The organism is Burkholderia sp. ABCPW 111 (assembly GCF_000773065.1).
GTDB lineage: Bacteria > Pseudomonadota > Gammaproteobacteria > Burkholderiales > Burkholderiaceae > Burkholderia > Burkholderia savannae.
The window spans coordinates 1-115,343 of record NZ_JPWT01000132.1 but is presented as its reverse complement, the minus strand read 5'-3'; the positions used below and the strand labels follow the sequence as shown (position 1 = coordinate 115,343).

99 protein-coding genes and 5 pseudogenes (1 of these 104 running past the window's edge) are annotated in these 115,343 nt (G+C 68.8%); 50 read left to right on the top strand and 54 right to left on the bottom strand.

Annotated elements, in window-relative coordinates; all coding sequences use genetic code 11:
* The 5 genes from X946_RS28735 to X946_RS28710 all read right to left on the bottom strand — a co-directional run.
* Window positions 1-2,125, bottom strand: the 5' portion of a protein-coding gene (locus tag X946_RS28735) for a bifunctional acetate--CoA ligase family protein/GNAT family N-acetyltransferase (protein WP_038755238.1). 230 nt of this gene lie to the left of the window's left edge; 2,125 of the gene's 2,355 nt are visible here — the first part of the coding sequence; its start codon is at window positions 2,123-2,125; its stop codon lies off the left edge, out of view.
* A 1,549-nt stretch (window positions 2,126-3,674) separates the two neighbouring features.
* Window positions 3,675-3,965, bottom strand: coding sequence for an H-NS histone family protein (locus X946_RS28725; RefSeq protein WP_038755234.1), 291 nt, complete (start codon window positions 3,963-3,965; stop codon window positions 3,675-3,677).
* 102 nt (window positions 3,966-4,067) lie between these two features.
* Window positions 4,068-4,355: a hypothetical protein gene (locus X946_RS35560; RefSeq protein ID WP_162483273.1), complete on the bottom strand. Its 288-nt coding sequence runs from the start codon at window positions 4,353-4,355 to the stop codon at window positions 4,068-4,070.
* 67 nt (window positions 4,356-4,422) lie between these two features.
* The gene (locus X946_RS28715) at window positions 4,423-5,181 is read right to left on the bottom strand and encodes a BON domain-containing protein (RefSeq protein WP_161788716.1); all 759 of its coding nucleotides are present in this window, start codon (window positions 5,179-5,181) and stop codon (window positions 4,423-4,425) included.
* A gap of 88 nt (window positions 5,182-5,269) precedes the next feature.
* Window positions 5,270-6,793, bottom strand: coding sequence for a sigma-54 interaction domain-containing protein (locus tag X946_RS28710; protein ID WP_038755232.1), 1,524 nt, complete (start codon window positions 6,791-6,793; stop codon window positions 5,270-5,272).
* Window positions 6,794-7,078: 285 nt separating this feature from the next.
* Here X946_RS28710 and X946_RS28705 point away from each other — a divergent pair, with 285 nt between their 5' ends.
* The 4 genes and pseudogenes from X946_RS28705 to X946_RS28690 all read left to right on the top strand — a co-directional run bounded on the left by X946_RS28705 (window position 7,079) and on the right by X946_RS28690 (window position 10,241).
* Window positions 7,079-8,482, top strand: a complete 1,404-nt coding sequence (locus tag X946_RS28705; RefSeq protein ID WP_038755230.1) for a GntP family permease — start codon at window positions 7,079-7,081, stop codon at window positions 8,480-8,482.
* Between the two features lie 137 nt (window positions 8,483-8,619).
* A pseudogene (locus X946_RS36775) lies at window positions 8,620-8,852 on the top strand (hypothetical protein).
* Window positions 8,822-9,094 carry a hypothetical protein gene (locus X946_RS28695; RefSeq protein WP_038755227.1) on the top strand — a complete coding sequence of 91 codons (273 nt, stop codon included), beginning with the start codon at window positions 8,822-8,824 and terminating at the stop codon, window positions 9,092-9,094. Before X946_RS36775 ends, X946_RS28695 begins: the two are co-directional and overlap by 31 nt.
* A gap of 157 nt (window positions 9,095-9,251) precedes the next feature.
* Window positions 9,252-10,241: a DedA family protein/thiosulfate sulfurtransferase GlpE gene (locus X946_RS28690; RefSeq protein WP_038755225.1), complete on the top strand. Its 990-nt coding sequence runs from the start codon at window positions 9,252-9,254 to the stop codon at window positions 10,239-10,241.
* Window positions 10,242-10,482: 241 nt separating this feature from the next.
* Here the strand turns inward: X946_RS28690 and X946_RS28685 are convergent, their stop codons facing one another.
* The 7 genes from X946_RS28685 to X946_RS28655 all read right to left on the bottom strand — a co-directional run bounded on the left by X946_RS28685 (window position 10,483) and on the right by X946_RS28655 (window position 18,458).
* The gene (locus tag X946_RS28685) at window positions 10,483-11,919 is read right to left on the bottom strand and encodes an OprD family porin (protein WP_052145222.1); all 1,437 of its coding nucleotides are present in this window, start codon (window positions 11,917-11,919) and stop codon (window positions 10,483-10,485) included.
* A 157-nt stretch (window positions 11,920-12,076) separates the two neighbouring features.
* Entirely contained in the window at window positions 12,077-13,219 is a 1,143-nt protein-coding gene (locus X946_RS28680; protein WP_038755221.1) for an ABC transporter ATP-binding protein, read from the bottom strand.
* On the bottom strand, window positions 13,216-14,205 hold the full coding sequence (locus X946_RS28675; RefSeq protein WP_038755219.1) for an ABC transporter ATP-binding protein: 990 nt from the start codon (window positions 14,203-14,205) through the stop codon (window positions 13,216-13,218). The genes X946_RS28680 and X946_RS28675 overlap by 4 nt, the downstream gene beginning before the upstream one ends.
* A gap of 3 nt (window positions 14,206-14,208) precedes the next feature.
* Window positions 14,209-15,111, bottom strand: a complete 903-nt coding sequence (locus X946_RS28670; protein ID WP_038755217.1) for an ABC transporter permease — start codon at window positions 15,109-15,111, stop codon at window positions 14,209-14,211.
* A gap of 12 nt (window positions 15,112-15,123) precedes the next feature.
* On the bottom strand, window positions 15,124-16,062 hold the full coding sequence (locus X946_RS28665; RefSeq protein ID WP_038755215.1) for an ABC transporter permease subunit: 939 nt from the start codon (window positions 16,060-16,062) through the stop codon (window positions 15,124-15,126).
* Between the two features lie 12 nt (window positions 16,063-16,074).
* On the bottom strand, window positions 16,075-17,694 hold the full coding sequence (locus tag X946_RS28660) for a peptide ABC transporter substrate-binding protein (RefSeq protein ID WP_038755213.1): 1,620 nt from the start codon (window positions 17,692-17,694) through the stop codon (window positions 16,075-16,077).
* Window positions 17,695-17,876: 182 nt separating this feature from the next.
* The gene (locus X946_RS28655; RefSeq protein WP_038755211.1) at window positions 17,877-18,458 is read right to left on the bottom strand and encodes a cupin domain-containing protein; all 582 of its coding nucleotides are present in this window, start codon (window positions 18,456-18,458) and stop codon (window positions 17,877-17,879) included.
* 636 nt (window positions 18,459-19,094) lie between these two features.
* Here X946_RS28655 and X946_RS28650 point away from each other — a divergent pair.
* On the top strand, window positions 19,095-20,597 hold the full coding sequence (locus X946_RS28650; RefSeq protein ID WP_038755209.1) for a peptide MFS transporter: 1,503 nt from the start codon (window positions 19,095-19,097) through the stop codon (window positions 20,595-20,597).
* Window positions 20,598-20,709: 112 nt separating this feature from the next.
* A complete protein-coding gene (locus tag X946_RS28645; protein WP_038755208.1) occupies window positions 20,710-20,913 on the top strand; it encodes a hypothetical protein in 204 nt (67 codons plus the stop codon).
* A gap of 46 nt (window positions 20,914-20,959) precedes the next feature.
* Here the strand turns inward: X946_RS28645 and X946_RS28640 are convergent, their stop codons facing one another.
* Complete coding sequence (locus X946_RS28640) at window positions 20,960-22,633, bottom strand: phosphodiester glycosidase family protein (protein WP_038755206.1); 1,674 nt, start codon at window positions 22,631-22,633, stop codon at window positions 20,960-20,962.
* A gap of 146 nt (window positions 22,634-22,779) precedes the next feature.
* On the opposite strand from X946_RS28640, the gene X946_RS35380 reads away from it, so the two are divergent.
* The gene (locus tag X946_RS35380; RefSeq protein ID WP_161788715.1) at window positions 22,780-23,559 is read left to right on the top strand and encodes a hypothetical protein; all 780 of its coding nucleotides are present in this window, start codon (window positions 22,780-22,782) and stop codon (window positions 23,557-23,559) included.
* On the opposite strand, the gene X946_RS28630 is transcribed toward X946_RS35380, so the two are convergent.
* From X946_RS28630 to X946_RS28620, 3 genes and pseudogenes are all read right to left on the bottom strand, one after another.
* The gene (locus X946_RS28630; RefSeq protein WP_394335888.1) at window positions 23,549-24,649 is read right to left on the bottom strand and encodes an OpgC domain-containing protein; all 1,101 of its coding nucleotides are present in this window, start codon (window positions 24,647-24,649) and stop codon (window positions 23,549-23,551) included. The genes X946_RS35380 and X946_RS28630 overlap by 11 nt on opposite strands.
* 920 nt (window positions 24,650-25,569) lie before the next feature.
* Window positions 25,570-26,232: pseudogene (gene rarD / locus X946_RS28625) on the bottom strand (EamA family transporter RarD); the annotation flags it as partial.
* Window positions 26,233-26,261: 29 nt separating this feature from the next.
* Window positions 26,262-26,570 carry an acylphosphatase gene (locus X946_RS28620; RefSeq protein WP_038755204.1) on the bottom strand — a complete coding sequence of 103 codons (309 nt, stop codon included), beginning with the start codon at window positions 26,568-26,570 and terminating at the stop codon, window positions 26,262-26,264.
* A 160-nt stretch (window positions 26,571-26,730) separates the two neighbouring features.
* Here X946_RS28620 and hpnA point away from each other — a divergent pair, with 160 nt between their 5' ends.
* A complete protein-coding gene (gene hpnA, locus X946_RS28615; RefSeq protein WP_038755202.1) occupies window positions 26,731-27,738 on the top strand; it encodes a hopanoid-associated sugar epimerase in 1,008 nt (335 codons plus the stop codon).
* 865 nt (window positions 27,739-28,603) lie between these two features.
* Complete coding sequence (locus tag X946_RS28605) at window positions 28,604-30,223, top strand: hypothetical protein (protein WP_038755197.1); 1,620 nt, start codon at window positions 28,604-28,606, stop codon at window positions 30,221-30,223.
* Window positions 30,224-30,678: 455 nt separating this feature from the next.
* On the opposite strand, the gene X946_RS28600 is transcribed toward X946_RS28605, so the two are convergent.
* Window positions 30,679-31,869: a glycosyltransferase gene (locus X946_RS28600; RefSeq protein ID WP_038755194.1), complete on the bottom strand. Its 1,191-nt coding sequence runs from the start codon at window positions 31,867-31,869 to the stop codon at window positions 30,679-30,681.
* Between the two features lie 381 nt (window positions 31,870-32,250).
* On the opposite strand from X946_RS28600, the gene ispH reads away from it, so the two are divergent.
* The 12 genes from ispH to X946_RS28540 all read left to right on the top strand — a co-directional run bounded on the left by ispH (window position 32,251) and on the right by X946_RS28540 (window position 45,252).
* On the top strand, window positions 32,251-33,192 hold the full coding sequence (ispH, locus tag X946_RS28595; protein ID WP_038755192.1) for a 4-hydroxy-3-methylbut-2-enyl diphosphate reductase: 942 nt from the start codon (window positions 32,251-32,253) through the stop codon (window positions 33,190-33,192).
* A gap of 12 nt (window positions 33,193-33,204) precedes the next feature.
* Window positions 33,205-34,365: an adenosyl-hopene transferase HpnH gene (hpnH, locus tag X946_RS28590; protein ID WP_038755189.1), complete on the top strand. Its 1,161-nt coding sequence runs from the start codon at window positions 33,205-33,207 to the stop codon at window positions 34,363-34,365.
* Window positions 34,366-34,576: 211 nt separating this feature from the next.
* Entirely contained in the window at window positions 34,577-34,930 is a 354-nt protein-coding gene (locus tag X946_RS35555; RefSeq protein WP_038755185.1) for a hypothetical protein, read from the top strand.
* Window positions 34,931-35,017: 87 nt separating this feature from the next.
* The gene (locus X946_RS28580) at window positions 35,018-35,371 is read left to right on the top strand and encodes a DOPA 4,5-dioxygenase family protein (protein WP_038755181.1); all 354 of its coding nucleotides are present in this window, start codon (window positions 35,018-35,020) and stop codon (window positions 35,369-35,371) included.
* 749 nt (window positions 35,372-36,120) lie between these two features.
* Window positions 36,121-37,044: a LysR family transcriptional regulator gene (locus tag X946_RS28575; RefSeq protein ID WP_038755178.1), complete on the top strand. Its 924-nt coding sequence runs from the start codon at window positions 36,121-36,123 to the stop codon at window positions 37,042-37,044.
* A gap of 111 nt (window positions 37,045-37,155) precedes the next feature.
* Window positions 37,156-39,282 carry an FUSC family protein gene (locus X946_RS28570; protein WP_038755175.1) on the top strand — a complete coding sequence of 709 codons (2,127 nt, stop codon included), beginning with the start codon at window positions 37,156-37,158 and terminating at the stop codon, window positions 39,280-39,282.
* Complete coding sequence (locus tag X946_RS28565) at window positions 39,272-39,466, top strand: DUF1656 domain-containing protein (protein ID WP_038755172.1); 195 nt, start codon at window positions 39,272-39,274, stop codon at window positions 39,464-39,466. The genes X946_RS28570 and X946_RS28565 overlap by 11 nt, the downstream gene beginning before the upstream one ends.
* A 16-nt stretch (window positions 39,467-39,482) precedes the next feature.
* Window positions 39,483-40,397, top strand: coding sequence for an efflux RND transporter periplasmic adaptor subunit (locus X946_RS28560; RefSeq protein WP_038755169.1), 915 nt, complete (start codon window positions 39,483-39,485; stop codon window positions 40,395-40,397).
* A gap of 9 nt (window positions 40,398-40,406) precedes the next feature.
* The gene (locus X946_RS28555) at window positions 40,407-41,885 is read left to right on the top strand and encodes an efflux transporter outer membrane subunit (RefSeq protein WP_038755166.1); all 1,479 of its coding nucleotides are present in this window, start codon (window positions 40,407-40,409) and stop codon (window positions 41,883-41,885) included.
* Entirely contained in the window at window positions 41,882-42,508 is a 627-nt protein-coding gene (locus tag X946_RS28550; protein ID WP_235364069.1) for a hypothetical protein, read from the top strand. Before X946_RS28555 ends, X946_RS28550 begins: the two co-directional genes overlap by 4 nt.
* 607 nt (window positions 42,509-43,115) lie before the next feature.
* Complete coding sequence (locus X946_RS28545; RefSeq protein ID WP_038755163.1) at window positions 43,116-44,474, top strand: aspartate aminotransferase family protein; 1,359 nt, start codon at window positions 43,116-43,118, stop codon at window positions 44,472-44,474.
* A 352-nt stretch (window positions 44,475-44,826) separates the two neighbouring features.
* The gene (locus tag X946_RS28540) at window positions 44,827-45,252 is read left to right on the top strand and encodes a transcriptional regulator (RefSeq protein WP_038755160.1); all 426 of its coding nucleotides are present in this window, start codon (window positions 44,827-44,829) and stop codon (window positions 45,250-45,252) included.
* Window positions 45,253-45,441: 189 nt separating this feature from the next.
* On the opposite strand, the gene X946_RS28535 is transcribed toward X946_RS28540, so the two are convergent.
* From X946_RS28535 to X946_RS28515, 5 genes are all read right to left on the bottom strand, one after another.
* Window positions 45,442-45,648, bottom strand: coding sequence for a YbdD/YjiX family protein (locus X946_RS28535; RefSeq protein ID WP_038755157.1), 207 nt, complete (start codon window positions 45,646-45,648; stop codon window positions 45,442-45,444).
* A 12-nt stretch (window positions 45,649-45,660) separates the two neighbouring features.
* The gene (locus X946_RS28530; protein WP_038755154.1) at window positions 45,661-47,739 is read right to left on the bottom strand and encodes a carbon starvation CstA family protein; all 2,079 of its coding nucleotides are present in this window, start codon (window positions 47,737-47,739) and stop codon (window positions 45,661-45,663) included.
* Between the two features lie 263 nt (window positions 47,740-48,002).
* A complete protein-coding gene (locus X946_RS28525; protein WP_038755152.1) occupies window positions 48,003-48,521 on the bottom strand; it encodes a cytochrome P460 family protein in 519 nt (172 codons plus the stop codon).
* A gap of 17 nt (window positions 48,522-48,538) precedes the next feature.
* Window positions 48,539-49,636: an alpha/beta fold hydrolase gene (locus X946_RS28520; protein WP_038755150.1), complete on the bottom strand. Its 1,098-nt coding sequence runs from the start codon at window positions 49,634-49,636 to the stop codon at window positions 48,539-48,541.
* 286 nt (window positions 49,637-49,922) lie between these two features.
* Window positions 49,923-51,431, bottom strand: a complete 1,509-nt coding sequence (locus X946_RS28515; RefSeq protein ID WP_038755277.1) for a M81 family metallopeptidase — start codon at window positions 51,429-51,431, stop codon at window positions 49,923-49,925.
* 158 nt (window positions 51,432-51,589) lie between these two features.
* Here X946_RS28515 and X946_RS28510 point away from each other — a divergent pair, with 158 nt between their 5' ends.
* Entirely contained in the window at window positions 51,590-52,549 is a 960-nt protein-coding gene (locus tag X946_RS28510; RefSeq protein WP_038755148.1) for a LysR family transcriptional regulator, read from the top strand.
* 477 nt (window positions 52,550-53,026) lie between these two features.
* Here the strand turns inward: X946_RS28510 and X946_RS34790 are convergent.
* Both X946_RS34790 and X946_RS32755 read right to left on the bottom strand, forming a co-directional pair.
* A pseudogene (locus X946_RS34790) lies at window positions 53,027-53,131 on the bottom strand (extracellular solute-binding protein); the annotation flags it as partial.
* A 157-nt stretch (window positions 53,132-53,288) separates the two neighbouring features.
* Window positions 53,289-53,614: pseudogene (locus tag X946_RS32755) on the bottom strand (amidohydrolase); the annotation flags it as partial.
* Window positions 53,615-54,087: 473 nt separating this feature from the next.
* Here X946_RS32755 and X946_RS29670 point away from each other — a divergent pair.
* From X946_RS29670 to X946_RS35375, 7 genes are read left to right on the top strand one after another with little or no spacing between them, the layout of a single operon-like run.
* Window positions 54,088-54,510, top strand: a complete 423-nt coding sequence (locus X946_RS29670) for an MFS transporter (protein WP_152611868.1) — start codon at window positions 54,088-54,090, stop codon at window positions 54,508-54,510.
* Window positions 54,453-55,355, top strand: a complete 903-nt coding sequence (locus tag X946_RS28505) for a hypothetical protein (protein ID WP_152611867.1) — start codon at window positions 54,453-54,455, stop codon at window positions 55,353-55,355. The genes X946_RS29670 and X946_RS28505 overlap by 58 nt, the downstream gene beginning before the upstream one ends.
* Window positions 55,352-56,482 (top strand): LuxE/PaaK family acyltransferase, encoded by a 1,131-nt coding sequence (locus X946_RS28500; RefSeq protein ID WP_038755145.1) that lies wholly within the window; start codon window positions 55,352-55,354, stop codon window positions 56,480-56,482. Before X946_RS28505 ends, X946_RS28500 begins: the two co-directional genes overlap by 4 nt.
* 1 nt (window position 56,483) lies before the next feature.
* Complete coding sequence (locus tag X946_RS28495) at window positions 56,484-58,886, top strand: acyl-CoA reductase (RefSeq protein WP_038755142.1); 2,403 nt, start codon at window positions 56,484-56,486, stop codon at window positions 58,884-58,886.
* 18 nt (window positions 58,887-58,904) lie between these two features.
* Window positions 58,905-60,179, top strand: coding sequence for a phenylacetate--CoA ligase family protein (locus X946_RS28490; protein WP_197422298.1), 1,275 nt, complete (start codon window positions 58,905-58,907; stop codon window positions 60,177-60,179).
* A complete protein-coding gene (locus X946_RS28485) occupies window positions 60,176-61,123 on the top strand; it encodes a GNAT family N-acetyltransferase (RefSeq protein WP_052145218.1) in 948 nt (315 codons plus the stop codon). The genes X946_RS28490 and X946_RS28485 overlap by 4 nt, the downstream gene beginning before the upstream one ends.
* 25 nt (window positions 61,124-61,148) lie before the next feature.
* On the top strand, window positions 61,149-61,364 hold the full coding sequence (locus tag X946_RS35375) for a hypothetical protein (RefSeq protein WP_038755136.1): 216 nt from the start codon (window positions 61,149-61,151) through the stop codon (window positions 61,362-61,364).
* Window positions 61,365-61,415: 51 nt separating this feature from the next.
* Here X946_RS35375 and X946_RS28475 read toward each other — a convergent pair whose 3' ends face one another.
* From X946_RS28475 to X946_RS32745, 21 genes are all read right to left on the bottom strand, one after another.
* Window positions 61,416-62,438, bottom strand: coding sequence for a PhnD/SsuA/transferrin family substrate-binding protein (locus X946_RS28475; protein ID WP_038755133.1), 1,023 nt, complete (start codon window positions 62,436-62,438; stop codon window positions 61,416-61,418).
* A gap of 226 nt (window positions 62,439-62,664) precedes the next feature.
* The gene (locus X946_RS32750; protein ID WP_226377256.1) at window positions 62,665-63,105 is read right to left on the bottom strand and encodes a helix-turn-helix transcriptional regulator; all 441 of its coding nucleotides are present in this window, start codon (window positions 63,103-63,105) and stop codon (window positions 62,665-62,667) included.
* A 160-nt stretch (window positions 63,106-63,265) separates the two neighbouring features.
* Entirely contained in the window at window positions 63,266-64,417 is a 1,152-nt protein-coding gene (locus tag X946_RS28465) for an NAD(P)/FAD-dependent oxidoreductase (protein ID WP_186448668.1), read from the bottom strand.
* The gene (locus X946_RS28460) at window positions 64,417-65,835 is read right to left on the bottom strand and encodes an FAD/NAD(P)-dependent oxidoreductase (RefSeq protein WP_052145217.1); all 1,419 of its coding nucleotides are present in this window, start codon (window positions 65,833-65,835) and stop codon (window positions 64,417-64,419) included. Before X946_RS28460 ends, X946_RS28465 begins: the two co-directional genes overlap by 1 nt.
* On the bottom strand, window positions 65,817-66,125 hold the full coding sequence (locus X946_RS28455; protein WP_038755128.1) for a (2Fe-2S)-binding protein: 309 nt from the start codon (window positions 66,123-66,125) through the stop codon (window positions 65,817-65,819). The genes X946_RS28460 and X946_RS28455 overlap by 19 nt, the downstream gene beginning before the upstream one ends.
* A gap of 79 nt (window positions 66,126-66,204) precedes the next feature.
* Complete coding sequence (locus X946_RS28450) at window positions 66,205-67,482, bottom strand: NAD(P)/FAD-dependent oxidoreductase (protein ID WP_038755125.1); 1,278 nt, start codon at window positions 67,480-67,482, stop codon at window positions 66,205-66,207.
* 64 nt (window positions 67,483-67,546) lie between these two features.
* Window positions 67,547-68,215, bottom strand: a complete 669-nt coding sequence (locus X946_RS28445; RefSeq protein ID WP_038755122.1) for a haloacid dehalogenase type II — start codon at window positions 68,213-68,215, stop codon at window positions 67,547-67,549.
* Window positions 68,216-68,386: 171 nt separating this feature from the next.
* A complete protein-coding gene (locus tag X946_RS34780; RefSeq protein ID WP_152611865.1) occupies window positions 68,387-68,710 on the bottom strand; it encodes a hypothetical protein in 324 nt (107 codons plus the stop codon).
* Window positions 68,710-70,191, bottom strand: a complete 1,482-nt coding sequence (locus tag X946_RS28435; RefSeq protein ID WP_038755117.1) for an aldehyde dehydrogenase family protein — start codon at window positions 70,189-70,191, stop codon at window positions 68,710-68,712. The genes X946_RS34780 and X946_RS28435 overlap by 1 nt, the downstream gene beginning before the upstream one ends.
* A gap of 405 nt (window positions 70,192-70,596) precedes the next feature.
* On the bottom strand, window positions 70,597-72,606 hold the full coding sequence (locus X946_RS28430; protein ID WP_038755114.1) for a hydantoinase B/oxoprolinase family protein: 2,010 nt from the start codon (window positions 72,604-72,606) through the stop codon (window positions 70,597-70,599).
* Between the two features lie 13 nt (window positions 72,607-72,619).
* Window positions 72,620-74,662: a hydantoinase/oxoprolinase family protein gene (locus X946_RS28425; RefSeq protein ID WP_038755111.1), complete on the bottom strand. Its 2,043-nt coding sequence runs from the start codon at window positions 74,660-74,662 to the stop codon at window positions 72,620-72,622.
* A 127-nt stretch (window positions 74,663-74,789) separates the two neighbouring features.
* Complete coding sequence (locus X946_RS28420; RefSeq protein WP_038755107.1) at window positions 74,790-76,664, bottom strand: ABC transporter ATP-binding protein; 1,875 nt, start codon at window positions 76,662-76,664, stop codon at window positions 74,790-74,792.
* Window positions 76,665-77,621: an ABC transporter permease gene (locus X946_RS28415; RefSeq protein WP_038755104.1), complete on the bottom strand. Its 957-nt coding sequence runs from the start codon at window positions 77,619-77,621 to the stop codon at window positions 76,665-76,667.
* 35 nt (window positions 77,622-77,656) lie between these two features.
* Complete coding sequence (locus X946_RS28410; protein ID WP_038755101.1) at window positions 77,657-78,610, bottom strand: ABC transporter permease; 954 nt, start codon at window positions 78,608-78,610, stop codon at window positions 77,657-77,659.
* A gap of 91 nt (window positions 78,611-78,701) precedes the next feature.
* Window positions 78,702-80,279: an ABC transporter substrate-binding protein gene (locus X946_RS28405; protein ID WP_038755099.1), complete on the bottom strand. Its 1,578-nt coding sequence runs from the start codon at window positions 80,277-80,279 to the stop codon at window positions 78,702-78,704.
* Between the two features lie 1,074 nt (window positions 80,280-81,353).
* Complete coding sequence (locus X946_RS28390) at window positions 81,354-81,740, bottom strand: GtrA family protein (protein ID WP_038755090.1); 387 nt, start codon at window positions 81,738-81,740, stop codon at window positions 81,354-81,356.
* Window positions 81,737-82,483, bottom strand: coding sequence for a class I SAM-dependent methyltransferase (locus X946_RS28385; protein ID WP_038755087.1), 747 nt, complete (start codon window positions 82,481-82,483; stop codon window positions 81,737-81,739). Before X946_RS28385 ends, X946_RS28390 begins: the two co-directional genes overlap by 4 nt.
* A gap of 16 nt (window positions 82,484-82,499) precedes the next feature.
* Complete coding sequence (locus X946_RS28380) at window positions 82,500-83,561, bottom strand: glycosyltransferase family 2 protein (RefSeq protein ID WP_038755085.1); 1,062 nt, start codon at window positions 83,559-83,561, stop codon at window positions 82,500-82,502.
* On the bottom strand, window positions 83,546-84,967 hold the full coding sequence (locus X946_RS28375) for a glycosyltransferase family 87 protein (RefSeq protein WP_038755082.1): 1,422 nt from the start codon (window positions 84,965-84,967) through the stop codon (window positions 83,546-83,548). The genes X946_RS28380 and X946_RS28375 overlap by 16 nt, the downstream gene beginning before the upstream one ends.
* Complete coding sequence (locus X946_RS28370; RefSeq protein ID WP_038755273.1) at window positions 84,964-86,172, bottom strand: glycosyltransferase family 87 protein; 1,209 nt, start codon at window positions 86,170-86,172, stop codon at window positions 84,964-84,966. The genes X946_RS28375 and X946_RS28370 overlap by 4 nt, the downstream gene beginning before the upstream one ends.
* Window positions 86,173-86,222: 50 nt before the next feature.
* Entirely contained in the window at window positions 86,223-86,561 is a 339-nt protein-coding gene (locus X946_RS32745) for a hypothetical protein (protein ID WP_231752829.1), read from the bottom strand.
* Between the two features lie 805 nt (window positions 86,562-87,366).
* Here X946_RS32745 and X946_RS28365 point away from each other — a divergent pair.
* From X946_RS28365 to X946_RS28300, 14 genes are all read left to right on the top strand, one after another.
* Window positions 87,367-87,537 (top strand): Flp family type IVb pilin, encoded by a 171-nt coding sequence (locus tag X946_RS28365; RefSeq protein WP_038755079.1) that lies wholly within the window; start codon window positions 87,367-87,369, stop codon window positions 87,535-87,537.
* A gap of 180 nt (window positions 87,538-87,717) precedes the next feature.
* Entirely contained in the window at window positions 87,718-87,864 is a 147-nt protein-coding gene (locus X946_RS28360; RefSeq protein WP_038755076.1) for a Flp family type IVb pilin, read from the top strand.
* 91 nt (window positions 87,865-87,955) lie between these two features.
* Window positions 87,956-88,495 (top strand): A24 family peptidase, encoded by a 540-nt coding sequence (locus X946_RS28355; protein ID WP_038755073.1) that lies wholly within the window; start codon window positions 87,956-87,958, stop codon window positions 88,493-88,495.
* A 37-nt stretch (window positions 88,496-88,532) separates the two neighbouring features.
* A complete protein-coding gene (locus tag X946_RS28350; RefSeq protein WP_038755070.1) occupies window positions 88,533-89,915 on the top strand; it encodes an ATPase in 1,383 nt (460 codons plus the stop codon).
* Between the two features lie 45 nt (window positions 89,916-89,960).
* Entirely contained in the window at window positions 89,961-90,809 is an 849-nt protein-coding gene (cpaB, locus tag X946_RS28345) for a Flp pilus assembly protein CpaB (protein WP_038755067.1), read from the top strand.
* A gap of 113 nt (window positions 90,810-90,922) precedes the next feature.
* Complete coding sequence (locus X946_RS28340; protein ID WP_038755064.1) at window positions 90,923-93,010, top strand: type II and III secretion system protein family protein; 2,088 nt, start codon at window positions 90,923-90,925, stop codon at window positions 93,008-93,010.
* Between the two features lie 20 nt (window positions 93,011-93,030).
* Entirely contained in the window at window positions 93,031-93,336 is a 306-nt protein-coding gene (locus X946_RS28335; protein ID WP_038755061.1) for a hypothetical protein, read from the top strand.
* A 25-nt stretch (window positions 93,337-93,361) separates the two neighbouring features.
* A complete protein-coding gene (locus tag X946_RS28330; protein ID WP_038755058.1) occupies window positions 93,362-94,618 on the top strand; it encodes a pilus assembly protein TadG-related protein in 1,257 nt (418 codons plus the stop codon).
* A gap of 59 nt (window positions 94,619-94,677) precedes the next feature.
* Entirely contained in the window at window positions 94,678-95,184 is a 507-nt protein-coding gene (locus X946_RS28325; protein ID WP_038755055.1) for a TadE/TadG family type IV pilus assembly protein, read from the top strand.
* Entirely contained in the window at window positions 95,181-95,642 is a 462-nt protein-coding gene (locus tag X946_RS28320; protein WP_038755053.1) for a TadE/TadG family type IV pilus assembly protein, read from the top strand. The genes X946_RS28325 and X946_RS28320 overlap by 4 nt, the downstream gene beginning before the upstream one ends.
* Window positions 95,643-95,664: 22 nt before the next feature.
* Window positions 95,665-96,873 carry an AAA family ATPase gene (locus X946_RS28315; RefSeq protein WP_038755050.1) on the top strand — a complete coding sequence of 403 codons (1,209 nt, stop codon included), beginning with the start codon at window positions 95,665-95,667 and terminating at the stop codon, window positions 96,871-96,873.
* Window positions 96,874-96,894: 21 nt separating this feature from the next.
* Window positions 96,895-98,262 (top strand): CpaF family protein, encoded by a 1,368-nt coding sequence (locus tag X946_RS28310; RefSeq protein ID WP_038755047.1) that lies wholly within the window; start codon window positions 96,895-96,897, stop codon window positions 98,260-98,262.
* 27 nt (window positions 98,263-98,289) lie between these two features.
* On the top strand, window positions 98,290-99,267 hold the full coding sequence (locus tag X946_RS28305) for a type II secretion system F family protein (RefSeq protein ID WP_038755044.1): 978 nt from the start codon (window positions 98,290-98,292) through the stop codon (window positions 99,265-99,267).
* A gap of 58 nt (window positions 99,268-99,325) precedes the next feature.
* Complete coding sequence (locus tag X946_RS28300) at window positions 99,326-100,282, top strand: type II secretion system F family protein (protein ID WP_038755041.1); 957 nt, start codon at window positions 99,326-99,328, stop codon at window positions 100,280-100,282.
* A 422-nt stretch (window positions 100,283-100,704) separates the two neighbouring features.
* Here the strand turns inward: X946_RS28300 and X946_RS28290 are convergent, their stop codons facing one another.
* Window positions 100,705-101,181, bottom strand: coding sequence for an Lrp/AsnC family transcriptional regulator (locus X946_RS28290; protein WP_038755035.1), 477 nt, complete (start codon window positions 101,179-101,181; stop codon window positions 100,705-100,707).
* Window positions 101,182-101,423: 242 nt separating this feature from the next.
* Between X946_RS28290 and X946_RS28285 the strand changes: the two genes are divergently transcribed.
* From X946_RS28285 to X946_RS28270, 4 genes are all read left to right on the top strand, one after another.
* Complete coding sequence (locus X946_RS28285; protein WP_038755272.1) at window positions 101,424-102,641, top strand: amino acid aminotransferase; 1,218 nt, start codon at window positions 101,424-101,426, stop codon at window positions 102,639-102,641.
* Window positions 102,642-102,876: 235 nt separating this feature from the next.
* On the top strand, window positions 102,877-103,275 hold the full coding sequence (locus tag X946_RS28280; protein ID WP_038755032.1) for a RidA family protein: 399 nt from the start codon (window positions 102,877-102,879) through the stop codon (window positions 103,273-103,275).
* A gap of 169 nt (window positions 103,276-103,444) precedes the next feature.
* Complete coding sequence (locus X946_RS28275) at window positions 103,445-104,518, top strand: porin (protein ID WP_038755029.1); 1,074 nt, start codon at window positions 103,445-103,447, stop codon at window positions 104,516-104,518.
* 84 nt (window positions 104,519-104,602) lie between these two features.
* Window positions 104,603-106,033: an amino acid permease gene (locus tag X946_RS28270; protein WP_038755026.1), complete on the top strand. Its 1,431-nt coding sequence runs from the start codon at window positions 104,603-104,605 to the stop codon at window positions 106,031-106,033.
* A 146-nt stretch (window positions 106,034-106,179) separates the two neighbouring features.
* Here X946_RS28270 and X946_RS28265 read toward each other — a convergent pair whose 3' ends face one another.
* The 4 genes from X946_RS28265 to X946_RS28255 form a co-directional block, all read right to left on the bottom strand.
* Window positions 106,180-106,947 carry a FadR/GntR family transcriptional regulator gene (locus X946_RS28265; RefSeq protein ID WP_052145216.1) on the bottom strand — a complete coding sequence of 256 codons (768 nt, stop codon included), beginning with the start codon at window positions 106,945-106,947 and terminating at the stop codon, window positions 106,180-106,182.
* 5 nt (window positions 106,948-106,952) lie between these two features.
* The gene (locus tag X946_RS36490) at window positions 106,953-107,528 is read right to left on the bottom strand and encodes a hypothetical protein (RefSeq protein WP_231751961.1); all 576 of its coding nucleotides are present in this window, start codon (window positions 107,526-107,528) and stop codon (window positions 106,953-106,955) included.
* Between the two features lie 88 nt (window positions 107,529-107,616).
* The gene (locus tag X946_RS28260) at window positions 107,617-109,155 is read right to left on the bottom strand and encodes a M81 family metallopeptidase (RefSeq protein ID WP_038755270.1); all 1,539 of its coding nucleotides are present in this window, start codon (window positions 109,153-109,155) and stop codon (window positions 107,617-107,619) included.
* Window positions 109,152-110,459 (bottom strand): MFS transporter, encoded by a 1,308-nt coding sequence (locus X946_RS28255; protein WP_038755023.1) that lies wholly within the window; start codon window positions 110,457-110,459, stop codon window positions 109,152-109,154. The genes X946_RS28260 and X946_RS28255 overlap by 4 nt, the downstream gene beginning before the upstream one ends.
* A 128-nt stretch (window positions 110,460-110,587) precedes the next feature.
* On the opposite strand from X946_RS28255, the gene X946_RS28250 reads away from it, so the two are divergent.
* Window positions 110,588-111,502 carry a LysR family transcriptional regulator gene (locus X946_RS28250; RefSeq protein ID WP_038755020.1) on the top strand — a complete coding sequence of 305 codons (915 nt, stop codon included), beginning with the start codon at window positions 110,588-110,590 and terminating at the stop codon, window positions 111,500-111,502.
* 439 nt (window positions 111,503-111,941) lie between these two features.
* Here X946_RS28250 and X946_RS35370 read toward each other — a convergent pair whose 3' ends face one another.
* The gene (locus X946_RS35370) at window positions 111,942-112,091 is read right to left on the bottom strand and encodes a hypothetical protein (RefSeq protein WP_156437393.1); all 150 of its coding nucleotides are present in this window, start codon (window positions 112,089-112,091) and stop codon (window positions 111,942-111,944) included.
* A 242-nt stretch (window positions 112,092-112,333) separates the two neighbouring features.
* Between X946_RS35370 and X946_RS28245 the strand changes: the two genes are divergently transcribed.
* Entirely contained in the window at window positions 112,334-112,618 is a 285-nt protein-coding gene (locus tag X946_RS28245) for a hypothetical protein (RefSeq protein WP_038755269.1), read from the top strand.
* Window positions 112,619-112,625: 7 nt separating this feature from the next.
* Window positions 112,626-113,003, top strand: a complete 378-nt coding sequence (locus X946_RS28240; RefSeq protein ID WP_038755017.1) for a DUF3175 domain-containing protein — start codon at window positions 112,626-112,628, stop codon at window positions 113,001-113,003.
* Between the two features lie 83 nt (window positions 113,004-113,086).
* Here X946_RS28240 and X946_RS34775 read toward each other — a convergent pair.
* From X946_RS34775 to X946_RS28230, 3 genes and pseudogenes are all read right to left on the bottom strand, one after another.
* A pseudogene (locus X946_RS34775) lies at window positions 113,087-113,176 on the bottom strand (DUF1328 domain-containing protein); the annotation flags it as partial.
* Between the two features lie 29 nt (window positions 113,177-113,205).
* Window positions 113,206-114,141 carry a MipA/OmpV family protein gene (locus X946_RS28235; protein WP_081990113.1) on the bottom strand — a complete coding sequence of 312 codons (936 nt, stop codon included), beginning with the start codon at window positions 114,139-114,141 and terminating at the stop codon, window positions 113,206-113,208.
* Between the two features lie 142 nt (window positions 114,142-114,283).
* A complete protein-coding gene (locus X946_RS28230) occupies window positions 114,284-114,928 on the bottom strand; it encodes a hypothetical protein (protein WP_038755014.1) in 645 nt (214 codons plus the stop codon).
* Window positions 114,929-115,343 lie beyond the last annotated feature (415 nt).

Genomic DNA, 115,343 nt, shown 5'->3' with positions numbered 1-115,343 from the left:
CTTCGTTGTCCGGATCGGTCACGGCGCGCACCGCGCCGAGCGTATGCGCGCGGCCGTCGGCGTCGTTGACCGTCGCGATCAACGCCATCTCGCGGTCATAATCGATCTGCGTCATCCGCGCGATCTGCGAGTGATCGAAGTTGCGAACCGCGCCGAAGAAGCGCATCCGCAAATCGTCCGGCGTCATCGCACTCAGCAACTCGCGATGCGCTGCCTCGTCCTCGGGGCGAATCGGACGCACCGTGATGGGCTCTCCGTGCCAGTCGATTCTCTGCTCCAGGTAACGGGGATACGGCACGATCGCAAGCCGGCTGCGTCCCGTCGCGAGCCTGATGCACGGCCTCACCGCGATGACGCGCTCGGATTTCACGCGCAGCACGAGCGACATCTGGACGACCTCGCGCACCTCGCACACCGCCTGAGAAAGCGCGGTCAGCGCATGCAACAACGGCTCGGGCGGGGCGCGGCGCGCATACGGCGAACGCGCGACGACCGCTCGCGCAAGCACAGTGTTGAAAGGCGGCAGTCCGTAGACGACAAACGGCGCGGAGATGCCGTCCGCCGGCGGCACCGAATAGCGGAACACCGGCCCGAAGTTCTGGTCGTCGTACATCTCGACCGTAATGTCGACGATCGCATCGCCGACGTCCGCCTCGCTCGCACGCTCGACGCCGAAACCCGCCAGCCAGCCGAGCGCCGCGTCGCCCTCGAACACGTCCCGCCCCTGTGCGAGCGCCGCGCGCGCCGCCTGTTGCGCAGCGGCGACCGACGCAGTCGGCTGCGGCGGCGTGCCCTCCGGCGTCTGCATCAATAGTTCGCGCCCCAGTTGATAGTCGACGAGGCGCGCATGTGCGCGCGCGAGACGCTGCGGGGTCGTGTGCACCGGAATGCCGTGCTCGTGCAACGCGTCGCGCGTCGCGGCATCGACGCCGCCGAAGAAGCATGCAAGCATGCCGCGGCGCGCGAACTTGCGCGCTTCGATCAGCACGCGCGCGACGTCGTCGGCAGGCGCGCTATGCGACGTTGCGTGCACCACGAACAAGGTGCCCGTCTGCGGGTGCTGCGCGAGCGCCTTCAGCGCCGCGCCGAAATATTCGGGACGCGCATCGTCGCCGAGCAGCAGCGGATTGCCCGCGTCGATGCCGGCGGGCAGCGCGCCGCCGACTTCGTCGACGGCGGCCTGCGGCCATTGCGCGAGCGTCTCTCCGGCCGCCGCCAGCGCATCGACGGCGAGCTTCGCAACGCCCCTGTCGCTCGTCACGAGCGTCGCCGCGCCGCTCGCCGCGGCCCTGCCGACGCCGAGCGTCTCGATTTCGTCGAGGAGATCGTCGAGCGCGTCGACGCGCACCATCCCGGCGCGCTGAAACGCGGCCGTATGAAGCAGATCGCCCGAATCGCCACGGCCGGTGCGCAATGCGAGCACGGGCTTGTTGCGCGCCGCCGCGCGCGCCGCTGACATGAACTTGCGCGCCGACTTCACCGTGTCGAGCTCGAGCAGAATCGCGCGTGTCGCGGCGTCGCTCGCGAGGTAGTCGAGTACGTCGGCCGCGTCGACGTCCGCCTCGCCGCCGAGCGCGATCGCATGAGAGAAACCGAGCCCGCGCGCATGCGCCCAGCCGAGCACCGCGTTCGTCAGCGCATTCGACTGCGACACCCACGCGACCCCGCCCGCCTTCACGATGCATGCCGGCGCGCCGAAGTGCGCGTTCAGCGCGGGCGAAACGACACCCAGGCTGCCCGGCCCGATGATCCGCAGCAAATGAGGCTTCGCCGCGGCGAGCGCCCGTTCGAGCGCGGCCCGATCGGCGCTCGATCGGGCCGCGCCGACGATGATCGCCGCGCGAACGCCCAAGCCGCCGAGCTTGCGCACGATGCCGGGCCATGTCGCGGGCGGCGTGCAGACGATCGCGATCGACGGTGCGCTCGGCAGTTGATCGACATATGGATAAACCTTGTGCCCGTTCAGTTCGCCGTACTTCGGATTGACGGGCCAGATCGCACCGCCGAACCGGCCGTCGAGCACGCACGCCCAGACCATCGCGCCGACGCTGCCCGGACGCGGCGACGCGCCGACAACGGCGACGGAAGTCGGCTGGAACAACGCATCGAGATTGCGAACGGTCACGGCAACTCCGTTGAAAGGTTGAATGACGGCACTCGACGGCGCGGCCGGGCCGAACCGAACCTGTGAGCCCATAGGATAGGCGAAGCGCCACACGTCGCCTATATGCCGTTCGGCCGAGTCGCCGATTCGCGCAAGCGTCGGCATCATCGACATCGACACCTCCCTGCCGGTCGCCGACGCAGCCCCATCTCCGCCGGAAACACGGAACGGAGATACCGGCCTTTTGAAATGGAGCAGGACAACATGCAAGGATGGATCGAGCAAGCCACGCAATCGGCGGCGGCGCTACCCGTCTTCGACGAAGCTGCCCGCCGGCTTTGCCGCGAACGCGGCAATGCGGACCAACGGCGCGCGGCGCGAAATTCGCCTGCCTCGGCGGCGCGGCTCGCGATACCGCTGCCCGACACACGGCCGGCCACGGTCCGCCCGAACGAGCGCCCATTCCCCGGAATCGATTACAGAAGACGCGCAATCCCGAAACGGCCCGTTCGTCCGCATTTGATTGCACGCGCAGACATGTCTCGCCACACGGCTTTAAAAGACATGCTGATTCGTGTTGAAACGATCGTCTCGAAAATCCGATCCAGCCGGATGAAGCATCGCGCGCCCCGATTCAACGAATTCGATGCATTGCTCAATAGCGGCCAACTTTCGTGCGGTGTGCGGCCTCACTGCGGAATCGGTCGAGCGACGAAGTCCGGCATGCGACCGAAATCGCGTTCATTGCGCGGCTCCATCGCACGATTGCGTTCGAATGCGGGCGCAACGGCCATTGCGCATGGCGCTTCGTCGAACGGGCCTGCGATCGAGGTCCCGCAAGCGACATGTCGCTCGCAATGTAGCGGTGCCGGCGCCGGCGCTTCACGACGAACGCGAATGCGCATGCACACCGGCAAACATTACAAGCCGTTAAGAAATATATCTCGCGAAAACAACGAACGCATTCCATTCTCGCCGGCCGCCGTGCGACTCAAACCAATCGTCAATCGGATGAGAAGCCCGTCTCAAAAATGCCGTCCGCACACATTCGCGGTTCGAATGCGATGTCCATTCCGGCATACCGTTCGGCGAATCAGGACCGAGGAATCGCATCATCGACACGTCATCGCGTCTTTGGCATCGCGATCTAAGCGCGTGCCCGGCTTCCGAACCGAGTCTCGAAAGGTATGCCCCGCCGCGACGAATACGAGGCTCGCTTCGCCCGTCAAAGGTGAGCGTTTTCGGGAGTCATGGTGAGGATGTTCGGGATAGGTCGTCGAGTCGCGCCGAAATCTCGAATCAAAACGGGAAATTCGCGAACGCCGTCCCATATGCGCGATGCGGTGTGAAACAATTTCAACGAATCGGAAAATTCGCTTCGATTGTGAAATGACGCAATATCCGTCCAAACCCACGGGTTTCATCGCCGAATCAGCGTGCAACCATGTGCGGCACGACATCGCGTGGCTGCCGTGAAACAAGCAGCCGTTGGGCCAAAACAAAACGGTGCGAATGGCAGGCTTGCCGTTCGCACCGTCGTTCAAGGCGCCAAAGGTGAGGTTTTTCGGGATCAGTCCTTGATCAGGAAACGGTTGCGGTTCTTGCCGAGCCACGCCGGCGCACGGCCACGGCCGCTCCAGGTCTCGCCCGTCTTCGGATTGAGGTATTTCGGCGGCAGCTGGCGCTTCGGCTTCGCCGCGGTCTTGATGCTTCTGAACCCCAACTCCTCGGGCGTGATGTCGTATTCCTCGATCTTCGCCCGGATATCGGCAATGGCGTCCGCGATTGCTTTTTCGCGTTCCTTGTCGATTTTCTGCTGAAGTTTTTCGAGCTGTGCGGTCAGTTGCCTATAGGTCGCCATATGGATGAAGCTCCGTCTCGTTATTTATAGAGGGAATTATATGAATCTATTCAGGATCAATCGAATATTTTTTGCATTGCTTTCATATTCCGCAAGCGATGCTCAAAAGCCATTTCTAGCCTTGCATGCGAAGAGAAGGTTTCGCACGCCGTTATCGACCGATTGCTTGATCGTATCGAAATCGCCGCCGCAAATGCCGCGCGCATTCTGAATGCAGGTGTCCCAAGGACCGCCTTCCGGACACTGGACCATCGTGGTCGCACGCCCGTCCGGCGTAAACAGCGGCGCGCTACCCCCGCAGCCCGAGAGCACCGCCATTAAAGCAATCAAAAATACCGTCCGCAAGAACGCGCCGCATTGCCCCGGCGCTGGCGCACCCGTCTGTTTCATGAATCTGCCTATCGCTCCGCTTTCTTCTTGGACGACGCGAGTATATGCCAACGCGCGCGGCAAAGGGTCAATCAGGCGCAACGAGTGTCTTGTAGGGCGCACGTCCGCGCGGATCGTCGGTAAGCCGAATGAATACCTGCTCGACGTCCGGCAGCGCTTCGAGCCTGCGTCGCAGCGCATCGCGATCGAACGACGCAGGCGCGCATCCTTCGGCATAAATGAAGCGGCGCTGAATCGTGATCCAGATGCTCGTGCCCGCCAAAGCCGGATCGCCGGCGAGAAATCGCTGCTTCAGTTCTTCGGCAATCTGCTTGTCATATAAATAGGAATTCGGTTTGCTGCAGCGATGTGCGAGCCAGCAAGTCGTTCCGCGCTCGACGCGGTAATGCGCATCGTCTTCCATTTGCGCACGCGTCATCAATGGGCCCAGCGGCATCGGACATTCGGCAATCGAATTCGACAATACAAAAAAAGGATCGTCGTACCAATTGCGTCGTTCGATCGAAACGGTCGATCCCGGCGATGCGTCCGGCACCGACGAAACCGATGATTCCGGCGATGCCGGTGACGTTGACGATGCCGGCGACGACGCCACGAAAATCGTCGACGCCGACATCGCGGGCAACGACTTCGCAGCCGATTCGGACGATGCAAGCGCTGCAAGCGACGCAAGCGGTGCGGACGGCACAAACGGCACAGACGACGCAAACGATGCAGGCGATGCAGGCGATGCAGGCAATACGCGCACCGCGCCGCCCTGCGCAAACGCCTGCGCGGCGACGGCGACGAACGCCACGCACGATGCGGCGAATCTGATGCGCTTCATCGCGACCTCCACACGGATGCGCCCGCTCGGCGTGCGAGCGCCGACGCGTTCGCAGCGCACGTGTTCCGCGCGTCGCGCGAACCGTCCGCTATGTATCGATGCCGAGCGCCGCGAGCTTCTTGTAGAACGTCGCGCGCCCGATGCCGATGCGCGCGGCCGCTTCCGTCACCTTGCCGTTGCATGCGGCCAGCGCGTCCGTCAGGAACTGACGCTCCCACGCGGCCAATGCGTCCGAGTAAGAAGAAGATGCAGCGCTTGCGTTGGACACGGCCGCCGGCGCCGCACCCGCGGCCAAACCCGCGCCCGCCCCGAAGCCGGCGCCGGCGCCCGACGCCGCGCCGCGCCCCGGCCCGATGAACGGCGCGAGCGCGCGCGCATCGATCAACGCGCGATCGGACAGCATCAGCGCCCGCTCGAGCGTGTTGCGCAATTCGCGCACGTTGCCGGGCCACGGATACGCGCATAGCAGACGCAGCGCGTCGTCGGTCAGTTCGCAGTGCTCAGCGAGTCCGTGCTGCGCGGCGAGTTCCTCGAGCATCGTGTAGACGAGCGCCTCGATGTCCGACGCGCGCTCGCGCAGCGGCGGCGCGTGAATCGTCAGCACGTTCAGCCGGTAATAGAGATCCGCGCGAAAGCGCCCTTCGGCGACGAGCGCCGGCAGCTCGGCCGACGTCGCCGCGATGATCCGCACGTTCGCGCGCACGATCCGGTTCGAGCCGACTGGCTCGAACTCCTTGTCCTGCAGCACGCGCAGCAGCTTGCCCTGCAGCGGCAGCGGCATGTCGCCGATTTCGTCGAGAAAAAGCGTGCCGCCGTCGGCGAGCTCGAACTTGCCGACGCGGCCTTTGCGGTCCGCGCCCGTGTACGCGCCCGGCGCCGCGCCGAAGAACTCGGTCTCGAGCAGCGCATCAGGAATCGCCGCGACGTTCACGGTCACGAGCGGCTTCAGCGCGCGCGCGGACGCCGCATGAATCGCATGCGCGAGCAGCTCCTTGCCGGTGCCCGTCTCGCCGAGCAGCAGGACGGGCGAATCGACTTGCGCGGCGCGCCGCCCCTGCCGCTTCGTCTCGAGAATCAGCGCGCTCGTGCCGACGAAGCTCGCGAACGTGTATTTCGGACGCCGTGCCTGCGCGAGCGAGCGCTGCGTCGCGATCAGCTCCTGCTGGACCTGCATGTAGCGGGAGAAAAGCGGCGTCAGCGTCTTCAGCTCGTCGAAGAGCGCGAAGCCGATCGCACCGACGGTCTCGCCCGCGTCGTCCGTGAGCGGCAGGCGCGTGACGATGAGCGGCTCGCGGCCGGTTTCCATGATGTCGAGCAGAATCGGCCGGCCGGTCGCGACCACTTCGCGCATCAGGCTGTGCGGAATGACCGCTTCGCAATCGCGGCCGATCGCCTGCTGCGGATCGGCGAACCCGAAGCGCGCGGCGTAACGCTGATTGATCCAGACGACGCGCGCGTCCTTGTCGACGATCAGCGTGCCGACGCTCGAATGCTCGAAGGTCTTGAAAAGCGACGCCGCCGCGCGCCGCAGCACATCGCCGTAATCGGCGGGCAGCGCGGCCCAGCCGTCCGAAATCTGTGCACTCGTCTCCACTTTTTCATTCTTGTCCACAAAACGAGACGAATTATCTCACGCGGGAGACATCCGGCAAGCGCTTGTCAATAAAGACCAAACCACGAAACGACGAGCACCGGGCGGCGCATTCGTCTAGCCAAAGAGACGTTTTCTGTAGAATCGGACGCAGCCGGCACCCGGCCGCCGCGCGCGCCCCCTCGCCCGTGCGGCAGCGGCCCGCCGCACGGCGGATGGCACGAATCCTGCGGCAGCGCCTGCCGCGGCATCGCGCCGTCCGCGAGGCGCGCACGCTCGCACAACAACCAAGATTAGGAGACTCTCTTGTCATTCGTGATCGTCCTCGCCGCGCTGGCGTTCCTGATGTTCGCCGCGTACCGCGGCTACAGCGTGATCCTGTTCGCGCCCGTCGCCGCGCTCGGTGCGGTGCTGTTGACCGACCCCGCCGCCGTCGCCCCCGTCTTCTCCGGCATCTTCATGGAAAAGATGGTCGGCTTCGTGAAGCTCTACTTCCCGGTGTTCCTGCTCGGCGCCGTGTTCGGCAAGGTGATCGAGCTGTCCGGCTTCTCCGAGGCGATCGTCGCGGCCGCGATCCGCTACATCGGCCGCTCGCGCGCGAATGCGGTGATCGTCGCGGTGTGCGCGCTGCTCACCTATGGCGGCGTGTCGCTGTTCGTCGTCGTGTTCGCCGTCTATCCGTTCGCGGCCGAGCTCTATCGTCAGAGCAACATTCCGAAGCGCCTGATGCCGGGCGCGATCGCGCTCGGCGCGTTCTCGTTCACGATGGATTCGCTGCCCGGCACGCCGCAGATCCAGAACATCATCCCGACCACGTTCTTCAAGACGACCGCGTGGGCCGCGCCCGCGCTCGGCACGATCGGCTCGGTCTTCATCATCGTCGTCGGCCTGTCGTATCTCGAATGGCGCCGCCGCTCGGCGCTCGCGCGCGGCGAAGGCTACGGCACGTCGCTCGTCAACGAGCCGGAGCGCGTCGAGACGCAGTCGCTGCCGAATCCGATCCTCGCCGTGTCGCCGCTCGTGCTCGTCGGCGTCGCGAACTTCACGCTGACGAAACTGATTCCAGTGTGGTACGGCGGCGCATCGTACACGGTGCCGCCCGACGTGCTGCCGGGCGTCCACACGCCGATCACGACGCCGATCAAGACCGTCGTCGCGATCTGGTCGGTCGAGGCGGCGCTGCTGCTCGGCATCCTGCTCGTCGTCATCACCGCGTTCAGGCGCGTGCACGAGCGCTTCGCGACCGGCACCAAGGCGGCCGTCGGCGGCGCGCTGCTCGCCGCGATGAACACCGCGTCCGAATACGGCTTCGGCGGCGTGATCGCCGCGCTGCCGGGCTTCATCGTCGTCGGCGACGCGCTGAAGAACATTCCGAATCCGCTCGTCAACGCGGCCGTGTCGGTCAGCTCGCTCGCGGGGATCACGGGCTCCGCGTCGGGCGGGATGAGCATCGCGCTCGCGGCGATGTCGGATCTCTTCATCAAGGGCGCGCAGGCCGCGCAGATTCCGATGGACGTGCTGCACCGGGTCGTCGCGATGGCGAGCGGCGGCATGGATACGCTGCCGCACAACGGCGCGGTGATCACGCTGCTCGCGGTGACGGGCCTCACGCACCGCGAATCGTATCGCGACATCTTCGCGGTGACCGTCATCAAGACGCTCGCGGTGTTCTTCGTGATCGCCGTCTATTATCTGACGGGGCTCGTCTGATCCGGCGACGGGCGCAACGCGCCCGTCCAGCGGCGGCAGCCCGACTGCTTCGGCGCGGCGCCGCCCGCTGCATCGGCCCGGCGCTCGCCGATCGACGGCGCGCCGGGCCGATTGCGTTTTCGCTCATACTTTTTGCCGTGACGCGCCGCCGCAACATGCGGGTTTGCGCGTACACCGAACGGCTCATTGTTCAACGCGCCGCAGCGCGCCGTCGGGCCGCCCGGCCCCACGGCTCCAACATCTCGCAAAATTCTCATTGCCGTCGTCCGGTTCGGCTAAACTGCATTGAAGCAGTTCGCAGAGCAACATTTCCTACTTCACGACACGAGGACACGTTCAATGCGCACGACCGGTTCTTCCGGGGCCATGACCCTGTTGACCGAATTCGATCAGGCCGACGGGCGCGAGCTTCGCTCGCTGCGTCTCGCGGCCACCGAAGACGGTAAAAGCGTACTGCTTATCGAAATCGACGAACGCAAACCCGGCATCCATCGGGAAGTACGCTACGAGATCACACCCGCCGAGTTGATCGCCGCGATACGTTCGCACGGCGCGGAACTGCCGGGCGAAACGCACGGCACCGTTCCGCTCGCCCGCACCGCGGCGCCCTGATCCGCCGCCGCGGTGAAGCCGAGGCTGGCCCGCGCCCTCGCCGTCTTCGCCGCGCGTCCATGCGCGGCGCGATCTCCTTTCCGAAAATAGCCGATAATCGGCACATCAACGCGCTTCATGCCGCGCGCGCTTCGCGGCGATCGTCCATCGTTTCGTCATGCTTCATGATCTCGTCGCCCGTTTCGGGCCGCTCATCGTGTTCGTCAACGTGCTCGCGGCCGCGATCGGCCTGCCCGTGCCGGCCATGCCGACGCTCGTGCTGTTCGGCGCGATGGCGACGCTGCATCCGGACGCGCTCGGCGCGCAGCTCGCGCCCGTGCTCGCGCTCGCGGTGCTCGCGGCGCTGATCGGCGACACCGTGTGGTACGTGGCAGGCCGGCATTTCGGCGGCCGCGCGCTGAAAACCTTATGCAAGCTTTCACTGTCGCGTGACAGTTGCGTGAAGAAGACCGAGCGTTTCTTCGGCCGCTGGGGCGTGCGCGTGCTCGCCGTCGCGCGCTTCATTCCCGGTCTGTCGCTGATCTCGGTGCCGATGGCGGGCGCGCTCGGCACGCGCTATCGCACCTTCGTCGGCTACGACGGCCTCGGCGCGCTGTTGTGGGCGGGCTGCGGCGTCGCCGTCGGGTTCGTGTTCGCGCGGCAGATCGACTGGCTGTTCACCGGCGCGAACCAGCTCGGCCGCGCGGTGCTCGCCGTGATCGTCGCGCTGCTCGCGCTCTATACGGCCGTGCGCTGGATGCGCCGCCGCGCGCTGATTCGTCAGCTCGCGAACGCGCGGATCGACGTCGACGAGCTCGATCGGCTGCTGCAAACCGATTCCGCGCCGATCGTCTTCGACACGCGCTCGGCGGAGCATCGCAAGCTCGACCCCTATGCGATCCCCGGCGCGCAATTCGCCGACGAGCGCGATCTGCGCGACATCGTCGCGCGCTATCCGGCGACGCAGAAATTCGTGATCTATTGCTCGTGTCCGAACGAGGTGTCGGCGGCGCTGATGGCGCAGCGCCTCAAGCAGGCAGGCTTCGCCGATGCGCTCGCGCTGCGCGGCGGCCTCGACGCATGGCGCGACACCGGCCGGCAGTTGATCGAGCTCGATTCGCAACTGGCAAGCGAAGTGGGGCTCGCGCCCGCGCACAAAACCGCCTGATCCCACTTCCGCTGATCGGAGCGATCCGTCCTGGCTGCCCGATTCGCGTGATCGGTCGGGCGCGCGGCCGCACACGCGCGCATCACGCGAATCAGGCCGAACGGTGCCGGCCGGCGCGTGAACACTCACGTCGAACGCCGTCGCCGAACACCGATGCCGCAACCGCCGTCGCCGCGGCCGAAAGCGCGAACGCCCCGTCGGCCGCCTCGCGCTCGCCGCCGCTCGAATCGTTTCGGCGTGCTCAGAACACCTTCACCGGCACGTTCACGACGAGCCGGTATTCCTGGTTGGTGCTGTCCGAGTAATGCGCCGAACCGACGTGCCACATCGCGATGAACGTGATCTTCGTGTCCTTGAACTTGCCGCTCTGGATCGTGTACGACGGAATGAAGCCGAACTCGTGATGGCGGCCCTGCACCGGCGCGCCGTCCTTCCAGTAGATGCTCGAGCGCGTCGGATCGAGCGCCGCGCTCGCGGAGCCGTCCGCGCCCCAGCCCGTCACGCCCCACACCGTCGCCTTGAAGCCGGGCAGGCCCGCGTCCTTGCCGTAGAACGTGTAGCGCAGCTGCAGCGATTTCTCGTGCGGCGCGTTGTAGTCGACGTCCATCGAATCGACGAGGAAGACGCCGTTCGTTTCGTTCAGGTAATCGAAGAACTGGTCGCCGAGCACCTGCTGATAGCCGAGCAGCAGCTCGTGCGGGCCATGCTGCGCGGCGAGCGACAGGCTGTATGCGTTGTTGTCGATCTTGCCCTGGCGCGCATCGCCCGTGTCGTGCGTCGAATAGAAGTTGCCGAAGCCCGTCCACTTGATCGTCTGCGGCGAGCCGTAGCTCTGCTTGACCGAGCCGTAGTACTGGCGCCATACGTCGTCGGCCTGGCCTGCGTAAAACGTCGCCGAGCCCGTCGACGAATAATCCCACGTGCCGCCCAGATACGTGAAGCGATCCACGCGCGTGCCGCCGTATTGCGTCGTCAGGTTCGTGAGCGTCGTATGGCCGCGCGCGTTGGTCTTCGTGAAGCTGCCCGCTTCGAGCATCACGTTCTTGAATTCGTTGCTGACGATCGTGGCGCCGAGGAACGTCGGCGGCAGCGCGCGGTTGTCGTGCTGCTCCATGAACGGATTGTCGACCGCCTGCAGGCCGTACTTGATCACCGTGTTCGAGATGCGCGCCTTCACGTCGTAGATGCCGGGAAAGGCCCACGCGAGCTGGTTCGAGCCGCCGCCGCCCTTCGCGATGTGCACCATGTTGCCCGCGCCCGCGCCGCCGTCGAGCTTCAGCGCCGCGTAGATCGACGCGTCGACGCCGAAGCCGATCAGCCCGCCCGTGTAGCCGGACTCGAAGTTCGCCATCACGCCCTGCACCCATGCATGGCGATGCGGTCCGCCCTTCGCGTCGAGCACGTCCGCGTAGTTGCGCAGCAGCACGTCGAAATGGCTGTCGGCAATGAAGCCCTTCGACTTCGCCTGGCTCGACACCGGTTCCGCCGGCATGACCTCCTGCGTGGCGTCGGCGTTGATGACCGCGTTCGGCGTCGTCGCCTGCTGCGCGAGCGGCGCGGCGGGCGCCGCATCGTCCGCGCGCGCCGCGCCTGCGATCGACACGCCGGCAAGCACCGGCAGTCCCCACGCGAGCACGACTGCCCGCGCGACCCTCTTCATCGGTTGATGTTGTGTCATTGCGCTTCTCTTTTTATGTTGACTACCCACGCGCCGGCCGCGATGCGCGGCCGGCGACACCCCAACGCGCCGCCGTAACGGCGCGTCTTCCCACGGCGCGAAGTTCTTTCGCGCCGTCCACACCCCTGTTGGCTTATTGTGTCTTTGTCGGTACTGCTCAGCGCTGCGCGCCGGCGACGCCTGCCCGGATGCACGCGACGCGCGCGGACGATCCGCCGCGCACCTCCGGCTGCGGCACCTCGCGCGCGCATGCATCGATCGCATCCGGGCAGCGCGTGCGGAACACGCAGCCCGATGGCGGATCGAGCGGAGAAGGCATCTCGCTCGCGAGCAACAGCGGCCGCCGCGCGCGTTCGCGCGCGGGCTCCGGCGTCGGCGCGGCGGCGAGCAGCGCGCGCGTGTACGGGTGCTGCGGCGCGCCGTACACGTCGCGACGCGCGCCGAACTCCATCACGCGGCCGAGATACATCACGAGCACGCGCTGGCTGATCGCCTTGACGACCGCGAGATCGTGCGCGACGAACAGATAGGAGAGCGACAGTTCGCGCTGCAGATCGCGCAGCAGATTGACGATCTGCGCCTGGATCGACACATCGAGCGCGGACACGGGCTCGTCGCAGATCACGAGATGCGGCTCGCCGATCAACGCGCGCGCGATGCCGACGCGCTGGCACTGGCCGCCGGAAAATTCATGCGGATAACGAAGCAGATGATGCGCGTTCAGGCCGACGCGCTCGAGCATCGTCAACACGCGGCGGCGCACCTCGTCGCGGCCGATGCCTGGCCGATGCGTGACGATGGGCTCGGCGACGACCTGCTCGATCGTCATCCGCGGATCGAGCGACGCGAGCGGGTCCTGAAAGATCATCTGCATCTCGCGGCGGATCTTGCGCGCGTCGCGGCGCGCGCCCGTCACGATCGGCTCGCCGCGCCACTGCACGGTGCCCGCCGTCACCGGCGCGAGGCCGATCAGCGCGCGCGCGAGCGTCGACTTGCCGCAACCCGATTCGCCGACGAGCCCGACGGTCTCGCCCCGCTTCACGTCGAACGACACGCCGTCGACCGCGCGCAGCGTGCCCTTCGGCGACCACGGATAGCCGCCGAGCGGCACGCGGAAATGCACTTTGAGATCGCGCACCGACAGCAGCGCATCGGCATCCGGCGGCGCGCCGTCGCGTTGCGCATCGGCATTGGGCGCGCCGATGCCGGCGGCGCCCACGCCGCCCGACGCATCCGGCGAATCCGGCGAATCCGGCGCGAACGAGGACGTAGAGGAAATGAGATCAGTCGCGGCGCTCATCGCAGCCCTCCCATGATTTCCGCGATGGGTCGATGACACGCGCGCACGGCGCCCGCGTCCGAATAGGCGGCCAGCTCGGGGCGCTCGGCGCCGCAGCGATCCGACGCGTGCGAGCAGCGCTTCGCGAACGCGCAGCCGCGCATTCCCTGGCCGGGCAGCGGCGGATTGCCGGGAATCGCGACGAGCGGCGCGCCGTCGGGCGCATCGAGGCGCGGCAGCGCGTTCAGTAGCCCGATCGTGTACGGATGCGACGGCGCGGAGAAGATCGCGTCGGCGCTCGCGTACTCGACCGTGCGGCCCGCGTACATCACCATCACGTCGTCGGCGAGCCCCGCGACGACGCCCATGTCGTGCGTGATCAGCACGATCGACGTGCCGCGCTCGCGGTTCAGCTCGCGCAGCAGCTCGATGATCTGCGCCTGCACGGTGACGTCGAGCGCGGTCGTCGGCTCGTCGGCGATCAGGATTTCGGGCTCGAGCAACAGCGCCATCGCGATCATCACGCGCTGGCGCATGCCGCCCGAGAATTCGTGCGGATACATCCGGATTCGGCGCGCCGCGTCAGGAATCCTGACCGATTCGAGCGCCTCGACCGCGCGTCGGATCGCATCCCGGCGCGACATCTTCCGATGAAGCTGCAGGCTTTCCGTCATCTGCCGTTCGATCGTCAGGAACGGATTGAGCGACGTCATCGGGTCCTGAAAGATCATGCCGATCCGGTTGCCGCGCACTTCGTTCAACTGCCGCGCGCTCATCCGCAGCAGGTTCTCGCCGTCGAACAGCGCCTCGCCCGATGTCGAGCCGTTGCCCGCGAGCAGGCCGAGCAGCGCCATCACCGTCTGGCTCTTGCCGGAGCCCGATTCGCCGACGATGCCGAGCGTCTTGCCCCCTTCGAGCGAGAACGACACGCCCGACACCGCGTCGACCGGCTCGCCTTCCCTGCGCGTGAAGCGCACGCCGAGATTCTTGACTTCGAGTAGCGCCATATCTCAGCGGTCCTTCGGGTCGAGTGCGTCGCGCAGACCGTCGCCGACGAAGTTCACGCAATAGAGCGTCACGCACAGCATCACGGCGGGCGCGAGCAGCAGCCACGGCATCGCTTCGAGCTTCTGCGCGCCGTCCTGGATCAGCACGCCCCAGCTCGTCATCGGCTCCTGCACGCCGAGCCCGAGAAACGACAGCACCGATTCGGTCAGCACGATCGCCGGCACGCTGACGGTGGCATAAACCACCACCACGCCGAGCAGGTTCGGCACGATGTGGCGCCGGACGATCGCGGCCGGCGTGACGCCGATCGCACGCGCCGCGTCGACGAACTCGCGCGTGCGCAGCGACAGCGTCTGGCCGCGCACGACGCGCGCCATGTCGAGCCACGAGAACGCGCTGATCGTCAGCACGACGAGGATGAACGAGCGGCCGAACAGCGTCATCATCAGGATCGCGATCAGCAGATACGGAATCGCGTACATCATGTCGACGACCCGCATCATCGTCGCGTCGACGCGGCCGCCCGCGAAACCCGCGATCGCCCCCCACGCTACGCCGAAGAGCCCCGACACGAACGTGCCGAGCAGGCCGACTTCGAGCGACACGCGCCCGCCGATCAGCGTGCGCACGAGCAGATCGCGGCCGAGCTCGTCGGTGCCGAACCAGTGCATGTTCGCGACGGTCGGCGCGAGGCTGATCGACGACCAGTCGCTCGCGGCCGGATCGTTAGGAGAAAGAAGCGGCCCGACGAAGCACGCGAGCGCGATCAGGACGAGCACCGCGAGGCTCGCGAGCGCCGCGCGGTTGCGCACGAAGCGCCGTGCGGCGAGCTCGAGCGGCGTGCGCGAGCGCGGCGGCGTATCGGCCGGCTGCGGCACCTCGATCGAAGAGGAAACAGGCGTCATCGCGTCGCCCTCTCAATAGCGGATGCGCGGATCGAGCCACGCGTACGCGAGGTCGACCAGCAGGTTGAACAGCACCGCGCAGACGGTGGTCAGCACGACGAGGCCGAGCACGAGCGTGTAGTCGCGATTGATCGCGCCGTTGACGACGAGCTGGCCCAAGCCCGGCAGCGCGAACACCGATTCCGTCACGACGGCCGCGGTGATCGACGAGATGCAGACCGTGCCGAACAGCGACACGACGGGCATCAGCGCGGGCTTCAGCGCGTGGCGCAGCACGATCGTGTGGCCGGGCAGGCCCTTCGCGCGCGCGGTGCGGATGTAGTTGCTCGACAGCGTCTCGATCATCGAGCCGCGCATCACGCGCGCGAGCAGCGACACGTTGATCAGCGTGAGCAGCGTGACGGGCAGCACGCGATAGCGCCAGCCGCCGTCGCTCCAGCCGCCGGCAGGCAGCCAGCCCACGCCCTCGGAGGTCTTCAGCAGGATCGCGAAGATCAGCACGAGCACGGGGCCGAGCACGAACGGCGGTATCACGTTGCCGAAGTTGCCGATCAGCATCACGAAGCGATCGACGAAGCTGTCGCGCCGCACCGCGGCGATCGTGCCGAGCAGCACGCCGAGCACGATCGACAGCGGAATCGACACGCCGCCGACGCCGAGGCTCACGGGAAACGCCTTGCGCACCAGATCGTTGACGGACCAGTCCGTATAGCGGAACGACGGGCCGAGATCGCCGTGCAGCAGGGAGCCGAGATACAGCAGGTACTGCTTCCACAGCGGCTCGTCGAGATGGTATTTCGCGTTCAGGTTCGCGAGCGTCGCGGCGGAAAGCTGCTTCTCGCTGTCGAACGGCCCGCCGGGCGTGAAGTGCAGCAGCAGGTAGCAGACGGTGACGACCGCGAGGATCGTCGGCACCGCCCACAACGTGCGCCGCAATGCATAGGCCAGCATGGTCGGCTCCGCTCAGTGCTTGGTCAGGTACATGTCCTGCGAGGCGCGCATGTCGATGTAGTTCGTCAGCGTGTAGCCGCCGACGTAAGACTTCACGAGACGGTCCGCCGAATACTGGAACAGCGACAGCATCGGATAGTCGCTCATCGCGAGATCGTGCGCCTGCGTGAGCAGCGCCGTGCGCGCGCCTTCGTCGAGCTTCTGGTTCGCGTCGGCCACGAGCGAATCGACCTTCGAATTGCAATAGCCGACCGTGTTCTGCGGGCTGCCGCAGCGGATCAGATCGAAGAACGTCATCGCATCGTTGTAGTCGGCGAACCAGCCGTCGCGCGCGACCTGCACCTTGCCGTCATGACGCTGCTTCATCAGCACCTTGAACTCGACGTTCTCGAGCTTCGCCGTCACGCCGAGCTTCGTGCGCCATTCGGACGCCGCGAAGAGCGCGACCTTCTTGTGCAGGTCGTTCGTGTTGTAGGTCAGCGTGAACACGAGCGGATTCGCCTCGCCGTAGCCCGCCTGCTTCAGCAGATTCTTCGCGTAGTCGACGCGCTTGGCCATCGGCCACGACGCCCAGTCCGGCGTGAACGGCTTCTGCACGCCCTTCACGCCCTTCGGCATCAGTCCGTACATCGGCACTTCGCCCGCCTGCGTGATCTTCGACGTGAGGATGTCGCGATCGAGCACCATCGCGAGCGCCTCGCGCACGCGCTTGTCCTTCAGCGCCGGATCGCTGTTCTTCAAGTAGTAGTAGTACGTCGCGAGCTGCAGCCCCGGGCGCAGCTCCTTGCCGAACTGCTTGTTGACCTGGCCGAAGGCGCCCGCGGGAATCGAATACGTGTAGTCGATCTGGCCCGCCTGGTACATGCGCAGCGCGGTTTCGTCGTTCTCGATCGGCAGATACGTGACCTTGCGGATCACGACGTTGCGCGCGTTCCAGTACTTGTCGCTCTTCGCCATCAGGATGCGGTTGTTCGGCTGCCAGTCGACGAGCGTGTACGCGCCGTTGCTCACGATGTTCTTCGGGCGCGTCCACGCATCGCCGAACTTCGCGACCGCGTCCTTGTTGACGGGCGCGAGCGGCGCCATCGCGGTGAGCTCGGGGAAGTACGACACCGGCACCTCGGTTTGCACTTCGATCGTGTACGGATCGGCCGCGCGAATGCCGAGGCTGCTCGGCGGCTGCTTGCCCGCGATGATCGCCGATGCGTTCTTCACGAACTCGACGAGGATCGTGTACTTCGAGCCCGTCTTCGGATCGACGAGACGCTGCCACGAATACACGAAATCCGCGGCCGTCACCGGCTGTCCGTTGCTCCACTTCGCGTCGCGGCGCAGCTTGAAAATCCACGTATCCGGCGCCTTGTGCTCCCACGATTGCGCGACGCCCGGCACCACGCTTCCGTCCGCCGCGATACGCGCGAGCCCTTCGAACAGATCGAGGCCGATCGTGTTGCCCGTCCACGATTCGATGTGCGCGGGATCGAGCGACTCGACCTCCGCGGGCATCTGTCGCGTCATGTCCTGCTGATCGGCGAGGACGACGTTCGAGGGAACGGAGACGGCCGAGGCGGATTGCGACGTCGTCAGGGCGAGCGCGGCCAGCACGGCCGCGAAGGCATGCGTGTGTTTCATCGTGTGCGATTGGTAGTGATAGCGGGAATGCAGCGCGCGACACGAGGCCGTGCGCGGCGCGGCGCGAAGAACGCTTATGGGCGCGCGAAAACGGGAGGCCCCTGGTTCCTGAATTTCATATTAGTCATCCTTACGTTCCTTTCGACAGGCACCCCGTCGAAAGAACGAAGGAATGCCCCGTCTTAGAACAGCCTCGGCGTCCCGACCCAGACCACCACCGACTCGATCTTCGCGGTGTTGACCCAGCTGTGCGGGACCGTCGACTGGTAATGCGCACTGTCACCTGCATACAGAACGAACGACTTGCCTTCCAGCGTCAACGAAACTTCACCCTCGATCACATACAGGAATTCCTCGCCTGCATGCGTCGTTACCTCGGAGCGCTTCTGCCCGGGCGGCATCCGCACGAGAATCGCCTCGAGCTGGCGCCCTTCCGGCACGTTCGTCAGCCGCGCGAACAGGTTCGCCGAATCGGCGAAGCTGAAGAAGCGCAACTGATCGCCGCGGCAAACCGAACGCTCCTCGCTCGGCGTCTCGACGAAGTACTGCACCGTGACGCCCAGCGCGTGCGCGATGCCGGCCAGCGACGTGATGGACGGCGATGCGAGCCCGCGTTCGACCTGCGACAAAAACGGCTTGGAAATACCCGCGGCGGTCGCTGTTTCGTCGAGCGTGCGCTTCAACCTCTGCCGCAGCGCCCGAATCTTGCTCCCGAGCGCGATGCCGGCATTGGCAGGCCGCGTGTTTTCAGTGGAAGGAACCATAGCAGGCCGAAATCTTATCGTCAAAAAATGTTTGATGGAAAATAACGAAGTTTGATAGATATGACTTACTCTTCGTCGTCTCGCGCAGCGCTGTCGCCCCGAAGCGGACGCAGCAAGCCGTGGCGCCGAAATCGAGACAGCACGCTATCTTGCCAGACTCGCCGCCTTCACAGGCAAGCTGCAAGCGGGTTTGCGGGTGTTGCGGCGGAGCTCGACCAACGGCTTTCAACCCGCCCACGACCATGAGCAGCAAAGAAGACAGCCCTCTTTTTCGGGGATTACCCTGAGTGACGAAGATCCGACACGCCGCGAGAATCGCGGCCGCCCGGCGGACTGCGACGATCTCGCGGTCCGCATGTTTTTCAACGGTGAAGTCGCGCGGACCATCCGCCGCGCGCCGCGCCTCGTCTTGCGCCCCGATCGGTGCGCTTGCCCGCTTATCGACATGACGACCCTTTCCACTTTGCCGCGCGCCACGCGCGCGCGCCTGAGCACCTCGCCCCCTTCACCGCGCAACCCTCCGGCCGGCACCGATCCGCCGGGACCGGTTCGCGGCCGCACAGCGGCCGGCGTCTCGCCCGCCATCCGCCGCGCCGCCGCGCGCGGCGTTTCGTCTGTTCAATCCAGAGGTGCACAATGAATACTCGCGTCTCCCAGACCCGCTCGTTCACGACGGTCTTCCTGATCGAAATGTGGGAGCGTTTCGGCTACTACGGGATGGCGGCCCTGCTCGTCCTGTTCATGGTCGACAAGCTCGGCTTCACCGACGGCCAGGCGAACCTGACCTGGGGCGCGTTCACCGCGCTCGTCTACGCGTCGCCGTCGATCGGCGGCTGGATCGGCGACAAGGTGCTCGGCGCGCGCCGCTCGATGATCATCGGCGCCGTCGTGCTGTGCGCGGGCTACCTGATGCTTGCGATTCCGAACGATCATCTGGCGTTCATGTACGCGTCGCTCGGCGTGATCGTCGTCGGCAACGGGCTCTTCAAGTCGAACGCCGCGAATCTCGTGCGCCGCATCTATGAGGGCGACGACGCGCGCATCGACAGCGCGTTCACGATCTACTACATGGCCGTCAACATCGGCTCCACCGCGTCGATGCTCGCGACGCCGTGGATCAAGGATCACTGGGGCTGGCACACGGCGTTCGCCGTCTGCTGCGCGGGGATGGTGCTCGGCATCCTCAACTTCGTGCTGATGCACCGCACGCTCGCGCGCATCGGCTCGCAGCCCGACGCGCAGCCCGTTCACTGGCGGCGCCTCGCCGCGGTCGCGGCGGGCGGCATCGCGCTCGGCCTCGTCACGATGTACGTGCTCGGCCACAAGCAGCTCGCGGTCGCGAGCGTGTGGGCCGCCGCGTTCGCGATCCTCGCGATCTTCGCGTACATGATCGCGAAATCGAACCGTTCCGAGCGCTCGGGCCTCATCGCCGCGCTGCTGCTGATCGCGCAGGTGATCCTGTTCTTCATCTTCTACGTGCAGATGCAGACGTCGCTCACGCTGTTCGCGCTGCGCAACGTCGATCCGCGCTTCATGCTGTTCGGCACGACGCTCTTCACGTGGAGCCCCGCGCAGTTCCAGGCGCTCAATCCGATCTGGATCATGCTGCTGAGCCCCGTGCTCGTCGCGATCTACAACGGGCTCGGCAAGCGCGGCCGCGATCTGCCCGTCGCCGGCAAGTACGCGCTCGGCTTCGCCGTCGTCGCGATCGGCTATCTCGCGTTCGCGATCAGCGGGCGCTTCGCGGTCGACGGCCGCGTGTCGTCGTGGTTCATGGTCGCGGGCTACGGCTTCTACTCGCTCGGCGAGTTGCTCGTGAGCGGCCTCGGCCTCGCGATGATCGCGCGCTACGTGCCGGCCCGGATGGGCGGCTTCATGATGGGCGCTTACTTCGTCGCGACGGGCGTATCTCAATATCTCGGCAGCGTCGTCGCGAATTTCGCGCAGATGCCGTCGAACGATCTGCCGGCGACCGCGTCGCTGCCGCTCTACATCGAGCTGTTCACGGGCCTCGGCTGGCTCGCCGCGGGCGGCACGGCGATCGGCCTGCTGATGCTGCCGCTGATGAACAAGCTGTCGCGTGAGCATCACCGCTGCGAGACGGAGCGCCGCGAAGCGCAGGCGGTTGCCGCGCACTAGTGAAATCCCTCGACATGTAACTTGCGCGCCACATTCTCCCTACGGTTCGCCCGCAAGCGTCCTACACTGAAACCAACTCGCCGGCACGGGCGACATCGGCAGGGAGAGAACGATGAAAAACAAGACTACGAGGCTTTGGCGGATGCTGTCGGACATCCGCCGCGCACAGCGCTGCACGGCGCTGCGCGCGGCGGCGGCCGCCGCTGACGTGGACGCGCTCCTGACCGAGCGCGACGACGATCCTCCCAACGCGGACGACGCGACGCAGGACGACGCGTCGAGCGCGAAGCGCGCGAGGACCGATCTGCGCCATTGACACCGCCGCGCCGCGCGCGCCGCCTGCGCGCGGCTTTTTCGTCCCGTCAGCTCGGCAACAGCATCAACGTGTCGCCGACGCCTCTCTCGCCCGTTGCGTCGGACGGATGTCCGACCGTTTTGCCGCCGATCACCATGTTGCTCGAGCCGCCCCCGTCGAGATTGACGGCCGACGTCGCGCCGAGCCACGCCATCACCGCCGCCGTCTCCGGAATGCTCGTGCCGACGCTCAGCGCCGGCTGCCGGCCGTCGATCTCGACGAGCAGGATCGTGCCGTCGGCCGCGACGCCCGCCGCCGTGCGCCCGTTGCGCGCGACGTACCAGCCGTTGTACCAGCTGCCGTTCGCGGCGCCGCCTTCGCCCGCGTCGACGCCGCCCACCGTCGGCGCAAAACCCTCCTGCGCGGCGCTTTGCGCGAGATTCGGCACCGACAGCGTCGGCCCCGCCTCGACGAGCGACGTGCCCGACGCGAGCGCGAGATCCGCGCCGTTCGCCGACAGCCGCTGCGATGCGGCGAGGCGCGTGCCCGGCGCCGCGTGCGCCTGCAGCCACGCGGCGCTCGCGCCGAGCCCCTGCAGCACGTAGCCGTTCGGCGGCGGCGCCGCGCCGAGCGTCGCGTGACCCGCGACGACGACGCCGTTCGCATCGACCACGAGTTCATATCGCGCGCCCTGATAGCCGGCGTCGACGAGCGTGTTCGATGCGCCGCCGCGCAGGTACAGCGCGTCGTACATCACGAGATCGTCGTAATTCGTGCAGACCGTGTCCTGCGCGGGCTCGCTCGTCGGCACTTTCGCCTGCACGCCGCAGTTGGCGACCGTGCCGAGGATCGGCCGATTCAGCGTCTGCACCGCGATCGTGCCGCCCTGCGCGTCGGTCAGCGTGATCGCCGTCGCGAGATTGCGCGCGATCGTCGCGCGCTGGCGGCCGTTCGCGTCGCGCGTGAGCAGCAGGCCGGGACGCTTGCCGATCGCCGCGGCGACGAGACGCCCGTCGACCACCGTCGCGCCGACGGGCGAGCGCGGCGGCAGCGGCGCGCCGAACGGATTGACGTTCGTGAAGAAGCCGCCGTTGACGCCGGCGAGCGCGTCGACGCGCGCCCGCGCGGCCGACACCGTCTCGCCGCCCGCGCCGAGATCGTTGCCGCCCGGCAGCGCAATCGACAGCTTCGCGCCGGCCTGCGACGGATCGATCGCGAGCACGTTGACGATCCACGGCCCCGTCGTCGGATTGCCGGCGAGCGACGTATGCCGCGTGCCGGGCTTGTAGCGGTTCTGCGTCGCCTGCGCGATCTGCGTGGCCGCGGCCGTTGCATCGGCCTGCGCCGCGTAGCGGCCGACCGACAGCCAGTAGCCGAGCACCTTGCCCTGCAGGTCGGTGCCCGCCGACGCGTCGACGCGCGTCGCGAAGCCGGCGGCGGCCAGGTTCGCCGCATCGGCCTGGGTTGCGGCCTGCGTCGCGTAGAAACCGATGTTGACGGTCCAGAAATCGGCCGCGCTCGGCGCGCCGCGCTTGATCTGGTAATAGGCGACGCCCGTCGCGACCGTTTGCGACGACACGTTCTGCGCAAGCCCTTGCGGACCGAGCGGCATTTCACTCGCGGGCATCGCCCAGCGCTGCGCGGCGGGCGTCAGATCGTCGCCGCCGCAGCTCGCGAGCGCCAGCGCGAGGGCGGGAAGTAGGCGCGCGGCAAGGATGCCAATTGAATTCGTAGTCCGCAAGATTCTTCCTCGGTCGATTTCGTCCGTTGCTGCCCATTGCGACGCAACGGCGGGGACCGAGTATACGAACCGCCCATGACGGCGCGGTTAAACGCAAGGCGACGCACGCGAGCGGGCGAGCGAGCGGGCGGGCGGGCGCGGACGCGTTGGTCAAATGGATCGATCGCGCTGGAGCGGCGAAGCCGGCGCGCGCAATTCGAGCCGAACGCACGACAGGCGCAATGCACGCAATGCGCGCTCGCGCCGCGCGACGTAACGCCTCGCGTCGCCCGGCCGACCGCGCTCGCCTTTTCGGGCAAGCCGCGCCGATCGATTTCGTCGACGATGTCCGCCATGCAATCGTGCGGCGATGCGTGCGCGACGCTGCCGTCGTCGTTCGCGACGATGCCGATGCAGCGGCCGCGTTACGGACTCCGTATCGAGCGACGGTTTGCGGTTTGCGGTTTGCGGTTTGCGGTTTGCGGTTTGCGGTTTGCGGTTTGCGGTTTGCGGTTTGCGGTTTGCGGTTGGCGGTTGGCGGTTGGCGGTTGGCGGTTGGCGGTTGGCGGTTCGCGGTTGGCGGTTCGCGGTTCGCGGTTCGCGGTTCGCGGTTCGCAAACACTTGGCGCAAACGGCGCGGATACGTTCACGGCAAGCGGCAACGTATCGAACATGCTTGCCGCGACGAGCCGGTACGGCGCATCGACCGCGCGCGGTACAAGGCGCACATATCGGCGCGCATATCGGCGAGCATCGCGGCGATCAGGCGGCTGTCGGCAGGACTGATCGACACGTTGGAGCGTCGAGCGCGGCTAAGGCGTTCGAGCGTCAGCGGCTCGTGCGCGTCCGGACGACGGCGGCTCGACACGCAGACGAGTCGGCCCGGAAACGGCAACTGCGGCGAAATCGAATCCGGATGCGCGTCGCCCGCTTGCTTCACGCAATGACGCTTCTGCGCAAGCGCTGGAACAGGAGATCCGAGCTCGCGACGGTCAGCATCAGCGTGAGCGCGCACGCATCGGCGGCGAGGCCGACGCCGAATTGCAGCATCCGCGCGTTGCCTTGCATGCCGTGCAGCAGCGAATCGAACGTCAGCGAGATCGCCGCGCCGACGACGAAGCACAGCATCCCGCGCTGCCCGACCGCGACGACGGGCCACGCCGCCCGCGCGATCCGCGCGATCCAGCCGTGGCGGACGAGCTCGGCCATCAGCCACGCGAACGCGACGAAGTTCATCACGCGCGGCCACGCGAGATGGCGCTTGAGCTCACCCTCCGGCAGCGGCAGCCCGGCAAACAGCTTGTAGTACGCGCACGCGAGCACGACCGCCAGCGCGACCGCGGTGATCGCCGCGCCGCCCGGCCGCGCCGCAACGTCGCGATGCAGCGGCCAGCAGCGCACGATCACGCCGACCACGAACATCAGTTGCCACGCGAACGGGTTGAAGCTCCAGCGGAACGAATCGGTGTCGAGAAGATCGGCCGCGAGCCACGGCGCGCAGCTCCACATCAGCACGCTGCCGAACAGCAGCCACCACGGCTTCGCGCGCGCGAGCGGCACGACCGCGGGCGTCGCGAGCGCGAACAGCACGTACATCGGCAGCACCGAAGCGAGATACGGCTGGCGCTTGAAGGTCAGCAGCTCGACGAGCCCCGTCAGCGGCGATGCGAGCAGCACGCTGATGTCGTCGAGCGCCATGTTCGGCGCGTCGATGCCGTAGTGATCGAGCGCGGCCGATACCACGAGCATCAGCGTCGACGTCGCGAGAAACGCGCGGTAGATCTGCGCGGCGCGGCGCACGAAACGGCGCCGCGCCGCGCCCGCGCCGTGGCGCGCACAGACCGCGAGATACGCGCTCGCGGTCGCGAAGCCGCCGAGGAACACGAACACCTCGGCCGCGTCGCACAACGCGAACGCGTGCAGCGTCACGCGCGACAGCACGCTCGCGCCGATGTGGTCGACGACGATCGTCAGCAGCACGAGGCCGCGAAAGAAATCGACCTCGATCGAGCGTCCGGCGGCCGCTTGGGCAGACATGACGGGAACGCTCATCGCACGGCCGGACCGATGCGCGCGGCGCGCGCCGGGCGAACTGCGGAAAGCGGGAAAGTCGGGCTTGCGAGCCGTTCTGCCGCGGCGCAATGCAAATGCCGGCTGAAAATCCGGCGATGCGCCGACGTGACGGAGCAACGCCCCTGCGACGTGAAAACATGACCGTTCATGGGCGGGCCCGCGGGCGAAAGAATTCGTCTAAAAATTTTAATCGCCGCTCAGGGTATGCCCTAAGTAACAAAATGCAACGAAATCTTTAGCCGGATTACAAGACGGATCGCGCGTCGCGAATGCCGCCGGGCATGCGGCGTGCTCGGCGCAACGGGATTGATTCGCGTGCGTGTCATGCGGTCGGCGCGCGGTGGGCGTCGGCAAGCGCGTCGCCGCGCAGCAGCGAATCGCGCGGCGGACGCATCGTGTAATCGGCTGCAATGCGCCGGCTCGCATCACGGCCGTCGATTGGCGAATCCGTCAGCCGGGATCTCCGTGACGCAGCGCGTCACCGGTCGCCGGTCGTGGTTCGACGTTGATCGGTCATCGAATTGCGGAATTGCCGATTTGCCGATTTGCCGATTTGCGGATTTGCGGATTTGCGGATTTGCGGATTTGCGGAATTGCGGAATTGCGGAATTGCTAATTCAGCCGTTCAGCCGTTCGGCGGTTCGGCGGTTCGGCGGTTCGGCGGTTCGGCGGTTCGGCGGTTCAGCGGTTCAGCGGTTCAGCGGTTCAGCGGTTCAGCGGTTCAGCGGTTCAGCGGGTCGACGGGTCCGCAGGTCGATAGGTCAGCGCGCCGGCAGGTCGGCATGGGCAATCCGCTCCCATCGCCCAGCCAGCCAACGCCCGCCATTCGAGCCACGCGCCGCGCCATCGAACACGCAATCGCCATGCGCACCGAACGCGCGCGCCTACCTCCGTGCGAGCAAGAATCCGTGCCACGCGGTCAGCGCGACCGCCGCCCAGATCGGCACGTACGTCGCGAGCTGCTCCCAGCTCAGCGCCTCGCCGAGCACGAACACGGCAACCGCGACGAGCAGCACCGGCTCGACGTAGCCGAGAATCCCGAAGAGCGCCATCGGCAGCATGCGGCTCGCTTTCAGATAGCTGGCGAGCGCGAACGTGCTGATCGCGCCGAGGCCCGGCAGCAGCATCGCCCACAGGAGCGGCCGATCCGCGACGCGCGTGCCGCCCATCGCGAGCGTCGCGGCCGCGACCGGCAGCAGCGCGAGCATTTCGACCGAGAACAGCGCGAGCGAATCCGCATTCACGCGGCGTCGGAGCACGAAGTACGGCGGATAGCCGAGCGCGACGACGAGCGTCGGCCACGCGAACGCGCGCATCGCCCAGATCTCGTGCGCGACGCCCGTGGCCGCGCACGCGAGCGCGAGCCATTGCAGCCCGCTCAGACGTTCGTGGTAGTAAAAGCGCCCGACGAGCACCATCGTCAGCGGCAGCAGGAAATAGCCGAGCGACACCTCGAGCATCCGGCCATGCAGCGGCGCCCACAGGAACAGCCATAGCTGCAGGCCGAGCAGCGCGGCGCTCGCCGCGAGCGACAGCGCGATCCCGCGCCCCGCCTGCGGATAATCGGCCGCGGCGCTCAATGCTGCTGGAAGCGCTCGAAGCGCTTGTCCGTCCGGCGCTCCTCGAACGTCACCTCGGTCACGCGCGCGGCGGGCGGCCCGTGCCGCAGCCACGCGAGCATCCGGTCGATCTGCGGCGCCGGGCCCTGCAGCATCGCCTCGACCGAGCCGTCGTCGAGATTCGCGACCCAGCCGCGCAGCTTGAGCGCATGCGCCTCGCGCACGGTCGCGTGCCGAAAGCCCACGCCCTGCACCACGCCGCGCACCCGCACGTAATAGGTTTCGATCCGCTCGTCCAGACGCTCGTCCAGATCGTCGCCGCTCATCGCATCCCCCGTGTCATCCAGTCGATCCAAGCCCGGCATTGTAGTCGCGCGCCGCGAACGATGCTCGACGAAACCGCGCGCCGCCCGCGCGAGGCGACCACGTACAATCTCGCACGACGCACAACACGCCGCGCCGCACGAGCGCGCGGCCATGAGGACTATGACTGACACACAACGCGATCTCGTTCTGGTGACCGGCGCCTCCGGTTTTGTCGGCTCCGCCGTCGCGCGCGCCGCGCGGCAGCAAGGCTATCGGGTGCGCGTGCTCGTGCGGCCGACGAGCCCGCGCACGAACGTCGCGGATCTCGACGCCGAGATCGCGACGGGCGACATGCGCGACGAAGCGTCGATGCGCGCCGCCCTGCGCGGCGTGCGTTACCTGCTGCACGTCGCGGCCGACTACCGGCTGTGGGCGCCTGATCCGCTCGAGATCGAGCGTGCGAATCTCGAAGGCGCGGTCGCGACGATGCGCGCGGCGCTCGCCGAGGGCGTCGAGCGGATCGTCTACACGAGCAGCGTCGCGACGCTGAAGGTGACGCCGTCGGGCGCATCGGCCGACGAGTCGTCGCCGCTCACGGCCGAGCAGGCGATCGGCGTCTACAAGCGCAGCAAGGTGCTCGCGGAGCGCGCGGTCGAGCGGATGATCGCCGAGGACAAGCTGCCCGCCGTGATCGTCAATCCGTCGACGCCGATCGGCCCGCGCGACGTGAAACCGACGCCGACCGGCCGGATCATCGTCGAAGCCGCGCTCGGCAAGATTCCCGCGTTCGTCGACACGGGCCTGAACCTGGTGCACGTCGACGACGTCGCGCACGGCCACCTGCTCGCGCTCGAGCGCGGGCGGACCGGCGAGCGCTACATCCTCGGCGGCGAGAACCTGCCGTTGCAGACGATGCTCGCCGACATCGCGCAACTGACGGGCCGCAAGGCGCCGACGCTCGCGCTGCCGCGCTGGCCGCTGTATCCGATCGCGCTCGGCGCGGAAGCGGTCGCGAAGATCACGAAGCGCGAGCCGTTCGTGACGGTCGACGGGCTCAGGATGTCGAAGAACAAGATGTATTTCACGTCGGCGAAGGCGGAGCGCGAGCTCGGCTATCGCGCTCGGCCATACCGCGAGGGCATTCGCGACGCGCTCGACTGGTTCCGGCAGGCGGGTTATTTGCGCTGAGCGGGGTTTCGGCGTTTCGGCGTTTCGGCGTTTCGGCGTTTCGGCGTTTCGGCGTTTCGGCGTTTCGGCGTTTCGGCAGCAATTCTGCGTGTGCCGTTCACGGTCCGCGCAACGTTCCGATTTTTCGCCGACTCATCGTGGACCGCGACGGGTTATCGACGCATTCGCCCCTCTTCCCGGAAAACGGGACGCCCGCATCCGCGTGCCGGATCGAAAATCGGCGATCGCGACGCATCGCGCGGCGCTCGGCTCGCCACGAGCGGCCCGCGGCTGCGATGCGCATTCGCGCCGTCGCTCTTCTTGTCGCCATCAGGCAAGATCCCCATCGATCTTGAAGCGATCGATGCGAACGCGTCGAGCATGTGATCGCCCGACGCTTTCGATCGAGAAAGACCCTCGAGCAGGCTGCCGCAGCAGCAAAGCGTGCGGCAACCACGGGGCAAAAGACATCTCGCCGCCCAACCAGCGTTCGCGCCGCGATCTCGCCGCGATCTCACTGCGATCTCACCGTATCGCGGCCGATACGACGACGGACCTGCCTAACGGGCCGCCGGCGGGGCCGCCGGCGCGCGTCGACCGCCCTTTCCGATCGCCGCTGACACGAAACGCCCCCATGCGGCCTCGAAGATCGAAGACGATCCGGGAGGCGCCGGCCCACACTTCGGGCACACGTCGACCTCGGCGGCACCATCCGTCGACTTCTCGCCCATTACGTCAGCCAATGTCGCCGAACCGCTCCAAGTGCGCGGTCCGACACGCGCTCGCTGCCGCGTCCGCCACGTTGCCAGCATTTTGTTACATGCAACGTTCGAACCTGGACAGGGCCTGCGGGTAAAATCGCGGGTCTTACGTAGAGAATGCACGCATGAACTTGAACGATCAGATCGATACGCTCGACAGCCGCGTCGATCAGCTCATCCATACGGTGTGCGACGTAGCGAGCGCCGCGCAGGAAGCCGCCGCGACCGCCGCCGCAGACAAGGCCGCCGCGCAGGCCGCCGCCGAAGCCGCCGCGGCGAAGCACGCGGAAGCCGCCCGAATGTCCGTCGAGCAGTCGACGCTCGAATCCCTCGCCACCCAAGCGGCCGCCGACAAGAAGGCGGCCGAAGCGTTCGCGACGCAAGCGGCCGCCGTCCAGGCCGCGGCCGAAGCCGCCGCCGCGCAGGCGGTCACCGACAAGACCGCGGCCGAAATGCTCGCGATGCAGGCGGCCGCGGATCGGGCCGCCGCCGAACAGGCCGCGGCACAAGCAGCGGCGGATAAATCGGCCGCCGAAGCGCTTGCCGCCCATACCGCAACGGAACGCGCGGCGACGGAACAGGCGTCGTCCGACAAGGCTGCCGCCGAAGCACTCGCCGCTCAGGCAGCGGCGGATCGCGCCGCCGCCGCGCACGCGACGGCGCAGGCCGAGGCTAACAAGACCGCCGCCGAAGCGCTCGTCGCGCAGGCGACGTCGGAGCGCACGGCGGCCGAGCATGCCGCCGCGCTAGCGGCCGCGGACCGAGCCGCCGCCGAACACGCTGCGACGCAGGCGGCCGCCGACAAGGCCACGGCCGAATCGCTCGCGGCTCGAGCGGCGAGCGAGCGCGCAGCGGCGGATCGGGCCGCCGCCGAGCAAGCTGTCGCTCAGGCCGCCGACGACAAGGCAAAGGCGGACACGCTCGCCGCGCAAGCCGCGGCGGACCGCGCCGCCGCCGAGCAAGCCGCCGCTCAGGCGGCGGCCGACAAGGCCGCAGCCGAAGAGATCGCCGCCCAGGCGGCGGCCGATCGAGCCGCAGCGGAATTGCTCGCCGCGCAGGCCAGCGCCGAGCGCACTGCGGCCGAAACGCGCGCAACCGAACGAGAGACGGCGGAACGCAGCGCCGCCGACGCAGCGGCCGCACAAGCCGCCAACGACAAGGCGGAAGCCGAAACGCTCGCCGCCCTAGCCGCGGCGGACCGCGCCGCGGCCGAGCAGGCCGCGGCCCAGGCGGCGGCCGACAAGGACGCGGCCGAGTCGCTGTTCGCGCAGGCCACGACCGAACGTTCGGCCGCCGAGGCCGCCGCCGCACGCGCGGCGAGCTACAAGGCGGCGGCGGAATCGCTCGCGTCGCAGGCCGAGCAGAACCGGGCGGCCGCCGAAGCCGCGGCGCCGGTCGCGGCAGTGCAAGCGGCAAACGGCGAGCTATCGCTGCACGTTGTGCGGCCGTCGCAGGACCAGATCACGCTCACGCTCGGCGAGCGCTCGGTGTCGCTGCCGCCTCAGCAGCTCAGCCAGTTGATCGAGGAATTGGCGCACGTGCGCGCGTCGATGACGATCGAGCAGCCGAACGGGCTGCCGAACGGCTGGCGCTTCGTGACGACGCGCAATCCGCTGATGGCGGTGCAGAAGCAGGCGAACGGCGACCGCCTGCTCGTCGCGCGGCACAGCGGGTTCGGCTGGGTGCCGTTCACGTTCTCGCCGGAGGTCGTGATCCAGCTGTACATGCTGCTCACGCAGAAGTGACGCGGCGCGGCCGACCACGGCCAGCGCCGGCGCCGCACCGTCTGAAGGAAAGGGGAAGTGGTGACCGGAACGGCGGTCGAGACGGCCGCCGGCCGGGAAATGGCGAAGTCGCCCGATCGAGCGAGCGCATTCTCCTGAATAAACGCGGCGGACGCGCTCAATCGAGACCACTGACAACGGATAACGGCCCGCAGCAGCAACCGAGCCCCGCGGGTCCGCAAGCATCCGCAGTTTTCGCGGCGCCGGCGCCACGCCCGCACACGCACACGCACCCGGACGATCGGGCAAACCGGGCCGCGTGCCCCGTGCCCCGTGCCGCGCCCTCGCACCCCGACGAAACGCTTCGCGCAACAGCTTGCGCGCGCAGTCCGGCAAAGATCGCAGTCGAAGCCAAAACCGACGAACAACCGGCCGACGCGGCCGCTCCCGAACGCCGCCGACCGGCCCGCAACGGTTCAGCGATCCTGCACCGGCGCCTGCACGCGCGCCTTCCACTGCCCGCCCTTGCCGCGCCAGTAGCGCACCGCCGACGCGAACGTCGCGCCGACATAGAACAGCGCGACGAGCGGCAGCGCCGGCGCCCACCACGGCGAGCGGCGGTAATAGCTCAGCATCGGCGCATACGCGGTGCACATCGACGCCCACGCGAGCCACGCCGGCCACGCGCGCGCGCCATACGCGAGCGCGGCGACGGGCGGCATCAGATAGATGATCGTCATCCCGACGAGCGTGCCGAGCAGCAGCACCGGCGAATAGCGAAGCTGCGTGAACGCGGTGCGCGCGATCATGTTCCAGATGTCGCGCCAGCTATCGTACGGACGCAACGACACGCTGCGCTCGGCGAGGTCGAGCCGGATCGGGTGATGACCGGCGCCGCGATGCTTGATCTGCGCGGCGAGGCTGCAATCGTCGATCAGCGCGCCGCGAATCGATTCGATGCCGCCCGCCTCCTCGAGCGCGTCGCGGCGCACGAGCATGCAGCCGCCCGCCGCGCCCGCCGTCTTGTTGCGCGGATCGTTGACCCACGAGAACGGGTACAGCTTCGCGAAGAAGAACACGAACGCCGGGATCAGCGCCTTTTCCCAGAACGAATCGCAACGCAACCGCACCATCAGCGACACGAGATCGCGCTGCTCGGCCTGAGCGCGCGTGACGAGCTGCGCGAGCGCGTCCCGCGGATGGCCGATGTCGGCATCCGTCAGCAGCAGATAATCGGCGGGCAGCCCGAGCGAGCGCACCGCGGCGATCCCCTGCGACTGCGCCCACACCTTGCCCGACCAGCCGGCAGGCAGCGCCTCCGCGGTCAGCACGGTCAGCCGGTCGACGCGGCTGGCGGCGGCCGCGGCCGCGCGTGCGGCGTCGGCGGTGCCGTCGGTGCTGTGGTCGTCGACGACGATCAGATGAAACGAGCCTGCGTAGTCCTGCTCGACGAGCGATTTGACGGCCTCGCCGATCACGTCGGCCTCGTTGCGGGCGGGCACGACGGCCGCCACCGCGGGCCAGCCGGCGTCGGCGGCCACGCCGCGCGCGTCGCGCGGCAGGCGCCGCGCGGGGCGCGCGCGCCAGAAGCCGCCGCGCCCGAACAGCAGCACGAGCCAGATCACGAGCGACAGGCACGACAGCAGAAACACGACGATGAGCGTCATGCGCGGCCCTCCGCCCGTGCGCGGCGGCGGCCCGGCGCGCCGCCCGGACCGGCGGCCGCGCGCGCCGGCGCGCCCGTTTCGTTACGATCGACTTCCATGCAAATCAGCCCTTTAGGTGCCCTCCGGCGTCAGCGAGCCGAAAGGTTCGGTGAAAACCGCCTAGTTTACTGGGTTTGACGCGCGCAAGCGCCGGACCTCCGGGGTTGCTCCAATTGCCACAACGTCAGGAACGGTAAAGCACGCAAAAGCCGATAGGGTTAAAATGCGCGATTACTTCGGGGTGCCGGGCCCGTTCCTGCATTCATAACATCCAAGTTGGGGCGATCGGCCCGGCCTGCCGGCCGCTCGCACCCCGCGTCAGTCGTCGGAGTTCGCCCAAATATGCGAGTCATCCTTGCCCAGCCTCGCGGCTTTTGTGCGGGGGTTGTCCGCGCGATCGAGATCGTCGAGCGCGCGCTGCAACAGCACGGCGCGCCGGTCTATGTACGTCACGAGATCGTCCATAATCGGCACGTAGTTGAAAACCTGAGAAATAAAGGGGCGCGATTCGTTGAGGAGCTCGACGAAGTGCCGCATGGCGCCGTGGCCATCTTCAGCGCGCACGGCGTCGCCCAGACCGTCGAAAAGGATGCCGATGCCCGGGGCCTCGACGTCCTCGACGCGACGTGCCCGCTCGTCACGAAGGTGCACGTGCAGGGGCGCCAGTACGTCGCGGCCGGCCGCCGGCTGATCCTGATCGGCCACGCCGGCCATCCGGAAGTCGAAGGCACGATCGGCCAGATTCCGGGCGAGGTGATCCTCGTCCAGAGCGAAGCCGAGGTCGATACGTTGACGCTGCCGGCCGACGCGCCCGTCGCGTACGTCACGCAGACGACGCTGTCGGTCGACGACACGCGCGGCATCATCGAAGCGCTGCAGCGCCGGTTCACCGACATCGTCGGCCCGGACACGCGCGACATCTGCTACGCGACGCAGAACCGCCAGGCGGCCGTGCGCGAACTGAGCGAGCAGGTCGACGTGCTGCTCGTCGTCGGCGCGACGAACAGCTCGAACTCGAACCGGCTGCGCGAGATCGGCGCCGAAAGCGGCGTGCCGAGCTATCTCGTCGCGGACGGCTCGGAAATCCGCACCGAATGGTTCGCGAACGCGCGCACGGTGGGCCTCACGGCCGGCGCGTCGGCGCCCGAGGAAATGGTCGAGGACGTGATCGCCGCATTGCGCGCGCTCGGCCCGGTCGAGGTCGCGACGATGTCGGGCCGCGAGGAAAAAGTCGAATTCAAGCTGCCGGCGAAGCTCATGCAAGCTGTCGCCCGCGAAGTTTAAGGAGGACATCTCTTGTCTATTCCGCTGCTCCAGCAAGCCCGCGTCGGCGCGTACATCGTGCGCCAACACCTGTCCGGCAACAAACGCTATCCGCTCGCGCTGATGCTCGAGCCCCTCTTCCGCTGCAACCTCGCGTGCAACGGCTGCGGCAAGATCGATTACCCCGATCCGATCCTGAACCAGCGCCTGTCCGTCGAGGAATGCCTGCAGGCCGTCGACGAATGCGGCGCGCCCGTCGTGTCGATCGCGGGCGGCGAGCCGCTGCTCCACAAGGAAATGCCGGAAATCGTCCGGGGCATCATGAAGCGCAAGAAGTTCGTCTATCTGTGCACGAACGCGCTGCTGATGGAAAAGAAGATGGACGACTACCAGCCGAGCCCGTATTTCGTCTGGTCGGTTCACCTCGACGGCGACAAGGACATGCACGACCATTCCGTGTCGCAGGACGGCGTGTACGACAAGGCCGTCGCGGCGATCAAGGAAGCGAAGCGCCGCGGCTTCCGCGTGAACATCAACTGCACGCTGTTCAACGATGCGATCCCCGAGCGCGTCGCGAAGTTCTTCGATACGCTCAAGCCGATCGGCGTCGACGGCATCACGGTGTCGCCGGGCTACGCGTACGAACGCGCGCCGGATCAGCAGCACTTCCTGAACCGCGACAAGACGAAGAACCTGTTCCGCGAAATCCTGAAGCGCGGCGAAGGCGGCAAGCGCTGGTCGTTCAGCCAGTCGTCGCTGTTCCTCGATTTCCTCGCCGGCAACCAGACCTACAAGTGCACGCCGTGGGGCAACCCGGCGCGCACGGTGTTCGGCTGGCAGAAGCCGTGCTACCTGGTCGGCGAAGGCTACGTGAAGTCGTTCAAGGAACTGATGGAGACGACCGACTGGGACAACTACGGCGTCGGCAACTACGAGAAGTGCGCGGACTGCATGGTCCACTGCGGCTTCGAGGCGACCGCCGTGATGGACACGATCGCGCATCCGCTGAAGGCGCTGCGCGTGAGCCAGAAGGGCATCAAGACCGACGGCCCGTTCGCGCCGGACATTCCGATCGACAAGCAGCGTCCGGCCGAGTACGTGTTCTCCCGCCACGTCGAGATCAAGCTCGAAGAGATCCAGCGCGCGGGCAAGGGCAAGCTGCAAAAGTCGCCGAAGCCGGCCGCGACGGCCTGACCCGACGATCGCCGGCGACGCGCCAGATTGCGCGCCCGCCGTCGACGGCCGAGGCGCCCCGAATGACATTCGGGGCGCCTTTTGTTTTGGCGCGCGCGTCGCCGGGGTCCGGCCGCGCCTTTGCGCAGTTCGCCGCGATGCGTATTCTCGGCGCGCCGTGCGTCGGTTGCGATACGTCGGTCGGCGCGCGACGGACGATGTTTCGGGATGAATGAGCGGTGTCAGGCCGGTGGCGGTGGCGGTGGCGGTGGCGGTGGCGGTGGCGGTGGCGGTGGCGGTGTCGGTGGCGGTGGCCGTGGCCGTGGCCGTGGCCGTGGCGGCATCGGTACCGATATCGATGCCGATGCGATTTCGCATCGTCGAACGCCTCGACATGGAAATCCTGGCGCACGTTCAGCGAAATTCCCCGCTTCACGCGTCTTTGTCGCACTTTTTCGTCACGTCCGCTTACGCGGCCGATCGATGTCGCATGCGACGGCCGCCGAGCCGAGCCGGCGCCACACACACCACTTGCGCCGCTAACCCGCAAGCACGCTTGCTCGCGCCGCGTTACGATGCGCGTTGAGCCGGCGCCAACGACGCGCCGCCACCGACAACGATGCGCACGGGCGCACGACGCCGCCGCGCACGCGCAGACATTCCGAGAACCGCCATGACATCTTCCGACGTCGCCGACATCATCGGCTGGCATGCCCACGTATATTTCGACGCATCGAGCCGCGACGCCGCGTGGGCGTTTCGCGCGATCGTCGAACGACGCTTCGGCGCGACCGTGCAGCTCGGCCGTTTTCACGAGCGACTCGTCGGGCCGCATCCGACGTGGTCGTATCAGATCGCGTTCGAGCCGGCGCAATTCGCCGAAGTCGTGCCGTGGCTCGTGCTGCACCACGGTGCGCTCGACGTGTTCCTTCATCCGAACACGGGCGACGAGCTGCGCGATCATCGCGACGCCGCGGTCTGGATCGGCCATTCATATGCGTTGAATCTCGATGCGTTGAGCGGCTAAACGACGCGACGCGCGCCGCATCGGCGTATCGCGCCGCGAAGTCGGCCACGTCGCGAAAGCGGCGAATCGGGCCGGATAACGTCGGGTTCGACCGGGTCACGCTCGACCGGCGAACGCTCGACCGGCGCACGTCGAGCCGGGTTGGGTCGCGTCGAGCAGGGACATGTCGGACCGGACCGGGTCGGGTCGGACCGGGTCGGGTCGGACCGGACCGGGTCGGGTCGCGTCGCGTCGAGCCAGGCCACGCGGGCCGAGTCACGTCACGTCGCGTCGCGTCGTGCCAAGCCGGGCCGGGCCACGTCAGACCGAGTCGCGTCAGCCTCAAACCGGCGCACGTCAGACCGAGTCGCGCCGGGCCGAAGCACTTTCGCCCGCTCCGCATTCGATCGCGTCATATCGAGCTCGGCCCGCGTCGCAATCGAAGAAGTTCCGTCGAACGTCACGCCGCACCCACGTCGACGGCCCGTCATCCGGATCGCGCGTGCGAGCGCCGTGCGGCGACACCGATCGCCCATGCAGCCGAATACGCGCGGATCTGCGCGAATATCTCGCCGCGAGACCGACATCGCAACGGATTGAGCGGCGACGCAGTTCGCGCGCCGTCGCATGCCCGAACCGGCGAACGAAGCCGCCGATACGTTCATCGAGCGTTGCGCGCCGCGCAATCGATGCGTGCGCCGCGGTAACGCCGGACGATCGACTCTCGCACTACCATTGCGTGGCATGCACGCCACGACACGGAGAAGCCGATGGCCCCCGATCTGAATCTGCTGATTGCGCTCGACGCACTGCTCGAAGAAGGCAGCGTCGTCGGCGCCGCGCGCCGCATGAATCTCAGCCCGCCCGCGATGAGCCGCACGCTCGCGCGCATCCGCGAAACCGTCGGCGATCCGATTTTCGTCCAGGCCGGGCGCAGGATGGTGCCCACGCCGCGCGCGCTCGCGCTGCGCGGCGTCGTGCGCGAGACCATCGAGCGCGCGTCGCAACTGCTCGCGCCGAGCGCCGAAATCGATTTGCGCACGCTCGACAAGCAGTTCAACGTGCGCGCGAACGACATCTTCGTCGGCATGCACAGCGGCCGGCTGCTCGAGGAGATGGAGCGCGGCATGCCGCGCGCGATGCTGCGCTTCACGCCCGAGGAGGACGACGTCGACGACGACGCGCTGCGCAGCGGCCGCATCGACCTGTTCATCAGCGCGTCGCGCCGCCTCGGGCCCGAGATCCGCGTGCAGCCGCTCTTCACGACGACGTTCGTCGGGCTCGCGCGCAGCGATCATCCGATCTTCGGCGACGACATCACGCCCGAGCGCTTCGCGCGCTGGCCGCACATCGGCGTGTCGCGGCGCGGCAAGTCGTCCGGGCCGATCGACGCCGCGCTCGCTGAGCGCGGGCTGAAGCGCCGCGTCGCGCTCGTCGTGCCGACGCCGTACGCGGCGGTATTCGCGCTGCACGCGTCGGATCTGATTCTGCCGCTGCCCGAGCATCTCGCGTGCGGCGCAGTGAAGGCGGGGCTCGACGTGCGCGCGTTCGAGCTGCCGGTGCCGCTCGAGACCGTGCTGATCACGCAGGCGTGGCATCCGCGCTTCCAGAGCGACCCCGCGCATCAATGGCTGCGCCGCGTCGTGCGCGGGCTGTGCACGGGCCCGACCGCGTTGCAGCCAGCGCACGCGTGACGCGCGCGCGACGCGTGCGTCTCACGCACGCGCCGATTGCAAAGACTTCACTTTTCTGAACGCGAGCGACGCCCGTAGACTGCCTCCGTCATTCATCACGGAGCGCGATCAGTGCGTGACGCAGCAGATCAGACGGCCGCCGTTTCGGCGGCGCGCGGACGGCCGAGCCGAGCGACGGCGGCGCTGCTCGCGCGCCTCGAGCGATTCGAATTCGATCTGTTCACGCCGCGCGGCGCGTATGTCGCGCGCTCGATCGCCGCGGCCGCGCTCGCGCTCGGCGTCGCGTATCTGCTGGCGCTCGAGACGCCGTACTCCGCCGCGTCGACGGTGCTGCTCGTGATCAATCCCGTGCAAGGCGCGGTGATCGGCAAGGGCGTGTGGCGCGTCGCCGGCACGATCGCCGGGATGCTCGTCGCGTTCGTGCTGATGGGCTGCTTCGCGCAGCAGCCGCTGCTCTTCATTCTAGGCTTCGGCTTTTGGCTCGGCCTATGCGTCGCCGGCATGACGATGCTGCGGCACTTTCGCGCGTCGGGCACGGTGGTCGCCGGCTACACGATCGGCCTCGCGACATACGGCGCGATGCTGCGCCCCGAGCTCACCTTCGAACGCGTGATCGGCCGCGGCTCGACCGTCGTGATCGGCGTGCTGTGCCTGAGCCTCGTGTCGATGCTGTTCAGCGCCCGCGACGTTCGCGGCAAGCTCGAAGCGCTGGTGACGCGGCTCGCCGCGGCGGTCGCGCGCGCGATCGCCGCGCAGCGCGGCGGCATCGCGGCCGCGCCCGGCGACGACACGCGGCTCGCGCTGCTGGCCGACATCTACGGAATCGACGATCTGCTCGCGCTCGGCAAGGCCGAATCGGAGGACCTCGCGCAGCGCGCGATGGCCGTGCGGCACGGGATGGCGTCGCTGTTCGGCGCGCTCGCGGGCGGCACGCCGCCGCTGCCCGCCGACAGTCCGGGCGCACGCGCGATCGCGCGCCTGCAACCGCGGCTCGAGGCGGCGTGGCGGGCCGCCGCCGACGCGCTCGACGACGGTCCCGACGGCGCCGCGCACGCGGCCGCGCTGCTCGGCGACGCGCGCACGCGCTTGCGGAACGCGCTCGCCGGGATCGCGTTCGCCGACCCGCGCGACGAGGCGACGCTGCTGATCGCGGGCGAGCGCCTGATCGAGCAGATCGACGACTATCTCGCCGCGCTGCGCGGCCTTGCCGAGTTGCAGCGGCCAAGGCCGCAGGGCAAGCCCGCACCCGTGCGCTTTCATCGCGACGCGCGCTCGGCCGTGCGCAACGGCGCGCGCTCGATGTGCGCGATCGTGATCACGGGCGCGATATGGTTCGCGACCGGCTGGGATCAGGGCGACATGATGCTGCTCGTCGTCGCGCCGTATTGCGCGCTGCTCGCCACGGCCGGCGATCCCGCAGCAGGCGCGAAGGCATTCATCAAGGGCACGGTCGCCGCGGTGCCGGCCGCGTTCGCCTGCGCATTCGGCGTGCTGCCGCGCATCGAGGGCTTTCCGCTCCTCGTCGCGACGCTCGCGCTGTTCTGGCTGCCGGGCATCTATGCGACGAGCACGCCGAAGACCGCGCTCGCGGGCCTCGCGTATCTCGTCGCGTTCAACACGCTGAACGCGGCGACCAATCCGTTTCGCCCCGACCTCGGCCTGTTCCTCAATCAATCGGTCGCGTGGGTGCTCGCGACGTTCGTCACGCTGCTCGCGTTCCAGCTGATCCTGCCGCGCAACCTCGCCGCCGACATCGCGCGGCTACGCCGCACGATCCGCGACGATACGCTCGGGCTCCTCGCTTCTCGCCACAGGCGGCCGGCGGCGGCCCAGTGGCCGCAGCGGCAGCAACACCGCATCGCGCAGCTCGCCGCGCTGCTGAAAAGCCGGCCGGCCGCGATGACGCAGGCGAGCGTCGAAGGGCTCGCCGCGCTGCACGTCGGCAAGGAATTGCTGCGCATCCGGCGCTTCGTCGCGCGCGGCGATCTACCCGCGCCCGCGCTCGACTGCGCACGCACCGGCCTCGCGCGGCTCGCGCGCCGCGCCGCCGAGCCCGCGCGCGCGGCGCGGCATGCGCGCCGCGCCGCCCGTGCGATCGCCCGGCTCACCGCCGCGCATCCCGGCCACGACGCCGAGCTGAAGCGGCTGATGGCCGCGTTCGCCGACGTGCACACGCTGCTGCACACGCATGCCGCGTACTTCACCCCCGTTCCGCCGAGGTCCCGCCGTGCTCAGTGAATTCGCCGTGGCCGGCGTCTACCTGCCGCCGTTCTTCGTCTATGCATGCGCGACCGTGCCGCTCTACCTGGCCGTGCGCGCCGCGCTCGCGCGCGCCGGGCTGCTGCGCCGCGTGTGGCACCCGGCGCTGTTCGAGTTCGCGGTTTCGCTCGTGCTCGTCGCCGCGCTGATCCTCTTTCTCTAGTTCGCCACATCGCACCATGTCGCTCAAACCCCTGACCCGCTCCGTGGCGACGCTCGTCGCGATCGGCCTCGCGATCGCGCTCGTCGCCGCCCTCTGGCACGCGTACGTGCTCGCCCCCTGGACCCGCGACGGCCGCGTGAGCGCGCACGTCGTGCGAATCGCGCCGGAAGTGTCCGGAACCGTGATCGGCGTCGCTGTCGCCGACAACCAGCGCGTATCGAAAGGCGACGTGCTGTACCGGATCGATCCGCGGCGCTTCGCGCTCGCGCTCGAGCAGGCGCAGGCGCAAGTCGCCGCGAGCGCCGAGGCGATGCGGCAGAAACGCGACGAGGCGCGCCGCCGCACCGGCCTCGACGATCTCGTGCCGCAAGAGGACATCCAGCGCTCGGGCCGCGCGGTGTCGATCGCGCAGGCCGAATACCGCAAGGCGCTCGCCGCGCTCGAAGTCGCGGAGCTCGATCTCGAGCGCGCGACGCTGCGCTCGCCGGTCGACGGCTACGTCACGCAGCTGCGCTTGCGTCGCGGCGACTACGCGGTCGCGGGCAAGCCCGGCATCTCGGTGCTCGACGCGCACAGCTTCTGGATCACCGGTTATTTCGAGGAAACGAAGCTGCGCCGCATCGCAACGGGCGCGCCCGCGCGGATCAAGCTGATGGGTTTCGATCCGCTGCTGAGCGGCCGTGTGGCAAGCATCGGCCGCGGCATCGCCGACGAGAACGGCGGCCTCGACGAACTCGGACTGCCGAGCGTCAATCCGATGTTCAGCTGGGTGCGGCTCGCGCAGCGGATTCCGGTGCGCATCGAGCTCGATCGCGTGCCGGCGGGCGTGCTGCTCGCGGCCGGCATGACCTGCAGCGTCGAGATCGGCGAGGCCGGCCGCCGCTCGACGCCGCGCGGCCGGCTCGCGTCGTGGCTGCACACGTTGATGTAGGCGGCGGCGATGCGATCCATTTCTTTCCGTCCGCCACGATGCGCCGCCGCGCTCACGGCCGGCGCCTGCGCGATCGCGCTTGCCGCGTGCACGGCGGTCGGCCCCGACTATCGTCCGCCGCGGCCCGCGCATCCGTCCGACTGGACGGCGCGCGGCGGCGACGCCGCGCCGGCCGATCCCGCGCAATCGCAGGACTGGTGGCGCGCGTTCCGCGATCCGCTGCTCGACAAGCTGATCGCGCAGGCGATCGGCGGCAATCAGGACCTCGCGATCGCGCGCCAGCGGCTGTTGCAGGCGCGCGCCGAGCGCGACCGGATCGCGAGCCGGCTCGGCCCGGCCGTCTCCGCGGGCGGCACGGCCGACGCGCTGCGTTCGTCGCGCGCGCTCGACTGGCCGCCGGGCATCGGCCAATCGCGAACGTATCGGCTCGGTTTCGACGCGTCGTGGGAGCTCGACGTCTTCGGCGGCACGCGGCGCGCGATCGAATCCGCGGATGCGCAAGTCGAGGCGATCGACGAAGACCGCCGCGCGATTCTCGTGAGCCTCGTCGCCGAGCTCGCGTCCGATTACGCGGAACTGCGCGCGAGCCAGGCCCGGCTGCGGCTCGCGGCGGACAACGTCGCGAGCCTCGACGCGACACTGCGGCTGACCGAGCGCGCGCAGCGGCGCGGTCTCGGCACATCGTTCGAGATCGCGCAGGCGCGCGCCGAGCTCGAGCTCGCGCAGGCCGCGCTGCCGCCGCTGCGGGCGAGCGTCGCGCGGCTCGCGCACGCGATCGGCGTGCTGACGGGCGGCTTTCCCGGCGAGCTGCGCGACGCGCTCGCCGCGCCCGGCGCGACGCTGCCCGTCGCGCCGCAGTTGCCCGTCGCGCTGCCGGCCGACGTGATCCGCGAGCGGCCCGACATCCGCGCCGCCGAGCGGCGCTTCGCGGCCGCCACCGCGCAGATCGGCGTCGCGCGCGCCGCGCAATTGCCGCGCTTCGCGATTCCGCTGAGCGTCGGCTCGACCGCGAGCCTCGTGCAGGACTTGTTCGCGAGCGCGAGCGTCGCGTGGTCCATTGCGCTCGAAGGCACGCAAACGCTCTACGACGGCGGCCGCGCGAAAGCGGGCGTCAGCGCCGCGCAGGCCGCCGCCGAGGCGGCGCGCATCGCGTATGCGCAGCGCGTGCGCGTCGCGTTCCGCGAGGTCGAGGACGCGCTGACCGCGATCCGCGCCGAGCGCGACCGGCAGAAGGCGCTCGTCGCGGCGGCCGACAGCAGTCAGGACGCGCAGTCGCGCGCAATGCGCCTGTATCGCGGCGGACTGAGCGATTACCTGTCGGTGCTGACCGCGCAGCGCGCGACGTACCGCGCGCGCGACGCGCTCGCGCTGAGCCGCCTCGCGCACGTGCAGGGCGTGATCGCGCTGTACAAGGCGCTCGGCGCAGGCTGGCGGCGCGATGCGCCGGTCGCGCAAGCCGACGGCCCGCCGGACGCGCGCGGGCCTTGACGGCCGCCGCGCTGCGCCGCTTCGCTTCGCGCCTCGTCGTGGCGTTCGCCTTCGCCTTTGCCTTTGCCTTTGCCTTTGCCTTTGCCTTTGCCTTTGCCTTTGCCTTTGCCTTTGCCTTTGCCATCGTCTTCGTCTTCGTCTTCGTCTTCGGATTTTTTTTCGTCATCCATTCCGGGAGCATTGCCATGAATCTCGATCCGCAGGATTTCGTCGTGCACGACGTGAGCCGGTTTCCGATGTGCGTATTCCGCGAAAGCGCCGCGACGCCCGGCTACGCGACGCAATGGGAGAAGGAAATCGACGCGCTGATGCGCGGCGGCGCGCCGTTCGTCGTCGTGTACGTCTCGCTCGAAGCCGGCGAGAGCCACGACGACCGCAAGCATCGCGCGATGTGGCTCAAGCGGAACAGGACGGCGCTCGGCGCGGTGTGCAGGGCGCTCATCAGCGTCGAGCCCGATCCCGAGCGGCGCGCGGCCGTCGCCGAGCAAGGCCGGATGGCCGTCAAGGCGTTCGGGATTCCGCACGAGGCGGTCGCGTCGCTCGGCGAGGCGACGGCGCTCGCCGCGCGGCTCACGGCAGCGAGCGGCGCAACCGGCGTCGAAACGCACGCGCGGCGGACCTGATACGCAAGGCGGCGATCCGGGCCGAAGTCGCCACGCTCGGCCGTCGGCGCCGGCGCGAACGTGCGCCGGCGATGCGCGGACGGCGCATGCCGGCGGCGTCGCTGCGGCGGCATGCCGATGCGACGTGGTCGGTTTCGACGCCGCGCCGCCGCCGCCGACGACACTCGCCGCCCGGCATAGGTGTCTTTCGGCGCGCTCGCCGCTCCGGTCGCGATGCTCGCAACGGCAAGTGAACGCCTTACGCGTCGGCGTGAGCCGATCGGTCGCAACGCGCATCGGCCATGGCCCTCATCGACGCCGCGCCGCCGACGCCGACGCTCGCCGCCCGCAACGGCGGTCAATGCGCCGAGCGCCGGCGCCCGTCGATCGTCCGCGACGCACTGCGACCGACAACGCCCGTTCGCCCATCGCCTTGCGCGACGCTTCCGACATCTCGCGGCGCATTTCGCCGTCCCCCGCCCGTCCCCGCGCGCCGGCTCGGCCATCGCCTGTCGCGCCGGGCGCGCGCCGACGCCCGCCCGGCTCCCGCGAATCGACCAACTCGAATGAATATGCGAAGCTTTCGCCGACGTTCCGCGATTCCGTTTCATTCCGCAAAGGAGCCCACTTGGAAATTCGCCACGGAGTCAATCTGACGCGCGCCCGCGCGCTCCTCGCACGCGAACGCGACGCCTTCGAACGAGCCATGCCGACATCGCGCGCGCGCTGCGCCGAAGCGGCGCAGCACCTGCTGTTCGGCGTGCCGCTGCACTGGATGCGCGACTGGTCGACGCCCTTCTCGCTGCACGTCGATCACGCGCGCGGCGCGCATTTCACCGACGTCGACGGCCATCGCTACGCCGACTTCTGCCTCGGCGACACGGGCGCGATGTTCGGCCACGCGCCCGAGCCCGTCGCGCGCGCGCTCGCCGAGCAGGCGACGCGCGGCTACACGGCGATGCTGCCGAGCGAGGACGCCGCGTGGGTCGGCGCGGAGCTCGCGCGCCGCTTCCGGCTGCCGTACTGGCAGTTCGCGCTGAGCGCGAGCGACGCGAACCGCTTCGCGCTGCGCTGGGCGCGCGCGGCAACGGGCCGCAAGCACATCGTCGTGTTCAACGGCTGCTATCACGGCACCGTCGACGACGTGTTCGTCGATCTCGTCGACGGCAAGCCGGCGCAGCGCGACAGCCTGCTCGGCCAGGCGCACGATCTGCTCGCGTACACGCGCGTCGTCGAATTCAACGATCTCGCCGCGCTCGAAGCCGCGCTGGAGAGCGGCGACGTCGCGTGCGTGCTCGCCGAGCCGGCGCTGACCAACATCGGCATGGTGCTGCCCGACCCCGGCTTCTGGCGCGAAGCGCGCGCGCTGACGCGCCGCCACGGCACGCTGCTCGCGATCGACGAAACCCATACGATCAGCAGCGGCCCCGGCGGCTACGCGGTCGCGCATGGGCTCGAGCCGGATCTGCTCGTCGTCGGCAAGCCGATCGGCGGCGGCGTGCCGTGCGCGGTGTACGGCTTCAGCGCGTCGTTCGCCGAGCGCGCGCAGCACGCGAAAGCGAGCGCGCCGCCCGGTCATTCCGGCATCGGCACGACGCTGACCGCGAACATGCTGGCGATGCGCGCGATCCGCGCGACGCTCGCCGACGTGATGACGGACGCCGCGTACGCGCACATGTTCGACCTCGCCGCACGGCTCGCGGCCGGCCTCGAACAGGCGATCGCGCGGCGCGGGCTGCCGTGGTGCGTGACGCGGATCGGCGCGCGCACCGAATTCCAGTTCGCGCCGACGCCGCCGCGCAACGGCGCGATCGCCGGAATGCAGCTCGACGGCGAGCTCGAGCACATCGTGCATCTGTATCTGCTGAACCGCGGCGTGCTGATCACGCCGTTCCACAACATGATGCTCGTGTGTCCGGAAACGGGCGCGGAAGACGTCGATCGGCTGGTCGCGGCATTCGATGCATGCATCGGGGAGATGGTCTGAGCGACGTCGCGCGGACGCCACGAAGAACGATGCGAGCGCGCGTGCGTGCATGCGTGCGTGCGTGCCGCAGGAACGCTTGTCGGCGACGGGAACACGGAGGATGCCGAATAGCGCGCCAGTTCGCACGAGTAACCGGATGCCAGATACATTATCTCACACGAGTTAATTAAAACCTGACAACTGGATACTCGTCGCGACACAATGCGGAATTCAATGTCAGATTGGGCGGCGAATAAAGCAGCCAAAATAAATCTTCTCAACCTTTCAACGCCAAGCCAAATATATCTCATATAAGATATTAATAGCCTGATTGGTTGTCCGCTTCGACGATGTGCAGCCGCACAATGCGGCCATGCCGACGCTCGAAGAAAAAGCGGCGTTCGCAGAACGCCTCAAATTCGCCCTGCAGCGCAGCCCGGAGAAAATCTCCGGCGCGACCGCCCTTGCGCTGCACTTCAATCTGCGGCATCGCGGCGAACACCCGATTTCTCCGCAAACCGCACACAAATGGCTGACGGGCCGCACGATCCCGACGCCCGACAAGTTGCGCACGCTCGCCGATTGGCTGCGCGTCGATCTGCATTGGCTCCATTACGGCCCGCCGCCCGGCGCGCCCGGCGGCAGGACGCACGAGCCGGCGCGACGCGACGAAAAATACGCGCCGACGGCGGAGACCATCGAGCTGGCATCGAAGATCGAGGCGCTCTCGCCGCATCATCGCTATCTGATGCAGGAATTGATCGAGCATTTCTGCGGCGATCCGTCGAAGCGGCGCTGAGCGGCGCAGATGTCGGCGGATACTCATCGGGCCATCGTCCATCCATCCGCCTGGCCGTTCGCCGCTTCGATCCAACGCGTCGTCCCGCCGCATCCGCCCATGAAAAAAGCGCCACGGCTCGCACCGTGACGCTTTTGCGCGATCGCGACAAGCGCATCGCGAAACCGCCGCCGCCCGCGAACTACGCCGTCAGCAGCATTTCCCCGCTCCCGAACCGTATCGCGCATTCTGCCGTTCGCGGAAAAACTCCTCGTACGTCATCACCGGACGATCGGGATGCGTCGCGCGCATGTGCGCGACGTAGCCTTCGTAGTCGGGCAGGCCGACCATCAATCGCAGCGCCTGCCCCAGATAACGGCCCGCGGTGCGCAATTCGCCGCCGAGATCGGAGAACATCGCGGCCTCCCGTCAGCGCCCGCTGCCGAGCGCCTGCGCGGCCGGCATCGGCTCGTACGGCGTCTCGCGCGATGTCGGCTGCGCGGCACGGCGCGCGCGCGCGACCGCGATCACGCCGTACGCCGCGATGCTCACGACGACGAGGATGAACAGCGCCGCGAGCGCCGCGTCGACGTAGTCGTTGAAGATGATCCGCTGCATTTGCGCAAGCGTCTTCGCGGGCGCGAGCACCTTGCCGTCGGCCGCCGCCGCTTGCAGCTTCGCCGCATGCGCGAGGAAGCTGACCTTCGGGTTCGAATCGAACACCTTCTGCCAGCCGGCCGTCAGCGTGCAAATCAGCAGCCACGCGGTCGGCACGATCGTCACCCACGCGTAACGCTCGCGCTTCATCTTGAACAGCACGACGGTGCCGAGCACGAGCGCGATCGCGGCGAGCATCTGGTTCGAAATGCCGAAAAGCGGCCACAGCGTGTTGATGCCGCCGAGCGGATCGACCACGCCCTGATACAGGAAGTAGCCCCACGCGGCCACGCACAGCGCGGTCGCGATCAGGTTCGCCGGCAGCGATTCGGTGCGCTTCAAGGCCGGATGGAACGTGCCGAGCAGGTCCTGCAGCATGAAGCGGCCCGCGCGCGTGCCCGCGTCGACCGCGGTCAGGATGAAGAGCGCCTCGAACAGGATCGCGAAGTGATACCAGAACGCCATCATCGCCTGGCCGCCGATCACCTGGTGCAGGATCTGCGCCATGCCGACCGCGAGCGTCGGCGCGCCGCCGGCGCGCGCGATGATCGTCGTCTCGCCGACGGCCTTCGCCGTTTCGGTCAGCATGTCGGGCGTCAGCATGAAGCCCCATTGCGTGACGGTCTGCGCAACCGCCTCCGGCGTCGTGCCGAGCACGGCCGCGGGCGCGTTCATCGCGAAGTACACGCCCGGCTCGATCACGCACGCGGCGACGAGCGCCATGATCGCGACGAACGATTCCATCAGCATCGCGCCGTAGCCGATGAAGCGCGCGTTGGTTTCGTTGTCGAGCAGCTTCGGCGTCGTGCCCGACGCGATCAGCGAGTGGAAGCCCGACACCGCGCCGCACGCGATCGTGATGAACAGGAACGGGAACAGGTTGCCCGACCAGACCGGGCCCGTGCCGTCGACGAACTTCGTGAGCGCCGGCATCTTCAGCTCCGGCGCGACGATCAGGATGCCGATCGCGAGGCCGACGATCGTGCCGATCTTCAGGAACGTCGACAGATAGTCGCGCGGCGCGAGCAGCAGCCACACCGGCAGCACCGACGCGACGAAGCCGTAGCCGATCAGAATCCACGTGAGCTGCGTGCCGCTGAACGTGAACCACGCGGCGAGCGTCGGCGAATCGTGCACGTGCTGGCCGTACGCGATCGACGCCATCAGCAGCACGAAACCGATGATCGACACTTCGCCGATGCGGCCCGGCCGGATGTAGCGCGTGTAGACGCCCATGAAGAGCGCGATCGGAATCGTCGCGGCGACGGTGAACGTGCCCCACGGCGAATTCGTCAGCGCCTTCACGACGATGAGGGCGAGCACCGCGAGAATGATCACCATGATCAGGAACGCGCCGAACAGCGCGATCACGCCGGGCACCGCGCCGAGCTCCATCTTGACGAGATCGCCGAGCGAGCGGCCGTCGCGGCGCGTCGAGATGAACAGCACGATGAAATCCTGCACCGCGCCCGCGAACACGACGCCCGCGAGAATCCACAGCATGCCGGGCGTGTAGCCCATCTGCGCGGCGAGCACGGGGCCGACGAGCGGGCCCGCGCCCGCGATCGCGGCGAAATGGTGGCCGAACAGCACGTATTTGTTGGTCGGCACGTAGTCGAGGCCATCGTTGAACTTGACGGCGGGGGTCATCCGCAGGCCGTCGAGCTGGACGACCTTGCTCGCGATGAAGCGGCTGTAAAAGCGATACGCGATCAAATACACGCAAACGGCGGCGATCACGATCCATAGCGCGCTGACCCGCTCGCCGTGCGCGAGCGCGATCGTGCCGAACGCGAACGCGCCGAGCAGCGCGACGGCGATCCAGAGCAAATAACCGGAAGCCCGATTCATGGCGTCTCCTGTCTATTTTTTCGAAATATGCGCGGCGGGGAGCCGCGCGCAACGACGGCAAGCGTCACGCTCCGTCGGGACGTAGCGATGGGGCCATATTGTTCGCCTTCGATGCAAACCTAACAAGCGCATGACTACGTACGGCATCTACGTAGCATTGCGTAGGGGTTTGCGAGGGGGTGAGCGCCGTTCGATTCCTCGGAATATAAAACCGAACGGCGACAAAGGAAATCGCCGCCTCGCCGGCGCGCTGCGGCGCGACACTATGGTGCAAAACGCGTGAAGACGAAATCGCGATCCTTCACGCGGGCCTGATGGCACGCGAAGCAGGTCCGATGCTGCGCTTCGTCGGCCGGTGCGCCGTTGACGAAACGGCCGAAGCCCCAGCCTCCCGTCGACGCATACCGGCGCGAATCCTTGACCATCACCTGCACCGTCGTCGCCTGGCCCGGCACGGTCGCGGATTCGAACTCGGCGGACGGCTTGCGCTTGTACGCGAGCTTCACGAGCATCGCGCCGTCCGGAAACGGCAACGTCGCATGCTCGATCGCCTTCACGGCGGCGGGATTGCCGAGCACCACGCGCAGCTCGTCGAGCGGCGCCGCCTCTTCGGCCGGCGCGATCATCTCCCACTTCCGATAGCCTTCGGGAAGCGTCACACCGTAGATCGGCGACGCGGCCGGCTTCGATGCGTCCGCGAACGCGCCGCCGCCCCGCACCGCGAACAGCAGAAACGCGCCTGCGGCGAGCGCGCGGGCCATTCGAAAACTTCGCTTCGACATCGACTATCCTCCTCGCGTCACAGATGCGCGACTTGCAGGATCGCGTCGGCGAACGCCTTCGGCGCCTCCTGCGGCAGGTTGTGCCCGACGCCGCCCGCGACGTCGCGATGCAGATACTTGCCGACGAACTTCTTCGCGTAAGCGGCGGGCTCGGGATGCGGCGCGCCGTTGGCGTCGCCTTCGAGCGTGATCGTCGGCACCGTGATCGCAGGCGCGGCCGCGAGACGCGCCTCGAGCGCGTCGAATCGACGCTCGCCCTGCGCGAGCCCCAGACGCCATCGATAGTTGTGGATGACGATCGCCGCGTGATCAGGATTCCGGAACGATTGCGCCGAGCGTTCGTACGTCGCGTCGTCGAAACGCCACTTCGGCGACGCGAGCTGCCAGATCAGCCGGTTGAAATCGTCGCGGTTCGCCGCATAGCCGGCCGCGCCGCGCTCGGTTGCGAAATAGAACTGATACCACCACGCGAGCTCGGCCTTCGGCGGCAGCGGCTTGCGGTTCGCCTCCTGGCCGCCGATCAGATAGCCGCTCACCGACACGAGCGCCTTGCAGCGCTCGGGCCACAAAGCCGCGACGATGGCCGCCGTGCGCGCGCCCCAGTCGAAGCCGCCGAGCACGGCCTGATCGATCTTCAGTGCGTCCATCAGCGCGACGATGTCGGCGGCGATGACCGCCTGCTGGCCGTTGCGCGGCGTGTCGTCCGACAGCAAGCGCGTCGAGCCGTAGCCGCGCAGGTACGGCACCACGACGCGATAGCCGGCCGATGCGACGAGCGGCGCCACGTCGGCGAAGCTGTGGATGTCGTACGGCCATCCGTGCAGCAGGATGACGGCCGGACCGTCCTTCGGCCCGGCTTGCGCGTAGCCGACGTTGAGCGGGCCGGCGTCGATCTGATGGATCGTGTCGAACGTCGCGGCGTTCGCGGCGTTCGGGGCGTTCGGGACGTTCGGGACGTTCGGGGTGCTTGAATCGCCCGTTGCGCCGCTCGCGCCCGCCGAGCGCGGCGCGGACTGCGCGCGGGCGAGCCCGTCGAGACCGAGGTTCATCACGCCGACGCCCGCGAGCGCGGTTCCCATCAGCCGGCGGCGCCGGACGTTTATCGCATTGGACATGATCAGTCCTCCTTCAAGGTTGCCGGAAAACGCCGCATCGCATGCGGCGGCGAAATGCGCGGCGCATGGCGCGCCGCATGAACAGGCGATCGATCGGCATTGCGCGGCATCGCTCGGCCTCCCGGAACGAAGCAATGCATCGAATCGACGGACTGCGAACCATCGGCGTCACCGGACACGCGGGCCGCGCCCGCATTCGCGGAACGGCGGGCGCGAGCCGGGCCGGCAGGCGGACGTCGCGCGCACCGGTGACGTGCAATCGAATGGAAATGGAAACGGAAACGAACTAACGCATCGCCGCGCGAAACGCCCCGAAGGTCTGCCCGTTCGGCCGGAGGCGAATGTCCGGATCGAGGCGCGCCCACGCGAGATCCGCGGGATCGGCGGCCATCGGCCCCGGCGCTTTCGCGACGAGGATCGCCTCGGCGATCGCTTCGAAGTCCGCACGAAAATGAACCGAGCTCTTGTTCACGACGATCCGCATCCGCTCGGGCTCGATGCCCGCGACACGGAACTGGTTGCGCTCGAAGGTCTGCATCTTGTTCGTGCTCACCGCGATCCTGACGCCTTCGATGCGCAGGCAGGCCACCGCGCCGAGATCGCCGCGCGCGCCGTTGAACATCGGGCCGTCGAAACGAAAACACCCGTCGGACAGATGCTCGACCTCGAAATCGGCCGCGAGCGGCGCATCGCCGCGCACGCCCGAGCGGCCGCCGAGGCTCAGGCCGATGCGCGCGCCGACGCCCGCGCGGTGCGCGGCGGCCGCGGCGTCGGGGTCCCAGATCACGCCCACCGCCGCGTCCGTCGCCGCGCGGCGAAGCAGCGCCCGCACCATGCCCATCGTGTCGGCGTCGCCGCCCGCGCCGGGGTTGTCCTGCGTGTCGGCGATGACGACGGGTTTCGTCGCGCCGCGGCTCAGGCGAATCGCTTCGGCCACGGCGGCGTCGGGCGTCAGGAACGGCACGCCCCAGCGCGTTTCGTCGTCGACGAGTTTCGCGCACAGCACGTCGACCGCACGCTCGGCCGCGTCGCCATCGAACGCGTGCGCCCACACCGTGGGCCCGCATTCCGGAAAATCGGCGGCCGGAAAACCCGGAGCGAACGACATCGATACGACGCCGTCCCGTTCGAGTTGCGCGAGCAATCGATACGCGCCGCCCGCGGGCTCCGCGTGCGTGCACATGCCGTTGATCGGGATCAGGAACGGCAGCCGGCGCATCGCGCAATGCAGCGGCCGGCGTTCGGACACGATTCGCTCGAGCACCTGCGCGGCGCGCTCGCCGGTTGCCGCCATGTCGACGTGAGGATAGGTGCGATACGCGACGAGCGCGCTCGCGTGCGCGGCCATCCGCGCGGTGACGTTCGCGTGCAGATCGAGCGACGCGACGATCGGCATCCGGCTGCCGACGATCCGCCGCACGCGCGCGAGGATCTCGCCTTCGCCGTCGTCGTGCTGCTCGGTGACCATCGCGCCGTGCAGGTCGAGATAGATCGCGTCGAACCCGCCCGCCTCGACCGCGGCGACGATCTCGCCGCCGATCCGCTCGAACGCGTCGGCCGTGACGTGCGCGGACGGGCACGCGCCCGCCCAGATCACGGGCAGCAGCGCGTGCCCGTTCGCCTGAGCGGCCCGGATGAAGCCGCCGACCGGCACGTTGACGTCGCGCAGCGACAGCACGTCCGCGCCGCGCGCCAGCGGCGGAAAGCCTTCGCCGCGAACGAAGCTCTGATACGACGCCCGCGTCGGCGCGAACGTATTGGTCTCGTGCTGGAAGCCTGCAATCAGAATGTTCATTTCGCCTTTCCGTGTGGAGGACGGCATCTCGTGCGTGCCTTCGCCGGACGATCGCTGCATGGCGTTCATGTTGGCAGCGCATGGCGCTACTAGCAAGAGCAACTAAGTTCACATATCGTTGACTCGTGAGCAACGACAGATCGACACGGGAGCCCTCGATGCGAGACATCAACCTCCAGCGCCTTCGGTACTTTCATGAAGTGCTGACGCACGGCACCATTCGCGGCGCAGCGGAGCACATCAACACGTCGCCGTCCGTCATCACGCGGCAGATCAGGCTGCTCGAGGAAGAGCTCGGCACCGCGCTGTTCGAGCGGCAGGCGCGCGGCGTGCGGCCGACTGAGGCCGCCGCGCATCTGCTCGAGTTCTGGCGGGGCTACCGGTCGCAACAGGAAAAGCTCGAAGACCAGCTTCACGCGCTGAAGGGCCTGCAGCAAGGGCACATCCGGATCGTCGTCAGCGAAGGATTCGTCGACACGCTCGTCGACGACGTGCTGGCGCCGTTCTGCGCGACATACCCGAAGCTCGCGATCGGCGTGGACATGCTGGCGGTCGATTCGATTCTCGAAGAGGTCGCGCAAAGCCGCGCGCACATCGGGCTCGCGTACAATCCGCCGCCCCATCCGCAGATCGCGTATCGCGCGAGCTCGCCGCAGCCGGTCGTGCTGTTGCTGCGGCGCGATCACCCGCTCGCGCGGCGCAAGCGGCCGGCGGCCATCGACGATCTTCGCGCGTACCCGCTCGCACTGATGCCGCCGACGTTCGGCATCGGTCACGTGGTGAAGATGCTGGAGCTGGCCGAGAACGTCGCGATCCGGCCGACGTTGACGACGAATTCGCTGACGGCCTTGAAGCGCATCGTCACCGCGGAGAACTTCATCACGCTGATCGGCGAGTTCGCCGCCTATCGGGAGATTGCGAACGGCGAGCTGACGACGGTGCCGATCGCGCATCCGCTATTCGAGGGGACGCATGCGCGGGTGCTCGTCAAGTCGGGACGGCCGCTCGCGCCCGGTCCGCTCGAATTGCTCAAATGGATCGAGACTCGGTTGGCGGTGTTTTCGGGGCCGGCTGCCGGCGGCGGCGAAAAACGAAAGAGTCGACACGGCAAGCATTGAATGCTTGCATTCAGTGCTTGCTTCGTTTTGTCACGGTGGCTGACATGGGCGAACGCGTCGATTGCAATGGGATTCACGGGCCACACGAGGAGCCGCGGAGATCCATGGTTTTCCTTGGCGGCCCTCAGGCGTCGCTGCCGGCCTTGCGTCGCGAGCCACGGAGCGCCATCGGCAATCCTGCGACATTGGCGCGTCAGCAAGAACCTCGTATTCGCCGCGAACGTATCGCGTTCGCACAAACAACGCCATCGCGCGCATGACCGTGACGAGTATCACCGGCGCATCGAATGGCGAACTCGCAACCGTCGCGGGTGGCTCATCGGGGCCGCGATGCGGCTTGGCCCAGCTTGTCGCAAACGCCTCCGCTCGAAATCGGGCAACTCCGATGGCGGCTCGAAATTCGCGAGACGCACCGGCCGAGCGGTTGCGGGCGGTTGCGAGCGGTTCCGGGCGGACGGCTCCGGTCCGCACGATAGGAATGTCTGCCATGTTCGGCAACCTGTTCTTATCGAGCCTGAACAGCAGACCGGACCTTACCAGCACGGGGACGTAATAGTCGCCGGCGATCACGACGTCGTACCCACGGCGTGTCGACCATGATGATGCAAGCGACGCAGCGTTGCCCTTGCTGCTTGAGCATCGCCTGTGCGAGCAAATCGGCACGGGCCGGTCGCCCGGCCGATTCGCCATCGTGAAGCCCGCCCCATGGGCGGCGGTGAAACACTGATCGCAGATTCCGTTCATCGCCGTGAATCTGCGTGACCGACAACACCGCCGCGTCGAGCGGATTCTTGTTGCGTGTGACGATTCCTTGCAGCGCGGTCAGGATCTGCACGACCGAGAACACCAGATCGCAGCCGAGATGCGGTATCGCGCCATGGCGGCCGGCGCCGCGCACGTCGATCCGGAACAGGCTCGTCGACGCCTTCAACAGCCCCGGCCGCACCGCGAAGTGCCCGGCCAGTTGCGCAGACCGAACGCCGCGTCTTTATGCATGTGTCGTGCTGCCACTCTATGACGCCGCCGGAAAAGCGCGGATTGCGACCGCCGTCGACACCTCCCCCCTCTTCGATTTCGCTGACTTTCTTTTCGATTCCGATCGGTCAATTGATTTTTCTCACTGTAGCGCCGACGAAACACATCGCTGCATTTCCATTTCATCTAGACTATTATCTGGCGCCAAGAAATTCCATTCAAATTGATTTTGAATGACCATTCTTCGGAATCCATCTCTCGAGTTAGTCCGATTTCTATTGATATAGATTGTTGACGCAGGCTGCGTGGCACGGGTGGCCGGAGTCGTTCTGCCGTCGTCTTTTGCCGGCAACGACCTCGTCAATCTTTCTGGATCGACTTCCCTGAGACTGTTGAGGCGGCATCGCCGCATCTGATGACGAGACAATTGACTCATTCAAAATTCATTGCACGATTGTTTTTCAGTTCAATAAATTTCTGAAATTCTAAAATCAAATAAATCAACATTTCTTTGGAAAATTCATTTCCATTGATTTTCCGCATATATCACGCATTCATCATCCATGTCTGAATCCGTATTTCGCCCGTTGCTGGAAATTTCCCGCCGTCAAGACGTGCTGTTCTGTCTTGCGCTGGCCACCTTCGAACTGCTCGCCCATCTCACCAGCGATATGGTGATGCCCACGATGTTGCAGGTCACCCACGACTTGTCCGCCGCGCGGCACCACGCGCCTGTCGCACTCCATGCCTTCCTGTTCGGCGACATCGCGTTCCAATGGCCGCGGGGGCCGCTGTCGGACCGCATCGGCTGCTGGCCGTTGCTGCTCACCGGCACTCTAGTGTTCGCAGCCGCCTGCCTGGCCGCGGTCGCCAGCCGGCATATCGGCGGCTTCAACCTGCTGCGCTTCGTCAAGGGCACCTTTTCGTCGTGGTCAGCTACCCGGCGCTGCAAGAGACCTTTGCCGAGCGCGACGCGGTACGGCTGATGGCGCTGTTCGCCGATATCGCGCTCCAGTCGCCACTCGCCGGACCGTTGGCCGGCACGCTGCTGCTGCGGGCACTGTCGTGGCGCGAGCTGTTCGTCGCGATCGGCGCCGTTGGCGCGCTGGTCACACTGGGCCTGTGGCGCTGTATGCCGGAAACGGCGCGCGCCGCGCCGCCGCCCCGGCCGCCGCGCGCGTGGGCGGTGCTTGCCCACTACGCGACGCAGCCACGTCATCGAGACCCCGTGTACGGCAGCCTCACGCTCGGCCTGTTGCCGCTGCCGCCGATCGTGTCGATCGGCCTGCCGCCTCGGTTGATCCGCGATCCGGGGTACGGCGGGCTGGCCTACGGACTCTGGCAGCTTTCCGTGTTCGGCGCCGTGATCGCCGGCAACCTGGCATTGAACCGGCTCACCGTCCGGCCCGACGTGTCCCGCTTGCTGCGCATCGCGCTGTACCCGGCTACCGCTGGCTTGCTACTGCTGGGCGCCGTCGTGCCGCTGTCACACACGCTGCCACTGCTGCGTGCCGGCCTCTCCGTCCACCCATTCGGCGTGGGCCTGGGTAACGCGACGCCTTATCGGCTGACGCTATACAGTACCGACGAGGCCACGGGCAGCGTCGCCGCGCCGCTCGGCATGCCGTCCGTCGCGATGCCGGCGGCCGGCGGCGCAGCCCTCGCGTGGGTCCGCGCCGGGGATTCGCCGACCCGCTTCGGCATCAGCGTCAGCCTGGTCTCGCTGCTGGTCTCGCTGCTGGCCGCGCCGCTGCTCTGGCGCGTGCTGCGCCAAGCGCGCCCTGCTCCCACCGTCGCCCGATTTCCACCTTCCCCGCTCCCCCTCTCATGACTACGCTGCCCCATGTGGACGCGCTCTGCGCGCTCGAACACCCATACCGCGCCGACGACGCCTGCGACCGCCTGTTCGACGCCGCGATGCGCGAACTGGTCGCTTACCACTGCGACGCAAGCCCCGGCTACCGCCGCTGGCTGGAGCGGAACGGCTGTCCGCCCGCGGACCTGGGCGCACTGTCCGATTGGTCGGCATTGCCGCCGATCTTCGCCAACTACTTCAAGCGCAATCTGCTGCTCAGCGAAACCGGCCAGAACGCACTCGAGCTGACCTCGTCCGGCACCACCGGCCAGAAGAGCCGCATGCGCTACGACGCGCGCAGCATGGGCGCCGCCCAGCGGATGGTGGACCGGGTCTTCGAGCATTACGGCTGGCATACGCCGGATCAACCTTGCAACTACGTGCTGCTCAGCTACGAACCCCGCGGCGCGATCACGCTCGGCACGGCCTATACCGACCAGTTCCTGTGCAAGTACGCGCCGGTCAATCACGCGGTCCATGTGCTTCGCCATACCGGCACGGGTCATGAGTTCGACCCGTTTGGCGCGATCCGCGCGCTGCAGCGTTTCGCCGACGAAGGCCTGCCGGTGCGCATCTTCGGTTTTCCCGCGTTCCTGTGGTTCACGCTTCGGCGCATGGGCGACATGGGCGTCCCGCCGCTGACGCTGCATCCCGACTCGCTGGTGTTTCTCGGCGGCGGCTGGAAAACCCATGCGGATGCCGCGATTCCAAAGCCCGAGCTGTATCGCCGCCTGGGCGAACAGCTCGGCGTGCCGGATTCGCGCTGTCGCGACGGTTATGGCTCGGTCGAGCATCCGGTGCCCTACGTCGAGTGTGCCCGCCATCGCTTTCACGTGCCGAGCTGGGCGCGCGCGTGGGCCCGCGACACCGCCACGCTGGCCCGGCTGCCCTATGGTGCGCCGGGCTTTCTCCACCTGGCGTCGCCCTTCATTTCCTCCAGCCCGGCGCACAGCCTGCTGTTGAGCGACCTGGCCGTGTTGTGGCCGGCCGAGCGCTGCGGCTGCGGCGCGCCCACCGACTGGTTCGACCTGCTGGGCCGCGCCGGCACCAGCAAGAACCGGAGCTGCGCGATGGCGGCATCCGAACTGATCAAGGAGCGTTGACATGTACCTGCTTCACGGCGTGCTGCACGCCGACCACGACCTCGACACGGCGCTCGCGCTGCTGCGCGAACGGCTCGCCGACACGCTCGCCGATCCGCTCGACAGCGAGACCGTGCTCGCCTGCGCCGAACGTTTCGCCGAGGCGCTGCAGGAAGGCGCGCCGTCGGCGCTGCCGGACACCGCCGCGCGCGCCGAACTGGCCGCGTTCTGCCGGCGCCCGGCACTGCAAGCCAAGCTCTCGCGGGAATTGGGCGAGCAGCCCGGCTCGCTGCGTCGTCCGGATTACCGCGAGCCACGCTTCGAAGCATGGCGGCCACTCGGCGTGGTGCTGCACGTGACGCCCGCCAACGCCGCACTGCTGCCCTTCATGGCCGTGCTGGAAGGTCTGCTGGCGGGCAACATCAACTGGCTGCGCCCGAGCAGCCGCACCGACGACCTGAGCGCGCGCCTGCTCGCCGAACTGCTGCGACACGACGCGAGCGGCCGGCTCGCCGCGCACATCGCCGTGCTGCCGGTGCCGAGCGCGCGACTCGGTGCGTTGCTGGCCTGCGCCGACGGCGTGTCCGCGTGGGGCGGCGCCACGGCGCTCGCGGCCCTGCGCGCGCAATTGCCGCCCGGTTGCCGCTGGATCGACTGGGGGCACCGGATCAGCTTCGCCTACCTGGCTCCGGACGCCCTCAGCGACGCGCAACTCGACGCGCTCGCCGACGACGTGTGCCGCCACGACCAGCAGGCCTGCTCCAGTCCGCAGGCCGTGCTGGTGGACAGCGACGATCCGGCGACGCTCGACACGCTTGCGCGCCGGCTCGCCGCCGCGCTGCGACGCCGGGCGCCCCATTGGCCCGCGCTGCGCGCGGATCGGCAGGAGGCAGCGGAGATCAGCACCCGCATGGCCTTCCATCGGCTGGACCAGGCGTTCGCCGACGCGCCGGGCGAGGTCATCGACGGCGACGGTTGGCGGATCGCGTGGACCTTGCGCGAGGAATTGACGCCATCGCCGCTGTTCCGCACCGTCGAGCTGCGCCCGGCCCCGCGTGCGAGACTGGCCGGCATCCTGCGCCCGTGGCGCACTCATCTGCAAAGTTGCGGACTGGTCGCCGCCGCCCGCGTGCCCGAGCTGAGCCGGCTGCTGCTCGCGGCGGGCGTGAGCCGCATCACGCCCGTCGGTCGCATGCACGACGGTTATGCCGGCGAGCCGCACGACGGCGCCTATGCGCTGCAACGCCTGTCGCGCCGCGTGTCGGTGAGCCTCGACCCCGCCACGCTGCCCGGCCACGCCCACCTGGACGCACCGCCTGCCATGCCGGAAGGCCTGCACGCGTCGCCGGTGATGGACAAGGCCGCGTTCCAACACCAGCCCGATCACGCGCGGGCGCAACTCTACTTCCGGAGCGGCGGCAGCAGCGGCACGCCCAAGCTGGCCCGCTTCAGCTATCGCGACTACCACCGCCAGATGCGCGCCGCGGCCGACGGCCTGTTCGCCGCCGGACTGGACCCCGCCACCGATCGGGTGATGAATCTCCTCTACGGCGGCAATCTGTACGGCGGCATGCTCAGCTTCTTCACGATCCTCGAAGCGCTCGGGGTGCCGCAGTATCCGATGGGCGGCCCCGTCGACGATGATTTCAGCGAGATCGCCCGGCTGATCGTCGAACAGCGCATCGACACGCTGATCGGCATGCCGGGCACCGTGCACCGGCTGTTCGAACGCGAAAGCGACGCGCTGCGCCGCTACGGCGGGGTGCGCAAGGTGTTCTGCGGCGGCGAGCATGTCAACGCCGGGCAACGCACGTATCTGGCGAGCTTCGGCGTCGAGCTGATTCGCTCGGCGATCTACGGCTCGGTGGACGCCGGTCCGCTCGGCCATGCGTGTGCGAGCTGCGCCGACGGCGAGTTCCACCTGCTGGCGGACACGCAATGGCTGGAAGTGCTGGAGCCTGCGCGCGACGTCCCTGCCGCGCCGGGCGAGACCGGCCGGCTGGTGTTCACGTCGCGCCACCGCGAAGCCCAGCGGGTGCTGCGCTACGACCTGGGCGACCTGGGCCGGTGGTTACCGGGTGTCTGCCCATGCGGGCTGGAGACGCCGCGCTTCCGGCTCGCCGGCCGCCATGGCGCGCTGTTGCGGGTCGGCACGATCTTCGTCGATCCGGAGCAACTGAGCCGGCCCATCGGCCAGCCGATGCAGTGGCTGATCGATCGTGATGACGGTGGGCGCGACCGCATCCGGCTGCTCGTCGACGGTGATCCGGCCTCGATCCGCGCACGCGTGCTGGACGACGCCATGCTGAACCAGGTCGTGAGCGGCGGGCTGCTGCGCCTCGAGGTGAGCGCCGTTGCGGCCGCCGCGTTCCAGCGCCATCCACACAGCGGCAAGACGCCGTTCGTCATGGATCTGCGCGGCTGAACTTCCGTCGTCCATACATTGCTCATCACCATGCATCCACGCCTCATTCCCCTCGTCGAGCATGCGCGCGCGCATTCGCCTCACTACCGCGCGCTGTACCGTGCGTTGCCCGCCCACGGCTGGCGCCTGACCGACCTGCCGACGATCGATCCCGCCGATTACTGGCGGGATTCGCAGGACCTGACGCGCTGGCGCGCGCTGACCGCCGCGCCGAACGACGGCCACGTGTTCAAGACCGGCGGCTCCACCGGCGACGGCAAGCTGTCGGTGTTCAGCCGCGCCGAATGGCGCGCGTTCGTGCAGGCGTTCGGCGCGGGCCTCGCGCACCAGCTGCGCGACGGCGACCGGGTCGCCAACCTGTTCTTCGCGGGCGACCTCTACACCAGCCTGTTGTTCATCCACGGCGCGCTGTCGCATGCGCCCGTGGCCCTCGTCGAGTACCCGTTCACCTGCCATGTCGACCACGACGTGCTGGCGGCCGCGATTCGCCAGCACCGCATCAACGTCCTGGCCGGCGTGCCGGCGCAGTTACTGCGTTTCGCCCGTCACCTGGCGGCGCATGGCCACACCTTGCCGGACGTGCGGGCAGTGCTCTACGGCGGCGAGACCTTGTTCGACGAGCAGATCGCGCTGCTCGCACAGGTATTGCCGCGTGCCCGCGTCGGCTCGGTGGGCTGCGCAAGCGTCGACGCGGGCCTGATCGGCTATGCCGATCAGGCTTGCGGGCACGGCGAGCATCGCGTGTTCGACGACGACAGCATGATCGAGATCGTCGACGAGGAGAGTGGTGAGCCCATCGACGAAGCCGGGCGCCGGGGCGTCCTGCTGGTCACCAACCTGCAGCGCCGGTTGATGCCCGTGATCCGTTATCCCAGCGGCGATCTCGCGTGCTGGCGCGAACCGCCCGGCCCCGCGCGCAAGTTCGCGCTGCTCGGGCGCGCCGCGCATGGCCACCGGGTCCGTGTCGGCACGCTGTCGCTGTTTCCGGAGGCGCTCGGGCGCGTGCTCGACGCAGCATGCGCGCTGCTGGGGTGGCAACTGGAAGTCGCGCGCGCGGACGGCGTGGATTGCCTGACGCTGCTGCTGGCGGCGCGCGCGCCGCTGGATCTCGAACGAATCCGCGATGCCGTATTCATGGCTCAGCCGGCGATCGCGGCACTGTGCGCCGAACAGCAATTGCGCGTGGCGCTACGGCAGACGCCACTGGAACGGATGCGTACCCATCCGCGCTCGGGCAAGCTGCTGCGGATCGTCGACCAGCGCGACTACGCGCATGCGGAGGCCTGGCGATGAGCGAGCGCGATCCGCTGGAGGCATTGGTGCGCGACTATCAGGCGGCCGATGCCGAACCCGTCAGCGCGTTGTTTCGCGCGGTCTATGGCGAGCATTACGTGTATCCGGACGTCTATCTGCCGAGCCGGATTCACGCGCACAACGTCAGCGGCCGATGGCGCTCGGCGGTGGCGGTCCGCGACGGGCGGCTGCTGGGCCACGCGACATTGTGGCGGGATGCGGCGCGGCCCGGGCTGGCGGAACTGGCGCTGAACGTTGTGCATCCGGACGCGCGCGGCCAGCGCATCGCGAGCCGGCTCGCCCGTCATCTGCACGCGACGGCGGGACGGCTCGGCGTCGGCATGGTGACGATCAAGCAGGTCTGTTCGCATCCGCGCAGCCAGCATGTCGCGCTGGCGCTGGGGTTTCGCAGCACGGCGCTGCTGATCGACTACGTCGAATCGCCGTTCGGGCAGGCGGAACGGGAGAGCATCGTGGTCGGGTGCCTGCCGCTGCGTGCGTGGCCTCTGCCTCGGCTCGACTGGCCGGCGCACTGGCGCGCATGGCTGGACAGTTTGCGCGCGGCGTTCGGCGAGGCGCCGCCGGCACCGGACTCCGCCGCGTCGGACTTCACGCTGACGCGGGACGGCTTGCGGGTCGTGCTGGAGACGTCGCGGGCAAGTGAAGCGCAGATCGCCGAGATTGCCGCGCTGCCCGCGCGTTCGTTGCTCGATCTGAGCTTGCCGGCCACGGCGGAAAATGTGGCGCACGCGCCCGTGTTGACGCGCGGCGGATTCCGTTTCGGCGGCTTGTTGCCCGCCGCGAACGGCGGCTGGCGGCTGCTTTGGCTGCGCGGACGGGGGCCACGGGAGCTACATCTGTGCGATCGTCAAGGCAAGCGTTTGTATCGGCTCTATGCGGAGGCGGAGCCAGGTGCGCGCGAATCAGGGAATCGCTGTCCATGAATTAGGCCTCGGCGTGCGGCGGTCGTTGCTCGAAGTGGATCACGTTGCGGCGCGCGAATGTCACGCGCTCACCGAGCAAAAAGCCTCGGCGCGCCCGCGCGCGACGCCGGCCGGCGAGCAGACGGATTTCGTCGCAACGACGGAGATCGGGAACGGCCCGATTCGGCGGCACCGCGCGCAGCGGGTCCGGCACGGCGTCTCGATCATCGAGGCCGACGCCGGTCGCCGGGGCGGCCGATGAGCCCCGCGCCGCGCGACATCGCATCGCGCCGCGACGAAGGCCGCTCGCGGATCAAGCCGCGCCGATGCGTTGCACCGCGATCGACGCGACGTCGACGCGGCGCGGCAGGATCGCGTCGCGCACCGCGCGATCGGCCACCTGCTGCAGCGTCGCGATGTCGGCCGCGCCGACCGCCCGCTGCGCGAGCGCCGCGCGGCGCGTGATGTCCGCCGCCGTGTCGAGCGACAGACGCGTGAGCGCCGCATAGACCTTCGCGTATTCGTCCGGATGCGCGAGCGCCCAGCGCCCCGCCCGTTCGAGCCGCGCGAGCGCGTCGGCGAGCGCCGCGCGCTTCGCGCGGTCGTCGAGCGTACCGACGGGCGACGTCAGGAACGCGAGGCCCGAGTTGATGCCGCCGCCGTCGCGCACGACGCGCGCGCCGCGTCTCACGACATGCCCGTAATACGGATCGAACGTCGCCCAAATATCGATACGCTTCGCCTCGAACGCGGCGAACGCATCGACGGGCAGCACGAATCTCACGTCGACGTCCTGCCGAGACAGCCCGCGCTCGGCGAGCGCGCCGTAAAGCTGGTACTGCGAAATGCTGCCGCGCGCGGACGATACGACAACCGTGCGCCCCTTCAGGTCGGCCACGTCGCGCACCGGCGAATCGGGCTGCACGACGATGCCGAGCGACGCCGGCGAGCCGACGCGCGTCGCGACGATCCGCAGCGCCGGATCGCCGAGCGCGGCGGTGAGCACCGGCAAGTCGCCCGCGGGCGCGAGGTCGATCGCGCCCGCGCGTTGCGCTTCGAAGAGCGGCGCCGCGCCCTGGAAATTCGCCCAGCGGAATCGATACGGCGTGTCGTTCAGCACGCGCGCCGCCTCGGCGAGCGCACGCAGGCCGCCCGCCTGATCGCCGAGCACGAGCGTGACGCCGGACACGTCGACGCCCGCCGTCGCGGCCGCCGCCCGCTGCGCCGCCGTTGTCGGCGCAACGCGGCCGGCGAGCGCCGCGGCCGACGCGACGGCAAGGCAGCGCAACGCGCGGCGGCGGGCGGCGAACGGCGGCGGGAAAGCGTGACGATTCATCGGCGGAAGCCTCTCGAACGAATGTCGCCGCGCACGATCGCACGACCGACGAAACGCCAAGCTTATGGAATCGCCCGAAGCGGAACAAACATCGATTTGCGAAATGCTTATTGCAAAGCGCTATCCGGCAATGAGCGACGTGCGCGGACATCGCGCCGCACGCATCGCACTCATCTCACTCATCGCACTCGCCGCGTGCGGCCCGCATCGCGCGCAGTCCGCACGCTCACGCGTCGCCACACGCGCTCGACCGAACGCCGCAGCACTCGGCGCCGCGTCCCGGCGGTCTCGACGCCGCACGCGCGCGGCTCATCCGCGCGGGCGCATCGTCAGGCGCATCGAGATTCGGTTCGTCGAGCAGCGCGACAGGCCGCGCGACGTAGTCGCACGGCGTGAGCCCGACCGCCCGCCGGAAATGCCGGCCGAGGTGGCTCTGGTCGAAGAAGCCGACTTCGGTCGCGACGACGGAAGGCGGCACGCCCCGCAGCAACAGATCCTGCGCGCGACGTATCCGCACGCGGCACAGATAGCGATGCGGCGACAGGCCCACTTCGTCTCGAAAGCGCGCCGCGAATCGCGACACGCTCAGGCCCGCGACGTCCGCGAGCATGTGCAGATTGAGCGGCTGCGCGAAGTGCGTGTCGATGAAGCGCAGCGCGCAGCACACGGCGCGCGATACGGGGCGCGACTCGGGACGCGATACGGCGCGCGACTCGGGACGAGACCCGTGACGAGACTCCGGGCGTGCCCCAGGGCGCGCCGCCGCGCACGCCGCAGCGGGCGCGGCGGCGTCGATGCGATCCGGAACGTTCGCCATGCGCGCTCCGTCACGCCGCCGCGTGCGCGACCGTTGGCGGCGACACGAAGCGCGCGATCGAAAACGGCTCGATCGGGGTGCGCGTCGCGCCGCTGTCGATCAGTTCGGCCATCGTATCGCCGACGCCCGGCCCGAGCTGGAAGCCATGCCCGCAAAAGCCGAATGCGTAGTAGAGGCCGTCGACCTTCGCGCTGCGTCCCATGATCGGGCGATCGTCGGGCATGTAGCCTTCCACGCCGCTCCACACGCGGATGATGTTCAGCCGCGCGAGCGCGGGCGCGACGCGCGCGAGCTGGCGAAACTGCAGCAGCGTGCTTTCCGGCAGCACCTTCGCGCGGCGCTCGTCGAGATACGCGCTCGCGCGCGCGCAGCCGCCGATCACGATGTTGCCGCGCTCCACCTGCCGGAAGTACACGACTTCCTCGATGTGCGGCGACGATACGCCGACCACCGGCCGGATCGCGTACGGCACGGGCTCGGTGACGGCCATCTGCGGGCCGTTCACCTCGATCGGCACCGCTTCGCCGAACTGCGCGCTCAACTGGCTGCCCCACGCGCCCGCGGTCACGAGCAGATTCGGCGCGCAGAACACGCGGCCGTCGGCGGTGCTCGCGCGGAACGTGTCGCCGTCCTTCTCGACGGTCACGATCGCGGTGTTCTCCTCGATCCTCGCGCCCGCGCGCGCCGCCGCGCGGCCGAACGCCGGCGCCGCGAGCCGCGGGTTCGCATGGCCGTCCATCTCCGAATGCGACGCGCTCAGGATCTCGGGGCCGAGAAACGGAAACTTCGCGCGCATCGCCGCGCCCCGGTACAGATCGAGCTTCAGCCCGTAATGGCTCGCTTCCTTCGCGTAGGCCTCGAACGTGTCGTCCTGCTCCTGCCGGTAGCACACGCGAATGTGCCCGGTCTGCAGGAACTCCGCGCTGTGTCCGATCAGCTCGGGCAGCCGCCCCCAGATCTCGCGCGACCGGTTCGCGAGCGGCAGTTGCGGCAGGTAGCGGCCCTGCCGGCGCACGTTGCCGAAGTTCGTGCCGCTCGCCTGCTGTCCGATCAGCGCGCGTTCGATCAGGATCACCGAACGTCCGCGCCGGCGCAGGAAGAACGCGGCCGCCGCGCCCATGAAGCCGCCGCCGACGATCACCACATCCGCATCGGCCCGCATCACGATTCCTCCACTGTTTCGTCCGTCGCGCGGGTGCGCGGCGTGTCCTCGCTCGCGCGCGTGGCGATCGCGAGCGGCTTGACGGGCGCCTGCCCGCGCAACCGGCCGACCGCCTCGAGCGGCAGCTTCGTCGCGTCCGCGATCACCTCGGCCGCCGCGTGGCCGCAATAACGCCCCTGGCAGCGCCCCATGCCGACGCGGCTGAACGCCTTCGCGCGATTCGCCTCGCACGCGCCCTCGTCGCGGATCACGCGGCGCAGCTCGCCCGCGCTGATGCCCTCGCAGCGGCACACGATCGTATCGTCGGACAGTTGCGCAGCCTGCCGCGCGGGCCACGGAAACGCTTGCGCGAGGCCCGCGCGAAAGCGGTCCATCTTCGCGAGCGTGCGTTGCAGCGCGGCGATCCGGCGTTCGTCGACCGCACGCCCGAGGTCCTTCAACGCGGCGAGCGCGGCGAGCTCGCCCGCCGCCTCCGCGCCGTCCGCGCCGAGAATGCGCGCGCCGTCGCCCGCCAGATAGACGCGCTCGACGGTCGCCCGCCCCATGTCGTCGCGCTGCGGCAGCCACTGGCGCGTGCCGGCGTCGAAGCGGAACGCGCACCCCGCGAGATCGGCCAATTGCGTCTCGGGCCGCAGGTGATAGCCGAGCGCGACCGCATCGCAGCCGATGCGGCGGGCTTCGCCGCGCGCATCGCGATAGCTCACGCCCGTCACGCCGCACGCGTCGCCGCCGTGGATTTCGACGGGCGTCACGCCGGTTTCGATCGTCACGCCGCGCTCCTTGAGCGACGCGACGAGCCGCGCTCCCTTGAACAGCGCGTCGGGCCGCGCGAGCAGCTTCGGCAGCGCGCGCAGCCGGTTGCGCGCGGGCGACGTGTCGAGCACCGCCGCGACGTTCGCCCCCGCCTGCACGTACTGGCTCGCGACCAGATACAACAGCGGCCCCGTGCCCATGAACACGACTTCCGAGCCGATCGCGCACGCCTGCGCCTTCAGCGCGATCTGCGACGCGCCCAGGCTGTATGCGCCCGCGTATTGCCAGCCCTTCACGGGCATCAGCCGATCGGTCGCGCCGGGGCAGAGGATCAGCGCATCGTACGGATGGCGCGCCGAGCAACCCGCGCGCATCGTGTAGAGCGCGCCGCCCGACACGTTCCACGCGAGCGTGTCGGGCGAGTAGTCGACCATCGCGCGCAGCCGCTCGAACGTGCCGTGCAGATCGAGCGCGCGTCGCGCCTCGGTGCCGTACAGCTTCGCATACGGCCGCGAGAACTGTTCGGGCTGCCGACGATAGATCTGCCCGCCGTCGCGGCGCCCTTCGTCGATCACGAGCGCTCGCACGCCCGCCTCCGCCAGCGCCGCCGCGCAGCGCACGCCCGCCGGCCCCGCGCCGACGACGATCACGCGAGGTTCGGCCATTGCGCCTCCGGCTGTCGCGTGACGACGTCGAGCGACGCGTCGACGAGCGTCGTGCACGCGCGCACGCGCCCGCCGTCGGCCGTCCATACCCAGCAGTCCTGACAAGCGCCCATCAGGCAGAAGCCCGCGCGCGCCTCGGGGCCGAATTCCGATTGCCGGACATGGCCCGTGTGGCAAAGCATCGCCACGAGCAGCGTGTCGCCTTCGAGCGCGTCGACCGCCCGCCCGTCGACGCGAAACGTCACGGTTGCGCGTTCGGTTTCGGCCAGCCGAACGAATCGCGATTTCATGGGTGCCCTCCAGTCGCTCCGCGTGAACGAAGCGCATCGTGATCGGAAGCGGCGCGGCGCGCGCCGGGCGTCGTCGGCTTCAATGCAGGATGTCCTGCAGGCGATAGTACGCACCGACGAACGGCAGGAACCACGCGTGCCCGAAGTGGCCCGGCATCGCCGGCCAGTCGAGCTCGCGCCACGGGTTGCTCGCGGCCGCGCCGTACAGCACGTCCGCCATCACGCGGCCCATGTGCACCGACATCTGCACGCCGTGGCCGCTGTAGCCCATCGAGTAGTACAGCCCTTCGTGCTGGCCCGCGCGCGGCAGGCGGTCGGCCGTGATGTCGACGAGGCCGCCCCAGCAATAGTCGAGCCGCACGTTCGCGAGCTCCGGAAAATACGCGGCCATCCCCGCTCGCAGGATGTCGCCGCTCTTCGCGTCGGAGTGCGGATTCGACAGCGCGAAGCGCGCGCGGCCGCCGAACAGCAGGCGATCGTCGGGCGTCACGCGAAAGTAGTTGCCGATGTGGCGCGTCGTCACGTACGCGCGCCGGTTCGGAAACAGGCGATCGAGCTGCGCCTTCGGCAGCGGCTCGGTGACGACGATGAAGCTGCCGACGGGCGCGATGCGGCGGCGGAACCACTGGAACGGGCCGAGCTGCGACGCGCCCGTCGCGACCAGCACGCGATCCGCGCGAATCGTGCCGCGCGTGCTCGTGATCTCATGGCGCTCGCCGTCGAGGCGCTTCAACTGCGTGACTGCCGCGTGCTCGTAGACGCGCGCGCCGCGCGCGACGGCCGCGCGCGCGAGCCCGACGCCGAACTTGCCCATGTGCATCTGCGCGCCGGTACGTTGCAGCAGGCCGCCGTAGAAGCGGTCCGAGCCGACTTCGTCGCGCATGTGCGCGGGTTCGATCAGCTCGACGTCCGGATCGACGTCGCGGCGCAGCAGCTCGAAAGTCTTCGCGAGCCCGGCGAAATGCTGCGGCTTCGCCGCGAGCTTCAGCTTGCCGGTGCGCAGGAAGTCGCAGTCGATCGCATGCTCGGCGACGATCGAATCGACGGTCGCGACGGCGCTCGCATAAGCGCGATAGAACGCCTGCGCGCGCGGCGCGCCGACGCGCGCGGCGAGCGCCGCGTAATCCTGCGCGAGCCCGGTGTTGCACTGGCCGCCGTTGCGCCCGGAGGCCTCGGCCGCGATCTGCCCCGCTTCGAGCACGACCGCCTGCACGCCGCGCTTCGCGAGTTCGAGCGCGGCCGACAGCCCGGTGAAGCCGCCGCCGATCACGACGACGTCCGCGCGCCCTTCGACGGGCGCCTCGCAGCCTTCGCAAAATTCCGGGCGCGTATCCAGCCAGTACGATTCGAATTTCATCGGTTCCTTCACACGATTGACCCACGCAGGCGAGCCGGCGTCGCGCGACGCCGGCTCGCGCCGATCACAGCCCGACGACGCCCGCGAGGCCGCCGATGTCCTTGATCTCGGTGTAGCCGTAGAACGGCGTTGACGGCTCATGGCCGCGCGCGACGAACACCTTGTTCCGGATGCCGATGTCGTGCGCGGACATCAGGTCGTAGCGCAGACTCGACGACACGTGCAGGATGTCCTCCGGGCCGCAGCCGAGGTTGTCGAGCAGATATTCGAACGCCAGCAGCCGCGGCTTGTACGCCTGCGCCATCTGCGCGGTGTACACGCGATGGAACGGCGCGCCGAGCTTGTCGACGTTGCGCTGGATCTGATCGTTCGACGCATTCGACAGGATCACGAGCGGAATCTCCTTGGCGACCTTCGCGAGCCCTTCCGGCACGTCCGGATGCGGGCCCCAGGTCGGCACCGCGTCGTAGAACTTCTGCGCCTCGGCGTCGTCGTACGCGATGTGCCAGCGCTTGCAGGTGCGGCGGACCGCGTTCTTCACGACGTCCTGATAGGGCTTCCATGCGCCGAGCACTTCGTCGAGCCGGTACGCGGCGAAGTCCTTGACGAACTGCTCCATGTTCTCGGCGCTCACGCGATCGGCGAACAGCTCGCGCGCGAGGTCGCCCATCCGGAAGCGCGTGAGCGTGCCGTAGCAGTCGAACGTGATGTATTTGGGCTTGAATCGGGTCATGTCCTTGTCCTGTAGCTTGTCCAGTAATCAGCAAAACCAGGCCCGTGCGACGGGACCATTCGAAACTCGGAAACCGCGCGGCGGCGGGTGCGCGACGCATGCCCGCCGTCCGCCTTCGCGAAGCCGCGGCGCACCGCGATCACGCCGCCGGTCACGCCTGTTGCCAATCATTTAATCACCTTCAAAAAGCCGAGTTGCCTTGTATTGGCGCTCGCGCGGCACAGAATCCACCGTTTTTTCCGATCCGCGCAGCACACTATGCGGCGCGGATTTCGGCGCGGCGGCGCGGTGTTTTTCGGCCGCTGTCCGGGCGCTGCCCGGATGCTGTCCGAAAGCCGTCCGGCCGACGCCCGGCAGCTTTTCCGCCAGCGTCGAACGCTTCGCGATCGCGCAAGCGCGAGCGCAAGCGCACGCTCGCGCGATCGATCGGCGCATCGAACCGACACGTACCCGACGATGCACGCCGCGCATCCGCTGCCGCTGCCGCTGCCGCATCAGACGTTCTCGCCGAAATCGATCAGCACGCTCTTCACGCGCAGGTTCGCTTCGTAGGCGTGACGGCCGAGATCCTTGCCGATCCCCGAGCTCTTGTAGCCGCCCGTCGGAATCGCGAAATCCGCGGTGCGCCCGTAGCGGTTGATCCACACGGTGCCCGCCTCGATCGCGCGCATCATCCGCAGCGCGCGGCTCAGATCGGCCGTGTGCACGCCCGCCGCGAGCCCGTACCGGTCGTGCGCGGCGAGCGCGAGCGCCTCGTCGTCGTCGTCGAACGCCTGCACGGTCAGCACCGGCCCGAAGATTTCCTCGCGCACCGCCTCCGCCTGCGGCGTCACGCCGGTAAGGATCGTCGGCGCGTAGAACGCGCCGTCGCCCGCCAGCTCGATCCGCGCGCCGCCCGCGGCCGCGTGTGCGCCGCCGTCGAGCGTGCGCCGCACGATGCCGTCGATCCGCTGAAGCTGCGGCGCGGAGATGATCGGCGGCAGCGTCGTGCCGCGCGCCCACGTCGCGCCGGGGCGCAGCTCGGCGAACGCGGCCGCCACCGCGTCGACGAAGCGCGCCTGAACCTTGCGCTCGACGATCAGCCGCGAGCCCGCGACGCACACCTGCCCGGCGTTGCCCGCGATCGCCGCCGCGACGCGCCGCGCGACGCGCTCGAGATTCGGCGCGTCGGCGAACACGAGCTGCGGGCTCTTGCCGCCCAGCTCCAGCGTCACGGGCTTGGTGCCGTGCTGCGCGCACGCGGCCATGATCGCGGCGCCCGTCTGGCTCGAGCCCGTGAACGTCACTTTGGACACCTTCGGATGCCGGCACAGCGCATCGCCCGTCGTGCGGCCGTCGCCGTGCACGACGTTGAAGACGCCGGGCGGCACGCCCGCCTCGATCGCGAGCTCCGCGAGCCGCACCGACGAGAACGGCGTGAGCTCCGACGGCTTCAGCACGACCGCGTTGCCGGCGGCGAGCGCCGGCGCGATCTTCCACGACGCCATCACGAGCGGAAAATTCCACGGTGCGATCGCGGCGACGACGCCGTACGGCTCGGTGATCATCATCCCGAGATGGTCGGCGCGCGTCGCCGCGACTTCGCCGCCGACGCGGTCCGCGCACTCGGCGAAGAAGCGGATGCCTTCGGCCGTGAACGGCACGTCCCAGCGCGCGGCGTCGGCGATCGGGCGCGTCGAGCCGACCGCTTCGAGCGGCGCGAGCGTCGCGACGTCGGCCTCGATCAGCTCGGCCCAGCGGCGCATCGCGCGGGCGCGTTCGCGCGGCGCGCGGCGCGCCCAGTCGCTCGTCCTGAACGCAAGCCACGCATCGTCCACCGCCCGGTCGACGAGCGACGCGTCCGCCACCGGCAGCGCCGCGTAGGCGACGCCGTCCGACGGCCGCTTCACGTCGATGACGCCCGGGCCGTCGACATGCCGGCCGCCGATGAAGTGCGCGCTGCGGACCGCGACGCGCGCGGGATCGAAACTGTCCATCGTGTGTGTTCCTGAAACATGGAGAAAAAACGGCGCGACGCGCGCGGCGGCAGCGCTCGCGATGCGCGGCGACGACGGCGCATGCTCGCGCCGCGGGCGACGCCGTCGATGCCCGCAACGCCGGCCATGCGCGCAACGCGGCCGCCTCTTGCGGCACAAACCGAAACCGCGCCGCGAGAGACGCGTCGCGCGAGGCCCCGCGACGCCGTCAGCGCCGCTCGCATCGTGTGCATTCGTCGGGCGGCGCCGCGCATCGCGCTGCGCCGGCCGCACCCGTGGCGGATGCACGCGGCGCGGCCCGGCGAACGACGCATCGACGAGTTCGCCGCCCCTGTCCGCGCGGCCGCCCGGATCGTCCGCGACGTACGCATCGGGCGCAGCGTTCGCGCGACGCCGCGCATCGCGTCACGCCGCCTGCGTCAATTGCGGATACGCGCGGCACAGCTCGGCGAACAGCGCATCGACGAGTTCGCCGCCGCCGCCCGCGCAACCGGCCCGGTCGGCTGCGATGCGCGCATCGAGCGCGTCGAACAGCCGATGCTTGATGAAGTGGCGCCATTGCACCGGCACGCCGGCGAGGATGCGCGTGAGCGCCGCGTAGCGCGCGGCCGTCCACTTCGCCTCGAACGCGTCGCGGTACGCGCCGAACGCGAACGCCGGCGCGGCGTCGCCCGCTAGCCGCGCACGCGCCGCTTCGCGCAGCGCGGCCGTTCCTTCGACGTCGATCTCGTCGCCGTCGAGCGCGACGCCGTACACGTCGCGCGCAACGTCGGCGCTCACGTAGCCGCGCAGCACGTCGTCGCGCACCTTCGCCGGCTCGCGCTCGATCGGCCGGCCGTAGCCGCCCGCGCCCGCGCCGACGAGCCGGATCACGTCGCCCGGCGCGCAGACGACGAGATCGTTGTTGTCGAGCGCCTCTTCGCGCGGCGTGCCCGGATTGCGCGTGAAGCGCGCGTTGCCGCCCGGCCGCCCTCCGTGCAGCCCCCACGACGCGAAGCGCGTGCGATCGCGATTGCGCGCGGTCACGAGCGTGTTCGGCGCGAACACCTGGAACTCCATCACGAGCCCCTGCCCGCCGCGATGCCGCCCCGCACCGCCCGAGCCCGGCGCGACGCCGTAGCGCGTGATCCGGATCGGCACTTCCGTCTCGTTGATCTCGACCGGCGTGTTGCGCAGGAACGCGTTGTTCGCGCCGGAGCCGTCCTCGCCGTCGTCGGCGGCGCTGCCGCCCGCGCCGCCGCCGATCGGCCCGATCGACGCCATCACCGTCTGCCCTTCGCGGTTCATCGTCTTCACGCTGAGAATCGACAGCCCGCCCGCCGGGCACGCGGCGAGGCGCTCGGGCACCGCGCGCGCGAACGCGCCGAAGGTCAGCAGATGCAGCAGCTTGCACGTGAGGCTGCGCATGCCGACCGCGGCGGGCGGCACCGCGTTGACGACCGAGCCTTCGGGCAGCACGCAGCGCGCGACGCGCAGCATCCCGGTGTTCAGCAGGATGTCGGGATCGAGCGTATAGAGCACGTACACGAGGCCGACGAGCGCGAGCGCATGCCGCTCGTGTCCGCCCGTCGGCATGTTCAGCGACGATTGCAGTTGCGGATCGCTGCCCGAGTAGTCCATCTCGACCTCGCCGCCGCGAATGCGCGCGGTCAGCGCGACGCGCATCGGCTTGCCGTTCGCCGAATCCTCGTCCGCGTATTCGGCGAACGAGTAGTCGCCGTCGGGAATGCCGCGCAGGATCGTGCGCGCCTGCTCCTCCGAATAGTCGAGGAGCGCGCGCATCCCGGCCTTGAAGCCGTCGATGCCGAAGCGCTCGACGATCTCCAGCACGCGCCGCTCGCCGGTGTGCAGCGACGCGAGCTGCGCGAGCAGATCGCCGACGTTCTGCTCGGGCGCGCGCACGTTCGTCGCCATGATCCGCACGAGCGCGTCGTCGACGACGCCCGCGCGCACGATCTTGCAAGGCGGAAAGCGCACGCCTTCCTGCTGGATCTCGGTCAGCGTGCGCGACAGCGACGCCGGCACCGCGCCGCCCATGTCGGTGTTGTGGATGTGCCCGCCGACGAAGCAGACGATCTCGTCCGCGTAAAACACCGGCTTCCAGATCACGATGTCGGGCGTGTGGGTCGCGACGAAGCCGCTGTACGCGTCGTTCGTCATGCAGACGTCGCCCGGCGCGTAGCTGTCGATCATCCGGATCACCGAGCCGTAGTCGAGCCCGACGTACCACGTCGCGCCGAGCGTCTTCGGCGACGCGAACGTGAGCCCGTCCGGCGTCATGATCGCGCACGAAAAATCTTCGGTTTCCTTCACGAACGTCGAATGCGCGGTTCGCACGAGCGTGTACGCCATGCTTTCCGCCGCCGCGACGCAATAGTTCGCGAAGATCTGCAGCACCGATTTGTCGAATTGCATTGCGTTCTCCGGATCAGTTCGCGCGCGAGAGGATCAGCTGGCCGAGCGCGTCGACGCGGCCGCGGTAGCCCGGCAGCACCGTCGTCGTGCAGTCGTCCTGCGCGATCACGGCCGGGCCGTCGAAGCGCTGGCCCGCCTTCAGGTCGCGGCGCAGGTAGAGCGCCGCATCGTGGAACGCGCCGTTCATGAACACGCGGATCGTGCTCACGGGCGCGGGCGGTGCGTCGCTCGCGTCGACGGCCTTCAGCGCGGGCTTCGGCGTCGCGGCCGAGATCACGAGCCGCAGCGCGACCACCTGCACGCGCGCGCCCGGATCGCCGTGGCCGTACAGGCGCGCGTGCTCGCGATGAAACGCGTCGCGCAGCGGCGCGGGATCGCCGCCGTGCAGCCAGTCGAGCTCGAGCGGCGTGTCGATCTCGAACGACTGGCCCTTGTAGCGCATGTCCGCCGACACCGCGATTCGCGCGTCGCGATCGTCGCCGATCTGATCAGCGATCCACGCTCGCGCCGCGCGTTCGAGCGCGCGCGCGTCGTCGGAAAGGCGCGCGAGCGACGCCGCGTCGAGATCGTAGTAAGCGGTCTTCACGAAATCGTTGCGCGTATCGGCGATCAGGCCGCCCAGCGCGCTCAGCACGCCCGGCGCGATCGGCACGACGATCTCGTCGATGCCGATCGCGCGCGCGAAATGGCACGCGAGCATCGGCCCCGCGCCGCCGAACGGCAGCAGCGCGAACGCGCGCGGATCGATCCCGAAGCGCGACACGATCCGGCTCACGCCCGCGTACATCCCCGACACCGCGACGTCGACGATCGCCTCGGCGGTGCGGTATGCATCCGCGCCGAGCCGCTCAGCGAGCGCGTCGATCGCGCGATGCGCGGCCGCTCGGTCGACCTTCACCGAGTCGTAGCCGAGGCTCGCGTTGCCGATCACGCCGAGCACGACGAACGCGTCGGTGATCGTCGCGCGCGTGCCGCCGCGCCCGTAGCAGACGGGCCCCGGATTCGAGCCCGCGCTGTCCGGGCCCACCTTCAGTACGCCGAAATCGTCGACCCACGCGATCGAGCCGCCGCCGTCGCCGATCGACGACACGGACACCGAAGGAATGTGGATCTGGAAATCGCCGATGTATTCGCCGCTCGCGTACTGCGGCTCGCCGTCGACGATCAGCGCGACGTCGGCGGTCGTGCCGCCGATGTCGAGGCTCATGCAGCGCGCGAGGCCGCTCTGCCTCGCGACGTACGCGGCGCCGATCACGCCGGACGCGGTGCCGGACAGGATCATCTGCACGCAGTTGGTCTTGCCCGCTTCGGCGCTCATCACGCCGCCGTTGGATTTCGTGACCTTCATGTCGCACGCCACGCCCGTCTGCGCGAGCGCGCGCTGCAGCGAGCCGAGATAATGCGACACCTTCGGCTGCACGTAGCCGCCGATCACGGCGGTCGACGTGCGCTCGTATTCGCGGATGATCGGCCACACGTCCGACGAGCACGACACGAAGAAGCCCGGCATCTCGCGCTCGACGATCGCCTTCACCGCGTGCTCGTGCGCCGGATTGCGATACGCATGGAGCAGCGCGATCACCACGCCTTCGCACTTCGCGCGCCGCAGCCGCGCGATCGCGTCGAGCACGCTCGCCTCGTCGACGGGCGTCTCGACGCCGCCGTCGGCCGCGAGCCGCTCGATCACGCCGAACACGCGCTCGCGCGGCACGAGCGGCGCGGGGCGCTTCGACAGCAGGTTGTACATGTCGGGGCCCTTCAGCCGCGCGAGGTCGAGCACGTCCTCGAAATGGCGCGTCGTCACGAGCCCGAGCCGCAGGCCCTTGCGCTGCACGACCGCGTTCACGCCGACCGTCGTGCCGTGCGTGAAGTACGCGACGTCGCGCGGCGCGATCCCGTAGCGCTCGCCGAGCGCCTCCATTCCGCGCAGCACTTCGCTGCCGGGGCTGTCCGGCCGCGAAAACACCTTCAGCGTCTTCAATTCGCCCGTCGCGTCGTCGAGCACCGCGAAATCGGCGAATGAGCCGCCGATGTCCACCCCGATTCGGATTCCCACGAAGATTCCTCGTTCATTGATGCCCGGCGGACGCGGCCCGCCGAACGACCGGAAAGACCATCCGAAGCCGCGCTTCGGGACGCGCGGCCGCGCGCCGGCGAGCGCCGCGCCGCTTGCGCCGCCCGCTTCACGCGCGCTCCGCGCCCGCGAGCGCCGCCGCCGCGGGCAGCGCCTGGAACTGGATCAGGTCGGCCTCGCTGCGATGGCAGAGCACCTGCGCGCCGTTGTCGAGCGTGCGCATCGACGGCGTCGCCCGGTTGCACACGCCGTCGATGCGCGCCGCGCAGCGCGGCAGGAACGCGCACAGCTCGGGGTTGTCGGCCGGCGGGCCGATCGGCGCGAGCGGGCGGCGGCAGCGCTCGGTCGCGTCGTCGAGCCAGCCCGCGCGCAGCTCGGGCGCGGACGACACGAGCAGATGCGAATATGGATGGAACGGCGGCGCGCACAGCGCGTCGCGGCTGCCCGTCTCGACGCGCCGGCCCGCGTACAGCACGACGATGTCGTCGCTGATCGCGCGCACCTTCGCGATGTCGTGCGTGATGAACAGATACGACACGCCGAGCTTGCGTTGCAGGTCGCGCAGCAGCTCCATGATCGCCGCGCCGACCACCGTGTCGAGCGCGGACGTCACTTCGTCGCAGAGGATCAGATCCGGCTCGGCCGCGAGCGCGCGCGCGAGGTTCACGCGCTGCTTCTGTCCGCCGGACAGCTCGACCGTGCGGCGCGCGGCGATCGACGCCGGCAGCCGCACGAGCTCGAGCAGCTCGGCGACGCGCCGCCGCGCGCGCTCGCCCTTCATCCCGTGATAGAACGCGAGCGGCCGCGCGAGCGTGCGCTCGACCGTGTGCGCCGGATTGAGCGCGGTATCCGCGTTCTGGAACACGATCTGGATGCGCCGGTACTGCTCCTTCGTGCGGCGGCCCAGATCGCCCGGCAGCGGCGCGCCGTCGAGCAGCAGCTGGCCGCCCGCGGCCGGCACGAGGCCCGCGATCACCTTCGCGAGCGTCGTCTTGCCCGAGCCCGATTCGCCGATCACGCCGACGGTTTGTCCGCGGCCGATCGACAGCTCGACGTCGTCGAGAATCGTCTTCGCGGGCCGGCCCTTCGCGTCCTTGCGGCCGTAGCCGGCCGTCACGCGCCGCACTTCGAGGAGCGGCCGCGCGGCGGCCCGCGCCGTCGCGCCCGAGGCCGCGCGCGCGAAATCGCTCGGCGTGACCGCGGCGATCAGGCTCTGCGTGTACGGATGCGCCGGCGCGTGCAGAATCTGCTCGGTGTCGCCGATCTCGCGGATGCGGCCGTCGCTCAGCACGACGATCCGGTCCGCCATCTGCGCGACCACTGCGAGATCGTGCGACACGTACACGGCCGTCATCCCGCACTGCCGGATCACGCGCTTGAATGCCTGCAGCACGTCGATCTGCGTGGTCACGTCGAGCGCGGTGGTCGGCTCGTCGAGGATCACGAGCTCCGGATCGGTGATGAGCGCCATCGCGGCCATCAGCCGCTGAAGCTGCCCGCCCGACACCTGGTGCGGGTAGCGCGCGCCGATCTTCTCCGGCTCGGGCAGCGCGAGCGCGCGGAACAGTTCGACCGCCTTCGCCTCGGCCGCGCGCCGCGTCAGCGTCTTGTGGATCAGCGCGCTCTCGATCACCTGATCGAGGATCGTGCGCACCGGATTGAACGCGGCGGCCGCGCTCTGCGCGATGTACGCGACCTTGCGGCCGCGCAGCGACGCGAGCGCCGGGTCGGACAGCGCGCGCACGTCGGCGTCGCCGACGCGGATCGCGCCGCCCGCGATCCGGCAGCCGCTGCGCGCGTGGCCCATCAGCGACAGCGCGATCGTCGTCTTGCCGGAGCCCGATTCGCCGATCAGCGCGAGCACTTCGCCGCGCCGCACGTCGAAGTCGACGCCGTGCACGATCGTCGTGACGGGCTCGCCCGGGCGGCCGCCGACGACGCGCAGCCCGCGCACCTCGACGAGGTTTTCGCGATTCGCGTTCATTCAGTGTTCTCCTGCGGCGAGCGCCGCGTCGCTGCGGCGGCCGCGGTGCGGCAGGCCGTCGATCAGCAGGTTCACGCCGACCGTGACGATCGCGATCGCGAGCGCCGGCATGATGACGACGGGCGAGCCGTCGCCGAGCCCGGCGATGTTCTCGCGCACGAGCGAGCCGAGGTCCGCGTACGGCGGCTGCACGCCGAGGCCGAGAAAGCTCAGGCCGCTCAGGAGCAGCACGACGAACGTGAAGCGCAGGCCGGTGTCGGCGAGCATCGGGTGGATCATGTTCGGCAGCATCTCGACGCACGCGATGTAGACCGGGCTCTCGCCGCGCGCGCGCGCGACCTGCACGTATTCGTACGTGCTGATGTTGAGCGCGAGCGAGCGCGCGATCCGGTACGAGCCCGGCATGTAGCTGATCGCGGCCGTGACGATCAAAAGCGGCAGCGACGAGCCGAACACCGCGACCAGCATCAGCGCGAACATCTTCGACGGGATCGACGTGATCGCGTCGAGCAGGCGGCTCATCGTTTCGTCGACCGCGCGGCCCGCGACCGTCGCGAGCAAGCCGAGCGACGTGCCGGTGATCGCGGCGAGAAGCGCCGCCGCGAGCGCGAGCAGCACCGTCAGGCGCGTGCCGTAGATGATGCGGCTCAGCATGTCGCGGCCGAGGTAGTCGGAGCCGAGCGGCAGCTTCGCGCTGAACGCGGCGAACACGTCGGCCGACACGATCGAGCCGACCGAGTGCGGCGCGAGCCACGGCGCGAACACCGCGACGAACAGCGCGACGCTCACCATCGCGAGGCCCGCCCAGCCGCCCTTGGACAGCCGCAGCCGCGCGGCGAGCGGCTTGCGCGCGGCGCGCGGGGCGGGCGCGCCGGGCGGCGAGCCGCCGTTCCACGCCGGCTCGCGGCCGTCGGCGGGCGTGGCGCTGCTGCGTTGAATCAGATCGGCGTGGTTCATGGGCCGCGTCTCCGTCGAAAGAGGTTCGGGGGTCGTCATGTCCGCAGCTTCGGATTCGAGACGATCGAGCACAGGTCGGCGAGCAGCACGAGCGCCAGATAGCCGGAGCAGAAGATCATCGTGCACGCTTGGACGAGCGGGAAATCGCGGTTCGACACCGCGTCGACCATCAGGCTCGCGAGGCCCGGGTAGTTGAAGATCGTCTCGACGACGATCACGCCGCCGAGCAGATACGACAGGCTCAGCGCAACCGCATTCGCGATCGGGCCGATCGCGTTCGGCAGCGCGTGGCGCAGCACGACGCGCGCGGGGCTCGCGCCCTTGAGCATCGCCATCTCGACGTACGACGCGCCGAGCTGCTCGATCACCGCCGCGCGCGTCATCCGCGCCATCTGCGCGATCACGACCGCGCACAGCGTGAGCACCGGCATCGCATACGCGCGCAGGAAGTGATCGACGCTGTCGATCTCGCCGCCGTACGACAGCGCGGACAGCCAGTGCAGCTTGACCGCGAGCACGAGCACCGCGACCGTCGCGATCAGGAACTCGGGCGTCGCGACGAGCGACAGCGTGCCGAGGCTCACGATCCGGTCGATCACGGTCTCGCGTTTCACCGCCGCGAGGATGCCGAGCACGAGCGCGACCGGCACCGACACCGCCGTCGTGATCGCGGCGAGCGTCAGCGATTTCGGCAGCCGCCCGTCGATCATCTCGGCGACCGGCAGCCCGCTCGACAGCGACTTGCCGAAATCGCCGTGCAGCACCTGCGCGAGCCAGTGGCCGTAGCGCAGATGAACCGGCTGATCGAGGCCGAACTGCTGGCGCAGCGCGGCGACCGTCTCCGGCGTCGCCGACTGCCCGAGCGCCGCTTGCGCGGCGTCGCCCGGCAGCAGGTTCGTGATCGCGAAGATGATCACCGACACGATCAGCAGCGTGAGCGCCGTCAGCGCGATCCGCTTGCCGATCAATTCGACTATGGTCTGGTTCATGCTCGAAGCCTCTTCGATATGCGGCGAGCCGGGCCCGGGAGCGACGCGCGCCCGGCGATGCCGGCTCCATCACGTGCGCATCACGCGCGCGTCACGCTTCCCACCAGACATGCTCGGCGAACTGGAAGCCCATCAGCGCGCCCGTCGGGATCGAGCCGAGCCCCTTCAGGCGCTTGTCGTGCGCATCGAGCAGGCTGATGAACGCCGGAATGCCGATCCCGCCCTGCTCCGATACGAGCGCCTGCATCTCGCCGTACATCTGCTTGCGCTTCGCCTCGTCGGTTTCCGAGCGCGCGGCGAGCAGCAACTGGTCGAACTTCGGGTTCTTCCAGCCCGACTCGTTCCACGTCGCATCCGACTTGAAGAACTGCGTGAACAGCACGTCGGCGCTCGAGCGCGGGTTGATGCTGCCGAAGCCGATCGGATGCTTCATCCAGTGGTTCGACCAGTAGCCGTCGGCGGGCACGCGGTTCACCGTCAGGTTCACGCCGATCTTCGCGGCCGTCTGCTGCAGCAGCACCGCCATCTCGACCGAGCCGTTCGCGTCGGTCGTCGCGTAGATCGGCGGCAGCGTCGTGCCGATCGCGCCCGCCTTCTGGAAATGGAACTTCGCGCGGTCGAGATCGAACGGCCGCTGCGCCAGCGACGCGTTGAAGTAGCGATGCCCGGGCGGAATCGGCTGATCGTTCGCGATCACCGAATAGCCGCGGAACACGGCCGAGCGGATCTGCTCGCGGTCGAACAGGTACTTCATCCCGTTGACGAAATCCATGTTGCCCGTCATCGCGTTGTCGCGGCGCAGGATCAAGTCCGTGTAGAGGCCCGACTTCGTCTCCTTCACCACGAAGCCCGCCGTCGACGCAACCCGCTGCGTCGAGCGCGGATCGACGCCGTTGATGAGCTGCACATCGCCCGACAGCAGCGCGTTCACGCGCGCGGCCGCGTCGCCGATGCCGATCAGCTCGATCTGGTCGAGATACGGCGCGCCCGATTTCCAGTAGCCGTCGTTGCGCACGCCGACGGTAGACACGCCCGGCTTGAACGATTTCAGCTTGTACGGGCCCGTGCCGATCGCCTGCGAGAAATCGGTCGTGCCGTCCTTCACGATCACGAACTGCGGCGTCGCCAGAATCACCGGCAGGTCGGCGTTCGCGTTGTCGAGCGTGAGCGTGACCTCGTTCGGGCCCGTCGCCTTGACGTCGGCGAACTGGTCGGCGAGCGACTTCACCTTCGACGCGGTCGCCGCGTTCTTGTGGCGCGTCAGCGAATAGACGACGTCGGCGGGCGCGAGCGGCTTGCCGTCGTGGAACGTCACGCCGCGGCGCAGCTTGACGACCCAGGTCTTCGCATCCTTCGTCTGCACCGATTCGGCGATGTTCGGCTGCGGCGTGAGGCTCTCGTCGAGCTGCGTCAAGCCGCTGTAGAACAGGAAGCAGCGGATGTAGTCCGCGCCCGTCGAGCCCTTCGCCGGATCGAGCGTGTCGGCGGTCGAGCTCGCGTCGTACGCGACGCGGATCTTGCCGCCGCGCTTGGGCGCCGGAGCGGCGAACGCGGATCGCGCGCCGGCCAGCAGCCCGCCCGCCGCGCCCGTCGCCAACACGCCCCCCGCGGCCATCACGCGCATCATGTCGCGGCGCGTGAAGCCGCCATGCTTGATTTCGTCGCTCATCCGAACAGCTCCTAACAAGAAGGTTGATCCTGGGTGTCCAGCAGTTTTTTTGTTCCGACGTTTGGCCCGGGTCCGCCTGCTGGCGCCGGTTCCCGCGATGCGCGTTTCAAGACGATTTAAGCATCGAAAAAAATGCCGAATGTCGCGATTCGACGCGCCTCGACAACACGATTCGACCGTTTTGGGTGGTCCGCGCAGCACGATTTGCTGCGCATCCGCGAAAACCCGCCGGCGAACGGCGTCCCGGCGGCGCGGTTTCGGCTCGTCACGTCCTGGTGGAAATCGTAATGGGGCGCGCATCGCGGCAATCGTCGACAAAAAAGCCGATTCGGCACAACCGCCGCGTTCTTGCGCGCCGGACCATGCGTTTCGCATCGATTCGCGCGCCCGGCGGCGAGCGCCGCGCAAACGGGAAGATCGTCCTAGGCGGGCGCCGCTTCGGTGTGCCAGTGGCCGAAGCATCGGGGCGAGCGAAGGCGCCGCCCGACGCCGCGCGTGCGGTGCGCGCCGCGTCGCCGCTCGGGCCTGCGCGCGGCGGCCGCGCGCTTCGCATTCGCCGATGGCGACGGCAGCGACGGCGACGGCGGCGGCAGCGGCGGCGGCAGCGGCTTCGACGGCACACACGCGCGAGCTGCCGCGAACGGCTCGGCTTCGTTCGCGCCGCCGTTGCGTCGCGCCGCGCGTCGCGGCGAGAGCGGGCGCCGATGGCGCGCGCGGCTGCGTCGAACGCGTGCGACGCGAAGGCCCGATCCAACGCCGCTTCGCGCACGACAAATGCGCGCGTTAGCCGATCTCCGGCCCATTCGCGAGCGTGCGCGCGGCAATGCATCGAAAGGAGGAGAGGAGAAGCGAACGAAAGGTGACGAAAGCTGCGCAACCGCGGACGAACGAACGCGCGGCGGCGAGCGTGCGCAGCCGAATGCGCCGTGCAGGGCAATCGATGCGGCAGACGTGGCGTTTTCGCGAGCGGCGCGCGCGACACCGCCGACGCCACGCTGTTCGGCGGCCGCCGGCAGTGAGCGGCGCGCGCCCTCTCGCGCGATCTCGCCCCTCCAGCACCGGCATGCGCCGCCGTCAGCGATACGTCCAGCGCCGATGCATCGCGAACGTCAACGGCGGCACGAGCGCGACGACGGCCGCGATGCTCCACGCGGCCGCGACGCCGAGCGCCTGCACGCCGCGCGAGATCGCCATCGTCAGCATCAGGCCCGCGGCCGACACCGCAAGGAAGCGCACGACGTTGCGCCAGCGCAGCGGCGCCGAAAAGCTCCACAACGTGTTCAGCAGATACGACGCGCCCGTCGCGCAGACGAACGCGACCGCGTTCGCCTGCACCGCGGTCGCGGCGAACGCGCCCATCAGCGCGCCGGCGATCGCCGCGTGCAGCGCGGTGGACAGCGCGCCGGACACGCCGAAGCGCACGAGCCGCGCGCGCACGCCGATGTCGGTGACGGCGCTCATTGCGGCGCGCTGTGCTTCGTCAGGACCGCGAACAGCGACACGCCGAACGGCAGCGAATGCTTCGGCAGCCAGCCGCGTTCCGCGCGGAAGATGCGGTACAACGCGGAGTTGACCGCGCGCGGCCCGATCGCGTCGCCGCTCGAGCGCGCGCGATGCAGCAGCCGGTCGGTCATCCGCGCGGCGACGGCGACCGGAAACAGCAGCGTGTTGAAATACGAGCTTCGCACGATCTTGCAGCCGGCCGCCTGCGCGCAGCGCTCGAGCGCCGCGCGGTCGTAGCGGCGGTAGTGATGGAGAAACGTGTCGTGCGCGCTCCAGAGCCACTGATACGCGGGCACCGTGACGACGATCGCGCCGCCCGGCGCGAGATGGTCGCTCGCGCGGCGCAGCGCGGCCGCGTCGTCCTCGATGTGCTCGAGGCAATCGAAGAAGCAGATCAGATCGAAGCGCTGGTCGCCGAACGGCACGTCGTCCGGGCAGCGGCCCGCGCGAATGTCGAAGCGCCAGCCGGTTCGGCGGTTCGCGATCGAGCGCGCGGTGTCGTCCATCTCGAGCGCGCTCACCGCGCCGAATTCCTCCAGCATCTCGAGATTGCCGCCCGTGCCGGAGCCGATCTCGAGTATGCGGGCGCCCGCCGGCAACGCGAGCTTCGCGAGCAACGCATGCAGGATGTCGCGCCGTGCGCGGAACCACCAGTGCGTGGATTCGGTGGCGGCCATCTGCAGATAAGCTTCGGGTGACATGGCGTCCTCCTGTCCGTCAGCGGCTCTCGGCGCGGGCGCGCGGCATCGCGCGCCGCCGCGCGAAATCGATCCGCGCGCCGTGCGCGGCGCGCGTCGCGGCGCTGCCGACAGGCAGCGCGCTCACCTTGGTGCGCGCCTGATAGCGGCGGCGCACGAGGTAGATCGGCCGTTCCTTCGATTCGTAGTAGATGCGGCCGATGTACTCGCCGACCACGCCGATGCCGACAAGCTCGATCCCGCCGATGAACAGCATCACCGAGATCAGCGAAGCATAGCCCGGCACCGGATTGCCCATCCACAGCGTGCGCGCGACGATGAAGCCGCCGTACAGGAACGCGAGCGCGGCGATCCCGAGCCCGATGTAGGTCCAACTGCGCAGCGGCACCGTGCTGAAGCTCGTGATTCCTTCGAGCGCGAAGTTCCAGAGCTTCCAGCCGGAGAACTTCGAATGCCCGGCGCAGCGCGCCTCGCGTTGATACTCGACGATCACGGTCCGATAGCCGACCCACGCGAACAGCCCCTTCATGAAGCGCCGGCGTTCGGGCAGGCTGCGCAGCGCGTTGACGACCTGCCGGTCCATCAGCCGGAAATCGCCGACGTTGACGGGCAGCTTCACTTCGGACAACGCATTGTGCACGCGGTAATAGAGCGCGGCCGCGGTGCGCTTCGCGAACGTGTCGCACGCGCGGTTGCTGCGCTTGGCCGCGACCACCTCGGCGCCGCCGCGCCAATGCTCGATCATCACCGGAATGAGGCTCGGCGGGTCCTGCAAGTCCGCGTCGATCGGTATCACGGCGTCGCCGTTCGATTCGTCGAGGCCGGCCGTCAGCGCGGCCTCCTTGCCGAAGTTGCGCGTCAGATCGATCACGCGCACCCGGGCGTCCTGCGCGCTCACGGCGACGAGCTGATCGAGCGTATCGTCGCGGCTGCCGTCGTTCACGCAGACGATCTCGAAGCGGATCGATTCGATCGCCTCCATCAACGGCACGACTTCCGCGAAGAACCGCGTGACCGCAGCGCCTTCGTTGTAGAACGGCACGACGAGCGAAATGAGCGGTGTGTTTATTTGATCCCGCATGGTGTTTCTCCCTGATCCCCGTAACGACCGCGGCCGGCCAGCGGCGGCGCCGCTCGCGTGTGCCGCGCGGCGGCGTCCGATGCGCCGCGCGCCGTCATGAAACGAACTGAATCGATCGCGTCCGCCGCGTCTTCGTCGCCGGGCAGACACGGTGCGCTGCGGCGCTCGTGCGCGATGCGGCTCACGATCGCCGCGAGCGCGCCCGCCGTCACGAGCGGCAGGAACTGGAACCGCAGCGGGCCGGCCGCGAAGAGTCCCGCGAGCGGCATCCACGCGAGCAACGCGAGCCCTTCGCGTTCGAGCGGACGCCAGCCGTCGGCGCGCGCGTGGCGCACGGCCCACGCGATCACGATCCCGTACCACGCGAGGTCGTAGTCGTACAGGTACGGGCTCACGAGCAGGCTCGCGCAGACGAGCGCGGCCGAGCGCAGCGCATGCGAGCACGCGCCGCGCCACGCATAGATCACCGCGGCGGCCGCGAACGCGATCGAGCACGCCTGCAACAGCTGCGCGGCGGCGGGCGACAGCCCCGCGAACGTCGCCAACGCGAAGAACGTCGGAATCCGCGCGAGCGGCGCCTGCCCGGCGCCGATCGTCTGCATCACGGACGCGGCCGCGTGCGCGAACGCCGTCCACGCGCCGAAGCCGAACGCGAGCGTGCCGAGCGCCAGGACGAGCGCGACCGTCACGGCCCATGCGCGCAATGCGCGCCATTGCGACGCGCACAGCAGCGCGAGCGGAAACAGCGGCGCGAGCTGCGGCTTGATGACGAGGAGCCCGAAGCAACAGCCGGCGAGCGCCGGGCGGCGGCGCAGCGCAACGAGGCCGAAGCCCGCGAGCGCGGCCGTCAGCAGGCTGTTCTGGCCGACGAGCGCAACGAAGAACGTGCCGGGGAACGCGAGCGCGCAGAGCGCCGCGAGACGGCGCGGCACGATCGCGCGCACCGTCGCGACGAACAGCGCGCCGGTGCCGACGATCCACACGAACGCCGCGACCGGATACGGCAGCCAGCCGAGCGGCGACACGAGCAGCAGCGTCTGCGGCGGATACAGCCACAACAGCACGCCGCGCATGTCGCGCATCGAAGGCACCGCGTGCAGCTCGACCGCATGCAGCGTCGAGAATTGCCAAGCGTCGAGCGCATGACCGCGCACCGCGAGCCACGCGGCGCTCCAGGTCGGCACGAAGTCCATCGTCGGCGGCATCGGCGAGTCCGGTCCGCCGGACAGCCAGCGCATCACGCAGACGCCTGCGAACGCCGCATAGCAGACGAGCGCCGCGATCGCATAGGTGCGCACCCGCTTCGCGTCGAGCCAGTGCGGACGGCGGCGCGGCCCGGCCGCCGGCAGCTCCGGGCACTCGACGTCGAGACGCGTCGGCGCATGGCCGTGCGGATGCATTTTCATCGCGCGGCTCCCGGCATCGCCCGCGCGCGGCGCACGACGATCAGCAGCACCGCGAGCAGCACGACGGGCCCGATCTGCGGAAAGCGGGTCGCGCGATTGAAGAACTCGAAGAACGGCAGCAGCCAGCCGGCGACGAGCACCAGCTGCTCGCCGGGCAGCCAGCCGGTATCGAGCGCGCAGGCGAGCACGCAGAACAGCGCGATGCCGAGCCACGCGAGTTCGTAATGCCACAGATACGGCGTCGCGAGCAGCGTCGCGACGGCAAGCACCGCCGCGCGAAGGCGCGCGTCGCTCGTGCGCAGCCACACGTTCAGCGCGGCCATCGCCGCGAGCGCGCCGATGGCGATCTGCACCGCATACGAGACATGCAGCGAAGCGCCGGCGAGCCGCATCGTCGAGAACGGCGCGGGCGACGCGAGCCAGTATTGCGTGCCTTGCTCGAGCACGAGCTCGCGCAGCATCGTCGTGCCCGACAGGAACGCGTGCACGGACGCCGTGCCGCAAACGGCGACGCTCGCCGCCGCGAAGATCAGCGTGCCGGCGGCGGCGAAGAAGAACGCGCGCCACGCGCGCGTCGCGACGAGCAGCAGCGGAAACAGCAGCGCCATCTGCGGCTTGACCGCGAGCAGGCTGATGCAAAGCCCCGCGATCGCCGGCCGCTTCGCGAGCGATCGCACCGCAAGCGCCGCGCACGCGGCCGTCAGCAACGAGTTCTGTCCGATCGCGGCGGCGACGAGCACGCCCGGAAACGACAGGATCGCGAACGATGCGAGACGCGGCCGCGCCAGCCGATCGCGCAAGCCCGACAGCGCGCCGACACCCTTCGCATAGGCGGCGAGGCCGAGCGCGCAGAAGAGCAGCAGCGACGGCACATAAGGCAGCAGCGCGAGCGGCGTGACGAGCACGAGCAGCGTCGGCGGATACACCCAGGGCAGGAAGCTGCGGTTCACGTACGCGCCGAGCTGCGCCGCCTCGACGCGCGAGAACGCCGGATAGTCGTAGACGCTCGCGGGCGCGCCGTGCAGCATCACGTGCGAGCCGCTCCAGAACACCGTGAAATCGATGCCGGGCCGCACGGTCGTGTTCGCGGTGAAACCGTGTGTCGTCCATCCCCACGCGCCCAGCAGCGCGATGCTGAGAATCAGCGTCGCGCCGCCGTATGCGAGCACGCGATCGCCGGTCAGCCATCCGCTGGAACGCAACATGCCGAAGCATGTTCCCCGATTCGCAAGATCCATGATGCCCCGATGTGTGATTAAGCGTTTTGTTTAAACACGTCGAATTCTTTTATCGATTCATTCGGACGGCGTTCTTGTTTGCATGACGTCGTCGCGTTTCCATTGATAGATAAAAAAGCGAGTCGATGCAAATCGCGGCGGCGCGCGATATCGCCGCGCGCAAGCCTGAAAAAGCGAATTCCGCATGAAAAATGACGAACGGCGGCGTCCGCGTTTCGGCGTTGAAACACTTTCCTTCGCCGGACGTCTCCGCCGAAGTCGGCCGGCACGGCCCGATTCACGGAATGCCGGGTCAGGGAAAATCCCGACAAAATTTTTATGGCCTTGCCTGGCGGGCGTTTGCGGGCGGCGGCCACGCGCCGGCACGCGTTCGCGTGTATCAAATCCGAAACCTTCTGCACCGCGTCATGCCCGCCGCGTTACACCGGTGAGCCGCTCGTCCTTGTCCCGCCGTGCGTTCCCGAAAGCTGGCCCACTCCTTGCGAAATGTCCTGCGCGGCAAACGACGACGCGACGATCGAAAGATTCACGGCATCCAGATCAACAGACAGAATCCGCCGACGTCACCCACGGGGTCGCATCCGGTGCAACGCATGCAAGTGCAAGTGCCGCGCCGGATGTGTACAGGGCAGTCGCCGTTCGACCAGCGGGGCGCCGGCTGCGGCCGTGCGCCAGGAAAAATTGCTCGTTGTGAATACCGGGGTGAAGGCAATGTCCACTTATTCCGTCCAGCGGCCCGTCGGCCGCTCAAGCAGTGAAACGGCGCGCACCTGCGCCGTCTCCCGCTATCCCTCCGCCGGCCGCAACGGCCGCCGGTTCCGCACTTTCCCAGGCTGGCGCCGCACGGCGCGCATCGATTCATGCGCGCGCGCCGGCAAGCCTCATCCCGCCGATCGCTCCGCTCGCGCAGGCGCATGCATTCGCGTGCAGGCCCCGCTGCGGCTGTTCTGATCCGCGGCCCGTTTTTTAGCAGTGCCTTGCAGTGCCTATAGTGCCCTGTCGTGCCAGCAGCACCCGTAGTGCCTTGTAGTACCAGCAGTGCCTCGTAGTACCCGTAGTGCCTTGCAGTTCCGGCAGCACCTTGTAGTCGAAGCAGTTCCCGTTGTACGTCCCGCGCCATCGATGGCAAGGGGTTTTTTTGTTATCCGAAAGGAGAGAGTCATGTCCAGCCTCGTTCAATACGTGAAGCAGTTCGTTCGCGACGAGGGCGGCGTCAGTGCCATCGAATACGGCCTGATCGCTGCTCTGATCGCGATCGTGATCATCGGTGCGGTGAAGACGGTCGGTACCAACCTCAACACCGTCTTCTCGACGATCGGCAACGATCTGTAAGGGCGCGTCGGCGGAAAGACGGATGGCTATGTCCCCACTCGCCGTCCGTCGCTTCCCTTCCGTTCGTTTCCTTTAGATGTTCCGTTCGATACCGCTGAGGAGCGATTCATGAGAACCCATTCCTTTTGCCGGGAGTCGACCCGTCCGCACCGGATCGACGCGCAACCCGCCCATGCCTTCATGCATTGGCTGCGCGACGAATCGGCGGTGTCCGCGATCGAATACGCGCTGATCGCATCGCTCATCGCGATCGTGATCATCGGCTCGGTACAGATCGTCGGCACCAATCTGCAGTCGGTGTTCAGCACTATCGCTTCGGATGTGTGAACTCAAGCCCGCCTGGTTGCGCCAGTCCGGCATGCCGGCTGGCGTCACCGAAGCAGCTCATCGAACGATCGAATACGACACGAGGCCTTCAATGTTCTCCGCCCTGCCGCCGCAACCGATCCCGCTCTGCGTGACGTTGCTTGCAATCGCAGCAGCCAGCATCGATCTGGCGAGCCGGCGCATTCCCAATCGACTGATCGCGCTCGGCCTCGTGGGCGCGCTCGTCGCGCAGTGCTGGCTGCCCGGCCCGCACACCGGCTTCGCCGTGTGGCTCGCCGGAGCGGCCACGGGCGCCGGCCTGCTGCTGCCGTTCTACCTCGTGCGCGGGATGGCCGCGGGCGACGTGAAGCTGATGCTCGCGATCGGCGCGTGGGTCGGCCCTTCGCTCGCGCTGCACATCGTGCTCGCGACGTTCGTCGTCGGCGGCGCATGGGCGCTCGCGGTCGTGCTCAAGCGCGGCCGGTTCCGCAAGCTGCTCGCGAACGTGCGTCATCTGCTCGTGAGCGCGGCGCTGCTGCGCAATCCGTCCGCGCCGCGCGCCGCACCCGAGTTCGACTCGGTCGGGACGCTGCCGTACGGCGTCGCGATCGCGATTGGCACGCTCGGCGTGCTGTTCACGGCGGCGGCCTGATGCGCATGCCGCCTCCCACCCAACGATTGGAGCGACCATGAACCTGGATCAAGCAGAACCGCGGCATGACGCGCAGATCGCCCATCTGCCGGAGCCATCCGCACTGCGCGCATACCGCGCAAGGCACGCCGCGCGCCTGCCCGCCGCGCCGCGCACGCTCGCGGAAACCGGCCTGGACGAAGCCTTCGTCGCGGCGCTGCTGCTGAAATCGATGCTCGCGCACGGACGCTCGAGCCTCACCGAAATCGTCGAGCGTCACGGCCTGCCGCCCGTCGTGCTCGACGAAGTGCTGACGTTCCTCGCGTGCGAGCGCCTGATCGAAGTCACGCACCGCGGCCTGTCCGACATCGACATGACGCTGCGCCTGACCGACCTCGGCCGCGCGCTCGCGCTCGAGGAAAAAGCGCGCAACAGCTACTGCGGCCCGGCGCCCGTCACGCACGAAGCGTACGTCTCGAGCGTCGCCGCGCATTCGGTGCGGCACGTGACGATTTCGCGCGCCGACGCGCACGCGGCGTTCCAAGGCGTCGTGATCGAGCCGTCGATGCTCGACGCGGCGGCCGCGTCGATGAACGCGGGCCGCCCGCTGCTGATCTACGGCCCCGCAGGCAGCGGCAAGACCTATCTCGCCGAGCGCCTCGGCTCGCTGCTGCGCGGCAACGTGCCGATTCCGTATGCGATCTATGCGTCGGGCGAGGTGATCAAGATTCATGATCCGCACGCGCACGTCGACGCGCCGCGCCCAACCGACAGCGCGAACGGCGACCGCCGCTGGCGCCTGTGCCGCCGGCCCATCGTGCTGTCGGGCGGCGAGCTGACGCTCGCCGAGCTCGACCTGCGCCGGGACGACTCGACGGGCTACTACCAGGCCCCGCCGCACGTGAAGGCGAACATGGGCCTCTACATCGTCGACGATCTCGGCCGCCAGCGCATCGCGCCGCGCGATCTGCTCAACCGCTGGCTGCTGCCGCTCGATCGCAACGTCGATCAGCTGACGTTCGCGAGCGGCGTGCGGCTCGAAATGCCGTTCGACGTGTGGCCGGTGTTCTCGAGCAACCTCGCGCCCGCGCAGTTCAGCGACGAAGCGTTCCTGCGCCGGCTCGGCTCGAAGCTGCACGTCGGGCCGCTGCCCGTCGCCCGCTATCGCGACCTGTACGACGCGAGCTGCGCATCGCTCGCGCTGCACTCGGACGCATCGACGTTCGACTACCTGCTGCAACGCCTGCACGCGCCCGCGCGGATGCCGTTTCTCGCGTGCTATCCGGGCGACCTGCTGCGGCTCGTCGCGGCGTCCGTGCACTATCGCGGCGACACGCCCACGGTCACGCCGCAGGCGCTGCACGAAGCGTGGCGCAGTTTCTTCGGCTCGGCGCCCGACGAACCGCCGCTCACCCCGCCGGATGCGGATCGCGATTGGTAGCGTCCGGCCCATTGGTTCTTGATACGACTAGCGAGGAGTACCGCCATGAAAAACAGTCGCGCATTCACGATGCTCGCCATCGCCATCCTGGCGGGGCTGGCCGCCGTCGCCTTCGCTTCGCGATGGCTCGTGCAAACCTCGAGCAGCGCCATCACGCCCGTCGCGGTCGCCGCGACCGACGTGAACCTCGGCGAGCCGCTCGGCCCGAACCAGCTGCGCATCGTCAACTGGCCGACGGCGAGCGTGCCGCCCGGCGCGTTCAACGACGTCAAGTCGCTCGAAGGCCGCGTCGTGCGCACGAGCCTCGCGCGCGGCGAGCCCGTGCTCGGCTCGAAGCTCGCGCCCGTCGGCACGAAGGGCGGCCTGTCCGCCGTGATCGCCCCCGGAGACCGCGCGATCACCGTGCGCGTGAACGATGTCGTCGGCGTCGCGGGCTTCGCGCTGCCCGGCAACTACGTCGACGTGATCGTCAACACGCAGGAACAGGCGAAGGCCGATCCGCAGCAGAGCATCTCGAAGATCGTGCTCGAGAAGATCCTCGTGCTCGCCGTCGCGCAGCAAGTGAGCCGCGACGACACCGCACCGAAGGTCGTCAACGCGGTCACGCTCGAAGTCACGCCCGACCAGGCGGAAAAGCTCGACCTCGCGCGCAGCGTCGGCACGCTGTCGCTCGTGCTGCGCAACCAGGTCGACAAGGACGCGCTGAACACCGGCGGCGCGACGAAGAACACGCTGCTCGGCCAGCCGGCGGCCGCGGCAGCGCCCGTCGCGGCGCCCGCCGCGCAACCGCGCACCGTGCGCACGCGCGTCGTCGTCGCGCATGCGCGCGCGGCGGCCGGCCGCGACTGCGTCGGCGTGCTGTCCGGCGTGACGGGCAGCGTCGAATGTTTCTGACATAAGCGGCAAAGCACTGACGATGCCTGGCGTTTCCGCTGCCCGCTTGCGTTCCGGCAGCTTTCGATAGTCAAACCCGGCGCACTGCGCCGGGCACTGGGGGACCACACGAAATGGACACCAAATCGCAACTTTCCCGGCCGACGCCGACGCGCATGCGCGTCGTGCGCGGCGCGGCGCTCGCCGCCGCGTGCTGTGCCGGGCTCTTCACCGTCTTCGCCGCGTCCGCGCAGGACGCCGTCGAGAACGCCGCAATCGCGAAGGGCGCCTCGGCCGCGCCGATGGCGATCGGCCGCGGACCGATGCAGATGACGATCAGCATGGCGCCCGCGCCCGTCGCCGGCGCCGCGGGTGCGGCGGCCGCCGCGCCGCTGCGCGGCCCGAACTGCGTCGGCGAGATGCGCGAATCGACCAGCGTGAGCGTGCCGCTCGGCAAGTCGCTGCTCGTGCCGCTCGACGAGCCGGTGCGCAACCGCACGATCGGCAATCCCGCCGTCGCGCAGGCGACGATGGTGTCGCCGCGCACGCTCTATCTCGTCGGCATGTCCGTCGGCACGACGAACATGATCGTCCAGGGCAAGAGCGGCGCGTGCCAGATCATCGACGTCGCGGTGGGCGCGGACGCGGGCGGCCTGCAGGCGTCGCTGCGCCAGCTGATGCCGCACGAGCGCGACATTCGCGTGTCGACCGCGGCGGACACGATCGTCCTCGCGGGCAACGTGTCGAGCGCGCAGGCCGCGCAGCAGGCGGTCGCGATCGCGAAGGCGTACAGCGACCGCACGAACGCCGGCGCCGCCGCCAATGGCAACGGCAACGGCAACGGCGGCGGCGGCCCGCGCGCCGACGTGCTCAACATGCTGACCGTCACGTCGCCGCAGCAGGTGATGCTCGAGGTGAAGGTCGCCGAGGTATCGAAGACGCTGATCAACCAGATGGGATCGGCCGTCAACATCCAAGGCGGCTTCGGCTCGTGGACGGGCGCGCTCGTGACGAGCCTGCTCACGGGCGTGGGCAGCGGCATCTCGGCGAGCAAGTCGAACAAGCTGCCGCTGAACGGCTCGATCGACGCGCAGAACACCGACCAGCCGGTGAAGATCCTCGCCGAGCCGCAGCTCGTCACGATCAGCGGCCAGGAAGCGACGTTCCTCGCGGGCGGCAAGATCTTCATCCCGGTTCCGCAAAGCAGCGGCATCGGCACGAACACGATCACGCTGCAGGAAGAGGAATTCGGCGTCGGGCTGAAGTTCACGCCGACGGTGCTGTCGAACGGGCGGATCAGCCTGAAGGTCGCGCCCGAGGTGTCCGAGCTGTCGCCGACGGGCGTCACGCTGTCCGCGGCGAACGTGGGCAACGTGTCGATCCTGCCGCTCATCACGACTCGGCGCGCGTCGACCACCGTGCAAATGGGCGACGGCGAAACGTTCGCGATCGGCGGCCTCATCAAGGACAACGCGCAAGGCTCGCTCAAGGCGCTGCCCGGCATCGGCGAGCTGCCCGTGCTCGGCGCGCTGTTCCGCAGCACGTCGTTCCAGCAGGACCGCACCGAGCTCGTGTTCGTCATCACGCCGCACCTGGTGAAGCCGCTCGACACCGCCGACGTGCCGCTGCCGACCGACAGCTTCACGAAGCCGAACGAAATCGACGTCTATGCGACGGGCAACATGGAAGGCCGCGGCGGACTGCGCCAGCACGCAACCGCGCCGGCGAACGCCGCTCCCGCGAACGCCGCGCCGATGAGCGCCGCGCCCGCCGGTGCCGCGCCGACGGCCACGGCGCCTGCCGCGCCCGCTACGTCCACTGCGCCTGCCACGTCCGCTGCGCCTGCAGCACCTGCGGCACCTGCGGCCGCCGCGCCGGCGACTGCCGCGCCGCCCGCCGCGCCGGCGAGCGTCGCGCCCGATGCCGCGCAGCCGGCGAAGCCCGCGGCACCCGCACCGGCACCGGCGCGCCCGTCGGCGACCGTGCAGGCGCCGCCGCCCGCAACGCCGGCCGCGGCCGCGCTCGCGCAGCGTCAAGGCGTGCGCGCCGCATCGCCCAACGCCGCCGCCACCGTGCCCGCCGTGCCCGCCGCCGCCGCATCGCCCGCACCCGCCGCGCTCGCGGCGCCGGCCGCAGCCGGCGCGACCGCGAAGCGCCAGGGCGCGCTGCCGTCGCAACAACTCGCCAACACCGGCGCGATCGCGCAAGACTTCGATCGCTGAACCATCGCAAGGGGACGCTCATGAACCTCGACTACTTCACGCTGACGCGCCGCCTCGTGCTCGCCGCGTCGCTCGCCGCCTCGCTCGGCGGCTGCATGACCAGCACGCCCGTCTGGGACAGCCGTTTCGGCGACTCGGTTCGCACCGTGATGCAGGCTCAGATCATCGATCCGCACGCGGCCGAACACGCGAAGTCGGCAGCCGGCGTCGACGGCCGCGCCGCCGCCGCCGCGCTCGACAACTACGACAGGTCGTTCCAGCAGATCGAGCCCACGCCGAACGCGTTCGTGATCGGCGTCGGCGGCGGCAAGGCGGGCGGCCAATAACCACCATTCGCTCAGGGAGACCGTCATGTCTCGCGTCACTTCCTCGTCAGGCGCCGCCCTTCACGGCGGGCGGCGCCGCCAGCGCGGCGTCGTGTCGATTCTCGTCGCGCTGATGCTCGCGGTGCTGATCGGCTTCGTCGGCCTCGCGCTGGATCTCGGCAAGCTCTACGTGACGCGCAGCGAGCTGCAGAACAGCGCTGACGCGTGCGCGCTCGCCGCGGCGCGCGACCTGACGGGCGCCATCAGCCTGTCCGTGCCGGAGGCGGCCGGCATCACCGCCGGCCACCTCAACTACGCGCTGTTCGAGCAGTTTCCCGTTCAGATGCTGACGAACTCGAACGTCACGTTCACCGATTCGCTCAGCAATCCGTTCCAGCCGAAGAGCTCGATCGCCTCGCCGTCGTCGATCAAGTACGTGAAGTGCACGACGTCGCGAACGGGCATCGTCAACTGGTTCATCCAGACGCTCAACATGGTGCCGGGCGTGAGCGTCGCGAACGCGTCGGTGTCCGCGACGGCCGTCGCGACCGTCGGCGCCGCGCAGACCACCTGCGCGATCCCGGTGTTCATCTGCAAGGCCGGCACGCAAACGAGCCCGCCCGTGGCCGGCGCGTCGTACAACATCGGCGACTGGCTCGCCGCGAAGACGGGCTCGCCGCCGTCGTTCGGCTCGGGCAACTTCGGCTGGTCGGCGCTCGACGGATCGAACAGCGCGTCGTCGATCGCCAACGAGCTGACGGGCAACTACTGCTCGCTGCCCGCGACCGGCTCGCAGGTCGGCACGCCCGGCAACAAGGCGGCGACGACGAACGCATACAACACCCGCTTCGGCATCTACGCGAATCCGTACAAGAATCCGTCGTACGGCACGCCCGATTTCACCGGCTACGCGTACGACGCGACCACGTGGCCCGCGCAGAGCAGCGCGTACTCGGATTTCGTCAGCAAGCGCCTGACGTTTACGAGCTATCAGGGCGACCTGATCACCGGCATCAACACGGGCGGCTCGTACAACGCGAGCTACTACCCGGCGGGCGCCGACCGGCGTCTCGCGCTCGCGCCGGAAGTCGACTGCTCGGTGCTGCTGAACGGCCACAGCGCGCCCGTGCTGTCGTGGGACTGCGTGCTGATGCTCGACCCGATGGGCTCCGGCGGCAGCGCGAGCCCCGTGCACCTCGAATATCGCGGCTCGTCGACGGCGGCCGGCAGCCCGTGCGCGACGCAAGGCACGCCCGGCAACGGCAGCTCGGTCGGCCCGCAAGTGCCCGTGCTGCTCCAATGAACGCATGATCAACCGAGACGATCATGAACCGACTCTCATTGCCTCCCCGCGCGTCGCGCATGCGCGGCGCCGTCGCGGTCGAATTCGCGATCGTGATGATTCCGCTCGTGCTGCTCGTGACCGGCGTCGCGGAATTCGGCCGCGCGATCTACCAGTACGAGGCGCTGACGAAAGCGACGCGCGACGCGACGCGCTATCTGTCGACGTACCTGTCGACCGACCCCGCGTATCCGGTCGCGCAGGCGCAGTGCCTCGCCGTCTACGGCAGCACGACCTGCGGCTCGACCGGCAGCGAGCTCGCGCCCGGCCTCACGACGTCGATGGTCGTCGTGTGCGACGCGTCGCACACGACGAACTGCGGCGACGCGTCCGATCCCGCGCAGTTCGCGAACGTGCCGACCTACGACACGAACAACGGCTCGCCCGATCCGGCGAACCTCGCGGGCAGCATCAATCTCGTCGAGGTCAAGATCAAGGGCTATCAATACCGCCCGATTCCCGCCTTCCCGGGGCTGCCGACGCTGACCTTCGGCAACATCGTCACCGTGATGAGGCAAGTGTCATGAACGCGCGCCCCTTCTCCCTCGCCCGGCGCCGTGCGCAGCGCGGCATGGCGGCCGTCGAGTTCGCGCTCGTCGCCGCGATCCTCTGCACGATCCTGATCGGCATCTGCGAGTTCAGCCGCGTGCTGTTCTACTGGAACACCGCGAGCGAGGCGGTCCGGCTCGGCGCACGCACGGCGGCCGTCTGCGACGCCGACGCGTCCGTCGTGAAGACGCGCATCAGCCAGCTGATGCCGCTCATCGGCAATGCGAACGTGAGCCTGTCGTACGCGCCCGCCGGCTGCGATTCCGACGCGGCGACGGCGCGCAGCACCTGCACGTTCGTCACCGTGTCGGTCACGAACGTGACGGTCAAGACGCTGATTCCGTTCGTGCCGCTCACGCTCGCGATGCCCCCCTTCGTCACCACGCTGCCCCGCGAAAGTCTCGCGACGTCGACGGGCGGCACGGTCTGTCAATGAAATCCACGCGAGGTCAACGACCATGATCAACATCCTCGTCGCTTCCGAAGACGCATCGCGGCTCGCGCATCTCGCGCGGCTCGTCGGCGATGCCGGCCGCTATCGCGTCACGCGCACGGTCGGCCGCGCCGCGCAGATCGTACAGCGCACCGACGGCCTCGATGCATTCGACATCCTGATGATCGACGGCGTCGCGCTCGACACCGCCGAGCTCGCCGCGATCGAGAAGCTGAGCCGCCTGCATCCGGGCCTCACGTGCATGCTCGTGACGACCGACGCGTCGTCGCAGACGCTGCTCGACGCGATGCGCGCCGGCGTGCGCGACGTGCTGCCCTGGCCGGTCGAGCCGCGCGTGCTCGACGCCGCGCTCGAGCGCGCGGCCTTGCAATGCACGCAGCGCGACACGCCCGACACGCGCGTCGTGTCGTTCATGTCGTGCAAGGGCGGCGCGGGCACGAGCTTCATCGCGGGCAACGTCGCGTACGAGATCGCCGAAGACTCGAAGCGCCGCACGCTGCTCATCGACCTGAACCAGCAGTTCGCCGACGCCGCGTTCCTCGTCAGCGACCAGACGCCGCCGTCGACCATCGCGCAGCTCTGCGGGCAGCTCGAAAGACTGGACGGCGCGTTTCTCGACGCGAGCGTGGTGCGCGTGACCGAAACGTTTCATGTGCTCGCGGGCGCGGGCGATCCGCTCAAGGCCGCAGACCTGCGCGAGGACGCGCTCGAATGGATTCTCGGCGTCGCCGCGCCGCGCTACGACTTCGTGATCTTCGATCTCGGCGTGAGCCTGAACGCGGTGTCGATGGTCGCGCTCGACCGCAGCGATCACATCGAAGTGGTGCTGCAGCCGAGCATGCCGCACGTGCGCGCGGCCCGGCGCCTGCAGGAGCTGCTCGTGTCGCTCGGCTGCCCGCTCGATCGCATCCAGCTCGTGTTGAACCGGCAGACGCGCGCGTCCGAGCGCGCGCGCGCGGCGCTCGAGGAAGTGCTGAGCATGCGCGCTTCGTATGTGATACCCGACGATCCCGCTGCGGTCGGCGAGGCCGTCGACCAGGGCGTGCCGCTGTCGCGGCTCGCGCGCGGCTGCGCCGTCGCGCGCAGCCTGCAGGCGTTCGCGAAGCATCTCGTCGACGGCGCGCAGCGCCCGCGGCGCGACGCCGAGCACGACGCGCCGCTGTTCGCCCGGCTCTTCAGCCGCGGCGCGACGCCCAAACTCAAATCGATGTAATACCCGTTCGAGGAGACCATCATGTCATTGCGAGACCAGATGTCCACGCGGCGCGCGCCACCGTTCATGTCCCGAAACGAGGCCGTCGGCGCGGCCACCGCGATGGCGCGCGAAGCGTATCAGAAGCTGCGCCGCCAGATGCACGGCGCCGTGCTCGAGCGCGTCGAGCTCGAGCGCCTGTCGCGGCTGCCCGCCGAGCAGGTGCGCAACGAGATCGCGACGCTGATCGCGCGCATTCTCGACGAAGAGAAGCTGCTCGCGAACGATCTCGAGCGCCGCCAGCTGACGATCGACATCTACGACGAAATGTTCGGCTTCGGCCCGCTCGAATCGCTGCTGCGCGACCCGACCGTGTCGGACATCCTCGTCAACACGGCGAGCGCCGTCTACGTCGAGCGGTTCGGCCGGCTCGAGCTGACCGACGTCACGTTCTACGACGACGCGCACCTGATGAAGGTGATCGAGAAGATCGTGTCGCGCGTCGGCCGGCGCATCGACGAATCGAGCCCGATGGTCGACGCGCGCCTGCCCGACGGCTCGCGCGTGAACGCGATCATCCCGCCTTCCGCGATCGACGGCCCGCTGATGTCGATCCGCCGCTTCGCGGTCAACCCGCTGAAGATGGACGATCTCGTCAACTACCAGACGCTCACGCCGCCGATGGCGCAGCTGCTCGAAGCGCTCGCGCGCGCGAAGGTCAACGTGCTCGTGTCGGGCGGCACCGGCAGCGGCAAGACGACGCTCCTGAACATCCTGTCCGGCTACATTCCGGATGCCGAACGGATCGTCACGATCGAGGACGCCGCCGAGCTCCAGCTGCAGCAGCATCACGTGCTGCGGCTCGAGACGCGCCCGCCGAACATCGAGGGCAAGGGCGAGATCACGCAGCGCACGCTCGTGCGCAACGCGCTGCGGATGCGCCCCGACCGCATCATTCTCGGCGAAGTGCGCGGCGCCGAAGCGCTCGACATGCTCAACGCGATGAACACCGGCCACGAGGGCTCGCTCGCGACGATCCACGCGAACACGCCGCGCGACGCGCTGACGAGGCTCGAGAACATGATCGGCGTCGCGGGCCTCTCGCTGCCGCCGAAGACGATGCGCCAGCAGATCAGCTCGGCGCTGTCGGTCGTCGTGCAGACCACGCGCCTCACGGACGGCAAGCGCAAGATCGTCAGCATCCAGGAGCTGACCGGCATGGAAGGCGAAATCATCAACATGCAGGAGATCTTCACGTTCAAGCGCACCGGTCTCGACGCGAACGGCAACGTGCTCGGCCACTTCACCGCGACGGGCGTGCGGCCGAAGTTCACCGAGCGTCTGAACGCGTTCGGCATCCAGCTGCCCGACGCGATGTACGATCCCGCGCGCCGCTTCGAAGTGGCGTAAATCCCGCGCCGCATGAAGGAGCCTGTCATGGACCCGATCTTCTACGGTTTCATCCTGCTGCTGTTCGTCGCCGTGGTGCTGGCGTTCGAAGGCGTCTATCAATGGTGGAACGCCCGCCACGGGCCGGCCGCGCGCCGCATCGAGGCGCGCATCCGCGCGATGTCGGCGGGCGGCCAGGTGCAGAAGGAGCGGCTGTCGATCCTCAAGGAGCGGATGCTCAACGACGCGAAGCCGCTCGACCGCCTGCTGATGCGCCTGCCTCGCGTGCAGACGCTCGACCTGATGATCGAGCAATCGGGCCTCGCGTGGTCGGTCGTGAAGCTCGCGTGGATCTCGCTGGCGATGCCGTTCGTCGTGTTCGTCGCGCTCAGCTTCGCGCCGCTGCCGCTGTGGGCCGCCGCCGCGGTGTCGGTCGCGATGGTGAGCCTGCCGACGCTGTTCGTGCTGCGGTGCCGCACGCGCCGCCTGCGCAAGCTCGAACGCCAGCTGCCGGACGCATGCGACATGATCGCGCGCGCGCTGCGCGCCGGCCACGCGTTCTCGAGCGCGATCTCGATGGTGGGCGGCGAATTCGCCGAGCCGATGGGCGGCGAGTTCCGGATCACGTTCGACGAGATCAACTACGGCGTGCCGCTTCAGGAAGCGCTGCTGAATCTCGCGACGCGCGTGCCGGTGCCCGACCTGCGCTACTTCGTGATCGCGGTGCTGATCCAGCGCGAGACGGGCGGCAACCTCGCCGAGCTGCTCGACGGCATTGCGCTGCTGATCCGCGAGCGCTTCAAGCTGTTCGACAAGATCCGCGTGCTGTCGGCGGAAGGCAAGCTGTCCGCGCTGATCCTGACGCTGCTGCCGTTCGGCACGGCGGGCCTGCTGTCGATCATGAATCCCGACTTCATCGCGGTGCTCTGGCAGGACCCGGCCGGCATGCTGCTCGTCGGGGTCACGATCGCGTCGATGGCGTTCGGCATCCTGTGGATGCGGCACATCATCCGCATTCGCGTGTGAAGCGGCGCGCGGCACATCCGGCAATCAATCATTCGTTGAACGACATTCGGGGACTGTCATGGAAAATCTCAACGTCACGCAAATCCTGCTGCTGTTCGGCCTGTTCGCGGTCGTCGTCGCGGGGGTGATGGGCGCGTGGCTCGCGCTCGCGCCGCGCGGCTTCGCGCGCCGCCTCGAGCAGATCGGCGGCGCCGCGGTTGCGACGGGCGACGGCCCGGCGCCGCCGGCCGTCTGGGTCGAGAAGCTCGCCGAAATCTCGCAGCCGATCTCGAAGCTGTCGCTGCCGAAGGCCGGCTGGGAGAATTCGCCGCTGCGGCTGCGCCTCATCAACGCCGGATGGCGTTCGCCGGGCGCGGCGCACCTGTACTTCGCCGCGAAGACCGTGCTCGCGCTCGCGCTGCCCGCGGCCGCGATGCCGTTCATGATCGGCACCGCGCTCGGCGACAGCCCGTACTCGGTGTCGGCGATGCTCGTGCTGATCGGCGCGTTCGGCTTCTATCTGCCGAACGCCATGCTGGCGCGCCGCATCGCGTCGCGCCAGCGCATGATCGTCGAGGATTTTCCGGACGCGATCGATCTGCTGACCGTGTGCGTCGAAGCCGGCCTCGGGCTCGACGCGGCGCTGACGAAAGTCGCCGACGAGCTGCGGCTGCGCAGCCCGGTCGTCGCGGACGAGCTCGGGCTGATGCTGCTCGAGATGCGCTCCGGCTTCTCGAAGGAAGCCGCGCTGCGCAACCTCGCGCTGCGCACGGGCGCCGAGGACGTCGACGCGTTCAGCGCGATGCTGATCCAGGCGGACCGTTTCGGGACGAGCATCGGCGCGTCGCTGCGCGTGCTGTCGGACACGCTGCGCACGCAGCGGCGGATGCGCGCGGAGGAGCGCGCGGCGAAGATCGCGCTGAAGCTGCTGTTTCCGCTGATCTTCTGCATCTTCCCGGCGCTGCTGACGGTGCTGCTCGGGCCCGCGTTCATCCATATCTACCGGACGCTGCTGCCGACGATGACGGGCGGTTGAGCGGCGCTCGCGGCGGCGCCGGGTGGTATCGCCGTGCCGCCGGCGCCGCGCGGGCGGCCGGCCCGCCGCGCCGACGACAAGAATGCGAAAGCCGCGCGGCGGGCGGGGCGGGGAAAGCCGGCCGCGCGCCGCGTTCGGCGGCCGCACGTTCGCCGCACGCCCGCGCCGTCCGATTGCACGATCACCCGATCACCCGATCACCCGAAAGAAGACACGCCGCGCATGCGGCGTGAATCACGTACGGAAGGCGCTCGCGCTTGCCCCGCCGCGCGCCGCGCTCAGAGCCCGTTTGAAAATGGATGAAATGGCGAATTCCAGCTCATCTGGCCCACGCCTGCATTCCTTGCCCACGGGCCACTTTCAAAGCAGCGCTCTACATCAGCGTGGCTACGAGGGCGGAAATTTGCATTTCCAAACGGGCGCTAAGCGGGCTTGGCCGCGAGATCGAGCACGGAGCCGTCGCGCTTGAGCGTCGCGAGCACGATGCTCGAATTCGTCGACATCACGCCGCGCGCGCGGTGCAGCTTGTTCATCACGAACTCGGAGAAGTGATCGAGGCTGCGCGCCCGCACGGTCAGCACGTAGTTCGATTCGCCCGTCACCACCTGCGCGGCGACGACTTCCGGCCACGACTGGATCGCGGCGACGAACGAATCGTGCCAGTCGTCGATGTCGGGCCGCATCGACACATGCACGAGCGCCTCGAATTCGACGCCGATGCGCTTCGGCGCGATCACGCACCGATAGCCTTCGATCACGCCCTGCTCCTCCATCAGCTTGACGCGCCGCAGGCACGCGGACGGCGACAGCGCGACCGACGTCGCGAGGTCCTGATTGCTGATGCGCCCGTCGCTCTCCAGCTCGCGAAGAATGCGCATATCGGTACGATCCAGGCTCATTTCGCAGAATCCCGCAAAAAAACAATCTCAATTCGCAGACTCTATCACGACGAAACGTAGGCAAGCACGATTTCCGAAGCACATTTCATTTTTTCGTCGATAACATGCGCCCCATGAATCGTGCAGCGGAGGCGGCCCGCAAGGCCGCACGCGGCGCGGCGGCGCGGCCTGCGGGCGATGCGACGCGCCGCGCCGCGCCGAGCCGCTGTTTCCGCCACCGTCACCCGCAAGCCGCCTCCACCATGTTCGAACACATCCACGCGTACCCCGGCGACCCGATCCTGTCGCTGTTCCAGGCGTTCCAGCGCGATCCCGAGCCGCGCAAGGTCAACCTCAGCATCGGCCTGTATTACGACGAAAGCGGCGCCGTGCCCGTCCTCGACAGCGTGCGCGCGGCGGCGGCGCGCCTGAGCGAGCGGCACGACGCGCACACGTATCTGCCGATGGAAGGCATGGCCGACTACCGGCGCGCGCTGCAATCGCTGCTGTTCGGCGCCGGCAGCACCGCGTTGCGCGACAAGCGGATCGCGACGGTGCAGACGGTCGGCGGCTCCGGCGCGCTGCGTCTCGGCGCGGACCTGCTGAAGCGCTATTTCCCCGACAGCGCGATCTGGATCGGCGATCCGACATGGGACAACCACCGTGTGCTGTTCGCGGCGGCGGGCCTCGACGTGCACACGTACCCGTACTACGACGCGGCGACGAACGGCATCCGCTTCGACGCGATGACGGCGACGCTCGACACGCTGCCCGCGCGCGCGATCGTGCTGCTGCAGCCGTGCTGCCACAACCCGACGGGCATCGACCTGTCGCGCGAGCAGTGGCGCGAGCTCGCCGCGCTGTGCGGCCGGCGCGGGCTGATCCCGTTCCTCGACATCGCATATCAAGGCTTCGGCGACAGCCTGGACGACGACGCCTGGCCGATCCGCGCGATGACCGACGCGGGGCTGCCCGTCTTCGTCAGCCATTCGTTCTCGAAGAATTTCTCGCTGTACGGCGAACGCTGCGGCGGGCTGTCGATCGCGTGCGCGAACGAAAGCGAGGCGGCCCGCGTGCTGAGCCAGATTCAGGCGGGCGTGCGCCGCATCTATTCGAGCCCGCCGCTTCACGGCGCGCGGCTCATCTCGACCGTGCTGAACGACGCAGCGCTCGCGCAGCAATGGGCGCGCGACGTCGCCGCGATGCGCGAGCGCATCAAGCGGATGCGCTCGGCGCTCGCCGCGCGGCTCGCTGCGCTCGTGCCGGGCGCGTCGTTCGACTACCTCGTCGAGCAGCGCGGAATGTTCAGCTACACCGGCCTCGCGCCCGCCGAAGTCGACGCGCTGCGCGAGCGCGACGGCGTGTACCTGCTGCGCTCCGGGCGCGCGTGCATCGCCGGGCTGAGCGACGCGAACGTCGATCATGTCGCGAACGCGATCGCCGGCGTGTTGAAGACGCGCCGGGCGCGCGTCGCGGCGTGATGCGCGATGCGTCGCGGCGTGATTCGTGATGCACGGCATCCGGGCTGAAATCGAAAGGCAAAGCCGGATGCCGCAGCCGAATTCCGGAACCGAAGCCGGGTCCGGGTCCGGGTCCGAGTCCGAACCCGAACCCCAAGCCGAACCCGAAGCCAGCCGGCGCCCCGAGCCGCGGCGCGCGAGCGCCGCGACGCCCGCGGCCCCGCTCCAATAATCAGACATCCGAAAGAGTCCCCCCATGCCCGCACTGATTCCCGTCGATCTGCCCGCACCCGCACAGCCGTTCTCGTGGGCCACGCACGCGCACGGCCTGATGTTCACCGCGCACGGTCCCGTCGATGCGACGGGCGCGATCATCGGCGGCGACATCGCGCGGCAGGCGCGTCTCACGCTGTCGAACCTCGCCGCAACCGTGCGCGCCGCCCGCGCGCACATGCAGGACGTCGCCCAGGTGCTGCTGTACGTCGCCGACGCACGCGACATCCCCATCATCGATGCCGTCTACCGCGAGTTCTTCGACGCACCGTACCCGAACCGCGCATGCGTCGCGGTGCACGGCTTCGCGCATCCGGACATGCGCATCGAGCTCGTCGCGCACGTCGCGCTCGGCCGCGCGTCGAGCCGCGCGGCCGACTAGTTTCGCATTCGATCCACGCGCCGCCGCCCGCCGACGAGGCCGGCGGCGGCGCGCGCGGAGCGCGTCGCAACACGGACGGCGGCGGCCCGCTCGCCTCGCCGCGGCAGGTTGCCGCGCGGCGAGGGCTTCCCGCCGTCCGGCACAACGACACATCGACAAGGAAACGAAGATGAACAGGTTTGGAGCAACGACATGGCCGGTCGCGATCGGCATCGCGCTGTCGGGCCCTGCATTCGCGCAGAGCTCGGTCACGCTGTACGGGATCGTCGATCAGAGCATCCGCTACACGACGCACGCGGACGCCGCGAACGGCGGGGCCGTGCAGATGGCGAACGGCGCGATCACGAACAGCCGCTGGGGCCTGAAAGGCGCCGAGGATCTCGGCGACGGCCTGAAGACGATCTTCCGCCTCGAGAACGGCTTCGAGCCGCAATCGGGGCAAGCGGACGGCGCTCGCCTGTTCGGCCGCTACGCGTACGTCGGCCTGTCGGGCCGCTTCGGCACGGTCGAGCTCGGCCGCCAGACCACCGAGGGCTTCAACCTGTTCGGCGATCTCGATCCGCTGACGATCGGCAACTACACGGCGAACATGTGGCCGTACTTCCTCACGCAGGGCTACGCGAACAACGTCGTCAGCTATGCGAACACGCTCGGCGGCCTCGCGCTCGGCGCGAGCTACGGCTTCGGCGGCGTCGCGGGCAGCATGAGCCGCAACGCGTACTGGGGCGTGCGCTCCGCGTACACGCACGGCGCACTGACGATCGGCGCCGTCTATCAGCAGACGCGCGACGCCGGCGGCCGCGCGCAGCAGATGTGGGGCGCGGCGGGCCGCTACGCCGTCGGCCCCGCGACGCTGTTCGTCGGCTATCTCGGCGGCAAGGACGCGACGGGCACGATCGATCGCGACTACCTGAACGATCCGGGCCGCACGGTCGCCTACGGCTCGTTCGCCGATCATCCGCGCTACGACACGATCGGCTACGCGGGCGCCGCGTACCGGATCGATCCGGCGATCACGCTCACGGGCGCGTTCTATTACGATGCGATCCGCAACGTGAACGGCATCGACGGCAACGGCGGCAAGCGCTACGCGGGCGTGCTCGAAGCGGAGTACGCACTGTCGAAGGCGACGCAGGCGTACGCGAGCGTCGACTACAACAAGGTGTCCGGCGGCGCCGTCACCGAGATGCCGGGCCGCGGCAATCAGACGGGCGTCGCGGTCGGCCTGCGGCACATGTTCTGACGAACGGTCCGGATCGTTCACGCCAATCGCGCGGGCGCGCCGCGGCGCGCCCGCCATCCATAACGACAATCGGAGGAGCATTCAATGAGTTCGGAAGGGCAATTTCACGCGATCGCGGCCCGCGAAGGCGGGCTGCGCCGCACGCTGAGCGCCAGCCAGATGACGATGATCGCGATCGGCGGCGCGATCGGCACGGGCCTCTTTCTCGGCAGCGGCTTCGCGATCGGTTTCGCGGGGCCGAGCGTGCTGATCAGCTATGCGATCGGCGCGCTGATCTCGCTGCTGCTGATGGGCTGCCTCGCGGAGATGACGGTCGCGCATCCGACGTCGGGCTCGTTCGGCGCGCACGCCGAGCACTACCTCGGCCCCTGGGCGGGTTTTCTCGTGCGCTACGCGTATTGGGCGTGCATCGTGCTCGCGGTCGGCACCGAAGTCACCGCGATCGCGCTGTACATGAAGTACTGGTTTCCCGCGGTGCCCGGCTGGATCTGGATCGCGGGCTTCTCGGCCGTGCTCGTGCTCGTCAACGCGCTGAGCGTCGACGTGTTCGGCTCGGTCGAATACTGGTTCTCGGTCGTGAAGATCGCGGCGATCGTCGCGTTCATCGCGATCGGCGGCTACGTCGTGTTCGTCGATCCGTCGCTCGTCGCGGGCTCGAACGCGGGCGCGCCGGGCCTGCGCCATTACGTCGAGCACGGCGGCTTCTTCCCGAAAGGCGCATGGGGGATGTGGGTCGCGGTGATCGTGTCGATCTTCAGTTACCTGAGCATCGAGATGATCGCCGTCGCCGCGGGCGAGGCGCAGGACCCGGAGCGCGCGGTCACGCGCGCGTTCCGCTCGACGGTCGTCCGCCTCGTGCTGTTCTACCTCGTCACGCTCGCGCTGATGCTGGCGATCGTCCCGTGGACCGCCGCCGGACGCGACGAGAGCCCGTTCGTCAAGGTGATGACCGCGATTCACCTGCCGGGCGCGGCGGGCGTCATCAACTTCGTCGTGCTGATCGCCGCGCTGTCCGCGATGAACAGCCAGCTCTACATCACGACGCGGATGATGTTCAGCCTCGCGTGCGCGGGCCACGCGCCGCACGGCCTCGGCCGGCTCAGCGCGCGCGGCGTGCCGCTCAACGCGCTGCTGCTGTCGACGGCCGGCATCGCGATCGCGACGCTCGTGAGCATCGTCTACCCGGACGCGTCGTTCACGATCATGATGGCGATCTCGATGTTCGGCGCGATGTTCACGTGGATGATGATCTTCGTCACGCACTACTTCTTCCGCCGCAAGCGCGCGGCGAGCGGGCTGCCGGCGGCCGGCTTCCGGATGCCCGGCTTCCCGTTCGCCACGCTCGCCGGCGCGGCGCTGATGCTCGCGATCATGGCGACGACGTACTTCACGCCCGAGTTTCACATGACGCTCGTGTTCGGCGTGCCGTTTCTCGTCGCGCTGAGCGTGCTGTATCTCGCGCGATATCGCCGCCGGCCGGAAGCGCTCGCCGACACGCAGACGCTGCCGCGATAAGCGCGCCGCCGCCGTGCGCGAAGCGCGAAGCGCGAGGCGCGGGGCGCGAGGCGCGGGGCGCGAGACGTGGAGCGCGAGGCGCGAAACGTCAGACGCACGCCGCACACGCGGCGGCGCGGCGGCGCGCATCACGACGCCCGGCCCGCTCAGGCCGGATCGAGGCTCGCCTCGTTGACCGCCGCGCGCAGCGCGACCATCGCCGTGCGCGCGCCGTCCCCGTCGCGGCCGTCGATCGCCGCGACGAGCTTGGCGGCGGCGTCGCGGATCGCGTCGTTGCGCTCCTGCAGCGTCGCCGCGTCGAGATCGATCGCCATCACGCCCGCACGCGCGACCTCGGCCATCTGCCGGATGAACTGATTGCGGCTCGCCTCGACGATCGACGCATGCAGCAGCTCGAGCGCGCGGCGCAGCGCGTCGGGCTCGATCGCCTCGCGCAGCGCCGCATGCGCGGCGCGGATCGCGCGCCGCTGCGCGTCGTCCGAATGCACCGCCACCTGCGCGGCCGCCTCCGGTTCGATCAGGTCGCACATCGCGGCGACGTCGAGCAGGAAATCCGTGTCCGACGCGATCCGCATCCGCCACTGCATCACGTGATCGTCGAACAGCCGCCATTCGCTGCGCGGCGTGAGGCGCGTGCCCGCCTTGGTCCGCGCGTGCAGCATCCGCCGCGCGGTCAGCATCCGCGTGACCTCGCGCATCACCGAGCGCGGCACGCCCAGCTCGCGCGCGAGCACGTCCTGCGGCGGCAGCAGGCCGGACGTGTATTCGCCGTCGACGATGCGCGTGACGAGCTCGTCGAGCACGCGCTGCACGCGCGGGGACGCCTTCAGCGAACGGCGCTCGGCCGAATCGCCGAACGGTCTCGCCAGCGCGCGCGCCGGGTTAAGGAGATGGTTGGTATCAAAGGAGTTCATCGTACTCATCCAAGTTCGGAACGGGGTTCCTTCGCTGAAAACGGAAGGCGCGACGACGTGAACGCATCCGCAACGCGACGAACGCATGCGAAGGCGGGACCGGCTGCGACAATCGCTGCCTCGGGAATAAAAAGCGCGATCGGAGCATGTTCCGATCGCAAGGCCACTGCCGCAGACAACCGGGCCACCGGGCGGCAGATGGGGCGCGACGCGCGCGGGGCGCGTCGTGACAATCGATTCGATGCGCCCGGGCGCGTGCCGGGCGCGAAGGAGCGGAAAGCGGGCGAGCCGGGCGCGCGCCGGGCCGGCGCGGCGGCATCGGCGCGCAGCGAGGAAATGACCTGTTCCTGTTCCCGCGCACACGGCGATCGGCGCGCATCCGGCGAGTCCGGCGCGCGCGACGGTTTGGCCGCCGCATGCGCGGCGCCCGCGCGCGGCACGATCGCAAGCGCGAACGCGTGGGCCGCGGCCGGACGCTCGCCGCGACCTCGCGCCTGCCTCAGGAAACGCAACGCGCAGCGCCGTCGCAGCGGCGCGCGCGCGACGAGGCATGGACGTTGCCGTACAATGCCGACAGCCATGGTGGGGTCTTCGCTGAAAGTCTTCCGTGGTCAGGCCGCGCCGGGTGTTGGCGCACCTTGCGCGGCCGCTCGCATCACTGCATTCGTCCTATATCCGCATCTCTCCCGTGATCCCGTCCGCGTGCGTCGAGCACGGCGCGCCGCAGCCGAAGAACGGCGCGCCGCACGGGCTCACGCGCATCCCGTCGGCAAGCGACGTCCAGCGCAGATCGGCCGGGTCGGCGGCCATCCAGCCGCCCGCTTTCGCAATCAGCACGCAATCTGCGATCGCATCGAAATCCGCCCGAAAATGCACGGAGCTCTTGTTGACCAGAATCTTCATCGTTTCCGGCGCGACGCCTGCGATCCGGTAGAAGCTCCGGTCAGTCATCTGCACGCGCGCCGACGTGACGACGACGCGCACGTCGCCGATCCGCAGGCACGCGGTCGGGCCGAGCTCGAGCGTCGCGCCCTTGAGCATCGGGCCATGGCAATGGCAGCGGCCGTTCGACAGCGACTCGACGCGAAACGTCCCCGTGAACGGCAGCCCGCTCTCCGCGCCGAGCGTGATCTCGAGCGACGCGCCGAGCCCCGCCGCGTGCGCGGCGCACGCGGCCGCGGGATCGAAGAACAGCCCGAGCGCCGTATCGGGCGCGCGATGCGTGACGAGCGCATGCAGCAAACCCGTCGTGTTCGAGCCGCCGCCCGCGCCCGGGTTGTCCTGCGTATCGGCGATCACGACCGGCTTGTCCGCGCGGCGCGCGATCCGGATCGCTTCCGTCACCGCCTCGTCCGCCGACATGAAGCGCACCGACCACTCCGATTCGATCGACACGACGTGCTCGTACAGCGCGTCGACGGCGCGCGCGAGCTGGACGGGATCGGCGCCGTAGCCCCAGATCGAAGGCCCGCATTCGGCGAAGTCCGCGGCCGGAAAGCCCGGCGCGAACGACAGCGACCGCACGCCGCCCGTTTCCAGCCGGTCGAGCAGCCGGAACACGCTCTTCGAAGGCTCGAGCGACGTGCACATCGCGTTGACCGGAATCAGGAACGGCACGCGCCGCGCGGCCCGGAAATGGCGATGCCGGCCGCGCTTGCCGAGCAGCGTGTCGAGCAGCGCGATCGCGCGGCGCCCGGTGTCCGCCATGTCGACGTGAGGATAGGTGCGATATGTGACGAGCGCGTCCGCGCTGTCGAGCATTTGCCGCGTGACGTTCGCATGCAGATCGAGCGACGCGACGATCGGCACCCGCGCGCCGACGGCCTCGCGCAGCCGGCGCAGCAGTTCGCCTTCGCCGTCGTCGTAATGCTCGGCCGCCATCGCGCCGTGCTGGTCGACGTAGATGCCGTCGGCGTCGCACCGCTTCGCCGCGTCGACGATCTCGCCCGCGATCCGCTCGAACGCGACCGATTCGACGACGCCCGACGGCGCCGCGTCGGCCCAGATCGCGGGCAGCGCGACATGCCCGGCGTCTTCGATCGCCGCCAGCGCGCCCGCGATCGGCAGGTTCATGCCCTTCAGCCGGTGCATCTCCGCGCCGCGCGACAGCGGATAGCGGCCGCCGTCCGCGACGAAGCTCGCGTAGGACGCCCTGCTCGGTGCGAACGTGTTCGTCTCGTGCCGGAATCCGGCGACCAGGATCTTCATGATGCGGCGGCGCTCCATTTCTTCGCGTCGACGCGGTTCGCGAGCAGCACGATCGCGCCCGCGACGAACAGCGCGACCATCACCATCAGCCCGGCCTGCAGGCTGCCCGTCGTGGTCTTGATCCAGCCGATGACCGTCGGGCTCACGAAGCCGCCGAACAGGCCGATCGAATTGATGAGCGCGATGCCGCCCGCGGCGACGTCGCCCTTCAGATAATCGGCGGGAATCGCCCAGAACACCGCGTAGGCCGAATACATCAGCGCGGTCGCCGCGACGAGCGCGACCATCGCGACGACGAAGCGATCGCCCGCGACCACCGTGACCGTCAACGCGGCCGCGCTCAGCAGCAGCGCGATCGCGCTGTGCAGACGCCGCTCGCCGCGCTTGTCGGAGCGCCGGCCGATCACCTGCATCGCGACGATCGCCGCGAGATAGGGCAGCGCGGTCAGCGCGCCGATATGCAGCAGGTTCTTCACGCCAGCGCCGCGCAGCAGCGTCGGCAGCCAGAAGCTGACCGCATAGAGACCGCAGATGATCGCGAAATAGGAGAACGCCATCGCATAGATTCGTGGATCTTTCAGGACCTCGCGAAACGCGGTGTGCCGGCTTGCCGCGCGCGGCGCCGAACCGATCTCGGCGAGCAGGATCGACTTCTCGCTCTCGCTCAGCCACTTCGCGTCGGCGGGCCGCTCGCTCAGCGTGAAGAACAGCACGACGCCGAGCAGCACCGCCGGCAACCCTTCGAGCAGAAACAGCCACTGCCAGCCGGTCAGACCATACACGCCCGCGAGCTGCGTCATGATGAGCGTCGACACCGGCCCGCCGATCACGGCGCCGACGGGTCCCGCACACAAGAGCATCGCCATCGCGCGCGCCATTCGCGCCTCCGGATACCAGCGTGTCAGACAGAACAGCATGCCGGGGCTGAAACCCGCCTCGAACACGCCGAGCAGGAAACGCAATGCGTAGAACGTCGTCACGTTGGTGGCGAACATCATCGCGACCGATGTCAGCCCCCACAACACCATGATGCGGCTCAGCGTGAGCCGCGCGCCGATACGGGTGAGCCAGAGATTGCTCGGCACCTCGAACGCCATGTAGCCGAGAAAGAAGATTCCGGCGCCGAGGCCGTACACGGCCTCGCTCCATCCGAGGTCCGTCTGCATCGCGAGCTTCGCGAAACTGATGTTGATGCGATCGATATAGGCCGTGACGTAACAGACTGCGAGAAACCCGAGGATGCGGATGTCGACCTTTCGATAGATTCGCGAGCGCGCGTTTCCGGAAGCGTTCTGTTCTCTCATATGGCCCGTATTGGAATCTGCGTGCGCGTACTCCCGCGCTCATTTGTCGTGGCCATTATCTCCATACTGTATGATCCCAGTGACAGCAACTTTGGTGTACGGCCGTTGCTTTGCAAGGCAACAAGTGTATGGATCAATCGTTCCAGGTCAATCTCAACCGCCTCCGCTACTTCCACGCAATCCTCGACCACGGATCGATCCGCGCGGCGGCAGAACGGCTGAACACCGCGCCATCCGTCGTCAGCCGGCAATTGCAGCTGCTCGAGAGCGAAATCGGCGCACCGCTGTTCGAGCGCCGGCAGCACGGCATGATCGCGACCGAAGCCGCCACCCTCCTCGTCGAATACACGCACGCGTGCCGAATCGGATTAGAGCAATTCCACGAATCCTTGCACGGCGAATTGCGCGGGCGCGTCGAGATCGCACTGACGGTCGGCTATGTCGAAGACCTGATGGATTCCGTTATCACACGTTTTTTGCATCGGCATCCGCACGTATCGGTCGCATTGAACGTGCGCACCGCGGACGGCGTCGTAGATGACGTATTACGCAAACGTGCGCATATCGGCCTCACGTACAATCCGTCGCTGCCGCAAGAGATTCGCGAGTGCCTGAGCGTCGCGCATCCGACGTTTCTCGCGGTCGCGCCCGATCATCCGCTCGCGAAGCGCGGCGAGCCGCTCGAATTGCGCGAGGCGGTCAGCTATCCGCTCGCGCTGATGCCCGCGCCGTATTACGGCGTCGGGCAGATCGTGCACACCGTCGCGCATGCGGAGAACATTCCGCTCGCGCCGCGGCTCGTCACGAACTCGGTGCCCGCGATGCGGCGCTTCGTGCGTTCGGGCAACGGCGTCGCGTTCCTCACGCGCCTGCTGATCGAAGACGATCTCGAATGCGGCGAGATCGTCGCGCTGCGGATGCGCAATCCGCTGTTCAACTCGCCCTGCGGCAAGGTGCTCGTTCACAACGAGCGCGCGCTGCCGCGCGCGGCGAACGAGATCCTCGCGCAGATCGTGCGGGATTTGCCGTCGTTCAAGGTTTGACGCGCGGCGCGCGAAGCGCCGCCGGCGCGCGATCGTTGATGCGCGCCGACGCGGCACGCGCACGTGAGCGCGGGAGCGCATGAGCGCCGGCGCGTCGCGCGAACGATGCGCTCGGCCGATGCGGCAATCGAAAACGCTCCGCTCGATCGGTTCTCCGAACGAATCCGCACGCCGAAGCGGCCCCGCGATCGGGCGCACGAACGTTCGGGCTGCAACGCGCAGATGCGATCGTCGGGCTTGCCGATCGCGAAGCGTCGTTTTTCTCAACGCGCCGGCATATGCGAACGTCGAGCGGCGGCATGCATTCGCGGACGGCGCTCGACAGCGCGGCCGACTCGCTCGAAGCCGGCGATGCCCGATATCCAGCCGAACCGCGATCGCCGCTCGATCTCGCGCCGACGCACGCAATGTGTGCACATTAGCCGTCGCGCCCGAAGCATTAAAAACATATCCGCCGCACCGTTTCCTGAAATGAAACGATGCGCGCCGTGCGCCCCAACGCCGCATCGTCCCGCAAGCGCGCACAGCGCAAGCCGAGCGTGACCGTTCCCTCGACCATCACCGCGCGGGCGCGCCCGATTTCGCTCATTCATCTGCGCGCGGAAGAATTTATATGCGATATATGCGACGATGGACATCGCCGCCGTTCGTCGCGACGCACGTGCGCCTCGCGCGTCGGAACATCCGTTGCCTGCATTCTCGATTCACGGCCGGCCGCCTCGTGGCCGGCCGAACGCCAACGCGGCGAGCGCGCGGCGCGCGAGCCGAGACTCGCGCATCTCGCGCATCTCGCGCATCTCGCGCATGCTCGCCGCCCGTCAGGAGCACGCGATGCGGATATTCGAAACGATCGCCCTGCTGTTCTCGCGCGCCGCCGGCCGGCGGCCGCGTTCCGAAGGCTTGGCCGGTTCGCGCGTCGGCGCGCGCGCGGCGTGCCGCGCCTGTCCGTCGCGCCGCGCGCATGCGGGCCGTCCGCACGCCGCGCACATGCATGCGCCGCAGGCGTCGCGCACGCGGCGGCCGCCGTTCGAGCCTCGGCGTCCCGAGCGGTTCGGCGCCGGCGACGTCGAGCCCGGCTCGTCGAACGCGCCCGAGGCGGGCGGCATCAAGCTGTGAGCGCGCGATGGCTACCGGCAAGACGCCCGCCCGCAAGAGCGCCCCGCGCAAGACCGCGCCCCGTCCGCCCGCGTCCGGCCGCAAGCGCGCCCGCACCGCGCAGGAAAAATCCGGCCGCTACTGGTCGAACGACGTGACGCGGCACAGCAACGCGCTCGATCTCGAACCCGACATCTTCAAGTCCGACGACCCCGAAGCGATCGCGCAATCGCTGAAGCGCTCCGCGCTCGACAGCACGCGGCGCAAGGCCAATCCGTTTCAATCGGCGATGTCGATGCTCAATTTCTACGTGAACCGCGCCGGCCGAAACCTTCCGAAGGCGCGCCGGGAAACGCTCGAGCTCGCGAAGAAAAAATTGCGCGAGGCGTTCGGCCGCAAGCCCTGACGCATCCGCCGAGACGAGCGCCGATCGACCGTTGCGGACGGCCGGCCGGCGTTGCGCCGAACGCGCTTTCCCGCTCGCGGCCGTCATCGTCGTGCGATGCCCAGCGCGAGCACGACGAGAAGGATCACGGCGAACGCATAGAGCAGGATCTTCGCGATCTCCGCCGCGCCGGCCACCGGCGGCGACGCGACGCGCCACCCCGCTAAAACTGGTAATTGATCGACACGTCGACGGCCGAATCCGTCGAGCGCTGCGCGAGCGGACTGCGCGCGGCGCTGCCGACGAGTTGTTCGACCGCGCCGTCGGCCGTCACGAACCAGTGCTTCGTGACGAACCAGACGAGCGTCACGCCGCCGCCGACCGACTTCACACCCGCGCTCGGCGCATAGCGCGAATAGCCGGAGCGCGCCGCCTGCGCGTCGTTCACGCCGAACCAGCTGTTCATGTAGCGCGAATCGGCGAACGTGACGGTCGGCCCCGCGAACCAGTAGAACGTTTCCGAGCTGCCGGGCAGCGGCATGTACGCGGCGAGATCGGCGACCCAGCCGTTCGCGCCGCCGACGCTGCGGCGAACGTCCGCGCGCAGCACGAGCGGGAAATCGCGCGAGATCACGTAATCGGCCGACAGCTTGATCACCGCCGCCGGATTGACGTTGCCGACGCCCGTCAGATGACCGCGGTCGTCGGCCTCGCGGCGGCCGAAGTCGTAGCCCACGGAGATCGTCGCGCGCCAGTTCGGCCCGCGCAGCACGTTGACGCCGATCCCCTCGCCCGTCGACACGAACCACAGGTCGCGATAGCGGACGTCGAGGGTCGGCCCGGCCATCGGACGATACTGGTTCGAGCCGTCGTAGCGCGGCTGCAGCGTCGCGGCCGCGCCGACCGCGATCTGCCATGCCGGCTGCTGCGGATCGAAAAGCTTGTCGAGCGGCACGCCGGCCGAATACTGCCACTCGGCGGCCGGCGACGGCGTCTGCGCGCGCGCCGAAACGGCCGCCGCCGCGCACGCGATGCAGACGATGCCGCGCACGGCGCGATCGATGCGATCGATGCGATCGATGCGATCGATGCGCCGTCGCGCCGGCGCGCGGCGCGGTGCGACGGCTCCCCGGATTGGAACGGCTCGTGCGTCGGCCATGTGCTGTCCTCGTTGTTCGGATTGTTGTCGCCGCGGCGAACCCGCGCGCGAACCAACCTTTGCCGGCACGCGATTGCAGCACATCGCGCGCCCCGACGCCACCGGCGCCACCGGCGCCTCGAGCGCACGCCGGCGCGTCAGCTCAAGCCTCGCGCTCGACGCGATCCGCGAACAGATTCAGCGCGCGCGCGACCTGACGCCCGAAGTAGCCCGGGCGCTCACGCTCGTACGCGCGCAGCAGCGTCGTGCATTCGCGTTCCGCCCAGCGCCAGTATGGCCCCTGCTTCGCGAAAGCCGGATGATCCCGCAATTCGGCCGGCACCGTGTGCTCGTCGTCCCATCCCCAGAAATACGCCTGATGCGAACGCGAGAACGACATGCCGACCATGCTCGCGACAATTTCGTCGTGGCGCATCGTGAAGTCGATGACCTCCGTTCGCGCGAGCCCGGCGGCATCGGTGTGGCGCGCCTCGATCCAGCAGTGATAGCGCGCGAGCTGCGACAGATGCTTCGCGGCGCGGCGCCGCTCGCGCGTCGAGCAGAGCACGAAGAGTGTGTCGTCGCCGAAATCCATGACCTCGCCGCCCGCGACGGGCCGATACCGCGTGCCGGTCAGCATGGTCAGCACGCGCGCGCCGACGATCGCGTAATCGGCGCAGCGCATGTAGCCGTTCTTGGTCGTCGCCTCCGACACGCTTCGATGGACGACTTCGTCGATGACGGGACGCAGCGCCAAGCTGATCGGCACGGTCAGAATCGGGGAGTTTGCTGCGGATTCGTGTTGCATCGGGACTGAACGCATTCAGCCGATCATCGGTCGGCGCGGGTGGGAGCCGCGGAATTATTACTTTTCGTTACATTCGGCTGTGTCGATTTTGGAAAAGATCTGTGTACTTTTGTCAAGATCGGCGCACGAAATGCTGCCTGCCGCGACAACCGCTCCGTCGCACGCCAAATCGTTCGTCGCCGCCCTCATTCGCGGCCGCGGACGGCCCGGCCCGGCCGTTCGTTCGCCCGTTGGCCCGTTGGCCCGTTCGTCCGTTGGTCCGTTGGTCCGTTGGTCCGTTGGTTCGTCCGTTCGTCCGTTCGTCCGTCCGCCCGTTCGTCCGTTGGCCCGTCCGTCCGTTGGCCCGTCCGTCCGTTGGCCCGTCCGTCCGTTGGCCCGTCCGTCCGTTGGCCCGTCCGTCCGTTGGCCCGTCCGT

Excerpts from the sequence above, each read along its gene's own strand:
- X946_RS28725 (WP_038755234.1), bottom strand. The coding sequence starts at position 3,965 with ATGGCGACCTATAGGCAACTGACCGCACAGCTCGAAAAACTTCAGCAG.
- X946_RS35560 (WP_162483273.1), bottom strand. The coding sequence starts at position 4,355 with ATGAAACAGACGGGTGCGCCAGCGCCGGGGCAATGCGGCGCGTTCTTG.
- X946_RS28715 (WP_161788716.1), bottom strand. The coding sequence starts at position 5,181 with ATGAAGCGCATCAGATTCGCCGCATCGTGCGTGGCGTTCGTCGCCGTC.
- X946_RS28695 (WP_038755227.1), top strand. The coding sequence starts at position 8,822 with ATGCGCACGACCGGTTCTTCCGGGGCCATGACCCTGTTGACCGAATTC.
- X946_RS28690 (WP_038755225.1), top strand. The coding sequence starts at position 9,252 with ATGCTTCATGATCTCGTCGCCCGTTTCGGGCCGCTCATCGTGTTCGTC.
- X946_RS28685 (WP_052145222.1), bottom strand. The coding sequence starts at position 11,919 with ATGACACAACATCAACCGATGAAGAGGGTCGCGCGGGCAGTCGTGCTC.
- X946_RS28680 (WP_038755221.1), bottom strand. The coding sequence starts at position 13,219 with ATGAGCGCCGCGACTGATCTCATTTCCTCTACGTCCTCGTTCGCGCCG.
- X946_RS28675 (WP_038755219.1), bottom strand. The coding sequence starts at position 14,205 with ATGGCGCTACTCGAAGTCAAGAATCTCGGCGTGCGCTTCACGCGCAGG.
- X946_RS28670 (WP_038755217.1), bottom strand. The coding sequence starts at position 15,111 with ATGACGCCTGTTTCCTCTTCGATCGAGGTGCCGCAGCCGGCCGATACG.
- X946_RS28665 (WP_038755215.1), bottom strand. The coding sequence starts at position 16,062 with ATGCTGGCCTATGCATTGCGGCGCACGTTGTGGGCGGTGCCGACGATC.
- X946_RS28660 (WP_038755213.1), bottom strand. The coding sequence starts at position 17,694 with ATGAAACACACGCATGCCTTCGCGGCCGTGCTGGCCGCGCTCGCCCTG.
- X946_RS28655 (WP_038755211.1), bottom strand. The coding sequence starts at position 18,458 with ATGGTTCCTTCCACTGAAAACACGCGGCCTGCCAATGCCGGCATCGCG.
- X946_RS28650 (WP_038755209.1), top strand. The coding sequence starts at position 19,095 with ATGAATACTCGCGTCTCCCAGACCCGCTCGTTCACGACGGTCTTCCTG.
- X946_RS28645 (WP_038755208.1), top strand. The coding sequence starts at position 20,710 with ATGAAAAACAAGACTACGAGGCTTTGGCGGATGCTGTCGGACATCCGC.
- X946_RS28630 (WP_394335888.1), bottom strand. The coding sequence starts at position 24,649 with ATGTCTGCCCAAGCGGCCGCCGGACGCTCGATCGAGGTCGATTTCTTT.
- X946_RS28620 (WP_038755204.1), bottom strand. The coding sequence starts at position 26,570 with ATGAGCGGCGACGATCTGGACGAGCGTCTGGACGAGCGGATCGAAACC.
- hpnA (WP_038755202.1), top strand. The coding sequence starts at position 26,731 with ATGACTGACACACAACGCGATCTCGTTCTGGTGACCGGCGCCTCCGGT.
- X946_RS28605 (WP_038755197.1), top strand. The coding sequence starts at position 28,604 with ATGAACTTGAACGATCAGATCGATACGCTCGACAGCCGCGTCGATCAG.
- X946_RS28600 (WP_038755194.1), bottom strand. The coding sequence starts at position 31,869 with ATGACGCTCATCGTCGTGTTTCTGCTGTCGTGCCTGTCGCTCGTGATC.
- ispH (WP_038755192.1), top strand. The coding sequence starts at position 32,251 with ATGCGAGTCATCCTTGCCCAGCCTCGCGGCTTTTGTGCGGGGGTTGTC.
- X946_RS35555 (WP_038755185.1), top strand. The coding sequence starts at position 34,577 with ATGAGCGGTGTCAGGCCGGTGGCGGTGGCGGTGGCGGTGGCGGTGGCG.
- X946_RS28580 (WP_038755181.1), top strand. The coding sequence starts at position 35,018 with ATGACATCTTCCGACGTCGCCGACATCATCGGCTGGCATGCCCACGTA.
- X946_RS28575 (WP_038755178.1), top strand. The coding sequence starts at position 36,121 with ATGGCCCCCGATCTGAATCTGCTGATTGCGCTCGACGCACTGCTCGAA.
- X946_RS28560 (WP_038755169.1), top strand. The coding sequence starts at position 39,483 with ATGTCGCTCAAACCCCTGACCCGCTCCGTGGCGACGCTCGTCGCGATC.
- X946_RS28555 (WP_038755166.1), top strand. The coding sequence starts at position 40,407 with ATGCGATCCATTTCTTTCCGTCCGCCACGATGCGCCGCCGCGCTCACG.
- X946_RS28540 (WP_038755160.1), top strand. The coding sequence starts at position 44,827 with ATGCCGACGCTCGAAGAAAAAGCGGCGTTCGCAGAACGCCTCAAATTC.
- X946_RS28535 (WP_038755157.1), bottom strand. The coding sequence starts at position 45,648 with ATGTTCTCCGATCTCGGCGGCGAATTGCGCACCGCGGGCCGTTATCTG.
- X946_RS28530 (WP_038755154.1), bottom strand. The coding sequence starts at position 47,739 with ATGAATCGGGCTTCCGGTTATTTGCTCTGGATCGCCGTCGCGCTGCTC.
- X946_RS28525 (WP_038755152.1), bottom strand. The coding sequence starts at position 48,521 with ATGTCGAAGCGAAGTTTTCGAATGGCCCGCGCGCTCGCCGCAGGCGCG.
- X946_RS28520 (WP_038755150.1), bottom strand. The coding sequence starts at position 49,636 with ATGTCCAATGCGATAAACGTCCGGCGCCGCCGGCTGATGGGAACCGCG.
- X946_RS28515 (WP_038755277.1), bottom strand. The coding sequence starts at position 51,431 with ATGAACATTCTGATTGCAGGCTTCCAGCACGAGACCAATACGTTCGCG.
- X946_RS28510 (WP_038755148.1), top strand. The coding sequence starts at position 51,590 with ATGCGAGACATCAACCTCCAGCGCCTTCGGTACTTTCATGAAGTGCTG.
- X946_RS29670 (WP_152611868.1), top strand. The coding sequence starts at position 54,088 with ATGTCTGAATCCGTATTTCGCCCGTTGCTGGAAATTTCCCGCCGTCAA.
- X946_RS28500 (WP_038755145.1), top strand. The coding sequence starts at position 55,352 with ATGACTACGCTGCCCCATGTGGACGCGCTCTGCGCGCTCGAACACCCA.
- X946_RS28495 (WP_038755142.1), top strand. The coding sequence starts at position 56,484 with ATGTACCTGCTTCACGGCGTGCTGCACGCCGACCACGACCTCGACACG.
- X946_RS28485 (WP_052145218.1), top strand. The coding sequence starts at position 60,176 with ATGAGCGAGCGCGATCCGCTGGAGGCATTGGTGCGCGACTATCAGGCG.
- X946_RS28475 (WP_038755133.1), bottom strand. The coding sequence starts at position 62,438 with ATGAATCGTCACGCTTTCCCGCCGCCGTTCGCCGCCCGCCGCCGCGCG.
- X946_RS28465 (WP_186448668.1), bottom strand. The coding sequence starts at position 64,417 with ATGCGGGCCGATGCGGATGTGGTGATCGTCGGCGGCGGCTTCATGGGC.
- X946_RS28460 (WP_052145217.1), bottom strand. The coding sequence starts at position 65,835 with ATGGCCGAACCTCGCGTGATCGTCGTCGGCGCGGGGCCGGCGGGCGTG.
- X946_RS28455 (WP_038755128.1), bottom strand. The coding sequence starts at position 66,125 with ATGAAATCGCGATTCGTTCGGCTGGCCGAAACCGAACGCGCAACCGTG.
- X946_RS28450 (WP_038755125.1), bottom strand. The coding sequence starts at position 67,482 with ATGAAATTCGAATCGTACTGGCTGGATACGCGCCCGGAATTTTGCGAA.
- X946_RS28445 (WP_038755122.1), bottom strand. The coding sequence starts at position 68,215 with ATGACCCGATTCAAGCCCAAATACATCACGTTCGACTGCTACGGCACG.
- X946_RS34780 (WP_152611865.1), bottom strand. The coding sequence starts at position 68,710 with ATGCGGCAGCGGCAGCGGCAGCGGATGCGCGGCGTGCATCGTCGGGTA.
- X946_RS28435 (WP_038755117.1), bottom strand. The coding sequence starts at position 70,191 with ATGGACAGTTTCGATCCCGCGCGCGTCGCGGTCCGCAGCGCGCACTTC.
- X946_RS28430 (WP_038755114.1), bottom strand. The coding sequence starts at position 72,606 with ATGCAATTCGACAAATCGGTGCTGCAGATCTTCGCGAACTATTGCGTC.
- X946_RS28420 (WP_038755107.1), bottom strand. The coding sequence starts at position 76,664 with ATGAACGCGAATCGCGAAAACCTCGTCGAGGTGCGCGGGCTGCGCGTC.
- X946_RS28415 (WP_038755104.1), bottom strand. The coding sequence starts at position 77,621 with ATGAACCACGCCGATCTGATTCAACGCAGCAGCGCCACGCCCGCCGAC.
- X946_RS28410 (WP_038755101.1), bottom strand. The coding sequence starts at position 78,610 with ATGAACCAGACCATAGTCGAATTGATCGGCAAGCGGATCGCGCTGACG.
- X946_RS28405 (WP_038755099.1), bottom strand. The coding sequence starts at position 80,279 with ATGAGCGACGAAATCAAGCATGGCGGCTTCACGCGCCGCGACATGATG.
- X946_RS28390 (WP_038755090.1), bottom strand. The coding sequence starts at position 81,740 with ATGAGCGCCGTCACCGACATCGGCGTGCGCGCGCGGCTCGTGCGCTTC.
- X946_RS28385 (WP_038755087.1), bottom strand. The coding sequence starts at position 82,483 with ATGTCACCCGAAGCTTATCTGCAGATGGCCGCCACCGAATCCACGCAC.
- X946_RS28380 (WP_038755085.1), bottom strand. The coding sequence starts at position 83,561 with ATGCGGGATCAAATAAACACACCGCTCATTTCGCTCGTCGTGCCGTTC.
- X946_RS28375 (WP_038755082.1), bottom strand. The coding sequence starts at position 84,967 with ATGAAAATGCATCCGCACGGCCATGCGCCGACGCGTCTCGACGTCGAG.
- X946_RS28370 (WP_038755273.1), bottom strand. The coding sequence starts at position 86,172 with ATGTTGCGTTCCAGCGGATGGCTGACCGGCGATCGCGTGCTCGCATAC.
- X946_RS28365 (WP_038755079.1), top strand. The coding sequence starts at position 87,367 with ATGTCCAGCCTCGTTCAATACGTGAAGCAGTTCGTTCGCGACGAGGGC.
- X946_RS28360 (WP_038755076.1), top strand. The coding sequence starts at position 87,718 with ATGCATTGGCTGCGCGACGAATCGGCGGTGTCCGCGATCGAATACGCG.
- X946_RS28355 (WP_038755073.1), top strand. The coding sequence starts at position 87,956 with ATGTTCTCCGCCCTGCCGCCGCAACCGATCCCGCTCTGCGTGACGTTG.
- X946_RS28350 (WP_038755070.1), top strand. The coding sequence starts at position 88,533 with ATGAACCTGGATCAAGCAGAACCGCGGCATGACGCGCAGATCGCCCAT.
- cpaB (WP_038755067.1), top strand. The coding sequence starts at position 89,961 with ATGAAAAACAGTCGCGCATTCACGATGCTCGCCATCGCCATCCTGGCG.
- X946_RS28340 (WP_038755064.1), top strand. The coding sequence starts at position 90,923 with ATGGACACCAAATCGCAACTTTCCCGGCCGACGCCGACGCGCATGCGC.
- X946_RS28335 (WP_038755061.1), top strand. The coding sequence starts at position 93,031 with ATGAACCTCGACTACTTCACGCTGACGCGCCGCCTCGTGCTCGCCGCG.
- X946_RS28330 (WP_038755058.1), top strand. The coding sequence starts at position 93,362 with ATGTCTCGCGTCACTTCCTCGTCAGGCGCCGCCCTTCACGGCGGGCGG.
- X946_RS28325 (WP_038755055.1), top strand. The coding sequence starts at position 94,678 with ATGCGCGGCGCCGTCGCGGTCGAATTCGCGATCGTGATGATTCCGCTC.
- X946_RS28320 (WP_038755053.1), top strand. The coding sequence starts at position 95,181 with ATGAACGCGCGCCCCTTCTCCCTCGCCCGGCGCCGTGCGCAGCGCGGC.
- X946_RS28315 (WP_038755050.1), top strand. The coding sequence starts at position 95,665 with ATGATCAACATCCTCGTCGCTTCCGAAGACGCATCGCGGCTCGCGCAT.
- X946_RS28310 (WP_038755047.1), top strand. The coding sequence starts at position 96,895 with ATGTCATTGCGAGACCAGATGTCCACGCGGCGCGCGCCACCGTTCATG.
- X946_RS28305 (WP_038755044.1), top strand. The coding sequence starts at position 98,290 with ATGGACCCGATCTTCTACGGTTTCATCCTGCTGCTGTTCGTCGCCGTG.
- X946_RS28300 (WP_038755041.1), top strand. The coding sequence starts at position 99,326 with ATGGAAAATCTCAACGTCACGCAAATCCTGCTGCTGTTCGGCCTGTTC.
- X946_RS28290 (WP_038755035.1), bottom strand. The coding sequence starts at position 101,181 with ATGAGCCTGGATCGTACCGATATGCGCATTCTTCGCGAGCTGGAGAGC.
- X946_RS28285 (WP_038755272.1), top strand. The coding sequence starts at position 101,424 with ATGTTCGAACACATCCACGCGTACCCCGGCGACCCGATCCTGTCGCTG.
- X946_RS28280 (WP_038755032.1), top strand. The coding sequence starts at position 102,877 with ATGCCCGCACTGATTCCCGTCGATCTGCCCGCACCCGCACAGCCGTTC.
- X946_RS28275 (WP_038755029.1), top strand. The coding sequence starts at position 103,445 with ATGAACAGGTTTGGAGCAACGACATGGCCGGTCGCGATCGGCATCGCG.
- X946_RS28270 (WP_038755026.1), top strand. The coding sequence starts at position 104,603 with ATGAGTTCGGAAGGGCAATTTCACGCGATCGCGGCCCGCGAAGGCGGG.
- X946_RS28265 (WP_052145216.1), bottom strand. The coding sequence starts at position 106,947 with ATGAACTCCTTTGATACCAACCATCTCCTTAACCCGGCGCGCGCGCTG.
- X946_RS36490 (WP_231751961.1), bottom strand. The coding sequence starts at position 107,528 with ATGGCTGTCGGCATTGTACGGCAACGTCCATGCCTCGTCGCGCGCGCG.
- X946_RS28260 (WP_038755270.1), bottom strand. The coding sequence starts at position 109,155 with ATGAAGATCCTGGTCGCCGGATTCCGGCACGAGACGAACACGTTCGCA.
- X946_RS28255 (WP_038755023.1), bottom strand. The coding sequence starts at position 110,459 with ATGAGAGAACAGAACGCTTCCGGAAACGCGCGCTCGCGAATCTATCGA.
- X946_RS28250 (WP_038755020.1), top strand. The coding sequence starts at position 110,588 with ATGGATCAATCGTTCCAGGTCAATCTCAACCGCCTCCGCTACTTCCAC.
- X946_RS35370 (WP_156437393.1), bottom strand. The coding sequence starts at position 112,091 with ATGAGCGAAATCGGGCGCGCCCGCGCGGTGATGGTCGAGGGAACGGTC.
- X946_RS28245 (WP_038755269.1), top strand. The coding sequence starts at position 112,334 with ATGCGGATATTCGAAACGATCGCCCTGCTGTTCTCGCGCGCCGCCGGC.
- X946_RS28240 (WP_038755017.1), top strand. The coding sequence starts at position 112,626 with ATGGCTACCGGCAAGACGCCCGCCCGCAAGAGCGCCCCGCGCAAGACC.
- X946_RS28235 (WP_081990113.1), bottom strand. The coding sequence starts at position 114,141 with ATGGCCGACGCACGAGCCGTTCCAATCCGGGGAGCCGTCGCACCGCGC.
- X946_RS28230 (WP_038755014.1), bottom strand. The coding sequence starts at position 114,928 with ATGCAACACGAATCCGCAGCAAACTCCCCGATTCTGACCGTGCCGATC.